This is a genomic window from Streptomyces flaveolus (assembly GCF_000716535.1).
Taxonomy (GTDB): domain Bacteria; phylum Actinomycetota; class Actinomycetes; order Streptomycetales; family Streptomycetaceae; genus Streptomyces; species Streptomyces flaveolus_A.
Window position 1 is genome coordinate 1 of sequence record NZ_JNWV01000015.1, and the last position, 112,638, is coordinate 112,638.

Annotated in this window: 111 protein-coding genes and 10 pseudogenes (1 of these 121 only partly in view); 39 read left to right on the forward strand and 82 right to left on the reverse strand. The window is 69.0% G+C overall.

Features of this window, described 5'->3' with window-relative positions:
- Both OO52_RS16860 and OO52_RS50775 read left to right on the forward strand, forming a co-directional pair.
- On the forward strand, nt 1–1,786 hold a 1,786-nt coding region (locus OO52_RS16860; protein WP_037670775.1), incomplete at its 5' end, for a Helicase associated domain protein.
- A 35-nt stretch (nt 1,787–1,821) separates the two neighbouring features.
- Entirely contained in the window at nt 1,822–2,259 is a 438-nt protein-coding gene (locus tag OO52_RS50775; RefSeq protein WP_158712496.1) for a GNAT family N-acetyltransferase, read from the forward strand.
- A 619-nt stretch (nt 2,260–2,878) separates the two neighbouring features.
- On the opposite strand, the gene OO52_RS16865 is transcribed toward OO52_RS50775, so the two are convergent.
- The 4 genes from OO52_RS16865 to OO52_RS50780 form a co-directional block, all read right to left on the reverse strand.
- The gene (locus OO52_RS16865) at nt 2,879–3,151 is read right to left on the reverse strand and encodes a DUF559 domain-containing protein (RefSeq protein ID WP_030643703.1); all 273 of its coding nucleotides are present in this window, start codon (nt 3,149–3,151) and stop codon (nt 2,879–2,881) included.
- A 96-nt stretch (nt 3,152–3,247) separates the two neighbouring features.
- Nucleotides 3,248–3,733: a hypothetical protein gene (locus tag OO52_RS16870; RefSeq protein WP_030643705.1), complete on the reverse strand. Its 486-nt coding sequence runs from the start codon at nt 3,731–3,733 to the stop codon at nt 3,248–3,250.
- A gap of 525 nt (nt 3,734–4,258) precedes the next feature.
- Nucleotides 4,259–5,332 (reverse strand): hypothetical protein, encoded by a 1,074-nt coding sequence (locus tag OO52_RS16875; protein ID WP_199819995.1) that lies wholly within the window; start codon nt 5,330–5,332, stop codon nt 4,259–4,261.
- Nucleotides 5,329–5,499 carry a hypothetical protein gene (locus OO52_RS50780; protein ID WP_158712497.1) on the reverse strand — a complete coding sequence of 57 codons (171 nt, stop codon included), beginning with the start codon at nt 5,497–5,499 and terminating at the stop codon, nt 5,329–5,331. Before OO52_RS50780 ends, OO52_RS16875 begins: the two co-directional genes overlap by 4 nt.
- Nucleotides 5,500–5,885: 386 nt before the next feature.
- Between OO52_RS50780 and OO52_RS16880 the strand changes: the two genes are divergently transcribed.
- From OO52_RS16880 to OO52_RS52035, 3 genes are all read left to right on the forward strand, one after another.
- Nucleotides 5,886–7,511 carry a hypothetical protein gene (locus OO52_RS16880; RefSeq protein ID WP_030643708.1) on the forward strand — a complete coding sequence of 542 codons (1,626 nt, stop codon included), beginning with the start codon at nt 5,886–5,888 and terminating at the stop codon, nt 7,509–7,511.
- A 123-nt stretch (nt 7,512–7,634) separates the two neighbouring features.
- Nucleotides 7,635–8,600 carry a DNA-processing protein DprA gene (locus OO52_RS16885; protein WP_030643710.1) on the forward strand — a complete coding sequence of 322 codons (966 nt, stop codon included), beginning with the start codon at nt 7,635–7,637 and terminating at the stop codon, nt 8,598–8,600.
- Entirely contained in the window at nt 8,597–9,340 is a 744-nt protein-coding gene (locus tag OO52_RS52035; RefSeq protein ID WP_234339830.1) for a ComF family protein, read from the forward strand. Before OO52_RS16885 ends, OO52_RS52035 begins: the two co-directional genes overlap by 4 nt.
- 673 nt (nt 9,341–10,013) lie before the next feature.
- Here the strand turns inward: OO52_RS52035 and OO52_RS52675 are convergent.
- Nucleotides 10,014–10,172, reverse strand: a complete 159-nt coding sequence (locus OO52_RS52675; protein WP_234339831.1) for a hypothetical protein — start codon at nt 10,170–10,172, stop codon at nt 10,014–10,016.
- Nucleotides 10,173–10,181: 9 nt separating this feature from the next.
- Here OO52_RS52675 and OO52_RS16895 point away from each other — a divergent pair, with 9 nt between their 5' ends.
- From OO52_RS16895 to OO52_RS52680, 3 genes are read left to right on the forward strand one after another with little or no spacing between them, the layout of a single operon-like run.
- Nucleotides 10,182–11,168, forward strand: a complete 987-nt coding sequence (locus tag OO52_RS16895) for an ABC-three component system protein (protein ID WP_234339832.1) — start codon at nt 10,182–10,184, stop codon at nt 11,166–11,168.
- Nucleotides 11,161–11,640 (forward strand): three component ABC system middle component, encoded by a 480-nt coding sequence (locus OO52_RS16900; RefSeq protein WP_030643717.1) that lies wholly within the window; start codon nt 11,161–11,163, stop codon nt 11,638–11,640. Before OO52_RS16895 ends, OO52_RS16900 begins: the two co-directional genes overlap by 8 nt.
- A 4-nt stretch (nt 11,641–11,644) precedes the next feature.
- Nucleotides 11,645–13,609 carry a DUF3732 domain-containing protein gene (locus OO52_RS52680; RefSeq protein ID WP_030643718.1) on the forward strand — a complete coding sequence of 655 codons (1,965 nt, stop codon included), beginning with the start codon at nt 11,645–11,647 and terminating at the stop codon, nt 13,607–13,609.
- 134 nt (nt 13,610–13,743) lie between these two features.
- Here OO52_RS52680 and OO52_RS16910 read toward each other — a convergent pair whose 3' ends face one another.
- Nucleotides 13,744–15,546: a DUF6119 family protein gene (locus OO52_RS16910; protein WP_078877164.1), complete on the reverse strand. Its 1,803-nt coding sequence runs from the start codon at nt 15,544–15,546 to the stop codon at nt 13,744–13,746.
- Between the two features lie 53 nt (nt 15,547–15,599).
- Here OO52_RS16910 and OO52_RS50785 point away from each other — a divergent pair, with 53 nt between their 5' ends.
- Together OO52_RS50785 and OO52_RS16915 are read left to right on the forward strand one after the other, a co-directional pair.
- Nucleotides 15,600–15,743 (forward strand): hypothetical protein, encoded by a 144-nt coding sequence (locus tag OO52_RS50785; RefSeq protein WP_158712498.1) that lies wholly within the window; start codon nt 15,600–15,602, stop codon nt 15,741–15,743.
- A 1,121-nt stretch (nt 15,744–16,864) separates the two neighbouring features.
- Nucleotides 16,865–18,751: an SIR2 family protein gene (locus tag OO52_RS16915; protein WP_078877166.1), complete on the forward strand. Its 1,887-nt coding sequence runs from the start codon at nt 16,865–16,867 to the stop codon at nt 18,749–18,751.
- Nucleotides 18,752–19,910: 1,159 nt separating this feature from the next.
- Here OO52_RS16915 and OO52_RS16920 read toward each other — a convergent pair.
- Together OO52_RS16920 and OO52_RS16925 are read right to left on the reverse strand one after the other, a co-directional pair.
- Nucleotides 19,911–20,192 carry a hypothetical protein gene (locus OO52_RS16920; RefSeq protein WP_030643724.1) on the reverse strand — a complete coding sequence of 94 codons (282 nt, stop codon included), beginning with the start codon at nt 20,190–20,192 and terminating at the stop codon, nt 19,911–19,913.
- Nucleotides 20,189–20,911: an HNH endonuclease family protein gene (locus OO52_RS16925; RefSeq protein ID WP_051818379.1), complete on the reverse strand. Its 723-nt coding sequence runs from the start codon at nt 20,909–20,911 to the stop codon at nt 20,189–20,191. Before OO52_RS16925 ends, OO52_RS16920 begins: the two co-directional genes overlap by 4 nt.
- A gap of 339 nt (nt 20,912–21,250) precedes the next feature.
- On the opposite strand from OO52_RS16925, the gene OO52_RS16930 reads away from it, so the two are divergent.
- Together OO52_RS16930 and OO52_RS49640 are read left to right on the forward strand one after the other, a co-directional pair.
- Entirely contained in the window at nt 21,251–22,435 is a 1,185-nt protein-coding gene (locus OO52_RS16930; RefSeq protein ID WP_037628968.1) for an IS701 family transposase, read from the forward strand.
- Nucleotides 22,436–23,093: 658 nt separating this feature from the next.
- Nucleotides 23,094–23,237, forward strand: coding sequence for a hypothetical protein (locus OO52_RS49640; protein WP_199819997.1), 144 nt, complete (start codon nt 23,094–23,096; stop codon nt 23,235–23,237).
- A gap of 358 nt (nt 23,238–23,595) precedes the next feature.
- On the opposite strand, the gene OO52_RS46025 is transcribed toward OO52_RS49640, so the two are convergent.
- The 5 genes from OO52_RS46025 to OO52_RS16960 all read right to left on the reverse strand — a co-directional run bounded on the left by OO52_RS46025 (nt 23,596) and on the right by OO52_RS16960 (nt 32,548).
- Nucleotides 23,596–27,339, reverse strand: a complete 3,744-nt coding sequence (locus OO52_RS46025) for an endonuclease/exonuclease/phosphatase family protein (protein WP_158712499.1) — start codon at nt 27,337–27,339, stop codon at nt 23,596–23,598.
- A 274-nt stretch (nt 27,340–27,613) separates the two neighbouring features.
- On the reverse strand, nt 27,614–28,699 hold the full coding sequence (locus OO52_RS16945; protein ID WP_158712500.1) for a hypothetical protein: 1,086 nt from the start codon (nt 28,697–28,699) through the stop codon (nt 27,614–27,616).
- Nucleotides 28,700–29,141: 442 nt separating this feature from the next.
- Entirely contained in the window at nt 29,142–30,164 is a 1,023-nt protein-coding gene (locus OO52_RS16950) for an LLM class flavin-dependent oxidoreductase (RefSeq protein WP_030643737.1), read from the reverse strand.
- A 265-nt stretch (nt 30,165–30,429) separates the two neighbouring features.
- Nucleotides 30,430–31,473, reverse strand: a complete 1,044-nt coding sequence (locus OO52_RS16955; RefSeq protein WP_030643739.1) for a zinc-binding dehydrogenase — start codon at nt 31,471–31,473, stop codon at nt 30,430–30,432.
- Nucleotides 31,474–31,759: 286 nt separating this feature from the next.
- Complete coding sequence (locus tag OO52_RS16960) at nt 31,760–32,548, reverse strand: SDR family oxidoreductase (protein WP_030643741.1); 789 nt, start codon at nt 32,546–32,548, stop codon at nt 31,760–31,762.
- A 198-nt stretch (nt 32,549–32,746) separates the two neighbouring features.
- On the opposite strand from OO52_RS16960, the gene OO52_RS16965 reads away from it, so the two are divergent.
- Complete coding sequence (locus tag OO52_RS16965) at nt 32,747–33,616, forward strand: helix-turn-helix transcriptional regulator (protein WP_030643743.1); 870 nt, start codon at nt 32,747–32,749, stop codon at nt 33,614–33,616.
- 679 nt (nt 33,617–34,295) lie between these two features.
- Here OO52_RS16965 and OO52_RS16970 read toward each other — a convergent pair.
- From OO52_RS16970 to OO52_RS16985, 4 genes and pseudogenes are all read right to left on the reverse strand, one after another.
- Entirely contained in the window at nt 34,296–34,772 is a 477-nt protein-coding gene (locus tag OO52_RS16970) for a cupin domain-containing protein (protein WP_030643745.1), read from the reverse strand.
- A gap of 265 nt (nt 34,773–35,037) precedes the next feature.
- Complete coding sequence (locus OO52_RS16975; protein WP_158712501.1) at nt 35,038–35,721, reverse strand: haloacid dehalogenase type II; 684 nt, start codon at nt 35,719–35,721, stop codon at nt 35,038–35,040.
- A 38-nt stretch (nt 35,722–35,759) separates the two neighbouring features.
- A pseudogene (locus tag OO52_RS16980) lies at nt 35,760–36,680 on the reverse strand (NAD(P)-dependent oxidoreductase).
- Between the two features lie 579 nt (nt 36,681–37,259).
- On the reverse strand, nt 37,260–38,306 hold the full coding sequence (locus OO52_RS16985; protein ID WP_030643749.1) for an aldo/keto reductase: 1,047 nt from the start codon (nt 38,304–38,306) through the stop codon (nt 37,260–37,262).
- A gap of 409 nt (nt 38,307–38,715) precedes the next feature.
- On the opposite strand from OO52_RS16985, the gene OO52_RS16990 reads away from it, so the two are divergent.
- From OO52_RS16990 to OO52_RS17000, 3 genes are all read left to right on the forward strand, one after another.
- The gene (locus OO52_RS16990; RefSeq protein WP_030643751.1) at nt 38,716–39,006 is read left to right on the forward strand and encodes a putative quinol monooxygenase; all 291 of its coding nucleotides are present in this window, start codon (nt 38,716–38,718) and stop codon (nt 39,004–39,006) included.
- Between the two features lie 306 nt (nt 39,007–39,312).
- Nucleotides 39,313–40,188 carry an alpha/beta fold hydrolase gene (locus OO52_RS16995; protein WP_030643752.1) on the forward strand — a complete coding sequence of 292 codons (876 nt, stop codon included), beginning with the start codon at nt 39,313–39,315 and terminating at the stop codon, nt 40,186–40,188.
- Nucleotides 40,189–40,458: 270 nt separating this feature from the next.
- Nucleotides 40,459–41,340 carry an alpha/beta fold hydrolase gene (locus OO52_RS17000; protein ID WP_037628970.1) on the forward strand — a complete coding sequence of 294 codons (882 nt, stop codon included), beginning with the start codon at nt 40,459–40,461 and terminating at the stop codon, nt 41,338–41,340.
- An 80-nt stretch (nt 41,341–41,420) separates the two neighbouring features.
- Here the strand turns inward: OO52_RS17000 and OO52_RS17005 are convergent, their stop codons facing one another.
- Nucleotides 41,421–41,897, reverse strand: coding sequence for a hypothetical protein (locus tag OO52_RS17005; RefSeq protein ID WP_030643757.1), 477 nt, complete (start codon nt 41,895–41,897; stop codon nt 41,421–41,423).
- 138 nt (nt 41,898–42,035) lie between these two features.
- Between OO52_RS17005 and OO52_RS47255 the strand changes: the two are divergent.
- Both OO52_RS47255 and OO52_RS17010 read left to right on the forward strand, forming a co-directional pair.
- Nucleotides 42,036–42,233, forward strand: a pseudogene (locus tag OO52_RS47255) (transposase); the annotation flags it as partial.
- 103 nt (nt 42,234–42,336) lie between these two features.
- Nucleotides 42,337–42,864 carry a GNAT family N-acetyltransferase gene (locus OO52_RS17010; protein WP_030643759.1) on the forward strand — a complete coding sequence of 176 codons (528 nt, stop codon included), beginning with the start codon at nt 42,337–42,339 and terminating at the stop codon, nt 42,862–42,864.
- 8 nt (nt 42,865–42,872) lie between these two features.
- Here OO52_RS17010 and OO52_RS47260 read toward each other — a convergent pair.
- Nucleotides 42,873–43,679, reverse strand: a pseudogene (locus tag OO52_RS47260) (IS5 family transposase).
- 290 nt (nt 43,680–43,969) lie between these two features.
- Nucleotides 43,970–44,116 (reverse strand): hypothetical protein, encoded by a 147-nt coding sequence (locus tag OO52_RS50790; protein WP_158712502.1) that lies wholly within the window; start codon nt 44,114–44,116, stop codon nt 43,970–43,972.
- 353 nt (nt 44,117–44,469) lie between these two features.
- Here OO52_RS50790 and OO52_RS17020 point away from each other — a divergent pair, with 353 nt between their 5' ends.
- From OO52_RS17020 to OO52_RS49650, 3 genes and pseudogenes are all read left to right on the forward strand, one after another.
- Nucleotides 44,470–45,204 (forward strand): SDR family oxidoreductase, encoded by a 735-nt coding sequence (locus tag OO52_RS17020; RefSeq protein WP_030643766.1) that lies wholly within the window; start codon nt 44,470–44,472, stop codon nt 45,202–45,204.
- Nucleotides 45,205–45,286: 82 nt separating this feature from the next.
- Nucleotides 45,287–46,258: an RNA polymerase sigma factor SigJ gene (sigJ, locus tag OO52_RS47265; protein WP_078877170.1), complete on the forward strand. Its 972-nt coding sequence runs from the start codon at nt 45,287–45,289 to the stop codon at nt 46,256–46,258.
- A 429-nt stretch (nt 46,259–46,687) separates the two neighbouring features.
- A pseudogene (locus tag OO52_RS49650) lies at nt 46,688–46,765 on the forward strand (phosphotyrosine protein phosphatase); the annotation flags it as partial.
- A gap of 40 nt (nt 46,766–46,805) precedes the next feature.
- Here OO52_RS49650 and OO52_RS17025 read toward each other — a convergent pair.
- From OO52_RS17025 to OO52_RS52685, 3 genes are all read right to left on the reverse strand, one after another.
- Nucleotides 46,806–47,162, reverse strand: a complete 357-nt coding sequence (locus OO52_RS17025) for an STAS domain-containing protein (protein ID WP_078877174.1) — start codon at nt 47,160–47,162, stop codon at nt 46,806–46,808.
- Nucleotides 47,163–47,310: 148 nt separating this feature from the next.
- Nucleotides 47,311–47,535, reverse strand: coding sequence for a hypothetical protein (locus OO52_RS47275; RefSeq protein WP_078877177.1), 225 nt, complete (start codon nt 47,533–47,535; stop codon nt 47,311–47,313).
- A 194-nt stretch (nt 47,536–47,729) separates the two neighbouring features.
- On the reverse strand, nt 47,730–48,323 hold the full coding sequence (locus OO52_RS52685; protein ID WP_234339834.1) for a hypothetical protein: 594 nt from the start codon (nt 48,321–48,323) through the stop codon (nt 47,730–47,732).
- Between the two features lie 236 nt (nt 48,324–48,559).
- Between OO52_RS52685 and OO52_RS52045 the strand changes: the two are divergent.
- Nucleotides 48,560–48,760 (forward strand): annotated as a pseudogene (locus OO52_RS52045) (transposase); the annotation flags it as partial.
- A gap of 212 nt (nt 48,761–48,972) precedes the next feature.
- Here OO52_RS52045 and OO52_RS17040 read toward each other — a convergent pair.
- Nucleotides 48,973–49,572 carry a TetR/AcrR family transcriptional regulator gene (locus OO52_RS17040; protein ID WP_158712503.1) on the reverse strand — a complete coding sequence of 200 codons (600 nt, stop codon included), beginning with the start codon at nt 49,570–49,572 and terminating at the stop codon, nt 48,973–48,975.
- An 83-nt stretch (nt 49,573–49,655) separates the two neighbouring features.
- On the opposite strand from OO52_RS17040, the gene OO52_RS17045 reads away from it, so the two are divergent.
- The 3 genes from OO52_RS17045 to OO52_RS47290 all read left to right on the forward strand — a co-directional run bounded on the left by OO52_RS17045 (nt 49,656) and on the right by OO52_RS47290 (nt 51,447).
- Nucleotides 49,656–50,519 carry an MBL fold metallo-hydrolase gene (locus tag OO52_RS17045; RefSeq protein ID WP_030643776.1) on the forward strand — a complete coding sequence of 288 codons (864 nt, stop codon included), beginning with the start codon at nt 49,656–49,658 and terminating at the stop codon, nt 50,517–50,519.
- Nucleotides 50,520–50,776: 257 nt separating this feature from the next.
- Complete coding sequence (locus tag OO52_RS52050; protein ID WP_199819998.1) at nt 50,777–50,941, forward strand: hypothetical protein; 165 nt, start codon at nt 50,777–50,779, stop codon at nt 50,939–50,941.
- 191 nt (nt 50,942–51,132) lie between these two features.
- Nucleotides 51,133–51,447, forward strand: a complete 315-nt coding sequence (locus tag OO52_RS47290; protein WP_234339835.1) for a peptidase inhibitor family I36 protein — start codon at nt 51,133–51,135, stop codon at nt 51,445–51,447.
- A 686-nt stretch (nt 51,448–52,133) separates the two neighbouring features.
- On the opposite strand, the gene OO52_RS17055 is transcribed toward OO52_RS47290, so the two are convergent.
- Nucleotides 52,134–53,153: a DNA polymerase Y family protein gene (locus OO52_RS17055; RefSeq protein ID WP_030643780.1), complete on the reverse strand. Its 1,020-nt coding sequence runs from the start codon at nt 53,151–53,153 to the stop codon at nt 52,134–52,136.
- Between the two features lie 112 nt (nt 53,154–53,265).
- On the reverse strand, nt 53,266–53,448 hold the full coding sequence (locus OO52_RS50795; RefSeq protein ID WP_158712504.1) for a hypothetical protein: 183 nt from the start codon (nt 53,446–53,448) through the stop codon (nt 53,266–53,268).
- Here OO52_RS50795 and OO52_RS52695 point away from each other — a divergent pair.
- Nucleotides 53,437–53,508, forward strand: a pseudogene (locus OO52_RS52695) (DUF6233 domain-containing protein); the annotation flags it as partial. The gene OO52_RS50795 and the pseudogene OO52_RS52695 sit on opposite strands and share 12 nt — an antisense overlap.
- Before the next feature lie 101 nt (nt 53,509–53,609).
- On the opposite strand, the gene OO52_RS17060 reads toward OO52_RS52695, so the two are convergent.
- The 6 genes and pseudogenes from OO52_RS17060 to mobF form a co-directional block, all read right to left on the reverse strand.
- Nucleotides 53,610–53,837, reverse strand: coding sequence for a DUF6417 family protein (locus OO52_RS17060; protein WP_030643782.1), 228 nt, complete (start codon nt 53,835–53,837; stop codon nt 53,610–53,612).
- A 293-nt stretch (nt 53,838–54,130) separates the two neighbouring features.
- A complete protein-coding gene (locus OO52_RS17065) occupies nt 54,131–55,051 on the reverse strand; it encodes a Ku protein (protein ID WP_030643784.1) in 921 nt (306 codons plus the stop codon).
- Between the two features lie 379 nt (nt 55,052–55,430).
- A complete protein-coding gene (locus tag OO52_RS17070; RefSeq protein WP_030643786.1) occupies nt 55,431–55,973 on the reverse strand; it encodes a lamin tail domain-containing protein in 543 nt (180 codons plus the stop codon).
- Between the two features lie 569 nt (nt 55,974–56,542).
- Entirely contained in the window at nt 56,543–56,812 is a 270-nt protein-coding gene (locus tag OO52_RS17075; protein ID WP_030643788.1) for a hypothetical protein, read from the reverse strand.
- A gap of 158 nt (nt 56,813–56,970) precedes the next feature.
- Nucleotides 56,971–57,318: a hypothetical protein gene (locus OO52_RS17080; protein ID WP_030643790.1), complete on the reverse strand. Its 348-nt coding sequence runs from the start codon at nt 57,316–57,318 to the stop codon at nt 56,971–56,973.
- Nucleotides 57,287–59,074 (reverse strand): annotated as a pseudogene (mobF, locus tag OO52_RS17085) (MobF family relaxase). Before mobF ends, OO52_RS17080 begins: the two are co-directional and overlap by 32 nt.
- Nucleotides 59,075–59,962: 888 nt before the next feature.
- On the opposite strand from mobF, the gene OO52_RS17090 reads away from it, so the two are divergent.
- The 3 genes from OO52_RS17090 to OO52_RS17100 all read left to right on the forward strand — a co-directional run bounded on the left by OO52_RS17090 (nt 59,963) and on the right by OO52_RS17100 (nt 63,568).
- Nucleotides 59,963–60,811 (forward strand): hypothetical protein, encoded by an 849-nt coding sequence (locus tag OO52_RS17090; RefSeq protein ID WP_051818335.1) that lies wholly within the window; start codon nt 59,963–59,965, stop codon nt 60,809–60,811.
- 304 nt (nt 60,812–61,115) lie between these two features.
- Complete coding sequence (locus tag OO52_RS17095; protein WP_030643797.1) at nt 61,116–62,270, forward strand: ParA family protein; 1,155 nt, start codon at nt 61,116–61,118, stop codon at nt 62,268–62,270.
- Nucleotides 62,267–63,568, forward strand: a complete 1,302-nt coding sequence (locus OO52_RS17100) for a ParB/RepB/Spo0J family partition protein (RefSeq protein WP_030643799.1) — start codon at nt 62,267–62,269, stop codon at nt 63,566–63,568. The genes OO52_RS17095 and OO52_RS17100 overlap by 4 nt, the downstream gene beginning before the upstream one ends.
- A 288-nt stretch (nt 63,569–63,856) precedes the next feature.
- On the opposite strand, the gene OO52_RS17105 is transcribed toward OO52_RS17100, so the two are convergent.
- Nucleotides 63,857–64,240, reverse strand: coding sequence for a hypothetical protein (locus OO52_RS17105; RefSeq protein ID WP_030643801.1), 384 nt, complete (start codon nt 64,238–64,240; stop codon nt 63,857–63,859).
- Between the two features lie 291 nt (nt 64,241–64,531).
- Nucleotides 64,532–65,008, reverse strand: coding sequence for a MarR family winged helix-turn-helix transcriptional regulator (locus tag OO52_RS17110; RefSeq protein WP_030643804.1), 477 nt, complete (start codon nt 65,006–65,008; stop codon nt 64,532–64,534).
- 184 nt (nt 65,009–65,192) lie between these two features.
- On the opposite strand from OO52_RS17110, the gene OO52_RS17115 reads away from it, so the two are divergent.
- Nucleotides 65,193–66,005 carry an alpha/beta hydrolase gene (locus tag OO52_RS17115; protein ID WP_280923200.1) on the forward strand — a complete coding sequence of 271 codons (813 nt, stop codon included), beginning with the start codon at nt 65,193–65,195 and terminating at the stop codon, nt 66,003–66,005.
- Nucleotides 66,006–66,092: 87 nt separating this feature from the next.
- Here the strand turns inward: OO52_RS17115 and OO52_RS17120 are convergent, their stop codons facing one another.
- The 9 genes and pseudogenes from OO52_RS17120 to OO52_RS47300 all read right to left on the reverse strand — a co-directional run.
- Nucleotides 66,093–66,494: a hypothetical protein gene (locus OO52_RS17120; protein ID WP_063738792.1), complete on the reverse strand. Its 402-nt coding sequence runs from the start codon at nt 66,492–66,494 to the stop codon at nt 66,093–66,095.
- Entirely contained in the window at nt 66,491–66,910 is a 420-nt protein-coding gene (locus OO52_RS46030) for a RapZ C-terminal domain-containing protein (RefSeq protein WP_078877184.1), read from the reverse strand. Before OO52_RS46030 ends, OO52_RS17120 begins: the two co-directional genes overlap by 4 nt.
- Before the next feature lie 89 nt (nt 66,911–66,999).
- Nucleotides 67,000–67,179 (reverse strand): hypothetical protein, encoded by a 180-nt coding sequence (locus OO52_RS17130; RefSeq protein ID WP_030643809.1) that lies wholly within the window; start codon nt 67,177–67,179, stop codon nt 67,000–67,002.
- Between the two features lie 29 nt (nt 67,180–67,208).
- The gene (locus OO52_RS17135; protein WP_030643811.1) at nt 67,209–67,958 is read right to left on the reverse strand and encodes a hypothetical protein; all 750 of its coding nucleotides are present in this window, start codon (nt 67,956–67,958) and stop codon (nt 67,209–67,211) included.
- The gene (locus OO52_RS17140) at nt 67,958–68,842 is read right to left on the reverse strand and encodes an Lsr2 family DNA-binding protein (RefSeq protein WP_030643813.1); all 885 of its coding nucleotides are present in this window, start codon (nt 68,840–68,842) and stop codon (nt 67,958–67,960) included. Before OO52_RS17140 ends, OO52_RS17135 begins: the two co-directional genes overlap by 1 nt.
- A gap of 11 nt (nt 68,843–68,853) precedes the next feature.
- On the reverse strand, nt 68,854–69,030 hold the full coding sequence (locus OO52_RS51500; RefSeq protein WP_167347908.1) for a hypothetical protein: 177 nt from the start codon (nt 69,028–69,030) through the stop codon (nt 68,854–68,856).
- Nucleotides 69,031–69,050: 20 nt separating this feature from the next.
- A complete protein-coding gene (locus tag OO52_RS17145) occupies nt 69,051–69,341 on the reverse strand; it encodes a hypothetical protein (RefSeq protein ID WP_030643815.1) in 291 nt (96 codons plus the stop codon).
- The gene (locus tag OO52_RS17150; RefSeq protein ID WP_030643817.1) at nt 69,338–69,781 is read right to left on the reverse strand and encodes a hypothetical protein; all 444 of its coding nucleotides are present in this window, start codon (nt 69,779–69,781) and stop codon (nt 69,338–69,340) included. The genes OO52_RS17145 and OO52_RS17150 overlap by 4 nt, the downstream gene beginning before the upstream one ends.
- Nucleotides 69,778–70,227: pseudogene (locus OO52_RS47300) on the reverse strand (GGDEF domain-containing protein); the annotation flags it as partial. The pseudogene OO52_RS47300 and the gene OO52_RS17150, both read right to left, overlap by 4 nt.
- A 323-nt stretch (nt 70,228–70,550) precedes the next feature.
- On the opposite strand from OO52_RS47300, the gene OO52_RS17160 reads away from it, so the two are divergent.
- Nucleotides 70,551–71,069 (forward strand): hypothetical protein, encoded by a 519-nt coding sequence (locus OO52_RS17160; protein ID WP_037628974.1) that lies wholly within the window; start codon nt 70,551–70,553, stop codon nt 71,067–71,069.
- A 152-nt stretch (nt 71,070–71,221) separates the two neighbouring features.
- On the opposite strand, the gene OO52_RS17165 is transcribed toward OO52_RS17160, so the two are convergent.
- The 31 genes from OO52_RS17165 to OO52_RS17310 form a co-directional block, all read right to left on the reverse strand.
- Nucleotides 71,222–71,875 (reverse strand): hypothetical protein, encoded by a 654-nt coding sequence (locus tag OO52_RS17165; RefSeq protein WP_030643822.1) that lies wholly within the window; start codon nt 71,873–71,875, stop codon nt 71,222–71,224.
- Nucleotides 71,872–72,492: a hypothetical protein gene (locus OO52_RS17170; RefSeq protein WP_030643824.1), complete on the reverse strand. Its 621-nt coding sequence runs from the start codon at nt 72,490–72,492 to the stop codon at nt 71,872–71,874. Before OO52_RS17170 ends, OO52_RS17165 begins: the two co-directional genes overlap by 4 nt.
- 81 nt (nt 72,493–72,573) lie before the next feature.
- A complete protein-coding gene (locus OO52_RS17175; protein ID WP_324608311.1) occupies nt 72,574–74,784 on the reverse strand; it encodes a hypothetical protein in 2,211 nt (736 codons plus the stop codon).
- Nucleotides 74,785–74,910: 126 nt separating this feature from the next.
- Nucleotides 74,911–75,258, reverse strand: coding sequence for a helix-turn-helix domain-containing protein (locus OO52_RS17180; protein ID WP_030643828.1), 348 nt, complete (start codon nt 75,256–75,258; stop codon nt 74,911–74,913).
- On the reverse strand, nt 75,255–76,382 hold the full coding sequence (locus tag OO52_RS17185; RefSeq protein ID WP_030643830.1) for a tyrosine-type recombinase/integrase: 1,128 nt from the start codon (nt 76,380–76,382) through the stop codon (nt 75,255–75,257). Before OO52_RS17185 ends, OO52_RS17180 begins: the two co-directional genes overlap by 4 nt.
- Before the next feature lie 180 nt (nt 76,383–76,562).
- Entirely contained in the window at nt 76,563–76,826 is a 264-nt protein-coding gene (locus tag OO52_RS17190) for a hypothetical protein (protein WP_030643831.1), read from the reverse strand.
- A gap of 90 nt (nt 76,827–76,916) precedes the next feature.
- Nucleotides 76,917–77,219 carry a hypothetical protein gene (locus OO52_RS17195; RefSeq protein WP_030643832.1) on the reverse strand — a complete coding sequence of 101 codons (303 nt, stop codon included), beginning with the start codon at nt 77,217–77,219 and terminating at the stop codon, nt 76,917–76,919.
- Nucleotides 77,220–77,334: 115 nt separating this feature from the next.
- Nucleotides 77,335–77,535 carry a hypothetical protein gene (locus tag OO52_RS17200; RefSeq protein ID WP_030643833.1) on the reverse strand — a complete coding sequence of 67 codons (201 nt, stop codon included), beginning with the start codon at nt 77,533–77,535 and terminating at the stop codon, nt 77,335–77,337.
- Nucleotides 77,532–78,491: an ATP-binding protein gene (locus OO52_RS17205; RefSeq protein WP_030643834.1), complete on the reverse strand. Its 960-nt coding sequence runs from the start codon at nt 78,489–78,491 to the stop codon at nt 77,532–77,534. Before OO52_RS17205 ends, OO52_RS17200 begins: the two co-directional genes overlap by 4 nt.
- A complete protein-coding gene (locus OO52_RS52055) occupies nt 78,488–78,838 on the reverse strand; it encodes a hypothetical protein (RefSeq protein WP_030643835.1) in 351 nt (116 codons plus the stop codon). The genes OO52_RS17205 and OO52_RS52055 overlap by 4 nt, the downstream gene beginning before the upstream one ends.
- Nucleotides 78,835–79,344 carry a hypothetical protein gene (locus OO52_RS17215; RefSeq protein ID WP_030643837.1) on the reverse strand — a complete coding sequence of 170 codons (510 nt, stop codon included), beginning with the start codon at nt 79,342–79,344 and terminating at the stop codon, nt 78,835–78,837. Before OO52_RS17215 ends, OO52_RS52055 begins: the two co-directional genes overlap by 4 nt.
- Before the next feature lie 117 nt (nt 79,345–79,461).
- Nucleotides 79,462–79,926 carry an RRQRL motif-containing zinc-binding protein gene (locus OO52_RS17220; RefSeq protein WP_030643838.1) on the reverse strand — a complete coding sequence of 155 codons (465 nt, stop codon included), beginning with the start codon at nt 79,924–79,926 and terminating at the stop codon, nt 79,462–79,464.
- Nucleotides 79,927–80,179: 253 nt separating this feature from the next.
- Nucleotides 80,180–80,440, reverse strand: a complete 261-nt coding sequence (locus tag OO52_RS17225; protein WP_030643840.1) for a hypothetical protein — start codon at nt 80,438–80,440, stop codon at nt 80,180–80,182.
- A gap of 50 nt (nt 80,441–80,490) precedes the next feature.
- Nucleotides 80,491–81,306 (reverse strand): hypothetical protein, encoded by an 816-nt coding sequence (locus OO52_RS17230; protein ID WP_030643842.1) that lies wholly within the window; start codon nt 81,304–81,306, stop codon nt 80,491–80,493.
- A 115-nt stretch (nt 81,307–81,421) separates the two neighbouring features.
- The gene (locus OO52_RS17235; RefSeq protein ID WP_030643844.1) at nt 81,422–81,967 is read right to left on the reverse strand and encodes a DUF6197 family protein; all 546 of its coding nucleotides are present in this window, start codon (nt 81,965–81,967) and stop codon (nt 81,422–81,424) included.
- Nucleotides 81,968–82,038: 71 nt separating this feature from the next.
- Nucleotides 82,039–82,227, reverse strand: coding sequence for a hypothetical protein (locus OO52_RS50805; protein WP_030643846.1), 189 nt, complete (start codon nt 82,225–82,227; stop codon nt 82,039–82,041).
- A gap of 82 nt (nt 82,228–82,309) precedes the next feature.
- Complete coding sequence (locus tag OO52_RS17245) at nt 82,310–84,430, reverse strand: hypothetical protein (RefSeq protein WP_030643848.1); 2,121 nt, start codon at nt 84,428–84,430, stop codon at nt 82,310–82,312.
- An 82-nt stretch (nt 84,431–84,512) separates the two neighbouring features.
- Nucleotides 84,513–84,932, reverse strand: a complete 420-nt coding sequence (locus tag OO52_RS17250) for a hypothetical protein (protein ID WP_030643853.1) — start codon at nt 84,930–84,932, stop codon at nt 84,513–84,515.
- A gap of 14 nt (nt 84,933–84,946) precedes the next feature.
- Nucleotides 84,947–87,253 (reverse strand): MSCRAMM family adhesin SdrC, encoded by a 2,307-nt coding sequence (locus tag OO52_RS17255; protein WP_234339836.1) that lies wholly within the window; start codon nt 87,251–87,253, stop codon nt 84,947–84,949.
- A gap of 150 nt (nt 87,254–87,403) precedes the next feature.
- Nucleotides 87,404–87,640: a hypothetical protein gene (locus OO52_RS17260; RefSeq protein WP_030643857.1), complete on the reverse strand. Its 237-nt coding sequence runs from the start codon at nt 87,638–87,640 to the stop codon at nt 87,404–87,406.
- Nucleotides 87,637–88,128 carry a hypothetical protein gene (locus tag OO52_RS17265; protein WP_030643866.1) on the reverse strand — a complete coding sequence of 164 codons (492 nt, stop codon included), beginning with the start codon at nt 88,126–88,128 and terminating at the stop codon, nt 87,637–87,639. Before OO52_RS17265 ends, OO52_RS17260 begins: the two co-directional genes overlap by 4 nt.
- 123 nt (nt 88,129–88,251) lie before the next feature.
- Nucleotides 88,252–90,420: a hypothetical protein gene (locus OO52_RS17270; RefSeq protein WP_030643869.1), complete on the reverse strand. Its 2,169-nt coding sequence runs from the start codon at nt 90,418–90,420 to the stop codon at nt 88,252–88,254.
- 117 nt (nt 90,421–90,537) lie between these two features.
- Entirely contained in the window at nt 90,538–91,119 is a 582-nt protein-coding gene (locus tag OO52_RS17275; RefSeq protein WP_030643870.1) for a DUF6197 family protein, read from the reverse strand.
- A 120-nt stretch (nt 91,120–91,239) separates the two neighbouring features.
- Complete coding sequence (locus OO52_RS50810) at nt 91,240–91,416, reverse strand: hypothetical protein (protein ID WP_158712506.1); 177 nt, start codon at nt 91,414–91,416, stop codon at nt 91,240–91,242.
- 104 nt (nt 91,417–91,520) lie between these two features.
- Nucleotides 91,521–91,712 (reverse strand): DUF5999 family protein, encoded by a 192-nt coding sequence (locus tag OO52_RS17280; protein ID WP_030643880.1) that lies wholly within the window; start codon nt 91,710–91,712, stop codon nt 91,521–91,523.
- 207 nt (nt 91,713–91,919) lie between these two features.
- A complete protein-coding gene (locus OO52_RS17285) occupies nt 91,920–92,099 on the reverse strand; it encodes a hypothetical protein (protein ID WP_037628995.1) in 180 nt (59 codons plus the stop codon).
- A 290-nt stretch (nt 92,100–92,389) separates the two neighbouring features.
- Entirely contained in the window at nt 92,390–92,725 is a 336-nt protein-coding gene (locus OO52_RS17290) for a hypothetical protein (protein ID WP_030643882.1), read from the reverse strand.
- Nucleotides 92,726–92,882: 157 nt separating this feature from the next.
- On the reverse strand, nt 92,883–93,170 hold the full coding sequence (locus OO52_RS17295; RefSeq protein WP_234339838.1) for a hypothetical protein: 288 nt from the start codon (nt 93,168–93,170) through the stop codon (nt 92,883–92,885).
- Nucleotides 93,171–93,466: 296 nt separating this feature from the next.
- The gene (locus tag OO52_RS17300; protein ID WP_030643884.1) at nt 93,467–93,721 is read right to left on the reverse strand and encodes a WhiB family transcriptional regulator; all 255 of its coding nucleotides are present in this window, start codon (nt 93,719–93,721) and stop codon (nt 93,467–93,469) included.
- Between the two features lie 250 nt (nt 93,722–93,971).
- On the reverse strand, nt 93,972–94,727 hold the full coding sequence (locus OO52_RS52700) for a hypothetical protein (protein WP_037628978.1): 756 nt from the start codon (nt 94,725–94,727) through the stop codon (nt 93,972–93,974).
- A gap of 305 nt (nt 94,728–95,032) precedes the next feature.
- Entirely contained in the window at nt 95,033–95,422 is a 390-nt protein-coding gene (locus OO52_RS17310; RefSeq protein WP_234339839.1) for a hypothetical protein, read from the reverse strand.
- Nucleotides 95,423–95,651: 229 nt separating this feature from the next.
- Here OO52_RS17310 and OO52_RS17315 point away from each other — a divergent pair, with 229 nt between their 5' ends.
- The 4 genes from OO52_RS17315 (at nt 95,652) to OO52_RS17330 (ending at nt 98,836) form a co-directional block, all read left to right on the forward strand.
- Nucleotides 95,652–96,197 carry a UTRA domain-containing protein gene (locus tag OO52_RS17315; protein ID WP_234339840.1) on the forward strand — a complete coding sequence of 182 codons (546 nt, stop codon included), beginning with the start codon at nt 95,652–95,654 and terminating at the stop codon, nt 96,195–96,197.
- 3 nt (nt 96,198–96,200) lie between these two features.
- Entirely contained in the window at nt 96,201–96,965 is a 765-nt protein-coding gene (locus OO52_RS17320) for a GntR family transcriptional regulator (protein ID WP_030643887.1), read from the forward strand.
- A 270-nt stretch (nt 96,966–97,235) separates the two neighbouring features.
- Nucleotides 97,236–98,273, forward strand: a complete 1,038-nt coding sequence (locus OO52_RS17325; RefSeq protein WP_030643888.1) for an AAA family ATPase — start codon at nt 97,236–97,238, stop codon at nt 98,271–98,273.
- Nucleotides 98,270–98,836, forward strand: a complete 567-nt coding sequence (locus tag OO52_RS17330) for a phosphotransferase-like protein (RefSeq protein WP_030643889.1) — start codon at nt 98,270–98,272, stop codon at nt 98,834–98,836. Before OO52_RS17325 ends, OO52_RS17330 begins: the two co-directional genes overlap by 4 nt.
- A gap of 7 nt (nt 98,837–98,843) precedes the next feature.
- On the opposite strand, the gene OO52_RS17335 is transcribed toward OO52_RS17330, so the two are convergent.
- Nucleotides 98,844–99,683 (reverse strand): NAD(P)-dependent oxidoreductase, encoded by an 840-nt coding sequence (locus OO52_RS17335; RefSeq protein ID WP_030643890.1) that lies wholly within the window; start codon nt 99,681–99,683, stop codon nt 98,844–98,846.
- A 1,370-nt stretch (nt 99,684–101,053) separates the two neighbouring features.
- Here OO52_RS17335 and OO52_RS50815 point away from each other — a divergent pair.
- The gene (locus OO52_RS50815; RefSeq protein ID WP_158712507.1) at nt 101,054–103,408 is read left to right on the forward strand and encodes a hypothetical protein; all 2,355 of its coding nucleotides are present in this window, start codon (nt 101,054–101,056) and stop codon (nt 103,406–103,408) included.
- A 371-nt stretch (nt 103,409–103,779) separates the two neighbouring features.
- Here OO52_RS50815 and OO52_RS54560 read toward each other — a convergent pair.
- From OO52_RS54560 to OO52_RS52715, 5 genes and pseudogenes are all read right to left on the reverse strand, one after another.
- A pseudogene (locus tag OO52_RS54560) lies at nt 103,780–104,265 on the reverse strand (hypothetical protein); the annotation flags it as partial.
- A 189-nt stretch (nt 104,266–104,454) separates the two neighbouring features.
- Nucleotides 104,455–104,666: pseudogene (locus OO52_RS52710) on the reverse strand (IS5/IS1182 family transposase); the annotation flags it as partial.
- A gap of 199 nt (nt 104,667–104,865) precedes the next feature.
- Nucleotides 104,866–105,255: a hypothetical protein gene (locus tag OO52_RS17350; protein WP_030643893.1), complete on the reverse strand. Its 390-nt coding sequence runs from the start codon at nt 105,253–105,255 to the stop codon at nt 104,866–104,868.
- A 60-nt stretch (nt 105,256–105,315) separates the two neighbouring features.
- On the reverse strand, nt 105,316–109,296 hold the full coding sequence (locus tag OO52_RS17355) for a tetratricopeptide repeat protein (protein ID WP_030643894.1): 3,981 nt from the start codon (nt 109,294–109,296) through the stop codon (nt 105,316–105,318).
- A 110-nt stretch (nt 109,297–109,406) separates the two neighbouring features.
- Nucleotides 109,407–109,904: a hypothetical protein gene (locus tag OO52_RS52715; RefSeq protein WP_234339841.1), complete on the reverse strand. Its 498-nt coding sequence runs from the start codon at nt 109,902–109,904 to the stop codon at nt 109,407–109,409.
- Here OO52_RS52715 and OO52_RS54565 point away from each other — a divergent pair.
- Nucleotides 109,854–109,982 carry a hypothetical protein gene (locus tag OO52_RS54565; protein WP_420711446.1) on the forward strand — a complete coding sequence of 43 codons (129 nt, stop codon included), beginning with the start codon at nt 109,854–109,856 and terminating at the stop codon, nt 109,980–109,982. The two genes, OO52_RS52715 and OO52_RS54565, sit on opposite strands and share 51 nt — an antisense overlap.
- Complete coding sequence (locus tag OO52_RS17365) at nt 109,982–110,281, forward strand: transposase (RefSeq protein WP_420711444.1); 300 nt, start codon at nt 109,982–109,984, stop codon at nt 110,279–110,281. Before OO52_RS54565 ends, OO52_RS17365 begins: the two co-directional genes overlap by 1 nt.
- Nucleotides 110,282–110,778: 497 nt before the next feature.
- Here the strand turns inward: OO52_RS17365 and OO52_RS17370 are convergent, their stop codons facing one another.
- Together OO52_RS17370 and OO52_RS17375 are read right to left on the reverse strand one after the other, a co-directional pair.
- Nucleotides 110,779–111,024, reverse strand: coding sequence for a type II toxin-antitoxin system RelE family toxin (locus OO52_RS17370; RefSeq protein ID WP_030643896.1), 246 nt, complete (start codon nt 111,022–111,024; stop codon nt 110,779–110,781).
- Nucleotides 111,021–111,281: a type II toxin-antitoxin system Phd/YefM family antitoxin gene (locus tag OO52_RS17375; RefSeq protein ID WP_030939192.1), complete on the reverse strand. Its 261-nt coding sequence runs from the start codon at nt 111,279–111,281 to the stop codon at nt 111,021–111,023. Before OO52_RS17375 ends, OO52_RS17370 begins: the two co-directional genes overlap by 4 nt.
- Nucleotides 111,282–111,613: 332 nt before the next feature.
- Here OO52_RS17375 and OO52_RS52720 point away from each other — a divergent pair, with 332 nt between their 5' ends.
- Nucleotides 111,614–112,638: the 5' portion of a hypothetical protein gene (locus OO52_RS52720; RefSeq protein WP_234339842.1), read on the forward strand. 319 nt of this gene lie beyond the right edge of the window; 1,025 of the gene's 1,344 nt are visible here — the first part of the coding sequence; its start codon is at nt 111,614–111,616; its stop codon lies off the right edge, out of view.

The window sequence follows — 112,638 nt, forward strand, 5'->3', positions numbered from 1 at the left end:
CCTTCAGGCCGGGCTGTTGACGGCTGCCGCGCGGGAGCGGCTGCGCAGGGTCCTGACGTTTCACAGCCGGGTGTCGGAGGCGGAGGCGATGGCCCGGGGCGTTCCGTTGGTGGCGGCCCGGCTCGCCGAGGACGCCCCGGAGACCTTCCCGCCGGCTGAGCGGGTCTGGGCAGACTGGCTGCACGGGGACCACGCCCCGGGGTATCGGCGTGAAGTGCTGGATGAGTTCGCTTCCGATTTCATCGGTGGTGCCCGGTCGGATATTCGTGCGGCGGTGCGTGTTCTCAGCTCTGTGAAAGTGTTGGGGGAAGGCGTGGATACGGCGCGGTGTGATGCGGTCGCTTTCTGCGATGCCCGGGGGTCCATGGTCGACATCGTGCAGATGGTCGGGCGTGCCCTGCGCTTGAGTCCGGGAGAGGGGAAATTGGCTTCACTTGTGGTGCCGGTATTCCTCGGTCCGGATGAGGATGTCGATGACCTTTTGACGTCGGATGCCTACGGGACCCTCGCGAAGGTGCTCGGGGCGCTGCGGGCGCACGACGCGGACACGATCGAGGCTCTGGCCGATCCACGGCAGCGCAGCGGACGCCGGACCAGCGACGAGGACACCCAAGTGCCCCTGTCTGAGGCGGTGTTGGGCGGCGGCGGCGCCGTGGACGAGGACCAGGCGGACGAGGACGAGGACCAGGGCGCCGAGGACGACCGCGAGGCGGACGAGGGCGCCGGGGATGACCTGTGGGTGAGCCAGGCAGCGGCGGGCCTGCTCCGCTTCAGCAGTCCGCGCGATCCCGCGTTGGTGGCGCAGTTCGTGCGCCTGCGGGTGATCGATCCGGAGAAGGCGTATTGGCGGCGTGGGATCGCGGCGGCTACCCGGTGGCGGCGTGAGAACGGCGGCGGGCAGCTGCGGGTGCCGTACGACTACATGATGGGCGAGGACGAGTCGGCCGGCGCAGCCGCCGGATTCCCGCTGGGGCGGTGGCTGGCTGATCAGCGGCGCTACTACAACGCGGGGACTCTGGAAGCCTCCCGCGTCAAGCAGCTCGACGCGCTGGGCATGGTGTGGTCCCACTACGACGTCGCCTGGGAGGAAGGGCTCACGGTCGCGCGGTCGTGGGCCGCCGCACACGGGCACTTCCTGCCCCCCGTCAACGCGGTCGGGGACGGCGGCTACCCCATCGGGGTATGGGCCAAGAACAGGCGTGCGGAGGCCCGTAGGGCGCTGGAGAACGCCGAGCGGCGCGCCGCGGGGGAAACCGTGCCCGTCGGTGCTGGGGAGCTGCCGGAGAGCCGTCTGGCGGCGCTGGAGGCCATCGACCCGGGATGGTGCCCGCTCGGGTGGGACGTGGCGTGGCAGCGCTGCTTCACCCTCGCCCGCATCCACGTCCGGGCCGGAGGCGCGCTGCCGGAGACGGCCGGTGAACTCGTCGTGCAGGGCGAGGATCTCGGGGCATGGGCCGTCGCGCAGCGGCAGGGGTGGGACAAGCTGTCCCCCGCCCAGCAGTGGCTCCTGGGCAGCGCGCTCGGACTGAAGCCCGCCGGCCCCGCAGCCCGGCCGGCCAAGCTCACCGCAGACGGCAAGTGGGCACTCAACCTCCGCGCGGCCCGGCAGTTCCACGACCGCGAGGGACACCTGCGGCCGGGCCGGAAGCACATCGAGCGCCTGGACGTCGACGGCGTGGAGGTCGATATCAAGCTCGGCATGTGGCTGGACAACACCCGGCGCCGGGCCGACAAGCTCACCCCCGAACGACGCGCCGAGCTGGACCAGCTGGGCATGCGCTGGTGACTGCACCAGACATGGAATCGAGAAGGGGGTAACAGGTGGTTGACCGGGTCCGTCTGGTCCGGGTCAGCGCTGACGCTCCGCGTCTGGTCTGGGAGTTGCACACGCAGACCGAGCGGGTCGCTTACCTCGACGCCCTGGACGGCGACCTGCTGTGGGTGAGCCACATCGGAGTCGATCCGCGCTACCGGCGCCTTGGCCACGCCACACGGCTGCTGCACGCCGTGCTGGCGCACGCTCCAGCCACACCCGTTGGTCTGACGGCAGCACCCTTTCCCTCCTGGCGCCAGCCAGGACCGCTGCACGACGACCTGCGCACTTGGTACACACGACACGGTTTTCACCCCGAGCCCAGCTCGCTGGATCCCTACCGGATGATCCGACCTGCCATGTCGCCTGAGGCGGCGCGCGACGGTTGCGGCTGCGGCGAGAAAGAACGCATCGAACTTCGGGCCGGGGAGCGAGGGCGGGTATAAGCCGCCGGGCATCGCGGTGCGCGCCCACCGACGCACGGCACGGACAGCACGGCGGTCCGGCCGGCAGCCGGGGCGCGGCCCCGCGGGCCGCGGGCACGGACAGCCAACGGCACACGGACGGACAGCGGCAGACGGTGGCACCCGGGGGGCGGGGGCGGACGGTGGAGGGGCCGGGCCGTGCGCGGCACGGCCTCCCGGCACAACACCGCACGCCCCGCCAGGCCCAGCGCGGGCGGGACCCGCCCGGGCGGGACAGCGGCACACGGCCCGGCCGGCGGGCACAGCGGCCGCACGGCCGGGGGGCGGGCAACCGGCAGGCGGCCAGGGCGGGACGGCGCCGGGATGCACGACGAGCGGCCGGAGGCCGGGTGCGGGCTGCCAGGGGCGCAGGCGGGGCTGCGGCGGACGGAAGGCGGCAGGCGGCCTTCGTGCACGGCGCCGCACGGCGGGGGTGCGGCGGGGCGGAGGATACGGCGGCGGGCCCGGGCGAAGCCTCGCCAGGCGGCCACGAAGCCGCGCGGAGGGTACGGCGGCGGGCGCGGACGGCGGGGCGCGACCGCCCGCCAGGCCGTGGCCGCGCTGATGTCTCAGGATCCGGCCTCGCGGCGGAAGCGGGGTCTTACGTAGTGGGCGGGTGGTCGAGGAGTGTGTCGAAGAAGCGGGCGAGCAGAGGCTGGGCGGTTTCATGGTCGCGGAGTTCGTCGTGGCCGAAGCGGAACACCTCGTAGCCGCGGAATTTCAGGTCTCGATCCGCTGCCATGGTCGCTGCGTATTTCGCGCTGTCGGGTTCGGTTCCACCGTTGCGTGTGTAGTGCTGCATGCCGTCGACTTCCAGGACCACGCGCCGGCTTCCTGGGAGCAGCATGAGGAAGTCCATGCGCAGGTTCTGCATGGCGTGCGCGCCGCGTTCGCGAAGGGTCTTCGGGTCCCAGTGCAGTCGCGATGCTCAGGGACGGCACCTTCTACGAACCGAAGCCGTCGGCCACCATCACCTGAGCTGCGGGTCTGCGAGGAGAACGACTCGATCGGCCTCGACGTCGAAGCCCAGCACCGGATGGCCGTACTCTCCCTCCGGGTCCATCAGCACCTGCTTGCCCAGCCGACGCCCGATCTCCCGAAGGAAGCCGCAGAGCACATCAAGTCGGTCCTGGCCCTGCAACTCCCGCAGGTCGACGTCGAAGTCGATTTCGTCGTCGGCATGGAAGCTGAATATCGCCAACACATTATCCGTCAGCCAGACCCGCAGGTCCGGGCACTCGGCATCCGCCGGTCGGGACAGCACGGCCTCCGCCCGGGGCACCGGAAGCACTGTCTCTCCCTCGGAGTACTGGCACTTCCAGCCCTTCTCCGCGACAAGGTCGAGGACCGCCTGCCAGTCCTCCACCGAGGCATTCGGGACACGCACGTCCGGCAACGACCCCATCAAGTCCAGGTCGAAGAAGCATTTCACGTCATCCCACAGCAGGTCGCTCACCCCGCCATGCTGCCCGGATCGCCGACCCCACGCACGCACGTTTCCCTTGACCAAGGACATAGAGGCACCCCCCCGGGCGGCGCAGCGGCCCAACGTGGAGGGCCCAGGAGCACGGCACAACCTCGCGGCACAGATGGCACGAGCAGCGCTGCCGGGCGCGACGGACGGCCGGCGGTCAGGTGCCGCTCGGCCGGGAGGGCCGGGCACGGCCCGGGCGGTGAACATGCGGTCGTCCGTTCTGAGCCGGCGTGGCACGGCCAAGGCGCTCAACCCGTCGGGACCGGTGAGGACACGGTGCCGGTTCGCAGGCCGGACCGACGCTCATCAGTCGTCCCCTGCTCATTCCCGACCCTGAGCCCGTGGCGCCCGGGCCCGGCCGGTCAGCCGGTCACCGTCACCTGGGCGAGGTCCACCTCGCCGGCTTCGACCAGGGCCCGACGCAGTTGTTCCGTCCCGGCGGGACGCCCGGCATCCTCATCCGTGCGGGAGACGGCTGGGTGGTCGGCAGCAGCGTCGTGCCCTCGCCTATCCGCGTGCTGTCTGGCCTCTACTCCCGGCGTCAGCCGGGCCTTCGCCGGACTCAGCCCCGCCGGCCAGTAGGCGCTCCATGCGGTGCCGGTAGCGGTGGAGGTCTTCGGCCCAGCCGGGGACGAGGAGGTACTGCACGGTGCTCAGGGTGATCGCCGCCTCCCCCAGCCGACCGACCGGGGCGACCCCTCCGGCGCGCACCCACTGGTCCCACATCACGTCGTCCATCAGCTCGGCCACCACCTCAGGGTCGGCGCGTTCCTGGAGCAGCTTCATGAGGGTGGAGGAGGCCTTGGTGCAGGCGCGGACCGCCTCGCATAGCAGGATGCCGTCCGCGCGTTCCAGGGCATGAACCAGTCCCGGCAGTCCGTTCGCCAGTGGGGAGAGAGCCCGCAGGTCGGTTTCGGCTTCGTCGGCGGCGACGTGAGCGGCGGTCATCCGTTCGAGCTGCTCAGGTGGGCCGGTCCACACGCTGCGCCAGGCGTCGGTGAGTTCCTCGGGGCTGACGTCGGCCATGCCGCCGGTCAGCAGCCGGGCGCCGATACGGATCAGCGTGGAGTCGAAGGGATTGGACACCGTGCGGGGATTGGGCAAGGTGATGCCCTCGGTGGCGGCGTGGGCCCGCAGGAGTCCGTCCAAGTCCCGTCCGATGGAGCGCCGCCCCTGCAGCAACCGCTCGGCGAGGTCCTGTCGGGCGTCGAAGGCGGCGTCGCTGTCGCCCTGCGGGATTTCGGCCAGGGCGATGCCTGCCTGACGCAGGGGCAGTTGGATGGTCCAGATCAGGGCCTGGCGCAGCAGTGCGGTGCTCTGTTCGGTGGCGTCGATCGCCCAGAACGTCCAGCCGATCCAGCTGATGCCGCGGCCTGGACTGGAGAGGGCGGCGAGCCATGCGGCTCGGTGGACGATGTCGGGGCGCAGCGCGCTGGTTTCGGGGTCGGTCCACTGGTCGGTGGGGGCCAGCCAGTGCTTGGCGCGCCAGCGTTCGAGCTGGTGGGGGGTGGCGGTCAGTCCGCAGCGGCGGACCGCGGCGGCCAGGGCGAGCTCCGCGGCGGTGGGCGGGGTGCGGGTCACATGCGCCTCCCGTGGTCCGGGCCGGTGACGGTGTAGACGGCGGTCGCCGTGGTGAGGGCGCTGGTCCACTGCTGGCTCCGGGCGGCCAGCACGGCGGCTGCGGTCACCAGCAGCCACAGCAGGGCCCGGTGAGCGGCATCCGGTCCGGGCTGTTGTGTTCTCTTCACGGTCGGCTCCTTTCGTGCCGGCCCTCCGAGGCGGAGGTGGCGCGTCTATCTGGTCACACCGGCCGGGCGGGGATGGGAAAAACCTCGCGGGGCAGCCCGCCGGCTGTCGTCGGAGGTACGCCGTAGTTCGCCGTATGGTGCCGTACCTGACGTGAACGGCCGCGTAATGACTTCGAGTTGAACCGTGGACATGGCCCGTGCTTGTCGCATCAGGACGCTGTCGAAGACTGGTCGGCGCCGCCGCCCGCGGCAGCGACGGGCGTGGCTCCGGACTAGGCGGCGGCCGCGGGAGCCCGAACCGTGGGATTCGCCGGTGCTCGGTCAGACCGGCTGAGATCATGGCAAGAGGGTCAGCTCATGATCAGGGCACAGCAGTGGGGGCGGCGATGGACGAGAAGAAGACGGTGCGCGCGGTTGCGATCGACTACAAGGCAGTCCTGCACGGGCCCGGGCGCGCGCACGAGGGGATCGCTGAACTGCTGCGGTGGCTCGGTCAGCGCGATGTAGCTTGGGTGCTGCTGACCAACGACCCGATGGACGCCAAGTCGGCCCTTGCCGCGGCCGGCCTTCCCGAACCGGCCCTGCATCTGTGCCGCGACGACATCCCGGACAAGGCGAAACGCGGAAACAAGGCCTGGCTGGAGGCAGTCGCGGACAGACTCGGCCTGCGCATGAACCAGCTCATCCTGATCGGGACCTCGCAGTTCGATTGGTACACGGGTATCCATGCCGGCGCCGTCCACATCCACGCCCGCTGGGCCAGCCGCCTGGGAGCGAAGATCACCTCGCTGATGTCCGACGAGCCGGCCGACGTCATCGAACTCCTGGAGCACTTCCTGCTGCACGAGCCCCGTTGGGCGTTCCGTCTCGATGACGAGGACCGCGCCTTCGCGATTCGCTCGATGCTGCCGTTCAACGCGCGGTTCCCCCGTGGCGGCGGCCGGACCTTCACGATCAAGGACATCTTCACCTACGAGAACACCGTCAAGGTCGGTGACGAGGACGCGCGCGATGTCCTGATGCTGCACCTTCTGTGTGCGGCCTACCTCGATGGTGCGCTGCCCGGTCAGAGCTTCTTCTGCGTGTACCCCAGCAGCACACCGGCCAAGGGCAACCCGCAGCTCGCCGGGTTCCTGGACCGCGCCAAGGTCATGACGGGCTCCTCCTACAAGGAGGACCTTCTCGAGCGTGTCGCCCAGGCCCCGGACACCAGCCTGGAGCGGTACAAGAGGAGCGTCGGCCAGTCGACGGGCCGGGACATCTCCATCGCCGCCCAGGCCCGCACCGTACGAGTCAACCCGGCCTACAAGAAGAAGATCGTCGGCAAGACGGTGATCGTCTTCGACGACTTCACCACCGAGGGCAAGTCCCTGGAGTGGGCCCGCACCCTCCTCAGCGAGGCCGGAGCAGCACGAGTCATCGCACTGACCATCGGAAAGTACCCCTCGCGTCACACCGTCTACCGGCTGCGCCCCGGCGTCACGATCGATCCCTTCACCACCAACGGCGTCACCCTGGCGCATTTCCAGACGACCACAGGCCCTGGAGGAGCGGAGGAGGGGCCGTCGGTGTTCCTGACGGCTGCTATGGAGCACTTCGCCGCCGCTGAGGAGCGCGCCGTCGAACCCCAGACCCCTGAGGCGGCCCCTGCCCGGATGGCTCATCCGGCGCCCCGCCCGGTTCCTGCTGGCACCCGCTCTCCCATGACCGCCTACAAGATCGCCCGACAGCGGCACCTCGCGGACATGCTCACCCACGTCCAGCAGCATGCGTACCCCCTCGTCTGGCGCGGCGAGTACCTGATGCCTACCGGGGAGACGACGACCTCCGCCTTGTGGTGGATCGCCCTGCCAGGGCAGGTCGAGCAGTGGTACGACACCAGCGAGGCTGAGCGCCTGGTCAGCGGCATTTGTCTGGCGGTAGGGATTATCTGGGAACCGGTCGCGGCGCCCGGCGGCGAGACCCAGCTCGCCGAAGCCCTCGCCCGTATGGAACAGCGGCGGCAGGGCTGAGGAACCGGCCCGACGCTCCCCTTTCTGTCCACAAGAGGGCTCCGTAGGCCATGATGGGAACTGGCCCGAGTACCTCGCTTCATCCTTCGAACATCACGGGGCCACGAGTAGAAGGACACACCGATGGACCTCGATATCACCGCTGACCAGCACGATCTGCTGACCCTGTGCGCGTTGCGCGCCGGCGATGCCACCCTCGACTGGAGCCTGCTCGCCCGCGGCGCCCAGAGCCCCGAGGGCCTGGCCGCGCTCATGGACGGACAGCTGGACGAGGACTCGCGTGCCGCGGCCAAGAACCGGCCCCTGCTGCAGCAGGCCCTGGCCGCCGGCCTGGATGATGCCCGTACCCGCGTCGACGACGAGCTCGCCGCGGCCAGCAAGGCCGGCGCGCGCCTCGTCACTGTCCTGGACAAGGACTACCCGGCGAACCTGCGCGTGATCGGCAATCTGCCGCCGTTCCTCTTCTACCGCGGCGAGCTCGATCAACGGGACGCCCGCTCCATCGCCGTCGTCGGCACCCGCCAAGCCTCCGAGGCCGGGCTGCGCCGGGCGGCGCGGATGGCCCGCGAACTCGTCGAGCACGACGTCGTGATCGCCAGCGGTCTCGCCAAGGGCATCGACGCAGCCGCCCATCAGGCAACGCTCACCGCGGGCGGCCGGACCTTCGCCGTCATGGGCACCGGCATCGCCGCCCCGATCTACCCGGCCGAGAACCGTCCGCTCGCGAAGGCGATCCTCAGCGCTGGGGGAGCGTTGCTCAGCCAGTTCTGGCCGACGAGCCCCCCGGCGAAGTACACATTCCCCCGCCGCAACGTCGTCACCTCCGGCAGCACCCTAGGCAGCGTCGTCATCGAGGCCTCCAGCACGTCGGGCGCCAAAATGCAGGCCCGCTTGGCCGCCGAGCACGGCAAGCTCGTCTTCCTGATCCGTTCCCTCGCCGACACCCAGCCCTGGGCCAAGAAGATGCTGGACGAGGGCCGGGCGATCTTGGTCACCGCCTCCAGCGACATCACCGACCGCCTCGGCCAGGCAGCTGACATCCAGGCCGCTGGCCAGCAGCGCCAGCAACTCGCCCTGGCCGGCCTGTGACGGCAGGCCTCCCCAATCCGGCAGGCTTCCCCAACTGCCCGGTGTGCGCGTACCGCATCACCGGCACCGCCCGCCTGTGCTCTGACTGCGCCGGCCGCACCCTCCAGCCGGTCGCCGAACCCCACTGCCCCGTCTGCTCCCAGGCCGTCGCGCCCGGCAGGCAGTGCAGTAATCGGGTGTGCGCGCTCCCGGAAGCCGAGCGGGGGTTCTCCCGCGTCGACGCAGTGGCCATGTACTCCGGAGCCCTTCGCGACAAAATTCACAAGCTGAAGTACGAGGGCCGGGCTGGCTGGGCGATGATCTTCGGCCGGCTCCTCGTCGGCTGGATGCAAAGCCACCCCGAGGCGATGAACGGCGTCGACTACGTCGTCGGCAACCCCACCCACATCGGCCGCCAGCCCATCCAGCACATCGAGGCGATCATGGACGCTGCCTACACAGAGGACGTGACCCGGGCCTTCCCGCTCAGTCCGCCGGGCGGCCACCGTCTGGAGAAGCACATGGAGACGGCCCGGTCCGCAAACCGCACCCTGGATGAGAAGCGCGCGGCCGCGACCGCGCATGCCGCCGCCCTGACCTGGACCGGAGACATCAGCGACATCAGGGGGGCCACCGTCCTGCTCGTCGATGACGTCTTCACCAGCGGATCGCAGCTCCAGCACGTCGCGCTCCGGCTCCGGGCGGCCGGAGCCGCCGACGTCAGGGGGCTGGTTCTCGCCCGAGTCCCCTGGAGCGGATGACGCTGCCCCGGAGACCGGGACTGGGCCTGTCGGCTGGCTCCGGCCGGCCGGTCAGTGCCGGACACTTCGAGTCGAACTTACGCGGTCTGACCAGGACGGTGGTCATGTGACGGCTGAGGCGCTGCAAGGGAATCCGGGGGGATCAGCCCGGCGCCACCGTTACCCACCCGGGCCGGTGCGGCCGGCTGCTGGCAGCTCGCCGCTCCCGAGGCGCAGGGCGGGCAGCGGCTCGGCGCAGGCGAGGACCGAGAGCGGCGGGGCGGCGGCGACAGGCGGCACGCGCGCGGCGGCCGCGGGTACCGGCGGACAGTGGTTACAGGAACCGGCGGGCGACCGGCCCGGTAGCCGACGGCTCACGGCCAACAGCCGACGGCGGGCGTGGTGACCGGGCGGAGGTAAGGGCGGCAGCCGGGACGGCCCCTTGAGGGCCCAGAACCGAGGAACGGGGCAGAAGCGGACGGGGGGACGGCCGAACAAGGCCGGCGACGGAGGCGACTGGCCACGCCTGCATCCCATCAGCAACACCTCCTCACCACCATCGACATCCACCCCCGATAAAGCCGACAGCATCGCCGCCGTCATACTTGCGTTCGATTAGTGTGGTGTTCTGGACGGGCAACATCAGAATCGGGAGACTGTGGGCATGGCGTCCTCCGCGCATGAGGCATCTGCGTCAGCCCTGGGCTATGTCTTCCAGGCGCAGCTCGCCCTCCTTGAGCTGCTGCGGGGACAAGAGGATCGCCCGGACGGGGCGATCAGCCTGGAGCTCCACGACGACGTTGCGTGGGAAGAAGATGGTCGGCCCGTTGAACTCCTGCAGGTCAAGCACCACATTCGCAGTGTGCGGTCGCTCGGCGACAAGGACGACGACGTGTGGCGGACTATCCAGTCCTGGATGGACACCCACGCCCCTGGCGACGAGTACGGCCCGATGCTGACCCTGGTCACTACACAAGAGGCCCGGCCAGGCACGGCGATGGCCGCGCTCAAGGTGCCCAATCCGGTACCCGCACAGGCTCTTGACCTACTCATCGCCGCCGCGCAGGAGTCGAAGGCCAAGGAAACGAAGGACGCACGAGCAGCTTTCCTGGCCCTTCCGCCGGCTCAGCGGGCCGTCTTCGTGCAGCGGATGAGGGTCATCGACGGTTCGCCGTCCATCGACGACCTCGACGCGCAGGTACGGGTTAAGCTCAGGGCCGCGCTTCCCGACGGGCACGCCGACTCCTTCATGCGGCAGCTGTGGGCGTGGTGGTACGAGCAGACCGTGGACATGCTGCAGAAGCGGCACACCAGCGTCTCCGTGACCCGGCTGATGCAGCGCATCAGCCGCATCCGCGACGACTTCACCTCCGACAGACTGCCCACACTGGTGGACCGTGAGGACTTCCCGCAAGAAGCCGAGACCGAGCTGGCTGATGCCTGCTTCGTCCACCAGCTGCGCTGGGTGGGCGCCGGCCGCCAGTTGAACAAGGCGATGGTGGACTACTACCGCGCCTACACCCAGACCGTGGCCTGGCTCGAAGACGACCTGGTGGACCTCGACGAGCTGGCACGGTTCGAGGACAACCTCGCCGACGAGTGGCAGCGGGAGTTCGACTGGATGCTCGACGACCTAGGCGAAGATGCCACCGACCGGGAGCAGGAGCAGGCCGGCAAGGCGCTGCTGCGCAAAGCCCTGGACCAGACCCGGTACCGACTCCGTGAGGCGTACGACGAGGCGTTCTTCTCCCGGGGCAAGCACCACGAGCTGGCCGACCGAGGACGGGTCGGATGGCACCCCGACTTCGAGGCACGGGTGAAGAACCTGATCAGGGCCGCCCGTGCCTAGCTGGAGCCAGCGGCCGCAAGCCAGCGCCGCCTTCCTCAACCCTGCTCTCGTCGCCGCCGTCGCCGCCACTGCGGCACGCGATTACGAGCGGGAGGCCGCCGGCAGGCTGATGCCGTGGCCGATGGCCTTCGTCGTGGCCCCGCTGGTCCTGCACCGGCCCACGCGGCAAGCGCTGCCCACCTCGACGCGCACCCATCTGACGAACTGGGTGGCGGACCACCCGGCACTCGTCGCGGGCCTTGCCGCGCGCAGCACCTCACTGGCACCCGCCGTACGGGAAGGCCTGCGCTTCGGGCTCCGCCACGAGATGCTCACCATCGAGCAGGGAGCCCTCAAGAGCAGGATTGCGTCGAAGTCCCGTATCGAGGGCGAACTTGCCGACCTGATCAAGGCCGCATCGTTGATAGGCCGCTGGACTGCCAAGTCCGACAACCCTTCCACGGTGTTTGCGTTGCTGGGCGTGAGACCCTGATCCGGTGCAGATCCGGTCGATCATCCTCTACAGCAAGCGCGGCGAAAAGCGCGTCCTGGACTTCCGGCTCGGCGAGCTCAACATCGTCACCGGCACCTCCCAGACAGGCAAGAGCGCGCTGCTCGACATCGTCGACTTCTGCCTCGGCAGGGACGAGGCCACGCTTCCGATCAGCCCAATCTTCAACACTGTCGCGTGGTACGCAGTCATCCTGCAGCTGCCCGACACCCGCATCCTGGCCGCACGGCCGGCGCCTCGTCCCGGGGCCAAGTCCGTCACCACCGCCATGCTCGAAGTCGGCAACGACCTCGGCATTCCGGAACTGCCCGACCTTCGCGTCAACACCGACTCCACACAGCTGCGCCAGCAGCTCGGCCGCCGGATCGGCATCGGAGATACCCGCAGCGAACCGGCGCCGGGAAGCCTCCTTTCCCCGCTCAGCGCCAACCTCGGCCATGCCGTCCTGCTCTGCCTGCAGAACCAGGACGAAGTCGCCTCCAAGCGGGCCCTGTTCCACCGGCAGAACGAGCGTGGCATCCCCGAGAGCCTCAAGGCCACGATCCCCTATTTCCTCGGGGCGGTCCCCGAGGACCAGGCCGCGCTCCAGCAGCAGCTCACTCAAGCTAAACGAGCCCTCCGCCGCGCCGAGAACGACCTAAGAGCCGCCCAGGAAGCAAACCAAGGCATCGAGGCCCGCCTTGAGTCCCTCCTCGGCGAAGCCCGCGTCCACGGACTGCTCACCGACGACAGCGTCGACACCTCCGACAGAACAGCCGTCATCACCGCATTGCAGCAGGCTGCTTCCTTCCGGCCCACCCCGGACAACGCGGACGAGGAACAACGGCGGCAAGAACTCCTCCTCACCGAGCAGTCGTCGGCCCTGCGGCGGCAGCTCCGCTCCCTCGCAGAAGAACGCCAGCTCCTGAACGATCTGGAGACACAGGCCGCCGGCTACACCGGCGCCGTCGCCCGCGGCATGTCACGTCTGTCGGCGCTGAACCTCGTACCCGACGGCTTCCCCGGCGAACACAGCTGCCCCCTGTGCGGAAACGAGCTCGCCGAGCCCGACCCCACCGTCGCCGACATGCACACCACCCTCGCAGACCTCCGAGGGCAGCTCGACAGCGTCCAAACCGTCCAGCCCCGCCGCGAGCAGGCCCTGCGCGAAATCGAGCAGACGGCGACGCGGCTGCGCGAACAGCTCCGCGGCATCGAAGGTGCCTTGAGCATCATCGCCGAACAGCGCAACCAGCAGGCCGGCCTCCTAGGACAGGCCGAAGCGCAGGCCTACACCCGCGGCAGGATCAGCGCCTACCTGGGCCAGATCAACATCACAACCGACAGCGGACACCTCCAGCGCCTGGAATCGGCCGTCGCCGTCGCCCAGAGGCTCGTCCAAGGCCTCGAAGAGCAACTCGACACCGACACCATCGACGACAAACTCACCCACGGCCTCAGCTACCTCAGCGGCAAGATGACCAGCCACGCCCGAACCCTGAAACTCGAACACGGCGACCGCCTGGTCCGTCTGGACCTCAAAAAGCTCACCATCGTCGCCGACACCGACGAGGGCATCACCGAACTGCTCCGCATCGGCAGCGGTAAGAACCACGTCGGCTACCACGTGGCAGTCCATCTCGCCCTCCACCAGTACTTCGTCGCCAACAGCCGGCCCGTACCCCGCTTCCTTATGCTCGACCAGCCCACCCAGCCCTACTACCCCTCCGACATGGCCAAACAGCGCGGACGACTGGAAGACCTCGCCCTGGACGAAGACCGCGTGACCGTCACCCGCCTCTTCGAACTCATGCACCAGACCGTCAGTGAACTTGCCCCCAACTTCCAGATGATCGTCAGCGACCACGCGGACCTGCCCCACGACTGGTACCAGGACTCCATCCGCTACAACTGGCGCAACGGCGAAAAACTCATCCCCACCACCTGGCTCGACGACAATCCGGCCCCGTAGCCAGGCACCCTCCCCACTCCCCACCACCGGCACCCACCCCAGACAGAACCGACAACAGCGTTCATCGACCGCGCCATCGTGCCACCGGCTGACTGATACTCGGCAGCATGCAGGCGAGGGCGCGGCCCCCTGCGTCAGCGGCGGATTGCGACGACTTCGACCTCCGCGTTCATCGCGCGCAGCCGCCTGACTGCCTGAAGCAGCGAGACCTGGGCAAATGCGAAGAGCGAGTCGACACGGATGTCCTGGCCGTCCTTCAGAAGGATCCCGAAGACCACCCGGAGCGTGCCGAAGTCGTCGAGCAGGCGGTGGTCCGGCGTGTGTGCGGCGACCTGGTCAAGGAATTTGGTCCGTACTTCAAGGTCGCTGCGCAGCGACTCGACGGCGGCCACGCCCTGGGCGAAGAGGTGGTTGAGGGGGGCCGTGCTCGCGGGTGCCTTCTTGATGCAGATCAATTGGTTCTCGGGGCCGAGAACGTCGCAGATCTCCAGGCCTCCTCCCCTGAACTTCCCCGTGACAATGTCTTTCTTGTCGAAGAGCAGGTACCCGTCCGGCTTCGCCGCTTGGTGGTTGAACCAGTCCTCGTCGTGAGCGTCGCGGCCTTTGGAGTCGAGTGGGCCCTTGGTCCAGCGCGGGAGGGTGACCGTCTGCGGCTGGGTGAACAGGGCGGTGAGTTCTTCTTCCAGGGTCTCAAGGAAGCCGGCCCCTACCTCGAACCATTTGCCGTTGCCGTAGAACAGGCGGTCTGTGCCCATCGTGATGTCGGCGATGAGCCACTCTTTCCCGTTGGTGGTGACGCTGGCCGGGGTCAGGAAGTCGTCGTCGCTGAACATGGTGACCCGTACGTCGCCGAGGGCTTTGAGCCGTTCTCCCTCAGACTTGTCCTGTACGAGCTGCAGCAGGTGGTGCAGCTCAAGGTCGTTCGTCTCGATCGTGCGGGTGCCTCGTCTGGCACGGAACGCCTGGGCAGAGCTGTAGCTTTCCTGGCACGAGTCAGGAATCCCAATGGTCAGGCGGGGACTGTCCGGATCCGCAAGGTGTTTTTCCAGGATGGCCTGGGCCTGCACCGCCTTCTGGCTGCGACTGTCGAGGGTGTGGACCCTGTTGACAAAACGCAGTTGCGGGAGCGGATCAGGTCTTGCACACACGTCCTCGATCGCCTGCAGGTCGCTCAGGAACTGTTCCACAGTGGTGGCAAGGGGAAGCTTGATGGTGGCCTGTGAGCACTCGACGCGGACCTGTCGTGTCCTGCCGGCCTCCAGGGAAGTCAGTGACAGTCCACTGACAGTGCCACAGATGCGGCGGACGACAGCACCGAAACGGTCCAGACCGAAGTCGTCTATCCGCTCGCCCCGTGACACCGAGTACTCGTCGACCCGACCTCTGCCGTCCATGATCTGGTTGCGGATTTTGATGACCCCGTCGTCGTCGAGGCAGCGGGTAGCGAACTCCAACCCAAACTCGTCGTCACGGAAGTAGGGGTCCAGCATGTGCTGCCCCACCCCGTAGCTCAGCGCGTAGATGCCGCGGTCGGTGCGCATGAGAAGGAGTCCCGCCGCGGCGCGGCTGCGTTCATTGACTTCCAGTCCGGTGATGGATTCCACCGCGCTGCACCAGTCGGCGCGCTCTCGGGGAACACCTCCGGTGATCAGCAAGCCCTCCATCCCCTGGCGGGTGAAGTCTCTAGCCTGGTAGTCCGCACTGTCGAGGTATCTCTCGCGGACGAACGTGCGCAGTTCCGGGGTGGTGCCCTCGGAGGGCCTGAGCCGGTGGAGGGTGGACTTACGGGTGGCGGATCGGGACGTGCGGCTACTACCCAAGACGGCCTCCACGCGCGAAGCAGTTGAAGACACTACGAAAGCAGACAGGGTGCCGTCTTCACTACCGAACGGATCTATCCGGCTCCAAGGGGAATGCCGGACGGACGGAAGCTGCATAGAGCATCCACCGACAAGCTCCTCGAACTAGCCACCGACGGCACCCCAGGCTCATGGCTCCCTACACCGAACTCTCCGCCGTCCGCGTCTACTTCATCCACGTCCGCGTCCTGCCACCCACCACCGTCAGCAAGACCGGCAAAGCCACCCGCGTCACCCTCACCCACGCCCACCTCACCAACCCCGACACCACCTGACCGGCCTCACCAAGTAGCAGCTCACTGGAACTGCACAACACCAGGCCATCCCGCGCAGACGACATACGCGCAAGTCAGACAACCACCACCCCACTCAAAGCCACACTCCGAGCACTCCAGGCGCCTCCAAGATCACCCAGAGGATCTGAAAACCCCCAAGCTCGCAGGCGCAGCCGCAGAGCAGAAAAACTGGGCGACGACACCCGGCGAGCAGCCGGGCCGGGACCGCGCACGGGGCGCACGACGAGCAGCAACTCGGCGCGGGCAGCCGGACGCAGGCCCAGCCCGGCAGGACGGGGCGCGCGGTCCGGCACAGCGCCGCGGTGACACTGCGGCCCGGGCGCGGCCAGGTGCAGAGCGCGGGCACGGGCGGACGGGCGCAGGGCGCGGGCGGACCACGGCGCGCGGCGAGACGGCCCAGCGCGCGGCCGGGAGGCCGGTGCGGGCCCGACGCTGCCCGGCAGTCTGGTCCCATGCGGGGAGGACCGGACAGTGGGCGGCGGTGGCCGCCGGACCTGCCGAGGGCGGCCGCAAGGAAACGGCACGGTGGCGCAGCGGCACGGCGCGGGCGCGGCGACGGCTCGATGGGCCGGACGCGCGGCGGGTGGGACGGCGGACGCAGGCCCAAGGCCGGCGGGACAGGACGCAGCAGGCCGGCACCAGCACGGCGGGACGGCGGCCCGGGCCCGCCGGGCGGTCGGGAAGCGGCGCGGGCCCACGGTCGGGCGCGGGGTGCGGGCACGACGGCCAGGTGCGGGGCACGGACGGGCCTGGCGCGAGCGCGACTCGCCGCGCGGCGACAGGACGGCAGGCCCAGGGAAGTACGGGAAGTACGGCTGCGGGCGCGGACGGCGGGGCGGCCGGGCCGGGCATCGGGCGGCCTCCGGGCACAGCACCGCACGGCCGCCGGGCGCAGCGAGGGCGGGGGCGGGGCCCCCACGGGCCCGACCGGCGGCAGGCGGTACAGCGCGCGGCCGGGAGGCCGGCGCGCGCACCCTTGGGGCATGAGCCAGCTCACCCGAAGTTCGCCGCCGCCGTGGTCGTAGTGAGTGAAGGCGGGTGGCCCGTCGATGCGGTGACCCCGCGACCCCTTTTCTCGTCAGTTTGACGATTAATGCGGTATGCTGCTTGTCACGGCGAGACTTCGCCTGTCGGGCGAGCCGTCCTCGGGAGGGGCACACATGGAAAACGAGAGTGCGGCCAGCACGGTCGCCGTCGCGGCCAGGGGGCTGATCGAGCCTGAGATGGCGATGGCGCTGAACGTGCACTCGAGCCCGGGCGTGTACGCGCTGCTGCTGGGCGCCGGCATATCGATCGCCTCAGGAGTGAAGACCGGCTGGGGGGTGGTGGAGGACATCGTCGGGAAGGTCGCCGCCGTCCGCGACCCCGACAACCCCGGTGCCCGCGCCGAAGCCGCAGCCGACCCCGAGAAGTGGTGGGAGACCAACACCAGCGAGCCGCTGGGCTACTCAGCGCTGCTAGCCGCCGCAGCACCGATGCCGGCTTCCCGCCAGGCAATGCTCGCGGAGTACTTCGAGCCCGAGGAAGGCCAGGACGACACCAAGGGCCCTACCGCCGCGCACCAGGCCATCGCGCAGCTCGTGAAGCGCGGCAGTATCAGGGTCATCCTCACCACCAACTTCGACCGGCTGACCGAGCGAGCGTTGCAGGAGGTCGGGATCTCGCCGCAGGTGGTGAGCCGTCCGGAGCAGATCAAGGGCATGAAGCCGCTCACGCACAGCCAGGTCACCGTAATCAAGCTCCACGGGGACTACGCCGACCTGGAGCAGCGCAACACGATCGACGAGCTGGAAGCCTACCCCGACGAACTCCGGGAGCTCCTGCAGCGGGTTCTGGACGAGTACGGGCTCATCGTGTGCGGGTGGTCTGCGGACTGGGACAAGGCGCTCGTCCGCGCCGTCGAGGGGACCCGGTCGCGCCGGTACCCGCTGTTCTGGTCGCACTATGGCCGGTTCAGCGACGCCGCCCGAGCCCTCACCGCGCAGCACGACGCGGTGGTGATCGACGGCAAGAACGCCGACGAGCTGTTCACCGGCCTTGTGAGCCGCGTCGAAGCCCTGGACCGGCTGACCACCGCGCCCATCACCCGGGACGTCGCCGTCGTACAGCTCAAGCGGGCGTTGCCCGACCCCCTGCGTCGCATCGAGCTATTCGACCTCGTCGACCAGGCCGTCACCCAGATCACCGATCGCAGCACACCCGAGCACAGGCCTGTGCTCGCCACGTCCGCCGCCTGGGCCGACACCTTCGGGTCCAACGTCCGCGGCTACCGGGCCGACAGCGACACTCTGCTGCACTTGCTGGCCAACGGGGTCTTCCATGACGACGGCAGGCACGAACCCATCTGGCTGCGCGCCGTCGAGCGCCTTGTCCGCCTGCGCGACACCACACCGGGCACCTACAACGAGTACTTGGAGAAGCTGCGCCACCTGCCGGCGCTGCTGGCGGTCTGGACGATCGGCGTCGCCGCCATCCTCAACCGCCGCGAGGAACTGCTGGCCACTGTCCTCTACCACCCGGAGTGGGCCTTGCCGAACTCCGGTCACGCCCGCCTGGGGCCAGCTTGGTACCTCAACCCCAACCGAGTCCTCGACACCGACGGGATGCATGACATGCGCCCGTCCGGAAACGGCGGCAAGTTCCTCTACCCCCAGAGCAACTGGATGAAGGACACGCTGCGCGAGCCCTTCCGGCTCATCGAGCCCAGCGACACCGCCTACCGCGAAGCCTGCACCCGTTTCGAATTCCTGGCCTCCATGGTCGCCATGGACACCGACAGCGACTTCCTCGCCTACCCCTGGGCCGGAGAATTCTTCCTCAATTCCGTATGGGGCTGGGACAACAACGGCCTCGCCGACGTCATCGCGGAAGAACTCACTGACACCTGGCCGCTCCTGCACGCCGGCGCCTTCGGAGGGCAGCTCTCCCACGCTGAGAGGGCCCTTGCCGCGCTCGCTGACTGGAGGCGCCAGCACGGCAGAGGATAGTAATCCCGGTCTCTGAGGCGTGTGGGAACCCCGCACCCGTTCCACCAGCGGGGCCGGGCAGGTTAGGCGGCGTTCGCGATCTTCTCACGGCCTGTCACCACGGCCGGGGGGGCTGCCATCCACCGCGGACGCTCGCCGCCGGCCCCCGGGACGGCACACGGGCGCAGCGGGAGCAGAAGGACGGCGGACACGCACAGCGCGGCGGGCGCCGGTGGCCCAGATGGCGACCAGCGGCCGACGTGAGGGCGGGCCCGGGGTCGGAAGACGCAGCGGGGCACGCCGGGGCAGGCGGCCACCGAACCACCGGCGGCCGGGCCTGCCCGGCCGGGACCCGCGCAGGCCCGGCCGGCGGCATCCGGCCCGACACGGCACGGCGGACACGGCCACCACTGGGACAGCCGGGCGGCGGCCGGCCAGCGGGCGGGGACAGGCCCCAGAGGGAAGAGGCGACACAGCCCGGTGCAGGCTCAGGGAACGGCCAGGTAGAGACGGTGACGGGATCGGCACAGCCAGCTCGGCCCACGCAGACGGGACACGGGCGGGACGCGAGCAGGGGCAGAGGGGACGGGCCAGGACGAAAGCACGGCACCAGCGCGGCCGGGCGACGGCGACCGGGAGACCGGCACGCGACCGCAGCGCCGCGCCCGGCCTGACGACAGCTCGCCGCCCCCAGGACGCCCGGCAGGCAGCGGGACGGCGCAGCCGAGGACCGACAGCGGGGCGGCGGCGACAGGCGGCACGCGCGCGCGGCGGCAGGCAGCCGGCAGCGGGAACGGGCGGACGGTGCCGACCGGAACCGGCAGGCACCCGAGCCGGCAGCCGACGGCTCGAGAGCTGACGTAGCGGCAGGGCAGCGGCGGCGCTTCGGTGTTGTCCGGCCGCGCCGGCTGTGGCGCGTTGCGACACTCTGCCCGGCTCCGCGAAGTTCGTCCCATGCCAATGAGCCGAAGCACGGTAGTTGTCACATAGGCAGTCTTGTTGTCACCTGCGGGGTGCGGCGCCGGAAGGTCTCACCTCTTGACGGCCTCTGCGATCTGCTGGGCGGCCTGGGCGGGGACAGCAAGGCCCTCCGCGCCACCGTTCCTGCTCGTGTTCCTGGTCGACGCGATGCGGCAAGAGCTCCGGCCTGCTGTCAGGCCGGAGCCGGTGAAGCGTCGGGTCAGGTTGCGGTGGCGCCCTGGCCGCGGCGGATGCGGCCGAGGAGGTCGCGGTGGTAGGCCGGGAGGCCTCCGTCGGGGATGGGGGCGGGGCTGCCGGTGAGTGTGTACCACTCGTCGGCGCCGGTGTACTGGACGGCGGCGCAGGCGCGGTGCCCGTCGTCGGTGAGGGTGGTGCGGACGGTGAGGTCACCGGTGATGACGCCGACCTCGTCGGTCATCGCACCGCCCGGGCCGGCGGTGACGCTGCTGGTGTAGGAGTCGGTGTCCGGGCCGGTGTTCATGCGGGGCAGGTGTCCAGCATCTCGTCCAGCTTGTCCTTCTCCGGCTCGGTGATGTTGAGGTCGTAGACGTACTTCACATGCGTCCAGGCGCGCGCGTAGGTGCACCAGTAGGAGCGCAGCGGCGGCGCCCACTGGTCCGGAGACTGGTCGCCCTTCTGCCGGTTGGAGCTCGCCGACACCGCGATCAGCTGTGGGTTGACGAGATCGTTGGCGAACTGGCGGCGCTTGGCGGTGGTCCACTCATCGGCGCCGGAGCGCCAGCCGTTGGCGAGGGGGACGACGTGGTCGATGTCGACCTCGGTGGACGGCTTGGTGGCGATCTTCCCGTCGTAGGCGCTGTACCAGATGCCGGAGACGGCCCGGCACTGCTCGTCCCTGACGACGTCCTGGCCGTCGCGGGCGAGGACGACCTCGCGGGTGTCGCAGGTGCCGTACTGGGTGACCCAGTGCGGGAACTTCGAACGCGAGTACCCGGTCATCGGATGCGGGTCCGCGACGGTGAGGTCGTCCAGTTCCTTGCGGACGACCTCGGCCGGCGGCGGCTCGGGCAGGTCCCGCCGCACCGCTGACGCGGTAGCCGGATGATGGGCGGCCGCCGGCGGTGCGGCGGTGGCGGGCCACGCCGCGAGCGGCGTGGCCAGGGACAGGGACAGCACGGCGGTGGCGGTCAGACGCCACCATGAGCGAGAAGCGATCACAAGGCGAACGCCTACCGGCATCACCTGCCGGCCGCGGGGATCACCGCCCTGATGTGGCGTGTCCCAGCGCATCGGTTGACGGACACCTGTGGCCCATCGGCCAGCTGGCCGCGCCAGCAGGGCCGCATGCCCGGCACCTGGCTCGAACACCCCCGCGTCGGCGGGGAGGACGGGATCGGATCCGGCGGCCTCAGCCGGCCGGTCGGAACACCCCCGCGTCGGCGGGGAGGACCAGGCCTTGCGCCCCAGGATCGTGCTGCACGTCGGAGCACCCCCGCGTCGGCGGGGAGGACGGAACAAGGGCTAGTACTGCAACGGTGCTTGCCGTAACTGATGGCCAGGTCGGTCGTTGGTGTTGTTATGGGTGGGGACCTTGCTGATGTCAGGTTGTGGGCGGGTGAACTGGAATCCCTGCATGGGCGGTTCGTGCACCGTTTCAGCAGGTCGGAGCCCAGGGAGTCGGCCCTGGCCTATATGCGGGGCCTGATCGCTCCGCTGCAGCGGAAGAACGGCTGGACACTGGCGGAGGAAGCCGGCCACGCAGGCCCGGATCGCATCCACCGGATGCTGAACCGGATCGAGTGGGACGCCGACGAGGTCCTCGACGATGTGCGCCAGTATGTGGTCGACAACCTCGGCGACCCCGACGCCGTCCTTGTCGTGGACGACACCGGCTTCTTGAAGAAGGGGACACGGTCGGCCGGGGTGCAACGGCAGTACTCCGGCACCGCCGGGCGGACGGAGAACTGCCAGGTCGGTGTCTTCCTCGCCTATGCCACCGACCGCGGGCGGACACTGATCGACCGGCGTCTGTATCTGCCCACCTCCTGGACTGATGACCGCGACAGGTGCCGCCGGGCCGGCATCACTGATGAGGTCGTCTTCGAGACCAAGGTGGCCATGGCCAAGGCGATGGTCCGCCGCGCCATCGCGGACAAGATCCCGTTCCGGTGGGTGACCGCGGATGCCGCCTACGGCTTCTCCAAGGGCTGGCGGTCCGAGCTGGAACGAGCGGACGTCTTCCACGTCATGGCCACCACCCGGCACGACACCGTGGTCACCCGCTGGGCGATCGACCACCCCGTCCACGACCTGTTCAACGGCCTCGCCCGGCAGAAATGGAAGCGCCGTTCCTGCGGCAATGGGGCCCACGGCCTGCGGATCTATGACTGGGCCCGCGTCGAGGTGCGGCCCTGGCACCGCTCCGACCGCCGCCACTGGGTGATCGCCCGCCGCAGCGTCGCCCGCCCGCAAGAGATCTCCTACTACATCGCCTACTGCCCCGCCGAGACCACACTCGACCAGCTGATCCGCATCGCGGGCAGCCGATGGGCCATCGAGGAATGCTTCCAGAGCGCGAAACAGGAATGCGGCCTGGACGACTACCAGGTCCGCCGCTACCCCGGATGGCACCGCCACATGACCCTCGCCATGGCCGCCCACGCCGGCCTGACCGTCCTGCGAGCCCGGCAGCTGGATGCGGACAAAGCAGAAACGGATCCTCCCAGCTCATCCACCTCAGCCTCGCCGAGATACGATGGCTGATCACCCGTCTCACCGACCGCCGACCCAGGCCTGTCGAGCACATCCTGCACTGGTCGACCTGGCGCCGCCGACGACAACACCAGGCTCGCACCAGCCACTACAAACGACGCGGACACAGCCCCTGACCTGGCCACCAGTCACGGCAAGCACCGTTGCAGTACTAGGCGCAGACCCTCCCGTTGCCCGTACGGGACGGGGACTGGGTCCTGGTCGCCGAGGAGTTGCTGAAGGACGCCGTCGACCTGGGGCACGCCGGTTTCCGGGTCTACTGGGATGAGCGCCGGCGCGCGCACGCCGAGCAGCGGCCGCTGCCTGAGCTGACCGAGGTCCTCCAGCGGGAGTGGGCGGCCGGCCTGCCCGAGCACGACATCTCGAGCCTGCTGCGCGAGCTGGTGGTGACCGTCCACGCCGACGCCGGCGTGACCACTAAGGCTCTCTGCGTCTCACCTGCGTCAACGAGCGCATCGTCAAGATCTTCAGCTCTGTGGCCTGCGCCGGGTCTACGTGTTCCACGACTCTGTGGAACAGGCCACACGACACGCTCCCCGGCACGGCGCATTGGCGCGTTGGCCGCGCCCCCTCCATGCCTGAAGGCTCAGTCAGTGCCGTGGGCACAGCAGCCCTGAACGACGGTGCACCGCGGTGAGGCAGCCGAGGCGTGATCGGTGTCCTGGTCTACGACCTCTTCGTGGGTGACGTCCTGCACGCGCGGGACCAGGCCACCAAGCCGCCGGAGGTGGGCTGCACGCGTCCGGTAACCAGCGCAAAGGAGTCGGTGGCCGCCGTCTCACGGCTCGAGTAGGTGCTGCCCGACGATATCCGGGCGGCGCGGCCACCAGGCCACCGATGTCCATGCGGCACGCGGACAGCTCCTTGCCGTCATCGTCGGTGGAGTTCCTCTGCCCAGGGGAAGGCGTCGCGGACGCGGGCGGCGGTGTCCGGCTGGAGCAGTGCGTAGGCCTAGGTGTGCTGTCCCGGGCGGCACTTTCCCCTGCTGATCCTCCCGACCACAGGAGACGGCACACGGGCCGCCTCCAGGCCGGGCAGGAATCGGCGCGCGGCGGTCCCGGGGGGGGCGAGAGTGACTCCGTGCCCGGCCCTCGTCCGGGCGGGCACGGAGTCCGCTGGGCCGCGTCAGGTACTCGGTGACGCGGTGGGGATCACTCGGTGACCGGACTGAAGTCCCACACGTCAGCCGCGTAGTCCGCGCGGTTCCTGACGGTCACCCGGCCGTGCAACGCGCCCCCCGTGAGGTAGATGGGCTCGTCCCGTTCCGCCGGACCCGTGTGGTTGGCCAGCAGCACTCCGTACTGGGCGGGCCGCAGGCACCACAGGAAGCCGTCGGCGTGGGGCACGAACTCGCTCATCGTGACCTGGTTGCCGTCGACGGGTACTCCCGTGTCGTTGGTCGACGCCGCGTACCGTCCGTCGTTGGCCAGGTAGAAGCACTCGTCCGAACCGGTCCGTCCCGCGGGGATCGTGGTGAACCTCTCCTCGGGCGCGTCGTCGTCCTCGTCCAGAACCACGGGGAACTCGTTGATCGCGTCGTTCCAGGCGTTGAGGATCCAGGGCAGGCCGTCCTTGGACTTGAGATGGACCTCCCTGCGGCCGCTCAAATCCTCGACGTCCTGCAGGAACCAGCGCTGGCTCGGCGCCTGGTCGTCCGCATCGTGGGCGAAGAGCGCGCCACCCTTGAGATCGGCCGAGAGGTACTGCTTGGTCGCGTAGTTCTCCAGGCTCCAGGTTCCGTCTCCCTGGTAGTGGGGCTTCCACAGCTGATCCAGTGCGGGGCTCTTCCAAAGCACTATCTTGCCGTCCCGCTGGCCGCCTTCTTGCCCCAGGTAGTAGTTGTAGAACTTCGGGTCCTTGGAGAGCAGGTTGAGATAGCCAGGGTGTTCGGACGACTTCTTCAGGTCGAACAGCAAGTTCGATCCCGGGTTCTTGTAGTCGAACTTCACGTCACCGATGACGTTGCTGCCGGCACTGGCGAATCCCGCAACGTTGACGGTGTGGGCGCTCATCACGACGACGTTGTTCTGGGGAAGTGGTGGCGCACTCGACGGCGCCGGGGAATCGTCCGGCAGATTGGTGAGGTAGTGCCATACGGGGTAGTGGTCAGAGTCGATGTAGTCGTCAAGCAGTGATGATCCGAAGACGTCGACACCGTTGTTCGCGGGAGTGACCGCGTAATCGAGGACATGGGGTGTGCCCGTCCTGCCCGCTGTGGGATGTGTCGCGGCCGCGGTGGAAGCGGTGTTGTAGACGCCCGCGGGAAGGGCGGTGGCGAGATCGCCCGGATCCCGGTTGTAGTCGCCGGCGGCGATCCAGGGCTGCGACTCGTCGCCGCCGGCCCCTAGGTGCTCCATGTGGTGTCCGATGTTATCCAGCAGTTCGGGAGCGTCCTGGCCCTGGTTGTCCGCTCGCGCGTGGATGGTGAAGTAGCCGACGCCGCCCACGCTGATCCCGAGTGCGGGCCGGGAGTAGCCTTGCCCCAGTACCGGGTCGTAGTCCGCCGGCTCGACGACGTGTATGTCCTGAGGAGCGACCGGTGTTCTGCTGGCTATGGCGAGGTTGACCCGGCCGTCATTGGTCGTTCCGCTGTTCGTGTGCAGCCAGTATATGTATCCCACCGTGCGGCTGCGGGTTCCGAGGAGCCGGTACTCCCGGACCGGGGGGTACGTGCCGTCTGGGTGTCGCCAGACGTTCTGCGCGTGGTCTTCGAGGAATTCGAGGCGTGATCCTGTCGGCGGGGTTCCGGCCTCCTGGATGAGGACGATGTGAGCCCCTCGAGGTGCCGCATCCTCCATCATGTAGCGCAGATCATCGTACTTATTGTGTCGCCCTCCGTCCGAGAGTGCGCCTTGCATGTTCCAGTTGACTATGGCGCGGTCGGTACCCGTACGGGGGTCGAGGTCGCCACCGGTCTTGGTCAGGAACAGGGACGGTCGCTTGCCCACGGCGAGGGGCACGACGCCGTGCCCCACGTAGTCCAGGGTCTCCCGGCCGGTCCAGTCCGGGATCGCCTGCCCGTCCGTCTCCAGCGGCTCGAACTGGGTGGGTGCGTTGCTCTTCGAGCCGAACTGGAAGGCGGTGCCGGTCTGCGTGCCGTACGGCGCGTACGGTTCGAACGGTCCGCCGGGACTGGTCTGCTTGATCAGGGTGTTGTTGTAGAAGACGTTCTGCGGTCCGGACGAGCCGGACCACTTGACCGCCTTGGGGCCGGCCGCCCACCAGATGGGGTACCAGGTGCCCTGGTCGATTTCGCCGCCCTCACCGCCGCAGTTCGTCTGGCAGTTGGCCGAGCGATGCTCGTACGGGACCCTGACGGTGTTCTGTTCGAACAGGTTGTTATGTTCCCACCCGCCGTGCAGGTTCAGGTCGGAGTCGAGGTCGTTGCGGAAGGCGACGTTGCCGCTGGCGGACCACTGGAAGGTGAAGTGGCGCAGGTTGCGGCTGAGGTTGTAGGCCCACAGCGAGTTCCACACGCGGCTGCCGCGCAGGTATCCGTTGCCGCCCTTGCCCTTGTTCCAGGCACCGTCGAAGCTGTTGCGCTCGATCTGCAGGTTGAGGGCGTCCTCCGTGACGATCGGGTGCGAACCCGTCATGGTCGCCTTCAGCCCGCGTGCCCAGCTGTTGGCGGCCCACTTGTACACGATGCCGTGCATGGCGTACTCGGGTGCCATGTTGCCGTAGTTGTGTACGGCCTGGTCCGGGGTCAGCTGATACGTTCCGCCACCCAGCTTGGGCAGGCCGTCCATGTCCTGGGTGAAGGCGAAGTTCTCGAACCCGACGCCCTGGACGATCTGCAGCGGGGTGACCTTGGTTGCGTAGGGCTTGTCACCCAGCGCCGCGGAGCCGTCCGAGGTGGAGTCAACCGGCAGGTCCCACTCCAGCGGACGGTCCAGCGTGACCGTCTTCGCGTCGGCGTCGACCCCGGTGACCTTGAACATCTGCTGGCGCATGTGGAGGTCGTCCATCACGCCCTGGTCGGTGACGCCCTGCTGTTCGTAGAACTTGATGCTGTTGGCCGCGCCCACCCAGACGTAACCGCCTGGTGTGAACTTCGACATGGAAGCGGTCGCCACCAGCTGCACGGTCCTGCTGCCCCGCCGGGCGGCGTACCCCGGGTCCTCGGCCGTGGCGGCAACCTTGACGCCGGAGGCCCAGTGCTGGTTGACGGAGCCTTCGAAGATGTCCTTGCGGTTGGCCGGCGCCGCCGCCCAGTCATCCTTGTACCGGTCGGCGACGTCCCGGGTCTGCACCCGGAACATGCCGCGCCCCGGCCACATCCAGCCGCCGGTTCCTTCGTCGCTGCCGGTACCGGCCTTCATGCTGTCCTGGTCCCAGCGCCCGTTGACCACCGTGTCGTAACGGGTGTTGAGATCCGGCCGGAACACCAGCTTCGTCCCGCCGTCGCCGGAGCCGTGCCCGCGCACGATCAGGAAGCTAGCGTCGACGTAGACCTGGCGGGTCAGATCGATGCGTCCGGACGGCAAGGTGATGAGCGAGAGCTGGTCGTAGCTTGCCGACGGCGAGCACTGGCTCTTGATGTCGTCGATCGCCTTCTGCAGCCCGGTGGTGTCGTCGGCCCCGTCGTCCGCTCTCACTCCGTACTGGGACGACAGTACTTCCGGAGAGATGCGGCAGGACGCGTCGTCGGTCACCTCCCCGTTGCCGGGCAGCGGCGCGCCGCTCCGGTAGCCCACGCGCGACCAGTCCGGCAGGCCGGGGGCCGAGGTGGTTCGGTTGGCGCTGGAGAGATCCGGTCCGTCAGCGTCAGGGCCAGCTGTCACCGTTGCGGCCGTCGCCGAGGCGGTCGTCGACGGGCCGGAGGCGAACGCCGGCAAGGAGATGGACAGCAGCAGGCCGGACAACAGCGCTGCCGTGGGTCTGAAATGTCTCACACGAGCTCATTTCTGCGTCAATGTGTGATGTTGATGGCGATGTCGAGTCACTTCGGTGCGCGACGTGTCCCGTCACTCGCACCGCTGCCCGAAATGCGGTTCTGCGCGATCGGGTTGCTGTCGGCGGTTCGTGCCGTACGCCGAAGCGCGACCGGTCCTGACACCGACGCCCGGCGTCGGTGTCAGGACCGGGATGTTCACGCGGCAGTCGAGGTCATGGTGCTTCCCGCCACCGGCGGCAACCGGTGTGGGGCCACCACGACCGGCAGGACCACTAGGGTGCCGGGGGCGTGGGCAGACCGCGGAAGTCGGCGGCCTGCTTCCACACCACTCCGGTGGTGCCGCCGCCGGAGCCGGTGATGATGTCGTAGACGAGGGGTCCGCTGCTCTGGGCGAGCGGGGCGACGTTGGTCCAGCCGTAGCCGGAGTCCTTGAAGTTGCCCAGGACGTCGCCGTGCCGATTGATCTCGTAGTTGCCGATCGTCCCGTCGTAGTCCCGGAAGGTGATGACCCCGTAGCCGTTGTCGGTGAGGGCGACAGAGGGGGTGCTGGTCGTGTACGGCCCGACCTTCTTCGGGTTGGTCCAGGTGGAGGAGCCGTACTGCTGCCGCGCCATGTACACGTTGAAGTCGGTGCCCTCGAAGGCGAGGACGACCTGGTTCCACGGAGCCGGGTCGTTGCCGTCGTTCACCTGGGCGGCGAGTGACGGCGCGTCCTGGCTGCGGGCATTGGGAACCGCCTGCGGAGCGTTGAACGTCGTGGTCGCGGCGTCGTAGTACATCGTCCAGACGTCGTCGGTGGTCTGGCTGTTCCAGGCGAGCATGTAGGAGTTGCCGGGGAGCGCCGCCGCCGCCACGGGCTGATTGGTGTTGGTGCGGGCGTCGTTGGGGACCTGCGTGGCGTTGGGCAGTGTCCCGGGCAGCTGGTAGCTGGTGGTCAGCTGGATGCGGTGCTGATAGATGTGGCCGTCCTTGCCGGTGTGGAAGATCCGGAAGTTACCTCGGCCCCCGTCGTTGGTCCAGATCACCGTCGGGGCGGCATATGTCTGCGCGTGATCGGTGGACCCGGCCGTCGCCGGCAACGGGTAGGCAGGCCCGTTGTTCAGCGAGATCCAGATGTTGTCGTTGTCCGAGCCGCGCCAGGCGTGCAGGACGTTGCTGAGGTTGTCCCGCGCCTCCCCCTCGGTGCTGCTGCTCCTTATCTGCCCGCCCGAGTACGTCACCGGCTGCCATCCGGTACCGGCACCGGGAAGGTCGGCGAGGGCAGGGCTCGCCACTCCGAGAACAGCAGCGGCAGCAGCGAGGACCGGCGCCGCACGCCGGATCGTCTTCGCCTTGTTGAACACTTCTTCTCCACTCATCGTTCATACGCGAGACACGTCGCGATCGCCGCGGAATCCCACGCAATGTCGGGGCGCTGGCGCACATCAGCCAGGCAGGACAACGTCCACCCCCTGTGGCACACATGTGTGTTGCACAGATAGTGGAGGTGGGTGTTTGCCAGCAGAAACTTTAAGCATGATTGATGCGTCAAGCAAATCCATCACGCCTGCTTGGCCCACATCGCGCGGAACGTACGTCCCATCGCAACCGCAAGCGCGGGGCAGGCACACAAGTGTCACCCATGTCCCGGACATGGGTGACACTTGTGGCTACGCCTGCTTCCCCGACAACACATCCAGGCCGACGTGCGACGTCAGGCGGAGAACCGCAGGAAACCGGTCACCGCGTGCCCAGGCAGGTTTCTCCCCCGACGGGAAGCCGGCCCACCGGTGCGGGATAGCGTGCTCGCCGGCGACGCGGTCAGCGCCAGCCGAGCTCCGGTGCCACGTGGGTGAGAATGCTCTCCAGCAGGTGGGTGTTGTAGTCGACACCGAGCTGGTTCGGGATGGTCAGGAGCAGGGTGTCCGCGGCCTCGATCGCCTCGTCGTTCCGCAGCAGCTTCACCAGCTCCTCCGGCTCGGCGGTGTAGGAGCGCCCGAAGACGGACCGGGTCGTGTCGCCCAGCATGCCGACATAGTCCCGGGAGTTGCGGTCGCGGCCGAAGTAGGCGCGATCCAGTTCGTTGGTCAGGGCGAAGATGCTGCGGCTGACCGACACTCGCGGCTCGCGGGTGTGGCCCGCCTTCCGGTACGCCTCGCGGTACGCCTCGATCTGCTTGCGCTGCTGCACGTGCAGCGGTTCCCCCGTCTCGTCCTCCTTCAGCGTCGAACTCTGCAGGTTCAGCCCCAGCTCGGCGGCCCATACGGCGGTCGCGTTCGACGCGGAGCCCCACCAGATCCGGTCGCGCAGTCCCTCGGAGTGCGGTTCTATGCGCAGCAGCCCGGGCGGATTGGGGAACATCGGCCGCGGGTTGGGCCGGGCGAAACCCTCGCCGTCGAGCACCTTCAAGAAGGCCTCGGTGTGGTGGCGAGCCATGTCGGCGTCCGTCTCGCCCGGCGCGGGGTTGTAGCCGAAATAGCGCCACCCGTCGATCACCTGCTCCGGTGAGCCTCGGCTGATGCCCAGCTGCAACCGGCCACCTGAGATGAGGTCCGCTGCGCCCGCGTCCTCGGCCATGTACAGCGGGTTCTCGTAGCGCATGTCGATCACGCCGGTGCCGATCTCGATCCTCGAGGTCCGCGAACCGATCGCTGCGAGCAACGGGAACGGGCTGGCTGCCTGCCGGGCGAAGTGGTGCACTCGGAAGTACGCGCCGTCCAGGCCGATCTCCTCGGCGGCGACCGCGAGGTCGATGGACTGGAGCAGCACGTCCGAGGCCGACCGGGTGAGGGAATGCCCGTTGGGCGACCAGTGGCCGAAGGAGAGAAATCCGATCTTCTTCACGTTGTTTCCAGCGGTTCGGGTTGTGTTCGTGTCGGCGGTGGGTCAGGTGGTGATCCACGCACGGGCTCCGGGGGCGAGAAGCGCGCGCGGGAGGGTGGGCTGTGTCAGCGATGTGAGCGGCGCCGTGGGAGCCATGTGAGGGGCGGCCGGTCGCCCCGGCGTTGGCTCCGCCGTCGCGGGGCGTTCCTGCGCGGAAGGGTTTGCGCGGGAGCGTTAGCGTGGGGGGTGCGGCTTGCGGCGGCACCCCTCACGCCTGTGCCTGGGGTCAGGGCTTGATGAGCACCTTCAGGCTCTTGCGGTCGGCCATGTCCTGGTAGCCGGCCGGGACACCGTCGAGGTCGGTGGTGGCGTCGAGGACCTTTCCGGGCTCGATCGTGCCGTTGAGGATGTCCGGCATCAGTTCCTCCATGTAGGCCCGGGCCGGTGCGGGGCCGCCGGCCAGGCGGATGTTGTGGCGGAAGAGGCTGCCGAAGCCGATGGGTGCTTCCTCGTACTGGGGAGCGCCGACCCGGCTGATGACCCCGCCCGGTCGGACGATGCCGAGGGCCTGGTCGTAGGCGGGCCTGGTGCCGACGGCTTCCAGGACCACGTGCGTGCCGTGGCCGCCGGTGAGTTCACGGACCGCTTCGACGCCCTCTTCGCCGCGGGCGGAGACGACGTCGGTCGCGCCGAACTCGCGGCCGAGGTCGGTGCGAGCCTGGTGGCGGCCCATGAGGATGATCTGTTCGGCGCCCAGCCGCTTGGCGGACAGGACCGCCAGCAGGCCGACAGCCCCGTCGCCGATCACGGTGACGCGGGTGCGCTCGTTGACTCCGCCCGCGACGGCGGCGTGGTAGCCGGTGCCGAGGACGTCGGCGAGTGTCAGCAGGGACGGGATGAGGGCCGAGTCCTGGGCGACGGGGAGCTTGAGGAGGGTGCCGTCGGCCAGAGGGACGCGGATGGCCTCGGCCTGGCCGCCCTCATCCGGCACGAGGTCCCAGAAGTTCGCCTCCGGGTGGACACAGGAGGTGTGCAGGCCCTCACGGCAGAACTCACAGGTGTTGTCGGAGACGGCCCACGCGGAGACGACCAGGTCGCCGCGTTTGACGGTGGTCACCTCCGAGCCGGTGTCTTCGACGATGCCGAGGAATTCGTGGCCCATGCGGGCCGGACCGTCCTCGGGCTTCATCGAGGCGTAGGGCCACAGGTCCGTGCCGCAGACGCACGATGCGGTGATCCGGACCAGGGCGTCGGTCGGGTGCTTGATGACGGGGTCGGGGACGTTCTCGACGCGGACGTCACCGGCGCCGTACATGAGGGTGGCTCGCATCACTGATGCTCCATTTCAGATGGTGCACTGGCGGGTGGGGTGGATCAACCGACCCGTCGAGGGCGCGGCCTTGCCATGGCCTGGTGGTCCTACGGCAGGCCGTGTGAATCGGGACGACCTTGATGGCGGTGCCGTGGCCTCCCCGGGGGAAGGGACGGGGATGCGCTGTGAGGGTGGGGGTGAGGACAGTCGCGGCCCCAGTCTCACTTCTTGTGGAACCATCTACGGGCTGCACGAAGATTTGCGCTTTCGTGTCCTGTACGGCGTCGCCCTGGCCGGACCGGTGTCAGCTGGGCTGGGCGGTGGGCATGATGAAGACCTGGGGGAGGTTGACGCGCAGGGGCAGGGAGGCGATGAAGCCGACGGTCTGCGCGATGTCGATCGACTGGAGCCAGTCGATGGTGTCCTTGGACCCTTCCAGCCATTCGCGGGCGCCGGTGTCGGTGACGTGGTCCTGCAGTTCGGTGCCCACGATGCCGGGCTCGATGGCGGAGACCCGTACCTTCTTCGGGCCCAGCTCGATGCGCAGGTGCTTGGAGAGGTGGGAGACGAAGGCCTTGGTGCCGGCGTAGACGGCGAAGGTCGGGTAGAGGTTCTGCGCGGCGCTGGAGGAGGTGTTGATCAGGTCGGCGACACCGCGTTCCTGCGCGGCGCGCACCAGCTGCGGGGTGAACGCGCCGATGACGTTCATCAGCCCGGAGACGTTCAGGTCGATCTGCCGCTGCCACTGGTCGGCGCGCAGTTCCTCGACGGGACCGGGCAGCATGACGCCGGCGTTGTTGAACAGCAGGTCCGCGCCGCCCAGCTCGGCCTCGACACGGTCGGCCGCGGCCCGCACCGCGGCGGGGTCGGTCACGTCGACGGCGATCGCGACCGCGGTGCCGCCGTTCTTGCCGATGCGCGCGACCAGGTCGTCCAGCCGCTCCGCGCGCCGTGCCAGCACGGCGACCTTGGCGCCCAGCGACGCCAGGTGCTCGGCCGACGCCTCGCCGATGCCGCTGGACGCGCCGGTGACGACGGCCACCCGGCCGTCCAGGGGCCTGGCGGAGGCCGTGGCAGAGGTCTCGGTGGTCATGAGGTAACACCTTCCAGAAGAAACAGTGAGCAGAGGCAGGGGGGCTGCGGACGGCAGCCGTCGCGGTCGGTTCCCGCCTTCCAAGCACACCACCGCGCGACCGTCCCGCACGGCCCGCAGGTGGCCCTGGCAAGGCAGGTACTGACAGGACCACCCAGCGCGGCGCGGGCAGCGCGCGGGCAGGCGAGACTGGAAGGCATGGACCGCAGCAGCGAGATCGCCGCCTTCCTGCGCACCCGCCGCGCCCGGGTGAGCCCTGAGTCTGCGGGACTGCCCGCCGACGGGCGCACCCGACGCGTCCCCGGCCTGCGCCGCGAGGAAGCAGCCCGCCTGGCGGGCGTGAGCACCGAGTACTACACCCGCCTGGAACAGGGCCGGGCCGCGCACCCCTCGCCCGAGGTGGTGGACGCCCTGGCCCGCGCCCTGCGCCTGGACGCCGCCGAGCGCGAGCACCTCACCAACCTCCTCGCCCGCCCGGGCGCGCGGCGGGCCCCGGTCAACCCGCAGCGGGTCCGTCAGGGGCTGCACCTGATGCTCCAGACCCTGGACGAGGTACCCGCCTTCGTCATCGGCCGGCGCACCGACGTCCTCGCCTCCAACCCTCTGGCCCGCGCCGTCCTCACCGACTTCGAGGCACTGCCCGTCCAGCGGCGCAACCTGGCCCGCTACTACCTGCTGGACCCCGAGGCCCGCGAACGCACCGCCGACTGGGAACAGATCGCCGCCGAGACCGTGGCCATGCTCCGCCTGGAGGCGGGCCGCTGCCCCCAGGACCGCCGGCTGGCCGACCTGATCGGCGAACTGACGCTCAAATCACCCGAGTTCAGCACCTGGTGGAACGACCACCGCGTCCTGCGACGCAGCCACGGCACCATGCGCTACCGCCACCCCCTCGTCGGCGACCTCCACTTCTCCTACGAGTCACTGCAACCGCCCGGCGACGACAACCAGACACTGTGCGTCTACCTCCCGCAACCCGACACCACCACGGCCGAATCCCTGCGCATCCTCAGCAGCTGGGCCACCAGCCCCACCCCGGCCGAACGGCGGTCCGGACCCGGCACCTGACCCCCTGGATCGCAGCAGGGCCACGGGCAGTGCACCCGGGCGATCGAGATCTCCTTATCCGGTCTCTGGATACGAACGCGGAAGCCCCGACATAAGCGGTTGATCGCCTAACCTCGATCTTTCGTGATGGGGCGCCGACGGAGTCTGGGGCCCGTTTCGTTGTCGGTGGCCGGGGGCGGGTAGGCCAGGGGCCCGGGTGTCGTCTCGGGTGGACACCGGGTTCCATTGCTCCGGCCTGGGCTGGCACCCTCGCAGGAGCGGGAAGGATGCTGGTCAGCCGGGGTGCGGCAGGAGTGCAAGACGTTCGAGGGCGCGTGTGACCTCACCGCTCCAGGGTCAGTCGGCCGCGATGCGCGGATACGGCGCCGGCCGGTGGTGACGAGCTGGGCGGCTGTGGAGACCGCCATCACCAACGCCGTCGACACGACGAGGCGATCCAGGCCGCGGACACCTTGCTGCTGACCGTCCCGAACCAGCTCAGGGCCTCACCCGCGTGGCTCCGGAACTCGGCTGGCGCTGACATCGCTCCGGACGGACCAGGCACAATCACGGCCAGGCGGTGGTGGAAGGCGACTACCAGGCTCGGAACACGAGGCCGCCCCACCTTCATGACGATGAGGTGGTCGGCTCAGCAGGCCGCCTGTAACAGATTGTCCCGGGCTCACATGTCGGATCGCTGTCATTCTGCGAACAAGGACTGCAGGTTCACCACGACCGGCTCCTGGGTGCTGCGCGCAATCACCACGACGGCTTCATCGTCCGGATCGGGGTTCTCCTCCCGATGCGCAACGTATGGGGGCACGTAGACGTAGTCCCCCGGGCCTGCCTTCACCCTCTTCTCGCACGGCTGGCCTTCGGACTTCTCGGCGTAGACGAATTCGGGATGTCCGCTGACAACGTAGATCGCCGTCTCCGACTCACCATGATGGTGATCGCTGGAGGAAGTCCCTGGGGCAACACGGGTCTCCCCCATCCAGATCCGGCGAGACCCTGCGAGTTCGCCGCTGATCGCCGCGAATCTCCTCATGCCTCCGCCGCTCTGCGCGGTACTACCGTCGAGCTCACCGGCCCTGACGTGGCGAATGCCCGGCCGCGCCGGCAACCCAGATCCGGATAGGTCAGGATGAAATGCATCAAAACGACTAGAATCGTCCATATATGGACGTTATGTCATGTATTGGCGATGCCGCAACCACGCGTAGCAGGTGAGGCGACCCGAACGGTCTGCGGCGCTACCGCCATGGTCTCCCGGGCGCCGCGTGCACTTCCACACTGATCAGCATCCGGGCGGGACTTCGCGTCGCTGCCTACGAGCGCAAGCACGTCGCAGGGTACGCACGCGTGGCCGGACATCTCGTTCTGTGCCGCGAAGCCGGTACTGCCCCGGCACGCAGATCGAGTGTCCGCGGTCATGGCGGGCGTTACCCCGCGAGCTGGCCAGCTAGATCTGACAAGTCTCGAGCCTGCACGTCGAAGGCGCCCGGTGAGCTCGCCTGCGCTTCACCCGGGCGCGACAGGAAGGCCGTCGCGACGCCGTGTTCGGCTGCTGCGCGAAGGTCCCACTCGTGCGCGGCAACCATCATCGTCGTACCCGGCTCTAGTCCGAGGATGTCGAGCGCGAAGCGGTAGACCGCGGGATCGGGTTTGTACGTCCTCACGGCCTCCGACGACAGGACGCAGTGCCATCTGAGGCCACCCGCTGCAGACAGACGAGTCAGACCGGCGAAGCTCGCATTGGACAGTGCCACTACCGTGAAGGAGTCAGCCAGTATGCCCAGCCAGCGCGGTGAATCGGGCCAGGGCCGCAGCCGATGGGTGGCGAAGGCGAGGTCCCGCAGGGCCTGCCGCGGCAGGCTTCCCATGCCCAGCCCTGTTACGGCGTTGTGCAATGCGTCCCGCGTCAGCTCGTCGTGGGACTTCCACACGGCCCGTTTTGAACGAACGTCCGTCATCGCGTCGTTGAGAATCGTGAGCCACGTTTCCACCAACGGCTGTGCCTGCTCCGGGTCCGTCCCGTTCGCAGACAGTACTGAGCGCGTCGCAGAGTTCAGCGATCCATGAAGGTCGACGACAGTACCGAAAACGTCGAACAACAAGGTGGACACGGACACCGTCTGCGCGCCACCGCTTACGGGGCCTTTCATCATGAGTTCATCACCCCTGTCGTTTCTGTGCCGACCTCGCGCGCGTCGATTCCGGAGAGCTGCTCAACCAGCAGTAGCAGAGCACTATGATCCAGATGTCCGCAGCCCTGCGCTTTCAGCGCTCCCACAAGATACGAGACGTTAGCAGCCAAAGGGGCAACTACGCCTGCCTCGCGGGCCGCATCGTTGAAGATGCCGAGATCCTTGTGGTGCAGACTCACCCGGAAACCCGGTGTGAAGTCCCTGGCACGCATGGAAGGGCCCTTGCTGCGCAGCACCGCACTGCCTGCCAAGCCTCCGCCGATTACTTCAAGAGCCTTCCCCACCTCCACTCCGTGGGCGCGAAGGAAGGTAAGAGCTTCCGCCACCAGTTGGATGGTGCCGGCGACAATGAGCTGATTGGCCGCCTTGACAGTCTGACCCGAGCCGACGCGGCCGACGTGCACAATAGTCGCCCCGACCTCGGAGAGCACTGGCAGCGCGGCAGCGAAGTCGGCTTCCGAGGAGCCCACCATGATGGCTAGGCGGCCGTCTTTGGCGCCTTGCTCTCCTCCGCTGACCGGAGCATCGAGGAACCGGAGGCCACGCCCGGCGGCCGTGTCCGCGACCGCACGCGCAACGTCAGGACGGATGGTGCTCATGTCGATGAGAAGGGAGCCGGGTCTGATGTTGGCGATCACGCCGTCGGGGCCGGTGTAGACCGAGGTCACATCGGGTTAGTCGGGAAGCATCGTGATCACGACGTCCGAATCGGTCACGGCCTCCGCAACCGATAGGGCACCACGCCCCCCGGCGGCTACGAATTCCGCGACCCGAGCAGGGCTCCGGTTGTACCCCACCACGTCGAACCCGGAACGCAGAAGGTTGAGGGCCATAGGGGCACCCATGGTCCCGAGACCGATGAAAGAAATGGTGGTCATGTGTCTGCTCCCATTGTCCTCATGGTTTCCATGACGGCGCACGGCCGCACGATGGTGGAACGAAAGAAGGATGTCAACGAAGAGAACGCTGGTTCGGGGATGATATCGACGATGCAGTGTCATGCGTGTCAAGGTCGGCAGGGCGCGCCGCTAGCAGGCCGGCGGAGGGTGGATCGATGAAAATGGCTGGCACCGGGAAGTTCTGGAGACTGTTTGCATGCTGTCCCTGTCCCCAGGGATATCGAATTCCTCCACGGCCCGCAGGAGATCGGACAGCTACGCGAATGAAACCTGCGCCTGTAGCTCGATCTCATGGAGTGAATTGGCCCGGTATTCCGCTGGTAGGTGAGGCCCCCGGCTACCAAGGACACGCCGTTACCCGAATCCCGTGCACGAGCGTGCGCGAACTTGCTGCCGCCCGGGGGCTCATCACGGGGAACGCCTAGGGTGATGGACCGGCCAGCTCGGCGCGCTCAAAGAAGCCCTGCTCCAAGCCGGCGTTATCGGGATTCCTCCACCGCCTCCGTCGTCACTGATGTCACGGCGGCCCTCAAGAAGCGCTACGGCACTCCTCGCCGGTCACCTGGCTGGACGGTGCAAGGCGAGGTCCGGCTCGCTGAAGCGGCCGGAGACCGCATTGGCCTGGTGCCAGTGCGGATAGATCAGGTCCGGTGCGCTGACCTTGTCGAGCCGGTCGATGTCCTCGCCGCTCAAGTGCACGTTGACGGCGCCGAGATTGTCGGCCAGTTGCTCGTCCTTGCGGGCGCCGACGATCACCGAGGTCACGCCCGGCTTGGCGAGCAGATAGGCCAGGGAGACCTGGGCGGGCGAGGCACCGTGGGCGGAGGCGATGTCGACGACGGTCTCGATGGTGTCGTAAAGCCTGTCCTCGTCACGCACGGGGGGTTCTGACCACTCGGTGAGGTGGCGGCCGTCGCCTGCCTGCCGCCCGCGCCGGTACTTGCCCGAGAGCAGACCGCCGGCGAGCGGGCTCCACACCATGATGCCCAGGCCCTGGTCCAGGGAGAGCGGCACCAGCTCGTACTCGGCGTCACGTGATTCCAGCGAGTAGTAGATCTGGTTGCTGACGAAACGCTCATAGCCGTGCGCGTCGGCCACGCAGAGCGCCTTCATCAGCTGCCAGCCCGAGTAGTTGGAGACACCCAGGTAGCGGACCTTGCCGGACCGCACCAGGGAGTCGAGGGTTTCCATGGTCTCCTCGAGGGGTGTCAGCCCGTCCCACTCGTGGACGTGGTAGATGTCCAGGTGATCGGTGTTCAGACGGCGCAGGCTGGCCTCAATCTGGCCGAGGATGTGGTGACGCGACAGTCCCTCGTCGTTGGGGCCGGAACCCATCGCCATACGCACCTTCGACGAGATCAGCAGCTGGTCGCGCCGCCCCGCGATCGCCTGGCCGAGGATCTTCTCCGCCACACCTGCCGAGTACATGTTCGCGGTGTCGACGAGGTTGACACCGGCGTCGAGGCACATGTCGATCTGGCGCCGGGCACCTGCCAGATCGGTCTGCCCGACGTTTCCGAAGACATCGCCGCCGCCGAAGGTCATGGTGCCCATGGCCAGCGCGGACACCCGCAGGCCGGACCGGCCCAGTCGCCTGAATTCCATGATGTTCATCCTCCGTCCCCATTGCATGACTACCACGACTGGGGTGTGCTCGCCTCCCAGGCCTGGCAGCTGCGCCAGCGACGAAGCGCGCCTTTCCGCCGGATTCGGTGCGCTCCTAGGTGAGACACGCGCGCAGGCCGAGGGACTCGCCGCGACCGGTCTTATCGGCACGTTCGCCCAGATGGAGGCCCTAAGCGGTTCACCTTCGCAGACGAGTCGTCGCGTTGAGCGTTGGACCAACTACGTAATGCCGTTTCATCAGTCCCGCTGCGGCTCGACACCAGCGTTAAGAATGCCTGGCGCGGCGCCGTCCCCCGGGTCTCTACGCGTAGGCAGACGAGCCCCCCAGATGCGTAACGAGGTAGTACGTCGGAAGATGGCGTGTGACGCCTTGCGACAGGAGGGCGAAATGATCATCCTTAATGTCTTCTTCGACGTAGCTCAGCAGCATGAGGCGGAATTCCTGAAACTGCTGAACAACATGGTGGTGGAGTCCAACAAGGAGGACGGATGCCACCTGTACCAGCTGTGGCGCAACGACCATGATCCGTACAGTTACGCCCTGATCGAGCACTGGGAGTCTCAGGAGCATCTGACCGCGCACGGCAAGACGCCGCACTGGATCCACTTCAACGACACCGTCAACGGCTACCTGAAGTCGGACTACGACGAGCACCACTACGAAGAGATCCCTCGCTGAGCCGAGTGCCCGCGCGGCCTAAGCGATGCCGCGGGACATTTGAGAACGGCGTGCAGAGGCGACGCCCCCCGTACGACGCCTACAGGCCCCACGACGTCGCTCAGAGGGCCGGCTTCATCGCCCGCTCCCTCCGCTACGCGTCGGCGTCCCGCAGGTCGTCATCATGCCGACGGCCCGGCTGACCCATACCATGTTTCACCTGCACTTTCGATTCACAGCAGGACGAAGCGCTGGAAACGCCGAGACTTCATCACACCCGATCGAAGCTCCCAAGCATCCTTACGCTCACACCTGGAGGCGATCCGCATGCCTTTCTCCAAGCCCATACAGGGTTTCCGGAACTACTACGAACGCTCCGGCAGCGGCACGCCCGTCGTCCTCGTCCACGGGAATCCGGGCGACCACATGGAGTTCTCGCGCGTGGTTCCGCTTCTGGGCGACGACGTCGACGTACTTACCCCCGACCTGCACGGGTACGGCAAGTCCGACAAGCACCTGGAGAATGTCGGCAATGCCTACTCGCTCACCGGCCAGGTCGACGCCGTCATCGCGCTCATCGACGACTTGGGCATCAGCAATGCCGTGCTGTGCGGTTACGACGTGGGAAGCTTCACCGTTCAGACCATCGCGATGAAGCGCCCGGACCTTGCGCACTCCCTGGTCATCGCTCCGCCGACTCTAGGGGTCGGACGGCGCATCCTGGAGGAGAGGGCCGTCAACGCGTTCCTGCATGCCATCTTGTACAAGACCCGGCTGGTCGAGGACCTGATCGACGGAAAGCCGGAAGCCGTACGTGCAGCCTTGCGAGAGAACCTGGAGAGCTGGTCACCCCCCGGCTCACCCGCGGTCGACGTACTCCTCGACCACCTCACTGAGAATCACTCGAAGCCGGGCGAATTCGTCGCCAGCGCGATGTGGTTCCGCTACCCCGAAGGCAACCCCATCACCTTCTACGCCAATGAGACGAAACCAGCGCCGGAGGACCGGTTCTCGAAGAACCTCACCATCCTGTGGCCGGACAGCGACGCGCTCTTCCCCACGGAATGGAGCGACACGCTCGACGACTACTACAGCGACTACGATCTCCACTTCATGGAGAACACGGGGCACTTCAGCCCTGTCGACTCCCCGGAGACCTGGGCGGAGCACATCCGCAAGCACGTACAGGCCGCGGCGAAGTAGCCGAGCGCCCACGCAAGCGCACGGCCGTTGTCGTCGTGTGTTTCGGTGTGCCGGTTGGAGAGGCAGGTGGCGTGTCTGATCGGCTCCGGTGAGTGGTGTGTGAACGGCACCGTCGCGCCAACCGAAGGTTCCCTTCTGGCTCTCGGGGGGCGTCGGCTGAAGCCGGACAGCTACGTGCTGGACGCGTACATCACCGCTCCGCGACCGACGGAACCTCACAGGTTGCCGGACTCCACCGGGAGAAGTACCGTGCCTAATTTTCAACACAACATGTTCGAGCACGAGGGTGTCCGACTCCATTACGTGACCGCTGGCACATCCCCGGTCCAGGGCGGGGGCGACCGGACCATCGTATTGCTCCACGGCTGGCCACAGACATGGTGGCAGTGGCGCCACATCATAGGGCCGCTTCGTTCTGACGGCTGGTTCGTCGTGGCACCGGACGTCCGAGGAGCCGGCGGCTCGTCGAAGCCCGCGGGCGGCTACGACAAACAGACCATGGCGCGCGACATCAGGGCGCTGCTGCGGCACCTCGGCGTGCAGAAACCGATCACGATCGTCAGCCACGACCTCGGGATGCTGGTCGGCTACGCGTACGCCTCCCTATGGCCTGACGAAGTCGCTCGCCTCATGGTCTCCGAGGCACCGATCCCAGGCACCGTCGGATACGAAAAAGCTGTCGCGACGAGCAAGTACAGCGAGAACAGGATCTGGCACTTCCACCTGCACGGCGCAGCGGACAACGCTGCCGAGATGCTCATCGAGGGCCACGAGTTCCCGTACCTTCGATCGTTCTACGTCAGGCTGAGTGCGAACCCCGATGCCATCTCGATCGCGGACGCGGAGCGCTACGTCGCCGACTACACGCAACCAGGAGCCATGCGGGCAGGCATCGAGCTCTTCAGGGCGTTCGAGAAGGACGCAGAAGACAATCAGCGCATCTTGGCGGAGAAGGGGAAAATAAGAATGCCTGTGCTGGGGCTGGGAGGTACTGCCAGCTTCTTCCTTCCCATAGCCGAGCAGATGCTCTCAGAGGTCGCCGAGAACGTCACGGTACGAGCAGTGGAAGACTCCGGTCACTGGATGGCCGAAGAGCAACCGGAGAAACTCCTAGAACGCTTGCTCGAATGGTTCCAGGAAACCGGTGCGTAACCGCGGAAAGCGCCCGTGGTCGCGCCCGGCCTCGCCCGGGCCACGGTGGTGAGCAGGCGGGCTTGGGGTGGCCGGTCCGTTCAGCCCTGGGTCGGATCCGGCTGCGAAGGGCGGCCGATGTGGGCCCCTCCGTGGATGACACCGGCTGCGATCGAGCCCTTCTCAGCGCGGATGTCCACGTTGCCGCCCACGGCCAGTCCGCCCTCGCCTGCCGACGCCCCGAGTTGGCGGGTGTGGTGGGCCAGCAGGGCGCGCAGTTCCTCAACGGCCTGGGCTCGCTCGGTATCCTCCAAACTCTCCAGAAGGGCCTCGATACGGGCCTGCCACGCCGCCTCCTGACGGATGCGTTCCCGCTCGATCACGCCAGCGTCCGCCGTCTCGAGCTCGCCCGCGGTCCGGTCCAGGCGCTCGAGTTCCACCCGCTCGCGCTGCCTGTCGCCCCGGCCGAACCAGCGTGCCACCGCCTGCCGCAGCCCGGTCCACGCATCCGTCCCCGCGGACTGCACCACCGCGGCCCCGCCTGCTGCGGCCAGCGCCGTCAACGCCTGCTCCAGCATCCCCGTTCCTCCCCCTCCCTCAGGCCAGATGACCTCCCCGACACGGCAGCGCCGCGTCCGGCGCACGCATCCGTCAAGAGGGGACACGCACCACGTCCGCGTGTTGCCGCCATCGGCGCTTGGGTCTCATCCCTCCCCATGTTCTCCCACCCTCAGTCCTCCCGGTCCCCGCCATCGCGGGCATGCGGGTCGCCCCTGCTGCCCGGTGCTGACGGTCGTGGGCGGCCGTGGCGGGATCACCGGCAGGTGGTCAACGAGGTGCTGTGGCGGCTGCGGACCGGTGCTCCCTGGCATGATCTGCCGGAACGAAAACGCTATGGACTGTGGCAGACGGCCTAACTGATCGTTTCAGAATGAAGCGCTTGGCCAGAAGCGTCGGATCTCGCGGCTTACATAGGCTGTCCGGTCTCATCCGACGCACCACCATGAGGATCAGCCCATGCACAACAGCACCAGGATCCGCCTGATAGAGCCCAGCGACGCCGCCGCGATCGCCGCGCATAGGGTGCGAGACTTCGAGGCTTTCCGGCCATGGGAACCCGCCCAGCCGGCCGACTTCTTCACCCCGGAAGGCCAGGCGGAGCGGATCGGCAGGCTGCTGGCCGGATACCGGGCCGGCACGGTCTGGCCGGGCGTGGTGCTCGCCGACGACCAGGTGATCGGGCAGGCCACCGTCGGAGGCATCCTGCCGCAGCCACACCTTCGCCGCGGTTCCGTCGGTTACTGGATCGCCAGCGTCGCCCAGCATCAAGGGCACGCCGGGCGCGCCGTCGGGCTTGTACTCCGGGTGATGACGGATGAACTCGGGTTGCACCGCGCTGAGGCGTCCACCCATCTGGAGAATCTGCCGTCGCAACGGGTACTGCGCCGCAACGGGTTCAGCCCGTATGGCGTCGCGCACTCCTCGATCTTTCTCGACGGGAGCTGGCGAGACGGGCTGCTGTGGGAGCGGGTCCTGGGCGACTGACTGATCGTTCACAACGAGATCCGCAGGCGGCGGAGGCATATGAGGCTGCAGGCCAGTTCGAGCAGGCCGTGATGGAGGTCAGCATGTCTTTCGTAGCGGATGCGGAGTCGTTTGAACTGGTGGAGCCAGGCGAAGGTGCGCTCGACTACCCAGCGGACCTTGCCCAGTCCGGAGCCGTGGGCGGCACCGCGTCGGGCAATCACGGGCTTGATGCTGCATTTCCACAGCAGGCGACGGTACTTGTCGAAGTCATAGCCCCGGTCGGCGTACAACCGCCGAGGCTTGCGCCGAGGGCGTCCCCGCAGGCCCCGGATCGGGGGAACCGCGTTCAGCAGGGGCAGAAGCTGGGTGACGTCGTGCCGATTTCCCCCGGTGAGCGTGACGGCGAGCGGGGTTCCGTGCCGGTCGACGATCAGGTGATGCTTGGAGCCGGGACGGGCTCGGTCGACCGGTGAGGGACCGACGTGGTCCCCCCTTTGAGGGCCCGGATGTGCGAGCCGTCCACGGCACAGTCGTCGAGGTCCAGCAGGTCGGCGCGGCGCAGCTCGCCCAGCAGGGTGGCGTGCAGACGGGGCCAGACACCGGCCTCGGTCCAGTCCCGCAGCCGGCGCCAGGCCGTCACACCGGAGCAGCCCACGCTCTCTGCGGGAACGTCACGCCAGGCAACCGGTCCGCAGCACATACATGACGCCAGCAAGCGCCGTTCGGTCGGGAACACGCCACCGCCCCGGATGGCGACGGCGCCGCTGAGGAGCAGGGGGCAACAGTCGAGCCACCCGCTCCCACAGGTCGTCAGGAACAAGATCAACACGCACCCCAGACACCTTGTCGACCAAGATCGCCGAGCGCGAGACCCGCAGCTCTACTCATTCTGAAACGATCAGTAAGAACGCTACGGAAGCGGGCCTCCTCGGCCGATCTTGGGCGCAGCATCGCCCCTCTCTCACCGCGCACGCGAATACCTTCACCCCGTTTCAACCCGTGCCTGCCGCGGTGGCGATCCGGGGCGTCACCGCAGCCCGGGCGTGCCGGGAGCGGTGAACGGATGCTCCCTGACTCGCGGCATCCGGGACGGTGAGGTTGATGGTGGCTGTCTCGCCTTGCGTCAGGACGCGAGGAGCGGCCGCAGATCACTAATCGCTGTGTCCAGTTCCTCGCCGGCGCGGCTGACGCTGTCGGCGGCCCGCATCTGTCCGTACACCCGCGCCCGGCCCGCGTGGCGTGCGCAGAAGCCCGTGATCAGGCCACCCATTCGGCTCCGTGTGCGTGGGACGGCGAGGGGCACCCCGCTGTGTGCGTTGTGAATGCCCTCCGGGCGGTGGTGTCGCGGCCAGTCCCCGAGTCCGGTCGCGACACCTACCGGGCCCGGCCCCGGAACGCCGGCGCGCGCTGGGACGGCTACTGCACTCGCCTGGCCCTGCGGTCCCTGTACCCACCTGGCCACTCTCTGGCTCACCGCCGCCCTGTGCTGCTGTAAGCGACTCCTCCGCCTCACCACAGAGGGCACGGTGTAGTAGCAAGCCCGCTTCATCGCCTCACATTTCTCCGGCCTGCGTCGTCATGTTGGTGAGGGCAGCGACTGGTGCCCCGGAACGGAGTGAGGAGATGAAGGTTTTCATCGCTGGTGGGCGCGGCCGTGTGGGGTCCCGCCTTGCTGACAACCTGGCGGCCAAGGGTATCGAGGTGATCTCGGGAGGACTTGAGGACGGGATCGACGTGATCTCGGGCAAGGGGCTCGCCGAGGCTCTCGTCGGAGTCGACACCATCGCCAACGTCCTTAACACCCCCCGCTTTGACGCGGAGGGGGCAATCTCGTTCTTCGAGGGAGCGATCAACAACCTGACTGTGGAGGGCGAGCGGGCAGGTGTGCGTCATCACATCGTGCTCTCCATTGTCGGCGTCGGGGAAGGGGACGCATCCGATATTGGGTACTACCTCGGCAAGGTGGCGCAGGAGAAGGCCGTGCGATCCGCTTCGATCCCCGCCACCATCATTCGGGCCACCCAGTTCCAGAGCTACATTCCTGTCCTCATTGACCAGCACACTGTGGACGGTAAGGTTCTCGCTCCGAGGTCATTCATCCAGCCGGTCGAATTGGACGAAGTCATCGAGCTGCTAGCCGAGGCTGTCACGACGCTGGAGCCGGGAAGTGTGGTCGAGATCGCTGGACCCGACCGTTTTTACCACGACGACCTCTTCCGTGCCACTCTGGCCGATCGCGGAGACGATCGTGAGGTTGTGACCGTGGACGGACAGGGGCTCATCGATGCCATGGTTCCGCGCGGCGTGTACCGGACAGGCGTCGTGCGGTACCCGATTGCGGGGATTCCCACTGCCTGAATGCGATAGTGAAGGGAGGCGGGAACGTTGACCGCCAGGCAATAGGTTAGGCGTGCTGCGCTGCAATGGGAAAGGGTGCTCCATGTCGGAAGATCGTCCTGTCGAATCCTCGGAGTTCGGAGGAGCCGAGCGTGATGAATCACGGGCTCTTGATTCGGTCATGGCGGAGCGACGTCGTCTGCTGTCGCTAGCCTTTCGCATGATGGGCACCCTGGCCGATGCCGAGGATGTCGTGCAAGAGACATATGTGAGGTGGTACCGCCTTGAGCCCGAGGAGCGCGACGAGATTGCCGCGCCTGCAGCATGGCTGATGCGAGTTGCGAGCCGCATATCACTCGACCTGCTGGGTTCCGCGCGGGCACGACGGGAGACATACGTCGGGCAATGGCTACCGGAGCCAGTTCCAGCTGACCTCTTCGCCGACACAGCCAAGGCGCCCCTGAACTCCAGTCGCCTCGCTGCTGATCCGCTCGAACGTGTCACTCTCGATGATGCCGTCAGCATGGCATTGCTGACGGTCCTCGAGGCCATGACCCCAGCAGAGCGAGTGGCGTTCGTGCTGCATGATGTGTTCGGTGTCCCGTTTGACGAGATTGCTGGTGTCGTAGGTCGTTCAGCAGCAGCAACAAGGCAATTGGCAACGTCGGCACGCCGCCGCGTCCGACGAGGAAGACGCGCACAGGTTTCCTCTCACCAGCATGATGAGGTTGTTCGGGCATTCCGTGGTGCAACTGTCGGAGGGGACATCGAGGACCTGCTCCGCGTGTTGGCTCCAGGTGTCGAACTACGAGTAGACGGCGGCGGTTTCGTCAATGCCGCACCTCAGGTTATCCGTGGGTCGGATCATGTGGCCCGGTGGTTCATGGGAGTGATGCGCAAGCAGCCCACCCTCCGTCTTGAGCAACGCGACACAGCTGACGGTCTCGGATATATTATTCGAAATGAGGGGCGTCGATACGGCATGATTACCTTTGACGTCAGCGATAAAGGCATCACGAACGTGTGGCTGATGCTGAATCCAATGAAGCTAAAGAATTGGTCACTCGACTACTGACCTTTTCGTTAGTTCCGCGGGTGTGGCGGGCTTGTTGGTGGGAGTTTGTTGTCGTGTCCTTCAAGCCTTCGCGTGTTGCCTCCCGGACTCGACGACATCGCGGGAGTGGACTGCCGGCGGCTCAACCGGCACGCCGGAGGGAGGCTCTCCCCAGGCGCGCCGCGCGGGGACGTCGGCGAAGACCCGGTGATGGGCCAGGCAGCCTTCTTGGACGAAGACACCGCCGGGACGTACATGAAGGCGGTGAACAGTTCCTCGGTAGGTGGCGCCCCACCTCCGTGCTTCCCTTCCTCGCCGCCCAACTGTTCGGCGCCGCCGGCCTCGGCCTGGCCGCCGTCTGCTTCGGCCGCCCGGCCTCCGCTGGCGAGGACGAGGTCACCGTCCCCCAGCGGCGCCCGCCCGTTCCATCGACGAAAGCGCCCTGGTCTGATGAGCTCCTCCACCACTGCGTCCGTGCTGTTCGTCTGCGTGCACAACGCCGGCCGCTCCCAGATGGCCGCTGCCTTCGGCGGCAAGTGCCCGTCCTAGACCAGGTGCTCGAACCCGCCTAACCCCCGACCAGCAGCTCGGCCTCGGCCCGGGCGACGGTGTCATACACCCGCAGCACGGTGTCCGCCCCGGTCATGGTCAGCATCCGCTGCAGGATCGGCGGCACACAGGCCAGCACCAGCACGGCACCGTACTCCTCCGCCCGCCGCCAGGCCCACAGCAGCACATTCAGCCCTGCGGAATCACAGAACGCCACCGCGGAAAGGTCCAGCACCACACACCGCTGGTCCGGGGTGATCTCTTCGAGGAGACGCTCGCGGAAGGACGGGGACGTCTCCCAGCCCATGGCCCCGCTGAGCTGCACAGTCAGGCATGTTCCCGACGTATTCGCTTGAACCGAGGGTTCTTGGGTCATCGCGTTCTCCCCACCGTCGCATCGGGAGACGCAACAGATTGTGACGATGAGCCTATCGACTCCCCTCACATCACGCCCTCAAACCGTCCCCATACGCCGTGAGGTTGAGAAACAACTTCTCACCCCCAACGGCGCTGCGAAGCTGCCGTCACGTGACGCTCCACTGATGGGGCCGGCCCCCGCGCCACTCCACCCAACGTGGATCATCCAGCGCTCGATCCGGGTCGGCTACTCCAGCCGCTTCCAGAAAGACGACCAGGTCGTGGTCGGAGTGCGCCAGGCCCAGGATCTCCTCCCGGCCGTGCCGGTGCAGGGTGACCCGACGGCCGCCGGACTGCGACGGCCGGTGCACGACGACCGGCGCACTGCCCATGCCCCCAGGCTCGCCCACGCCGCGGCGCCCCGGCCAGCCCGCGACGTCGACCGCCTTCCCCCGGCTATCGCCTGGGGAACAGGTGTCGTCCTATCCGCGCTGGCAAAGGAGTCCGCCCCGGCACCGGGCCGCTTCTCGTCGGCGCCGTCTCTCCCCCCGTGTCCGATGGGAGGGGCGGCGTCCGACGTGTGAGGTCAGCCGCGGCGGCGGAACAGCCCGCGGAGCTTGCCCGGCTCCTGGCCGTGCTCCCGCTCCGCTGGCGTAGCGGCCTGGAGGCGGGCGGCTTCGGCGACTGCTTCCTTGCGGGCGACGTCGTGGGCGTGGCAGGTGCCGCACACGGACACGTCCCCGGCCTTCCAGACAGTCCGGTGCGCGGTGGTCTCCTCCCAGCGCTGGTCGGTCAACTTCTGCCCGCACCGCTTGCACACAGGGCGCTGTGCCTCCCGCTCAGCGGCACGGCGCCGCTTGTCCTCCGCGTCGGCGCGGGCGTACTGGCGGCGATAGAGGGCGTCGCCGTCGGGGTTGTCGAGCGCGCCGGTCAGGGTCTGTTCGTCCTTTCGCCCCAAGCGCCGCCACACCGCCGCGTCCGCGCCGTGCTCCTTCAGTTGCTCCAGGGTGGTGACGACGACCGGCACGGCCTGGCTGTAGTCCTTCGTCGTGATCGCCTCGCGGTAGAGGGTCTGGTACCGACGCGGAGCCCAGCAGCGGCGGCCGGCCTCCTCGAGCACGGCGACCGTGTTGGCGACCTTCCCCTCGGTGGTGTCGGCGAACACGAACGCGAGTGGCACCAGGCCCTCCCGGCCGGTCGGCGGCTAGACCCGCCGCCACAGCAACCTCGATGAGCGCGGCCTTCTCGCCGGCGTCGATGCCCAGGCCCCAACGGGTCTTGTCGGCCACCCAGTCGGTGACGTACTGGCAGCGGTAGCCGACGGCCGGCGGAAGCCACGTGGACGGGTCCAGGCCGGCCTTGCACCGGTTCGAGGCCGCCGACACCGCGATCAGAGCACGGTCGTCACCGAGGTCGTTGGCGTACACCTCACGTTCCTTCGCGAGTGGTCCCGGGGGCGGGTCACGCCTGCTGCCTGGCGCTGACGATCGTGGGCGGCCGTGGCGGGATCACCGGCAGGTGATCAACGGGGTGCTGTGACGGTTGCGGACCGGTGCTCCGTGGCATGACCTGCCGGAACGAAAGCGCTATGGACTGTGGCAGACGGCCTATGAACGCTGCGGAAACGGGCCTCCTCGGCCGGTGTTGGACGCAGCATCGCCCCTCTCTCACCGCGCACGCGAATACCTCCACCCCGTTTCAACCCGTGCCTGCCGCGGTGGCGAGACGGGGCGTCACCGCGACCGGGCGTGCCGGGAGCGGTGAACGGATGCTCCCTGACTCGCCGGCATCCGGGACGGTGCGTTCGATGGCGGCTGTCTCGCCTTGCGTCAGGACGCGAGGAACGACCGCAGATCACTAATCGCGGCGTCCAGTTCCTCGCCGGCGCGGCTGAAGTCGTCGCGCTCGTAACAGCTCACCAGCGCTTTCTCCCAGGCGAGCATCATGGCGGCGCACTGCATCCGGATGGCCGGCGAGTCGCCCGGTAGCCCGAGTCGTTCCCCCATGGCCTCGGCCAGCGCGCTGGTCCAGAGGTCCTGCTTTTGCAGGTGACGCCCGCGCAGCGCGGGCTCGGACCGGTTGAGCCGCATCACTGTCGTGATCGTTGCGGGATCGGCGGCGACCGAGGCGACTGCCACGTCGAAGGCCGACCTCAGTGCCTGCAGGGGTGATTCCGCGGCGGGCCGCGCTCGCAACTCCGTAGCGATCGACGGCCCGAGGGCCTCGATCGGCTGGAGGACGGCGTCTTCCTTCGTGGGGAAGTAGCGGAAGAAGGTCCGTTGGGTCACGCCGACAGTTTCAGTAATCGCGCTGACGGTGGTCGCGGCCAACCCGATCTCGTCGATCGAGCGTATCGCTGCGGCCGTCAGCTCCGTACGGATGGCTTCGCGCATGCGGGCCCGGACGCCTTGGGGCTTCACCTCTTCCATGTCGAGCATCGTAGCGCTAGTGTCAGACACCGACTAACTGTCACTGACTGACAATAAGACAGTCACTGAATAGAAGGATGGCCATGACTGAGAAGATCACCATCGGCGACTACGTCGTCACGGTCCTGTCGGACGGCTACTCGAACCTTCCGCCGTCCGCCTACCCCGGCGCCGACTTCTCCCGGTTCCCCCACCTGCTGGGAGAGAACGGCACCTACCGGATCCGCATCGGCGCCCACCTGGTCCAGGGACCTGCCGGCACCTTCCTCATCGACGCCGGAGCAGGCGAGCTCGACATGCCCTTCCCGGCGGAGCTGGCCGCGGCGAACAGGCTGAGCAATCCGCCACAGAACATGGCGTCGGCCGGCAACCTGCCTGCCGCCCTCACGGCCGCAGGCGTCACGCCCGAGGACGTCACCGGCATCTTCATCACACACCTGCACCTCGACCACATCGGCTGGCTGATCAAGGACGGAGCCCCCTACTTCCCGAACGCCACCGCCTACTACGGGGCCGAGGATTGGGCGCTGCTGGTCGACGCCGTGGCCGAAGACGACCCCGCGCGCGTACTGATGCACCAGGCGGACAAGGCAGGCATCCTGCGTACCTACGAGCCGGGCGACTACGAACTGTTCCCGGGCCTGAGCGTGCTGCACGTCCCCGGGCACACCCCCGGCCACGTCATGCTCGCCCTTGAGTCCGGTGGCCAGAAGCTGTGGTTCACCGGCGACCTCATCGAACTGCCTGGCCAGCTCACCGACAGGCACATCCATTTCATGACCGACGTCGACCGCGACCTCGCCACCAACGCCCGCGACCGCCTCTTCGCGCAGGCGAAGAAGGAGCAGATCATCATCGCCGCGGCCCACCTGACCAACCCGTCGTTCCGGAAGATCACCGCCAACGACACCTGGACCGACGCCACCACCAACGCTGTGACCGCGTAGACACCTCACAACGTCGACGCATCAACGTGCACCAGCGAGTTCGACGGGGACGCGGTGTCCTCGTCGAACAGCTTGCCAGCCGGAGATCCCGAAATGCGGTCCATGGCCTGCTCGGCGACCAGCGGGACCCCCGTCCGGCGTCGAGGCTGACCTGCTCGGCGACCTGGCCGACGTCGATGAGGTCCTCGCCCTTCAGCACGATGCTGGTCAGGCGGGCACGTTGCAGACCAGCGGCATCCATCAACTGGTAGGCGAGCATGCACAGATCGTCCTCGTGGGCGGACGGTTCGGGCAGGCAGGGGGTCTTCTCCCACGTGCTGCCCGCCCGCGAAGCGCAGGGTCAGCGTGAGCGCGCGGACGGCCAGGCCGCGGTGGCGCAGCTGGAGGCCGGGCTGGACGACGGCGCCGACTCGCTCGTCTGAATGAACATCGACGCAAAGCGGAATGGCGAACCGTTCCGCCAGGACAGGCCGATGTCATGAAACCTGTACCTGCACGACGAGCCCGCATCCCCAGGACTGCGCTGCTCGCCGCCGCCGTCCCGGCCGTCCTGGCCGCATAACTGACCGGCCTCGCACCCGCCCACGCCACCACCACCCCTGGCTCCGCTGCCGTGGCCCGGGACCAGATCGCGTGCCCGCGCGGGTTCGTCTGCATCTACCCCGACATCAACTTCAACGGCCAGCCCTACGTCAAACGCGCCGTCGACGGCTCGGTGCGACACCTGCCCGACTACATCCGCGGCAAGGGCAGCTCGATCATCAACAACAGCAGTCGCACCGCACGCGTCTACCAGAAGGACAACTACTTCGGCCGGCACGTCTGCGTCGGACGCGAGGGCGGCACCATCGGCGACCTGCGCTCCTACCAGCTCAACGACACCACCCACAGCCTGCGCAACAACGACACCCCCTGCGGCGCCTCGTAACCGACCCCGGCACGGGTTCATCCGCCTCCCGGCCGGTGGCCAGCCGGCCCTCCGGCTCCCGCTTCCGCTGGTTCAGCCACTGGGCCCCCGGGTCGGCAAGCACGGCGCCTTCCTCCGGGCCGACCCAGGAGGCCGACTCGCCGGGCGTCGTGGCCCGCAGTACCGGGGGATGAGGCAGTGGCGGCCGCGTCCGGTGGGACGGCTCAGCTCGGCGTACGGCATCTCAGAGCGGCCTGCGTCGCCGCGACCGTCCAGACCGACACCGAGCAGGGTGTGCCAGCGAGAGACCCGGTGGGAGGACGGGCACCGCCGCCCAACTCGCCAGGACAGCATCGAAGTCCTTGAGGAGACACCTCCAGGTATGACCGGCAAGCTGCCGGAACCACTGCTGAGCGCTGCCATTGCCAGCCCGCCTGATGCGCAGGGTGAGGACCGGGCCCGCCGACGCCGCCGCGCTGCGGGCCCGGGAGCGCGCAGCCTGGGTATCCCTCGTGACGGCAGGAGCTCGAACGGGCGCTTCGTCCCGAACCCTTACCAGCCGTTTCTCCGGCACCTGCCGCGCTGGATGCATCACCGTCGCGCGACATCGCTGCCACCGTGGCCGGGCGCAACGAGGTCGCGGTGGGGGCGTACCGCCTCCGGGCCACAGCGGTTTCCGGGTCCTGCGACCCGGTTCTGGAAAACGATCATGAGGCCCGGCGCAGGGGCGCGACGGTGGCCGGCCCGATGGAGCCGGGGCCGAACTTGTCACGGATGCGGTCCATGGCCTGCTCGGCGACCAGGCGGGACTCACGGGCGCCGTCGAGGCTGATCTGCTCGGCGACCTGGTCGGCGTCGATGAGGTCCTCGCCCTTCAGCACGATCCCCGTCAGGCGGGCGCGTTGCAGACCGGCGGCGTCCATCAGCTGGTAGGCGAGCGTGCGCAGGTCATCCTCGTGCGCGGAGGGCTCGGGCAGGCGGCGGGTCTTCTCCCACGCGCTACCGCCGGCGAAGCACAGGGTCAGGGTAAGCGCGCGGGCGGCCTGGCCGCGGTGGCGTAGTTGGAGGCCGAGCTGGACGACGAGGTCGAGGAGGGCCGTCCGGACGACGGCGCCGTCGAGGGTGTGGTGGGTGAAGCGGTGGCGTACGGCGGCGGAGGCCGGCAGGTCCTTCGGGACGAAGGGGCGGGGGTCGATGCCGCGGGCGCGGTCGGCGGCGAGCCGGCTGGCCTTCTTGCCCAGCAAGCGCTGCACGGTGGCCGGACAGACGGCGGCGAGCAGTCCGACCGAGTGGATGCCGTAGTCACGGAGCACGGCCGCCTGGCGAGGGCCGATCCCGTGCAGGGCCTCCACCGGCAGCGGAGCGAGCCAGCCGGCGACCTCGCCGGGCGCGACGGCGAGGACGCCGCCGGGATGGGTGATCTGGGCGGAGGCGGTGGCCGCGACCGTGATCGTGGGCCCGATACCGACCCGGACGTCGACCCCGAGACGCGAGATGGTCCGTATACGCAGAACCTCTCCCAGGTGGGTCGCGTCGGTGCCGTGGTAACGCAGGGTGCCCTTCAACTCGACCAGGGCAGCGGACGGCGGCAGAGCCTGCACCACCGGCGACAGACCGGCCAGCAACTCCAGCACCTGCCGGTAGGTCTCCTCCCCCAGCCGGTCCAGGCAGCGCACATGCATCACCGTCGCCCGCACAGTCTCGACCTGCTTCACGCCGTCGTTCACGATCCTCACCTCCACACCCTCACGCTATCGAACGAAAATTCGAACACGCGAGTGCGGAGAACGTGATCATGGACATAGAATCAAAAATATGTTCGATGACTTGCCGCCTGACCTAGAGCGGCTGCGCACCTTGCGGGTGTGGCACGCGATGTGGCTGGCACGCATCGACCGCAAGATCGCGCAGCTGGTGCAGCGGCAAGCCGAACAGGAACGCGGCCGGCGGGCGAAGCCGGCACCACCGGACTGGATCGTCGAACTCGGTATCGGCATCGGCCGGCCGCCCGTGCAGGTCCACCGGGGCACCTGCTACATGGCGGGCAAACGGCACCGGCCCGTCGGCCCGGACGAGGCCCGCCAGCTGCTGGCCGACGGCACCAGCGCGTGCAGCCACTGCCGCCCCGACACCGCTCTCGGCATCGTCGGCTTAGCCGGCCTGCGGCCGCGGGAAGGCGGGACTCAGTCCTGTGACGGGACACGGGCAGCGATCTCCTTGGCCCAGCGGCCGGCCTCCGGCGCGTGGGCCCCGCCCTCGGCCGTGACGAGCCGCAGCCAGTTGAGCAGGTCGTGCGCCTCACGAAGCGTGAGCAGCGCCAGTCGCTCGCCCGTTGCCTCCATCGGCGCGAACTCGATCTCGTCCAGGTCCAGGTCCTCGTATCCGTCCACGACCGTGGCAACGCTTCGCACCTCACCCTGGTCACGGGCCCTGGCCCTGGCCTCGGGCAGGAAACAGCCCCGGCCGGCGTGGCCGCCGGCCGGGGCTGAACCCGTGGAACGTGTGGTCGTGAAAGGGTGGTCGCCTACGCGGCGGAAGGCTCTGCGGGGCTTCAGCCGAACGATCGTCCCCGCAGGCAATAGGTGAGGCCCGGGGACACTGTCCCCTTCACCGCCACGGCCTGTACAACCACACCGGACCGCCGGGCATTCCCCGGCCGCCCGGGGGTCCGCGGCCGCACCGGGTCGGTGCACGGGTCCTGAACCTAGGCGCTGCGAGGCCGGCGGCCGGCCGTCTTCTTCGTGGCCGACTTCTTCGACGCGGTCTTCTTGGCCGGCTGCTTCTTCGCGGTGGCCTTCTTCGGCTGCGGCAGCTCGTGCACCTCGGCCGGGCCGGCGTGGTCTCCGCGGGATGCCTTCGCCTTCGACACCGATTCCCGCAGCGCGGCCATCAGATCCAGCACGGCGGCCGGCTCCTCCGGCTCAGGCGCCTCCGGCAGCGGCCTGGACTCCCGTTTCGCCTCGATGAGCTGCGCGATGGCCTCGGTGTAGCGGTCCTGGAACTCGGGGCCTTCCAGCTCGTCCACCGTCATGGTGTCCATGAGCGCGAGTGCGCCCTCGATCTCCGCCTCGGACACCTCGGTCGGTGGCGGAAGCAGCTCGGTGGGGTCGCGGATCTCGTCGGGCCAGCGCATGGCGTGCAGGACCAGGACGTCGTCGCGCACCCGCAGCAGGCCGAGTCTTTCCCGGCCGGACCAGGCGTACTTGGCGACGGCCACCTTCGACGACCGCGACAGAGCCTGCACCAGGAGTTTGTACGGCTTGGCCGCGACCTGGCCGGCGGGCTGGAGGTAGTAGCCGTCGGCGATGCGGATCGGGTCAACCGATTCCAGGGGGACGAACGCGTCGATCTCGATCGCCTTCGCGGTCGGCAGAGGCAGATTGCTGAGCTCTTCGTCGGTGATCGGTATGACCTGCGTCTTGGTCAGCTCATATCCCTTGCCGATCTCGTCCTGGGAGACCTCGCGGTCCTCCAGCTCGCACACCTTGCGGTAGCGGACCCGGCCCTGGTCGGTCAGGTGGTACTGGTGGAAGTGGATGCTGTGGTCCTCGGTGGCGCCGACCACGTTGATCGGCACGGTGACCAGGCCGAAGGAGATCGCGCCGGACCAGATCGTTCGGGGCATGGCCCACCTCTCGTACTCGCCCCGAGCTCCTCCAGCGTAGGAACGCCGTCGGCGGCCCGCATCCGTCCCCAGCACCGCGCCCGGCCCGCGTGGCGTACGCAGCCGGCCCGTGACCAGGCCACCCGTTCGGCTCCGTGTGCGCGGGCCGGCAAGAGGGCACTCCGCTGTGTGCGTTGTGAATGCCCACTGGGCGGTGGTGTCGCGGCCGGTCCCCGAGTCCGGTCGCGACATCCTCCCCGGGCGCCGGCCCCGCCACGCCTGCGCGCGCCCGCACAGGGAGGGACGGCTACCGCCCCCGGCTGAATCAGCCATGCGCATCACGGAAGGTGGGCCGCCCCCGCGCGAGGCGACCCACCCCGGCGTCTACCGCCGCGCGAGGTCAGTCGCGGTGTCCGTCTCGGTGGTCACCGCCGTGACGCCAGCCGTCGCCCCGGTGGCCGCCGCCGTGACGCCAGCCGTCACCGCGGTGGTCGCCGCCGTGGTGCCGGTCGTCGCCGCGGTGGTCGCGGTCGTAGCCCCAGGAGACCTCGTCGACGAACCGGTCGCGGTCGTTGCGCAGGGTCGCGGTGTCGGAGTGGTTGTCCCACACGTACGCCCGCCGGTCCTGGTACAGGTCCGTCCGGTTGTCGCGGCCGATGCCGGTGTGGACGCGGACGGTTGTGCGGCTGTTCAGCCGGTAGTGGTCGAAGGTGTAGGTGTGGCCGTCCTCGTCGGAGAGGGTCCAGCCGTCCAGGTTCACGGCCCGCCGCGAGTCGTTGGTGATCTCCACCCACTCGGCGTTCAGGCTGCGGTTGGAGCGGTCGTCGCGGCCCGGGGAGTCGTACTGCACGTCGCTGATGTACACCGCCGGGCGGTACTGACGGCCGTGGTGGTCGGCGGCCGACGCCGGCAGCGCCACCGCCCCCACCACCGCAGCAGCCACACCGGCGACGGCGGTCACACGACGGACGGAAGAAGAAACGGACACGAAGGTCCCCCTTCAAGGTGCGCACACCCAGCCCAACCCGCAGACATTGAAGCCGCGGTTCAGCCAGGTGCGTTGTGCTGGTGTGCGCAGCCGGTCGGCCGCGCACCCACACCTTCCGGCCCGCACCTCGAACCGCGAGGGATTGACGAAGCCTGTTACAGATTGAGCAGATTTCTGTGACGCTCGCCTGTAATGACCATTGATCGGCTGAATTGGGCAGAGCGGTGAGCTCTCGGATGCCGGGCCCTTGGAACTACCGGCTTCAAGCGACGCATCGCCGGGCTGCGCCACCCCACTATGACGAGCGCACTCACCCGAAAGTGAGTAACAACCCGGCCCACCAACCCGGACGGGCGGACCCGCCGCGGGATGCGCCGACGACTCGTCACAAGAGAAGAACGGACTAGAACCGATGCGGGCTGTACCGCTCACGCGCTCCACGCCGCGGCCTTCCCACCCGCACCCCAGCCTCTCCTCCGGCGGCATCGCTCCCTTCGGCAGGCCTGGACGAGCTGCCCACCGGGTCAGGGGCTGTCGCCGGACCAGTCGAAACGGCTTCGGTCGCCCGGGCGGAGGTCGTACAGCGCCCGGCCGCCCGGCCCGAACTGCCCGAGGTTCAGCAGGGAAACACTGGTACCGATCTCATCCTGCGTCCAGCCGGTAATGTCCAGCAGCAACCCGTCCAGCGGACCGCCGACCAGTTCGACGTAGCTCCGGCCCGCCAGCGGTCCCGGGTGGTCGGGGTCGGCGCCGTAGACCCGGCCGCGCAGCAGTTGCTCGTCGTCGCTATTCATACCGTCCAGCCTTCCAACCGCCACTGACAATGCTGCTGCTGGCAGCGACGGGCCCGAGGGGATCCACTGAGGGATCTGCCCAGCGCGGCGGAACAGAGCAGTCCGGGGGCGCGGAGGTTGCGGTGCGTCGTCCGCAGCAGGTCGAGTGCATCGCATCGTCACCACAGCCACGCGGTGGAGTGCCGCACCCGGGACAGAGCACGCGCGTCGCGGCGCGCGGCCGCGTTGCCGATCCGGTTCTGCTGGGACCGGGGCCGGCGCGACTGCCCGGCGGCAAGGTGGCGACGTCCGGCGTCCTGGAGTCGCTTCCGCTGCTTGCGCAGCTCCGCCTTCTTCGCCGCCTTCGACTTCGGTTTCCGGGGCCGTTTCCAGGTCGGCTGCCACCCCACGGGCTCGTCGACTTCGGGCTCTTGGTCCTCGTCGAGCGCGGCGGCCATCTTCTCTCGGGCGGCGTGGGCGCGGGCGAGGGCTTCGTCAAGGCTGGGTTGTTCTTCCGGGGTACTCACGCGACTCCTTCTGTGGTGTGTGCTGGGTGCCGGGCTGCTGGGCGTGCGGCGGCGGGACCGCCATCGGGGCAGGCTGCGGACGCAGGCCGTAGGCGGCTTCGCATGCCCGCCGGCTGTTCTGGAGCGTGGCGGCCACCTGCGCGGCGGCGACTTCAAGGGTTTGGCGGGTCTGCTCCACCGCGTCGACGTCGACTCCGGTCTCCGGCTCTAGGAGGCGGCCATCCTTCCGGCCGTCACGGAACGGCCACGGGTGCGACCTCGAGGCGGCGGGCACCGCGACGGCGTGCGGACGGGGACGGGAGCCCAAGCGCTCCGCTCGCCACGCGGCGCGGACCCGGGCGGCCAGGGCGCCGGCGGCCATGCGGGCCCGCTCGTACTGGGGTGCCGTGCGGCTGCGGGTCAGCGGGCGCAGCACGGCCTGGTCCTCGGTGTCGCTCGGGTACAGGGCGCGCAGGTCGGCGGTCATCCTCCGGCCACGTCCGACGGGGCGGGTGTAGTCGTCGACGGCCGCTTGCACGATCTGTTCGTCCAGGCCTGGCTGGTGAGGATGGCCGCGCAGGGCGTAGGCGAGGTGGCGGCGGGCTTCGGCGAGCAGGTGGTGGCGTGCGAACGCGCCGCGCATCACATAGACCACGGCGACGGTGTCCACGGCGGCCAGGGCGATGTCGACCACCGGCCGCACGCGCGCCCACACCGCCGCGGCCGCCGCTCGCGCCCGCGCCGCAAGCCGGTAGACGGTGCAGGCGCCGAACGCCCGGATCGCTGAGGTGCGCCATCGCGTCCGCAGCTCGGTCAGCGACAGCAGCTCGGTGCGCTTGGGCGGGCGGGTCTGGTCGGCGGCCTGACAGGCCAGCGCGTAGGCGGCCCGCTCCCCCGGCGCATGCCCGTGCTTCTCCTCATACTTGGCCGTCAGGACGGGCAGCGCGTCCTCGATCTGCTGACGGCGGGTCGACTGCCAGCCGATAAGCCGCTGGTCGATACCCGCGATCTCCATGACCGGCCGGCGGCGGGGCGTCACCTCGCGCGGCTCCCACGCCCACCCGAGCCGGGCCGTCACCTCCTCCATGAAGTACAGGGTGTAGAGGGTGTCGGCGGCGACTATGTGGGTCATCAGCGAGTTCGCCGACAGGTTGCCCCACCTCCCGTCGTGCGGCCGCCGGGCGCGGATCGACACGACCGCGTGAGTGTGAAGCAGCGGCCTCGATTCCGTGGCTCTGGACTCGTAGTGCCTAAAGACCGCGATGACCAGCCCGTCCTTGACCCGGGCGCGCTCCTTGCCGCCGGCCTTCCAGCGGATCTCCGCGACCGACTCCTCCGTCCACGCCAGGGTCTTGTCGCGGGCGATGACGTCGCACAGCTCCAGCACCCGGCGGTGCCGGTCGTCCATCAGTGCCCATGCGACGTGTGCCGTCGGCGGGGGCCGGAACGTCAGGTCGAAGGCCAGCCAGGGGGTGCGCTCCTTGGCCTTGTCGGTCTTCGGTGAGCGGTTGTGCTCGATGGGCCTGCCCAGCACGGTCGCCCGCCTCGCCTGCGCCGGAGTCTTGCCCTGCGCCAGGAGCTCGCGCTCGATCCGGTCGGCGTCCGGGTGCCGGCCCTCCCCCAGGAGCAGCTCGGCCTGCCGCTCGGTCACCACGTCCCCAGCCGCCAGGCCGAGCGCGGCCAGGCCCCGGCCCTTCCACACACCGGGCGGGACACCGGCTTCGTCCTAGGCGACGCGCAGCGGCGTGCCCGCCCGGCGGTGGCCGTCGCCGACCATCACACCACGGAAGAGATAGCGCCACCCGTTCCCCGGGCGGACTGGCGACATACTGATCATCGGCCCATGAAACCCCAGCGCTGACCTGCGCAAAAGCGCGATCCGGGGTCCTTCCCGCTGGGCGGGAGGGCATCACCAAGTCTTTACCGGAGCGCCCGCCAGGCGGGCTGCCGCGGCAGCCCGAGACGGTAAGCCTCCGGCGTGTGGGCCCGCCCGTGGAGATCACACGAGACGAGAATCGCCTGCACCTGTTGCTGCACGACCACCCGGGAGTTGGTACCTGGGCATCAGCGCCCAGCCGGCGCCTTTCCCTCGACGAGAGAACGTCAAGGTCCGTTGGCGGGCCTCTCTATCGCGAGCGGTGGAAGGAGACTCTGCCGCTACAGGTCGGCAGCGACGCCCGAAGATGTCGTGCGAATGCTGCGCTGAGGCATGCGCGGCGGGGCCGGCTGTCTCCTCGTAGGGAGGGATCGCATCGTCGGGCTGCCCTTCGACGGCATGCCGCCCCGCTGCCTTGTTCACCTTCTTCGCCGCCTCTTTCAGGGACGTGAGGGTGTTCTTCGGGCGCTTGATCTTCTTCGTCGCGAGAGATCGGCCTTGCAATCACTGGACTTCGCTACGTCGCTGGCGCCTTCCGGCGCCGCCAGGAGCTCCCGGACCCGACGGCTGACGTCGGCGACGCGTCGGTCCCAATGGCGGCGTGGAGCCTCGGTTGGTGGATAGGGTGTGGTTCCTGCCGGTTGCGACGACCCGGCTGCTGCATACCCGTGGTACCCGGTTGTCACGGTAGTGCGTTGAGGGTGTGGGGCGCCCACGTCGCTTTTGACCTTGCATGATCAGCAATCCGTGTCTCTGTCTGCCGGCCGGGCGGCTTCAAAGGACTCTGGCATGGCCCACTCTCCTCGCCGTTCCGCCGCCGCGATCCGTCGAGCCTTCTCCGGTGAACACAGGCAGGCAGCCGCACGGGCAGCCCCCCGCGGCTGCGGCCACCTGGGCTTCGACAGTCACGACCCGGGCCAGCTACGGCTCCGAGCGCTGCTCGCCCTCGGCATCTTCAACGCAGGCCCTTTGCAGCAGTGGCCAGGCACATGGGCCATGGCCTCACTGACCCACTACGACCTGACCCTCTCCCCCAGGCACGATGACCTGGTCCTGATCACGCCCACGCCGTCCAACGTGCTCAAGTACCTGGTACCTCGAGGCAAGCCGGTAGGCCTGCCCGGCCTGCGCCTGCACGAAGCAAGGGACGACGCCTTCGTCCTCCGGCATCTGATCACCGGCGCACGCATGACGGTCACCGATCGCCCCCCGGTCTCTCCCTTCAAAGGCGGCTTCGAGCAGGGCCGCCGGGTATGGACCGTGCACCACGGCCTGACCAGCCAGGAGCACGAGGCCTTGGCCGACGTGCCGCCCATGACGGATGACGCGCTGTCACTCCTGGCGGGTCTGATGTCGCGGATCGGGCTGTGCGATCCCGAACGGCGGTGGGCCCTGGGCAACTGGTTCGCGGACCCTCTGGATCGCACGCTTGCGTGGAGCCGCGTGGGGAGGCGCCTGTGGGGTCACGGGGACCGGTGGGAACTGACGTGGAACTGCTTCCCCTTCCACGGTGACGTCGCCATGGCGCTGACCGATCCGCAGGCCGGGATTGCCGGCGCCCAAGCCGTGCAGGATCGCCGGGGCTGGGATGTCCGACTCGGCAACGCCGTACTGGCACTTCGGGCTGAACGAGATTGACCACCAGCGCTACACCTCCAACCGCGATGCACTTCGCCTGCAGGAAGAAGCCCACACCAGGCACCGAGACGCTGATTCGCGGTGCTGACTCGCCGCTCGACGACGCACATCGTGCGCCACATCAGGCTGCTGACGGTTCAAGGCGTGGGGCTGGCCGACGGCCTGCTTGTTGTCCGCGGACAACGTCGTTGGGCCGACGGCTGTGGCGAGGTGAGGAGCTGACCCCTTGTTGTCCGCGGACAACAAGCGAAGGTGACACGCGGTTTGCGTGATTCACGAGCACAGGGGCGAGTAAGGTAGCGCCATGACCGCCCCATACGACCCGAGCAATCGGGAAAAGGTAGTAGCGAAGCTGCCTGGCAACCTGCGCAAAGAGCTGAAGGTTCGGGCAGCGGAGTTGGACAAGGACATTCAGGACGCCGTCACCGAGGGCATCGAGGCCTGGCGCAAAGCCAGGCCTCGTCCGGAAGTGGACACCAGTGGCGGCTCCTCGTTCTCGACCTATCTCCCTGCCGGGCTGTACGGCCAGCTCAAGCAGGTCTGCAAGAAGCGAGGCATCTCCTACAACCAGGGCGTGGCCCAGGCGATCCGCTTCTGGCTGGACAGCAACCCGTCGCCGCGGCCGAAGCCGGCCCGTGTCACGGGGGCCCGCAGGATCATCTTCGGCAACCAGAAGGGCGGCGTGGGCAAGACGTCGGTAGCTGCCGGCGTCGCCCAGGCCCTGGCCGAGACCGGGCACCGCACGCTGCTCATCGACTTCGACCCACAGGGCCACCTCACCGTGCAGCTGGGTCACAAGATGCTGGACATCGACAGCCCGAGCCTGGCCAAGCACATGCTCGGTGAGGCGAAGGGCGAACTGCGTGACCTGCTCGTCCCGATAAAGGGTGGCGACTTCGAGGACCATCTCTGGCTGCTGCCGTCCTGCAAGGACGCCTTCCTGCTGGACGCCAAGCTGGCGACAAGCCGCTACGTCCGTGTCAAGGAGACCGCGCTCGAAAAGGCCCTTGAGCAGCTGGAGAAGGAGTTCGACTTCATCCTCGTCGACTGCCCGCCCAGCCTGGGGTACGCGATGGACACGGCGCTGTACTACTGCCGCACCCGCGAGGGCGAGGAGGAGAACACCTCCGGCATCACGGTCGTGGTGCAGGCGGAGGACTCTTCCGCCGATGCCTTCGACATGCTCGACGACCAGATCCAGGACCTCACAGGCGACCTGGACGTCGACATCGCTCTGCTCGGATTCGTCGTCAACCTCTACGACGCCCGCAAGGGGTTCGTAGCCACGTCCTCGCTCGAGGAGTGGCACAAGATCGGTGACCCGCCTGTCATCGCTGTCGTGCCGGAGCTGAAGGACCAGCGAGAAGCCGTCCGCGTGAAGCAGCCGCTTCTGGTGCATGCCCCCTACGGCGAGCAGGCGGAGGTCATGCGGACGGTGGCCAGGAGGCTCAGCGCATGAGCAGCATCTCGCAGAAGCTCGGAACCGGATCGTCGTTCGGTCAGGTGCGACGAGAGCGCAGCGCTCGCGGCAAGGCGAAGGCCATTACCGAGGGCGAGATCCCGGCCTACGAGCTGGTCAAACTGCGCTTGGACGAGGTGTCGCCCACGCCGCTCAATCCGCGCCGTAACTTCGGCACAGACGAGGAGATGACGCGATTCGGGGAGGAGCTGCGCCAGGCGCAGCTGGCGGCCTGCGTGGCAGTCACCCGGGGCGCGTACCTGGCTCTGTGGCCCACCCATGAAGAGGCCATCGGGTCTTGTCTCCACGTCCTGATCAACGGCGAGCGCCGGTTTCGAAGCGCTGTACACGTTGGCCTCGACACGCTCGACTTCGTGATCCGGGACGACCTGGCGTCTTCCCGTGAGCAGTTTATAAAGCACCTGCTGGAGGAGAACCTCAACCGGGAAGACTTCGACGTCATCGAGCGGGCACGCGGTGTTGAGCAGTTGGTGACTGTCTGCGCGGAGGAGAACGAGCGCGGAGCTCGGGCCCGTGCCGCAGAACAGCTGGGCAAGGACCGGTCGTGGGTGACCAATCAGCTGATTCTGCTCACGCTGCCCGTTGAGATTCAAATGATGCTTAGTGCCGGCACGATGTCCGAGCGCGATGGCCGGGCCCTCGCCCGTCACCTCAAGGAGAACCCCGGACTCGACGCTGCTGCCCTGCTGGCGCACCTCCAGCAGATGAAGGATGCCGCTGCCGAGGCGAAGGCTCTGGAGAAGCAGGCAGTTGCAGCGGCTCGTCAGGGCTTGTTGTCCGCGGACAACGGACCGCAGGAGACTTCACTGGAGCCGACGGCGTCAGCCAGTTTGTTGTCCGCGGACAACAAGGTGAACGTTCCTGCGCAAGGGCAGCCGAGTCAGGAGAGCCCTGCTCCTGTCCGCTCTACTTCCTCTGGCGGAGCAGACGCCCACGAGACGGAGGCCGGCCGTGCGGCGGCTCCCCCGGAAGTGTTGTTGTCCGCGGACAACGACACACGACAAGACAGAGAGCCCGGTGGCCCCGGCTTTGCGGCAGGTGCTGAGCCAACGGTCGCAGGCGATGACGGCGCGGCGGACACGGCCAAGGACGGCCAGCCACGCCAGCTACCGTATGACGACGCCTTGTTCCTGGCCCACCACTTGCACCGGAAGATGAAGCCTGCGGACTTCACCCAGGTCGCCCGGGTCCTCATGAGCATCATGCGGGAGCAGCACCCCGACGAGTACACCGCCCTCCTTCAGGAGCTGACCGTTCAGGAGCAGCAACTCGCCTGACGCGCAGAAAACCGAGGCCCGTCTTCCCCGCGCTTCTGGCGGGGGAGTGCGGGCCTTCGCGTCGCTCAGCTGGGTGCTCAGGCAACTCGAGCGCTTCCCCTGGGCTGGGAAATAGTGCAGATCCCGTGCCGCGTGAGGCAACGTTCGCCGTGTTGTGAAGCGTGGCCCTGTGCTGATCGGGGCGGCGGTGTGCGTCATGCTGTTTGGCGGAACAGCCACGTCGTGGACAGGCGCCTCAAAGCCCTCGTGGTCAGGGGCAACTTTTTTGATTCGGCGCGGGATGCGGCGTCACCACAGGTGCAGGAAGCTCCGGACATCGTCGTAACCGTCGAGGGCCCGTCCGTCCACGTCTCTCGGGTCGGCCTCGGCCCGCGCCGCCAGCGACTTGGCGAGCGCGAGGGCCTCATCGCTGAGTCGCCCGAAGCGTCGAGCGGTGTGGCCCAGGCACAGGCCGGCCAGCCCGAGCAGTGGACTTCCCGACACAGCGCGCGTCCCGACCTGCACGCACCAGTACTCGACAAACTCCGCGTCGTCGTCGTTCAACGCTGTCCCGACCAGGACGCTCGCTGCCTCGCCCTCCGCCGAACGGTCACGCAGGGCCCGCTCCATCATCTCGACTACCGCCTCGTGCGGCAGAGCCGGAGGGTTCTCGAAGATCAGGTGGGAATGCACTCCACGACACTACGCGGACCGCATCCGACATCTGCCCGCTGCCATCCGTCTCCCGGCTCGATGCGCCGGCCGAGCTCACTGAACTGGAGGGTGCTCGCTCTTTCCTCTGCCGAAGCGGACGCCCACGAGACCGAAGCTGGCCTTGCGGCTTCCTCCCCGAAGGCGTTGTTGTCCGCGGACAACAACACCCCACTAGGGCGCGTATCGAGTCGTGATCAATCTGCGGGATTCGCCTCGCAACGAAGGCTGATCACATGGCCAGCGGGGGATCGGACTGGTTGCACATGCCGGTCAGCCTGTGGGTAGGCCGATTTGATGGCGTTCGAGCACGGAGCGGAGCTCCGAAAGGACCTGGACGGCGGCCAGTCCTGAGGGGCCACCGAGGGCGCCTGCGGTCAACTCGGCCAGCGTTTCAGTGAAGGTCGCCTCCGCCGCCTCGACGAGTTGCAGGCCGTCATCGGTCAGGTCCAGCAGTGATGAGCGACGATCCGATGGATTGGTTCGCCGCATGACCCATGCCTGCTTCTCCAGACGGTCGATGCCCTTGCTGGTCGCACCGATGCCGATGGCGAACTCCGCGGCAAGGTCCGCCACCCGGGACCCAGGGTGGTCGCGCAGGAAGCGCAGGAATTCGAACTGCGAGGTGACGATTCCGTGCCGCTCGCGAAGACGGTCGTTCAGCGCGTTGTAGAGGCGCGTCTCACAGCGAACGAGGTCGGCGAAGAAACCGGGGAGGTCGACCCGGCCACCGCTTGACTTAGATGCCATGGCATATATCTTAGCATCCATACAGATGCCTGGGAATATAGTTCCTTGGCATGCACTCGTGTTGGAGGCGGCAGTGAGCAGGCAACAGCGCGCGGAGATCGACGCGATGGTCCGGCGGCCCCGGCTTGAGGGTCCTCGGTCGGTGGAGGAGCTCCGCGCCGGGTTTAGGGCGATGATGGCCGAAATGATCGTCCCGGCCGGGATCCGCACCCGGACCGCGACGCTCGGCGACCGGCCCGCGGTGCTCGTCGAGCCGGCCGGCACTGCGAAGGCCGGGACGATCCTCTACTTCCATGGCGGCTCCTACGTGGTCGGTTCACCGGAGACGGCGATGTCGCTGACGGGGAACCTGGTGACCAGAACAGAATTCAGGGCGTTCTCGTTGGATTACCGGCTTGCCCCTGAGCACCCGTTCCCGGCCGCGATCGAGGACGGGCTGAGCGCCTACGGCGCACTTCTCGACAGCGGCGAGGACCCTTCGGCGATCGCGTTCGCCGGGGACTCCGCCGGTGGCGGCCTCGCTGTCGCCACCTGCCTCGCCGCTCGCGGCTCGGGCCTGCCCATGCCCGCCGCGATCGTGGCGTTCTCCCCTGGACTCGACATGACCCGGACAGGCGGGAGCATGGACAGCAAGGCGGGCATCGATCCGTTCTTCACGCGTGCGGGCCTGGAGCACACCGGGGCCATGTATCTTGCGGGACAGGACCCACACCAGCCCATGCTCAGTCCCGCCATCCGCGCCGACCTGACCGGTTTTCCTCCGATGCTTCTGCAGGCGGGCACCAACGAAATGCTCCTGGACGACTCCACACGCATGGCCACGCGCGCGAGGGAAGCCGGAGTGGACGTCATCCTGGACGTCACCGCTGACGTTCCACATGTCTTCCAGGCGTTCGCCGGCGTCCTGGACGAAGCCGACGAGGCACTGGAGCGCGCCGCTCTCTTTCTCCGTCAGCACATCCGCACCAAGGGCACGGCACACACGTCGGCAAGCTGAAGACGGCATACGCCCTCATGCACGCCCCGGGCCCTGGCTCGCCGTTCCCCCCTTGCAGCGTGGGCCCCGCCCCGCTCCGAGGGCCAGTCATGACCCCGAGGCCCGTCCGCCGTAAGCAGTCTCCCTCCCGGGGATGAGGTGCCGTAAGAAGACGCCGTGTGTGAGGACGGCGCGCGGGAGGCAGGGGATGAGCGTCGAGGGGTCGCCGCCGGGGTACAGGTGCAGGCCACGCCAGCCGTGGACCCGGGCCATGTACGCGGCGGCGGCCTCGATGATGTCGGTCCACCGTTGGTGGCCGAGGACGACGAAGCCGACCGGGTAGAGGTGGTCGTCGGTGGGGTTGTCGATACCGGTGACGAGCAGGGCGCGATGGACGAGGAAGCCGTTCTCCACTGCGTCCTCGCCGGGTGTCCAGAGTTGTTCGGCGGGGTGCATGGTGCCGTCGTCGCCCTCGCTGGTCACGAGGTGGTACAGGCCAGTGGTCGTCATGCGCTCGCTCCGGTGCTGATGTCGGCTGCCTTGAGGACGCGCGGGAGATGGACGTGGAGGTGTTCGACGTCGACCTGGTGGCCGCAGGCGCGCAGTTCGCGGGCCAGGAGTTCGGCGAGTGCGGATGCCCTGTGCTTGCCGCCTGCACAGCCGATGGCGATGCGGCGGGGGCCGGCGGGCAGGCCGGCGTAGTCGGCGAGGTTGGCGAGCAGCTCGCGGGCGCCGGGGGTGTTCAGGACGACGTCCTGGACGCGGGGGTTGAGGCCGTCGAGGTTGAGGATGTCGCGGGCGGCGGCCGGGTCACGCAGCCGGTCGCGGACGTCCTCGATCCGGTCGGCGGCGGGCGGAACGGGGGAGCCGTCGGGGCTGGTGGGCAAGTGCAGGTAGCCGAACGAGATCAGGCGGATCGGATGCACAGGTGCCTCCTGCTCGGTGGCGGGAATGTGAAGCGCCGCGCCTGGCCGGGAAGGGCGGGGCGGGGCGCGACGCTCCAAGGGGGGCGGTGCTACTGGGTGGTGTCGGTGATCACCAGGAACTGGTCGCTGTGCAGGTCCATCACGACCCGGGCGTCCGGCCGTCCTTGGGTGCGCTGTGCGGCGGCGTACTCTTCGGCCGGCCAGGAGCCGCGGGGGCCTCCGGCGGGGAACCGTTCCAGGACGGTGCGTTGGGGCTGGGTGGGCTTCAAGGTCGCCTCCTTTCGGGGGTGGCTGGCGGTCACGGGTCGGTGTCCTCGGGTGCGGGGATGTCGCCGAACATGTCGTCCATCGCCTGCGTGACGGCGGCCCGGTTTTCGGGGCGGGTCGCGTTGAGGACGGTGTTGGTGAGGTCGATCAGGTCGATGTCCTCGAACAGCTCGGTCAGGTCCGCGATGGTCTCCGGGTCCAGGACGACACCGTCGGGGCGTTCGCTGTCCAGGTAGCAGTTCATGGCGTCGACGTAGTCGGCGAGCCGGTGGGCCATGGCCGGGGTGACGTCGAAGCTGTGGCAGTGCTCCAGGCCGGAACCGAGGGCCCCGGTCGGGCTGATGTGGATGCGGATGCTCTGCCCGGGGCCGGGTGCGGCCTGTCCGAAGCCGGTGAGGGCTTCGGCGAGAGCCGCGATCGCACTGTTGCGGTCCGCGTCCGCGTCTATCGATGTCGCGGTGTCCGCGTCGTCTCCGGTCGCGTCCAGTAGCGGCGCTTCCCAGAGGACTTCGAGGGTGTCGGCGTGCAGCCGGATGACCCCGTCGGCGGTGTCCGGGAGCGTGAGGTGGCCGATGACGCGGAGCAGGTCGCCGGGCTGCCGTTCGGTGAGCATGGCGCGCGCGATGCCCGGGTCCATGGTGGTGCAGGGAATGACTGCTTCTTCCACCAGGTGGTCGGTGCCCATGGAGCAGTTCAGCCGCCAGTAGGCGGTGCCGGCGCGGTCGCCGGGTTCGGGTTCGGCGGCCAGGTAGCCGTCCAGTGCGAGCGGTATGGCGTCCATCAGCTCGCCTCCGCCAGGTTGGTGGTGCGGTGGGCGGCGTCGTAGGCGTCGATGACGACCTTGGCCGGGTTGCCCCGGTCGGCGACCTGGTAGCCGTTGGCGCGGGCCCACGTGCGGATCGCGGCCAGCTCTTCCTTGCTGCGCTTGCCGGTGGGAGCCGCCGGATCCGGAGCGGGAGCCAGGCGCGGGGCGGCCTGTACCGCCGTGGCGGTGTGGCCGCCGGCCTTCACCGCACGCAGCTGCGCCTGGGCGGCTTCCAGTTCGGCCTTGGCCTTCGCGACGCGCTCCTCTGCCTGGCGCTGCGCTTCGTCGTCGGCGCGGCGCTCGGTCAGCTCGGCGAGATCACTGCGGACGCGGGCGGCCCGGTTGCGGATGCTGGCAGCGGGGTGGTTCTCCGCCCACGCGAGCAGGGCCTCGATGCCGTCGGCGTCCATCGTGCTGTCGGGCGCCGCGGCCGTCTCCGGGATGCCCGTGCCGGCCCCGGTGTCCGCGCCGGAGGCGGGCAGTCCGGCGTGCCGGACTGCCTCGGCGTGTCGGAGGGCTTCGGTGAGTTCGTCCTGTGACAGGCCGAGGGTGCCGCGGACGTGCTCGGGGCTGTCGCCGTTGTTCAGCATGGAGACGGCGGTGGCGATGAAGGCGTTGACGGTTCCGGTGGGCATCGTCACTCCGGTCGGGGAGTCGTCGGGGGTAGTGAGGTGCGGGAGCAGGCGTACGAGGTCGTCCTCGCCGCAGGGCAGACCGAGCGCGCCCAGCAGGTCGATGAGGTCGGCCTTGTCGCGGGAGTGGTGAGCGACCGCCAGGGAGGCGGCCGCGTTCTGACCGTCGCCGAGCGGGGTGAGTTCGAGGTCCTCGGCTGCGAGTGCCTCTTTCATGTAGGTGAACATGACCGGCCCTCCTACGCGGCCCTGGTGCGGGACGACTTGCGCAGGGCGATGTCCAGCAGCTCGCGGTTGCGCTTCTGCTGTTCGGGGGTGAGCGGGCGGGCCTTCGCGCTGTGGCGGTGCCAGAGCGGCGAGGCCGGCGGCTCGGGGTAGGCGAGGGCGTGGTCGACGTCGCGGTCGGTGCTTCTCATGGAGGTCCCCCAGGTGGAGGTCAGGCGTGGTCGCCTTGGCCCTTGGACTTGGATTTCGGCGCGAGGTCGGAGGCGAACCGCCCGCGGCGGGCCTCCACGGGGTTGGCGGTGATCCAGCCCTCCGCGCATGCCTTGTGCACGGGCTCGCCGGAGTGGGAGCGCATGGGCGTGGGCTGGCCGCACAGCGTGCAGGGAAGGTCCTGCCAGCGGTCGAAGTGCTGGGCGTCGCGCCAGACGAGAAGCTCGCCGGGAGCCGGGATCAGGCCCGGCTCGAACGGCGGCTTCTCCTTCGTGCGTCCCTGGCGGGTCACGGCCGGAAGGCGGGCAACTGCTGGAACACGCGGTCCAGCAGGCCCTCGGCCGGCTTCCACGGCCCGAGCTGCCCAGCGGCGGGGACCGGCAGCGGCAGCTCCTGCACGTCCTCAAGGACCAGGTGCCAGGCGCCGGCCTGTGCCCACGGTGTGCAGGGCTCGGTGCCTTCGGGGTCCTGGTGGCAGTCGATCAGGCGCGCGATGCCGATCACGGCTCCGGTGGTCAACTCGCGGCCGCGGATGGTGCGGGCGATCAGCGGGACGCGCAGGGCGGGCCGGTCGATCCGCTGGCCCGCGTGCAGGAGCATCCAGCCGCGCCAGCTCCAGGGGCGGGGGCGGTTTTCGATGCCCTTGGCGCCGGTCAGGATGCAGGTGGCGTGCGGCTGCTGGACGCTGATGCCGCGGATCCAGTCGCTCTGCGGGAGGGGCGCGGTGCTCATGCTGCCCGCCCCCAAATGGCCGTTCCCGGGCGCCCGGCGCGGCGGCCGTTGATGGACGGCACCGTGGTGTGCGCGGGCGAGGCGACGGCGGCGCGGCCCGAGTGCTTGCCGTCGTAGAGGGCCGCGTCGGCGGCCCGCTGCAGCACGCTCAGGTCGCGGGTGCCGAGGACGTCGGTGGTCGCGGCGCCGACCGAGGCGGCGACGTCGACGGTGCGGCCGTCCTCGAGGACGACCGGGGTGTGCAGCATGCGGACCAGCTGCGCGAGGCGCTGCTCCGTGCGTGCGGCGGGCAGCGGCAGGACGACGGCGAACTCATCGCCTCCGAGGCGGCCGACGGATGCGCGGGGGCCCGCCCACGCGGTGAGCCGGGCGGCGGTCGCAGCGAGGACGGCGTCGCCGGCCTGGTGGCCCATCGTGTCGTTCACGTCCTTGAAGTGGTCCTGGTCGGAAGCGCGCGGGTTCCCGGAATCCTGAACGTTGGTAAGCCGGAACCTGCATGCCAGCTGATGGCTGCGGCGGTCCCACGCGCGTGTTCCGGCCTAGCTGACGGGACATGGTGAGCGAAGCCCGGTTCTGCCAGGAGGATTGGGAAGACCACGGCTGATCTGAACGACGCATCCTGCTTGGGACTTCGACGACGGCGACGAACTCACCCGGCGACCGCCCTGACAGGCTGCTCTGGACGATCACCGAACTGGGCGCTGGTCCGCCTGTCCTGTGCGGAGATCAGCAAGTGGTGCCTTGTCCGGATAGTTGAGGGAGTTGGCGGGTGTCCGCATTGGACTTCTACGCTCACGTCGCCGTTTGCGGTGAGGTCCTGGGAGTTGGCCTCGGTGCCGACCCCGAAGCCTGGGAAGCCGCCCTGGGGGCGGCATGCCTCGATGTTCCCGGTGGTGGCCTACTGCGGCGGGACTACGGGCTCGTGGAAGTCAACTTCTCGCCGGACCAGCCAGGGCGGCAAGGGCAGATGTCGTGCTTCGGCTTCGGCGTGAAGATCCAACGACTGCTGTACGACCAGTCCCCGAGCACCGTGCCGTCCCCGCTCTCGCGGGAATACGGGGAATTCGCACCCAGAGTCCCCTTCAAGGAACTGCAGACCGCCATCCTGGCCCTGGGCCACACGATCGAACTCGACAAGCACAACACGTCGAGTGACATGGACTGCTACCGCGTATCCGCGTCCGCCGCCCGCATCCACGTCGTCGCTGACCCTGACCCGTACGGGTCAGGCGACCCAGATCCAGACGGACATCAGAGGGGCGACGTCTGGTCCGTCGACGTGTGGTGACCAGCCGGGCGGCCTCCCGGCAGCACCCGTGACATCTCTTCGCTACGAGGAGCGCCGGGCAACGATCACCTGCGCGGCGGGCAACGATCTGAAGAGCGCGCGCCACCCAGCTGATCAGCCACACTCAAGCCCCCCGTGCCGCATCCAACCGGCTAGCCCGCAGGCCAATGTGGGTTCGGCATGCCGTCATCGCTCATGTGCGCCCGCTGCCAGATCCCTTTCCAGTTGAACGGCGTCTCCGGGACGAACCGGTGCCGCTGCCCGCACGGACATGGCGCCAGCACCCACGCGCACCCACGGCACAGCTCTACCCAGCCGTGCCCGGTCGAGTTCGACACCAGCGGTCTCTCGTCCCCGCAGGCGGGGCAGCCGGGGAGGTCGGCGCCGTCCAGAATCGCGTTCTGTCGCCGGACGTACTCAGGCAGCCGCAGCGACGGATGGTGAAACGGGTCTTCATACCAGGCGCGGTTCGGGCCCTCCCACCAGCTCCGCAGCCACCACGGTCGCGGGTTCACTACAGCCCGCCGTCCCGCCCGCTTTTCCGCCCGGCGTTGCGCGGCGTACTCCTCCGCTCGCGCGAGCCACAGCACCCGCGCCTCATGCAGTTCCTCCACCGCCCGCACCAGCGCGTCCGGGTCCGCCTCCAGCCGCCGGGGGATCGCGGCGCTGAGCGTGAGGTGGTGGTACGTCGCCCGGAAGCCGTACGGAGCAAAGAGGGTGATGCAGGTCCGCAGCGCGCTGTGCCGGCGGCGGAGGGGGAGACGGGCGTCGTGCACGTGCGCTCGGTGGGTCAGGAAGCTGGTCATTGTATGGGCGCCAGGTCCAGTACCCGTGCCAGGGCGGCAGTGACGGCGGCGGCGTGTGCTGGCAGGTGTTGTTCAGCCCAGATTCCGGCAAGACCGTGGAAGTCCTGCAAATCCTGCTGGGCACCCGCGACGAGCCTGCGTGCCTGGTCCACCGACAGATCGATCACCGGGCTGTCGTCCGTCCCGTAAGCGTCGAACGTCAGCCGGACAATGTCGCCAACGCGTTCGGCCACCGACGACGGATCGTGGCCGAAGTAGGAGCAGCCGGTGCCGTCGAGCACCTCCAGCCAGTCCCGCCAGGTCTCCAGACCGTTGCAGCAGCCCGGCTCGACGAAGACGGTGTCGGTGGCATTCTTGGTCACCCGGAACCCTCCGGCGGCGAACAGATCAGGCATGGTGAGCAGCCCGTGCAGGAATGTGCCGAGCGGGTCGGTCGGGCACGGCCCGTGCTCCTCCTCCGGCTCGAAGTCGTTGCAGGCGGCGATCTGCATAACCGCCGTGCCGACCTCCGCCGGAGTGAGCTCCCCGTTCAGCACGAGGTAGCCATATGACTCGTGCTCGCCAACCGGCCAGAGCGCGAAGTCGTCGGCGGCGGAGATCTCCAGAACGGGTTGCATCACAATCACATGGGGATGATGCCGGACCCACTGCTACACCGCCACGGGCTTTCAGCTGGCATCGGGCTCGGATCGGGCCTGCTACCTGGGCAGTTTCGCGGTGCGCTCCGGGCAGGCGGCGCCGACATAGCGCATGGCGGTCTGCGCGGTGATCCCGAAAAGCCGCATCAGCTTGAGGGGATCACCGGTGGCAAACGCCTCGTTGAGCATGCGGTCCTGCCGCAGGCCGACGAGCGTGACGTTCTTGGGGAGGGTTCTGCGAAGCAATGTTCTGCTGACCACCGGATGATCTGGGTCGAGGGCGGTCTTCTGGCTGACGAGAAGGTAGGGGTTCGCCGATGCCGGCCAGCGGTGGTGGCGATAGGCGAGCCACTCGCTGGCGAGTCGGTGGGTGAATTCCTCCAGGTAGAGGGTGTGCCGCAGCAAGCCGCGGCGGACTTCAAGAGTGCCGCGAGCAAGGTTGAGGTCGTTCGTCCGAATCGTGCGAAGCTCTTCACCAGGCAGCGCGTGAATGGCCACCAAGGCGATGACCAGGCGGCTGAGCGGAGACTTTGCCTGATCCATCAGTCCGGCCAGTAGATCGCTGCGCATGGACTTCGGGAGTCCCTTCAGGTGACCGACCGAAAGCTGGCGGGTCGGGTCCCGGAAAACCATCCGTTCCCGCTTGAGCGCCTTGAACAGGCTGCGCAGGCTCACCGCGACCTGCTGGCGCTCTTGTCCTGACAGGCCGGAGACTACCGCCTCAATATGGTCAGTCGTGATCTTTCGCAGAGTGGTCACGCCGGCGGCTGTCCACGTGGTGAGGACGGGTTCAATGTGGGCGAGGTAACGGCGAATGCTGCGGTAATCGCGGACCTCGCCCTCGCGGCGCCCCTGGCTGCGCAGAAGGGTCACCCATGCGTGGATCTCGCTGGCGAGCGGGTCCGGGAGGACACTGATCGCGACCTGGATCCACGCGAGATTCACGTCCTGGCGGCGGTCCGGATCATCAATGAGCAGACCATGAGAACGGAGGAACTGACAGACCGGCTTCGCCGCGAGAGTCGCAGAACAACTGGCCAAATCGTGGACATCGCGCTCCAGGATGGCGTTCTCAGCGCCCAGCCAGTGCACCAGGATGGTCAGCGTGCGGATGTTCTTGCGGTAGTCAGGCGTCCGACGATCGAGGATGAGCTGGTCGAACTCCTCGACCAGCCGCCGAGCTTCCTCCGACAGCGGCAACTCGCCAGGACCTCGGCGCCCCAGGCGGGCCAGCACAGGCGACCAGTCGCGTCGGAGATTGAAGAGCGTTTCCTGCCCGCGGGCGGCGTGAGGCGCCGCTGTCCCGTCGGCTCCACGGAGCGATTGGTCTCCGATCAATGGCTGAACCCCTGCCGTAGTACCGGCGGGCAGGTCGATCTGGAGTTGCGTGGCTCGCGCTGGGTGAGTCCCTGCCTCGTCGAGGAGGCGATAGGGGTAGCACCCGCGACAGTGACCGCGACGCGAGGGAAGGTCCTCGCGCCGGCAACGCAGGCACCGGCTTCGGGCGTACTTCTCGCGCCAGTGCTTGCAGGGGTTGCAGCGGAACCCTCGCCAGCCACCGGGGATCCACGCATGGCAGTCCCGGCACTGGCGCGGCGTGAGCGGCGGCTGGGATGCCGGAACGGTGATGTAGGGCGTGCTGGGCTGATCGGCCGGGTAGAACCGCAGAGGCTCCGACGCCTCGGCCAGCAGCCCAGCGCGCAGGAGGATCACACGGACCGCGTCCCCTCTGCTCGGCAGCTCCCGTAGGGACGCTTCGGGTACCAGGTCGGTGCCCTCGGCCTCACTGACTGCCAAGGCGAGACGCACCATCTCGGCGACCCTGTAGTACCACCCTCGGTTGAAACGATGCTCGCTCGCCAATGCGACGAGCGCCTCTCGGGCCCGATCCCAGCCGGATACCGGTCGGTCGGCGATCGCCCGGACTGTCGTCACAGTCAGCGTCCTGGGCAGGGTAAACAGCGGAAGCTGCCCCCGAGTCGCCGGCTTCAATACTTCGGCAGGAGGCTCGTCGAGGTTTGTGCGTGCTTGGTTGAGCTTCCGCTTCCAATCCGCCATCACATCGCGCCCGCCGCCCACACCCCGGCGCAGGGGCCGTGCCGAAATCGACCCGTCTCGGTAGCTCCCGATCGTCAATTGAAGGGCACGCGGTCGCGCCTCCTCGATGCCCAGGGCCCACTGTGCGTCGTCCTCGACCCGGATAGCCTGTAGGCAGGAACGGCACAGCCCGTCGGTGTTCAGGTAGCCGTCATGGAGGCAACGCGGGCACACGCCTCGTCCTCGATGCTTCTGCTGCCAGGCTTTGCACCCAGCGCACACCCAGCTGTGGTGCAACAGGACCCAGCCCAGACACGACTCGCAACTCCGGGCCACACCCCGGTCCGGTCCCATCGGCTGTCAGCTCGGCGGCAGTGAGCGAGGCCCGCTGCCGTGCCGGGTACGCGGCACCGGCCGCAGCGGGCCGGCTGGCAGCTGTGACTCAGCGCCAACGGCCTGCTGGCCAGACTCCGGCGCTGCCTGCGTGTCTGCGAGCGGCTCCGCCTGAAGCAGATCAGCAACCGTGCAGTTCAGCGCCGTACAGATCTTGTCGAGGTCATCGAGGCGTACTGTGACCGGGGCACCGCCCCACAACGCGGCGACCTTGCTCAGCGAGGGGTTAAACCCCACCTGCTGGAAGGCCGCCAGCACCTCGGTAGGCCGCCACAGGTCACGCTGGGCCGCCACCATCCGCAGATTCCACTTCACCGCAGGTTCCCCCTGTCCATCACCAGTCGTTGCGCCGCCTGCGAGCTCGCGGCCAAGTTCGCCACCTCCGGATCGGCGTGCGCGGTCGCCATGTACCGAAGTGTCGTGGTGGCCCAGTCGTGCCCTAGGACCTTCTGCACCTCCCACAACGTCATCCCGCGCTCGTAGTTATGGGTCGCGCAGGCGTGCCGCAGCAGGTGCGGGAACAGGTCGGCGACCGGGCCCGCGAGGTAGTTCGTAGCCGCAGCGTGTAGCGACCGCCGGAATGTAGAAGGGACGATCGCCGGGGCGATCGGTAGATTCAGAGCGGCTACCGCAGTCGGCTTGCGTTCCGACGGCCACAGAGGCGCCCGTGGGTGTTCGGTGTCGTCCCCGAACTCACCCCGGATCTCTTCGATGTACCACCACAACAGGGCGCGCCCCTCCTGGAACATGTACGCCTCGCGAGGCCGGGGCCCGGAAGCGCGGGCACCCTTACCTTGGACAACGAAGCGACCCCACTGGCCGTGCTCCCAGTGAATGTCACCCATGCACACCCCGCACAGCTCCGCGGCACGGACACCGGACAGGTAGGCGACCTTGGTCATCACATAGTCGCGGCAGGCGACGAAGTACTTCCGTGCGTTCGGCAGGTCCTCGCGCCAGCGCGAGAAGAAGTCGCGCATCGCCGTCTGTGATGGCGGGATCCGAAGCCCGAAGTCCCCACGGTGCCGGGGCCGGTTGAACAGGTCGATCGGTGACTCAACTGCAGCACCAAAGCGCCGCATGATCTCGCCGGCATACCGCTGTTCAAGGAAGGCAAAGTACGCGTCGATCTTGTTGATCTTCGCGCGCAAAGTCGAAGACGCTCGTTTCCCAGGTCCCGCGAAGTACCGGTCGACCTCCCTCGGCGACAGCTGCCAGGGAACCGTGCCGTAGTAGTTGCATACTTCGATGACTGGCTTGACCAGACCATCAAGGGTGGCCGGTGCCAGCCCTGCCGCGTCCCGGGCCCACTGGTACTCCGAGAGCGTGTCGAGGAAGAAACTCTCCTCATCATGCGCCGAAACCCGGGCCTGCCGACGGCGCTGTAGCGTCACGACATCCGCCAGCCCGGACTCCACCGCCACGGCTGCCGGGTCCACCGGAGTGGCGGAATCCCCCGCAGGGCTGAGGAGTCTCAGCAAACGACTTTCGGAATCTGACACGATCACGGAAATTACAGGCATCACTCGTGGAATCTGCGAGTTACTGCGGAGATCCCACACCTTCGAGTGAAGGCCCGCCACAGAGCGATCTAGCTGCTGCGATGCGGATCCACCGTGTCACACAGCCTTGAAGGAACCCGCACGTACTCCACTAATGATGATCACGGCCGTGTCGTCGCCGTGGCGGGCCAGGAGCCGGCGGGCGCGGGTGGTGTAGGTGTCGCGGCGCAGCAGTCCGGTCAGCGGGTCGCGGCGGGTGGCGGCGAGCCGCTTATGCAGCGTGACCGCGTGGACTGCCCAGCCGGTCAGTGGCACGGCGGCGGTCGTCAGTAAGAGGGTGCGCTGGCCGATCCGGCCCTGAACGCGCAGAAGGGACGACATACTGGGGTTCTCCGTCTCGTCTCGTACGGGATGGATGGGCCCCGGGGCAGGCGGTTTGGTTGTCCGCCGTTCGCCTGTCCCGGGGCGGATCTACAGCGCGAAGTCGCTGCGGCAGCTCCAGCTGACGGGGTTGTGCCAGAGGCCGGCCTTCGCGGCGGGCCACTCCATCTGCCAGCCGGGCCGAAGCCCGCGCGCTGTCCAGCTGTCCGGCTGTTTGCCGGGGATCTCGAGTCCGGCCGTGTGTGCGGCGAGGGCGGCGTCGTACACCTCGTGGGCGCGGCGCAGGGCCGCGGCGGGGGAGTCGGCGACGCCGGTGAAGACGTGCACGCCGTGCCGGTCGGGGTGGTTGGTGTCGTGTATCGGGACGTCGACCTCGTAGATCCGCAGGTGCATGACGTCCAGCTCCTCTCTGTGCTGGGTGGTGAGGGACCACCGCGACCGCCCCGGCCTCCGTCGAGCAGGGAGGGCCGGGGCGGCACGGAACGTCCGTCACGCCGGTGAGGGCGGGTCAGAACTCCAGGTGGATCGTGATCGGGCGCCGGGGATCACCGGTGCTGGTGTGGACGGTGCGGCGGTGCGCGGCGAGGCCGGCGGCACCGCCCTGGATCGGCAGGTGGCACTCGGGGCAGCCGTGCCACCACTCATCTCCGGCCGGGAGTTCGGCCGGGGTGAGCGGGTGCAGGTGCGGGCCGTCGGCGGCGCGGCTCACGCGACAGCGTCGGCGTACTGCGCTTCCAGGTCCGCGCGGCCCTCGGGGTCGTCGTCCTGGTCGTCGTCGACGCCGTCGCTGTGGACGGTGCAGACGATGTCCGGGTCGTTGTCCATGGCGCCGGTCAGCGCCTGATGCAAATCGGTGATCGAGTAGACCGGCGCCCACGCCTGCCCGGCGCACTCCGCATCGAAGGGGCAGGGCAGCAGGACGTCGAAGCCGAAGTCTCCTTCGCCGTCGACGTCGTCGCGGTACGCCAGGGTGAGGTACTGCTGCCCGAGGCGGATCTCCGCGACGCGGTCCCGGCCGGTCACCAGGTCCGAGCCGGGCCGCCACCGCCACAGCGGCAGGATCTCCGGGCCGAAGAAGCGGCGGACCAGCAGCAGGTCGCCCAAGCCGGTGCTGCCGTCGCGCCCGAGTTCGGCCTCCCGGGTCTGCGAGAGCCGCTTCAGGAACGGCTCCAGGCGATACAGGGCGTCGGCGAACACGACGGTGTTGAAGCCTTCGGCGGCCAGCCGCTGATGCGAGTGGACCATGGCCTGGTGCTGGGCGCGGACGGTGTCTTCGGGCACGCGCCGGTTGTCCGGCCGCGGGCCCTGCCGCTCCAGGCAGACCGGCAGCGGCGTGGCGACGACGACCGCGACGGTTGGCATGCCGTGCCGCTTGGCGGCCATCACCAGCTCCACCCGCACGGACTGCTCGCAATTAGTCGCGTCGATCACCGTGTTGAGCTTCCGGGCCATCCGGTGCTCCAGGATCAGCTTGAGGACGTCGGCGGCATCAGCAGTGGCGTCCTGCCGACCGGGGTCATCACTGACCACGCCACGCAGATCATCGAGGGAGAGGACCTGGGAGGCCAGCCAGGTGCGGGCCAGCGTCGACTTGCCCGCGCCGGAGGCGCCGATCAGCACGATCAGCCCGTTCTCGGGCAGGTCCGGGTACAGCACCGAGGTCATTTGGGATCTCCTTGCGGGTCGAGGGAGCGGGCAGCCCAGGTCAGGCGCTGCCCGGCGTTGTCGGTGATCAGCGCGGCGGCCTCGTGCAGCGGGCAGGAGGCGTCGCCGTCGCGGTCCGGCTCGATCTGCTCCGCCCGGCGCGCTGCGGTGCTGACCACCTGCGCGAGCATCGGGAAGAGACCGCCGGGGACGTCGATGTCCTCCTGGAGCTCGCGCAGGATCGCGGCGAGCTCGGGGGCGTCGACGTCGTCGGCGTTCAGGTCGTCCTGAACCTGCTGGAGGGCGAGCTGTGCGATGCCGAGCGAGGCGCGCACCCGGTCCAGGCGGGTGCGGGAACGGCCGGTCATCGGGTGGTCGCCTTGGTGGTGGCGACTACGGCCGCGACCGTTTCCCAGCCGTGGTGCCAGGCGGAGTCGAGGTGGAAGGCGCCGTTCATGCCGAAGTCGGCGAGCTTGTAGAAGCCGCCCTTGCCGGTCTTGGTGGCGATCTTCTCCAGCAGGCCCTTGCCCGGGACGCGTCGGTCCGCGGCGTAGTGGGTGCCGAAGGAGATGGCGAGCGCGGCCGCGGCGGCGGCCGGGTGGACCCGGATGCCGAGCGCGCGGGCCCCGGCCCCGGCGACGATCGCCTGCGTCGCCGTGTAGGTCAGGCAGTGCTGGAGGCATGCCTTGCGGCCGTCGGCCGTGCCGTGGGTCGTCTTCTCCTCGGTGACCGGGTCCTGGTAGGTGACCGTGTGGTCGTCGGAGGCGCCCTTCACGCGGGCACAGAAATCCGACTGGATCCAGAAGTCTCCGATCGCGCTCCCGGCGCGGGTCAGTCCGAGCAGGGCGGCGAAGACGGCGGGACGATGCTGCATGCTGGATCTCTCCTGATCTCGAAGGGGTGAGGGAGCGGGCGGCCGGCCCTTTGCCGATGCGCGGCCGCCCTGTTGTGCGGGCCCCGTCCCGGCCTGGACGGTCGGGACGGGGCTGGCTCACGCGGCCAGCCGGTGAACGGCCGGGGCCGGGAGGGTCATCAGGCTGCTGGGGTCGACGGGCGTGCCGTCGAAGCACTCCAGGCAGCAGCCGAGCTTCTTCGAGAGGCAGATGTAGAACCGCCTCCCGCACTGGCCACAGGTCTGCCTCGCTGCCATCGCCCGGTCGAGCGCCCACTCCTGAGCGAGCGTCGGCGTCCGCTTGGGCTTGGCCAGGTCGACGCGGAGCAGGTAGCCGCGGGTGGGATGACGGCAGGACCACTGCGGGCGGGTCGCGCACAGCCTGCAACGCAGGATCGCGACCGGGCCCTCGTTCTCGCCGGGGCTCAGCCCCATCTCCCGTAATTGCCGCCGGGTGACCAAGCCTTCGGGCACCGTGCTGCGGTCGTACTCGGGCAGCGTCGCGTCACTGCGCGGCATCCGTTTCACCTCGGGGCGGCGGCGCTTCTTCTTCGGGCGCGGCATCACCTGCTCCAGGCGCCGGGCAGCCGGTCGGGGCGGTGCGGGTAGCGGGGGCCGGGACGCTGCGGGCGGGGCCGGCCGATCCGGCGGCGCGGACGGGGAATGAGCACGAGCGGTTCCTCCAGTGGTCGGTGGACAGCGCTGCGCCCCGCCGACGTCGTGCTGGTGTCGGCGGGGCGCCACGTGCGGCCGGGCGGCCTGTCCGGTCCTCGCCGACCCCGAAGCGGGGCGGGCGAGGGCCAGGCAGGGCGTCAGGTCAGCGGGTGGTGCGGGCGCTGAATAGGCGGGCGGCCCACGACCGCAGCCGGTCGAAGCGGGTCGGGTGGGTGTGCCTCCAGGCGGTGGGCCACACGCCGTGCTCGGTGGGGAAGGAGCGGGACGCGCCGCAGGTGCATGTCCAGGCGTACGGCTCGTCGCGGGTGTCGTCGCGGGTCGCGGTGACCTTGGCGGGGAGGCCGTCGTGGCTCCCGTGGAAGGTGCCGACCCAGAACTCGGTCTCCTCCAGATGCGGCTTCATCGGATTCCCTTCGGTGCTCGGTGGTGGTGCGGGACGGGGTGGGCGCGAAGTCAGCGCTGGAGCGGGTGGACGTTGTCGGGTTCGTCGTCCAGGTCGTCGTGGTCGGGCGTGGGTTGCGGCGGGAAGTGGAACGCGGGATAGACGTTGACCTGCGGCGCAGCGGGGGCCGGGTTGTTGATGACCGGGCGCAGGCTCAGGCCGCGCAGGGCGACGATGCTGGCCAGCGCCCACAGGAGGGCGGCGATACCGGCGGCGACGGTGCGGCCGCCGTCGGGCGTGGCGGACCACACCATGGCGACGCCGGACAGGCCCCACCCGGTCCAGAGGATGCGCGCCCCGGTGCTGCCGGCGAATCCCCCGACGAGGCCGATCAGCCCGGCGAGCTGCCAGAAGGCGTAGACGGCGGTCCCGGGGACGTGGAGGCCCCTGCTGTGCTGCCCGATGTAGGAGCGGATCGGGCCCTCGATCACGCCCCACAGGCCGCTGGTGGTGTCGACGCCGGGCGGCTCGGTCACGGTGCGGGTGGCGGACAGGCGGTGCAGCACGGCGCTGACGATGTCGCCGGCGGCGTCCAGCAGGACGATGACCGCGCAGACGCCGGCGAGGCTGAGCACGGCCTTGATCCAGGTGGCCATCTCGTGCCAGCCGGCCTTCCGGGCCTGGAACAGTTCCTCCCACCGCTCGTACAGGAAGCCGCCCTCCTTCCAGGAGGCGTCCCATGCCGCGCGCAGCCGTGCGAGGCGCGTCATGCCGGGCGCGTGCTGAAGGTCGGGCACCGGCGGCGGGACCGTTTGGTCGAGCAGGTCGAAGAAGCTCGGGCTGTTCGGGTTGCGCTGGCTGTTGATGGGCTTGTCGTCGGGGTGCATGGCGGGGTGTCTCCCTCGCTCGGGTTGGTGTGATGGGTGGGGGTGGGCAGGGCCTGGCCCGCACCCGACCGCGAGGGGTTCGGGTGGGAGGCAGGTGGCCCGGAGGGCGGTTGGGTTACAGGCCGCGGGCGTCGGCGAGGCCGGCGGCCTCACCGACCATGCGGATCGGGACACGGCCTGTGCCGTGCGCGTCGTTGAAAGACGGCACGGAATCGACGTCGTCACCGAACTTGCGGCGGATCGCATCCAGGAGCACGGCGACCACGCTGGCTTCCAGGCCGCTGTCGCCGCGGGCCTCGATCCGGATGGCTCCGAGCATGCAGCGGGCGCCGTCCTCGTCGACCAGCGTGTCCTTGCACCAGCCGCCGGTGAGCAGCCGATGGTGGGCGCGCTGCAGAAGAGCCGCGACCGGCGTCGGGTACAGGTCCGGCAGCGGGGCAGGCCCGGTGTCGACGGGGCCGGTGACGACGCCGGCCAGGTCCATGGGCTCGAGGTCGATGTGCGCGGTGTTGACCTCGTAGGCGACGGCCGCTTCGTCCAGGCGCGCGGTCATCGCCGCGTCCACGAGGGTGAGGCGTTCCTCGAGGGTCAGTTCCGCCGGCGGGGCGGGCGCTGCGGTGGTCGGGGCGGTCTGGTCTATGGCGGGGTGGGTCTGGGGCATCGGGGGCTCCCTGGGGCGTCGAAGGCGCGGGGCGGGGATGGCGGCTTTCGACGCCGGCGGCCGGGGCGGTGTCAGATGCTGGAGATCCAGCCGGTGACGGTGCTGATCGCCGCGTTGATGGCGGGGGCGGCACCGGTGGAGGCGAGGAAGAAGCCGAATCCGGCGCAGGCCAGGGCCGGTCCGAGGCGTACGTAGCCGCCCCGGATGAGGACGAAGACGACGATGCCGAGCAGGACGACGGCGGAGATCGATGCGGCCACGAGCGGTGTATCCCTTTCAGGTGTGAGCAGGACCCGGCCTGTTGCGGCCGGGCCCTGCGGGGGTGGTGGGTGCGGGGGTGGGTCAGACGCCGGAGAGGTTCTTGATGGCCTCCAGCGCCTGGCGGGGCGAGGTGACCGCGTCGCGGCGCGCGGCGGACTTCCCGCCGCCACGGCGCTTGCCGCCGCCCTTCTTGGGATCGCCGTCGTCGCCGTCCTCGTCGTCGCTCGGCTCGGGGCCGAACTCGCCGGGCCGGGGCGGCTCGGTCCAGTCGAACCACAGGTCGCGTGCTTCCAGCTCGCGGATCTCGTAGTCGGTCAGGGCGGCGACGGTGTCGGGGAAGTAGCCGTCGATGCCCGCCTTGAAGTCCATGAACAGCGTGCGCAGGACTTCAGGCTGCTTACCTTCGACGATCCAGCCGGCGCCACCGGTGTTGGAGTCGGCGGGCGGCTCCGGCTCGCCACGCATGATCCGCTCGATCCGGCCCTTCTCTTCCGGGGAGAAGGAACGGGGGAGCGGGTCGGGGACGTGCTCGGGCGCGATACCGAGGGCCTTGAACATGTCGCCGACCTTCTTCGGCGCCACCTTCAGCACGACGGGGATGCAGTTGTCGCGCAGGTTCTCGCACAGAAGCTGCGTGAAACCGTCCTGGACGTAGATGGACTGGCCGGCCACCTTCAGGCCGACTCCGTACTTGCGGCCCTTGACCGACACCAGCTCCGCGAGGTCCATGATCTCCGCGCCGTAGTCGCCGTGGCGGGCGGCGGAGAGGAACTCATCCAGGTACGCGGACAGCATCCGATACGGGCAGCCCGGCCGGGTCGGGTCCCACTCGTGGACCTGGCCGTCCTCCCACGGCATCTCACCGCGGATCTCCATGAGCGCGACCATGGCCCGCAGGAGCCGGAGCATGTACAGCGCGCCGACACCGTAGCGGGCGGTGTGCTTACCCAGGGCGGCCGTCTTCTCGTCCGGCGCCTCCGTGGCCAGCATGACCACGGCCCCCCACAACGCATCGGCCGCGACGTGCAGGCCCATCAGCTGCGTCTTGCCGCCCCCGGAGGGCGCGACGAAGATCCCGTGCGCGGCACCCCGGTCGGTGTAGACGCGGTTGCGGGCGGGCTGACCGTTGCCGAGGTAGCCGGTCACCCACCGTCCGTCCTTGTCCGGGGTCAGCAGCTCGCGGGTGGCGGGGAAGACCTGCGCCAGCGGGCTGGAGTCCCACAGGGAGACCAGGACCTGGCTGCCGTCGACGGTGACGAACAGGCGGCCCTCGTCGTACTTGGTCTTCAGCGCGGCCGCCAGCGCGTGCAGGTTGACGCGCGCCTCGCCCACCTCGTCGGGGACCTGAGCGATGTAGTGGGTGACCTTGCGCTTGTTGTCGCGGACCTCCTTGACGAACTGAGAGCCGGGGATGGGGCCGCTTGCGGCTCCGATCCGGTCGGCCCACCACTCGTGGGCGGTGGGGGCCTTACGGCGCCGCTCGCTCGCGTCGGGGGTGACGTGGACTTCCTTCCAGCCGGGCCCGCCGCCGCGGCCGTGCTGCCGGGCCACGTCCTCGATCCGCACATCGGTGACATCGACCTCGAACGCGGCGGCGATGGCCTCCTCGGTGAGGCCGGAGATCGGCCGTCCGGCCTCGGAGGCGCGCAGCAGCAGCGACAGGTCGTTGGGCATGCCGGGGTGCGGGGTGGCCTTGACGACGATGGTGCGGCCGGGCATTCCGCGGTTCTCCCACAGCCAGCGGACCTGGCGGGTGAAGTGGTCGGCGCCGTCGTCCGGCTGCGCCGGCGACGTCTCCGGCTCGAGGACGGCGACGAGCTGCGGGGTGGGGCCGGGGGCGGCGAGGGCGGGCCGGTGGTGGCGGCGGGTGTGCCGGGAGAACGGCATCACGAGCAGGCCGGCCGCGGCCCATCCGGCGGCGAGCAGCCCGTCCAGCCAGTACGGGCCCCAGCCGGGCGTGTGCCTGGCGGCGACGTCAACAGCAGCGGCGAGCACGAGCGGGGACCAGCGAAGGATCTTGCGTCCCGTGCCGGGCTCATCGCTCTTAGCGGCCAGGACCCAGCCGCCGACGCCGGCCGCGCCCGCCAGCTGCACAACCGTGTTGACGGGGCTGTCCGGGTAGAGGTTCGGGGCCGCGGCGAGGACCGGGGCGGCCAGGGTGTACAGGGTGCGCTCCACGGCGACGCTGCGCGGCACGGACACGGGGAGTTCTCCTTCGGAAGATGACGATGGGCGGCCCGCGATCGGTGGCGGGCCGCCCATCAAGGAACTGGTGTGGGTGGGTTCAGCGGGCGAAGAAGCCTGGCTTGGGGGTGCGCTCCTTGCGGCCGGAGCGGACGGCGTCCAGGGCCTCGTACAGTCGCGCGTGTGTACGCCGGGCGTCGTGGGCGAGGCCGGAGACGTCCTGCGCCGTCTGGTGGAGCTTTGTGACCTCCACGGCGGCGCCGCCGAGGGCGGTGGCCACCTGCAGAGTCATCTCGATGAACGTGCGGTCCAGTTCGGCGTTGGCGATGTCGACGGCCAGGTCTCCCGCGCGCCGGGCGTTCATGCGCATGCCGCGCAGCAGCTGCTCGAGTTCGCTGCTGGCCATGTCCAAGGCCTGGCCCAGCGTCTTGAGCTTGTGCTGGACGGCCTTGTAGCGGTTGTCGCCGTCGGTCGTAGCGGCAGCCCCGCCGCCGGCGGTGGTGGGCGCGAGGTCGCTCACGGCGAACCTCCTTCCTAGTCGTGGTGAGCGGCGGCAGAGGCGTGGGCCAGACCCGCGTCGTCCATCGCCTGGACGTCTTCGCCGTAGGTCCGGCCGACCGCGACCGCGGCGAGCCGGGCGGCTTCGTAGGCGATCTCGCACTCGGTGGCGCACCGTTCGGCGATCTGCTTCATGAGCATCGCGGCGTCGGCCAGGTTGGTGATCTGGTCGACGACCTCGGTGGCGATGTTGTGGTCACCGACCAAGTCGGCCGCCATGTCCCGCAGGGCATCGGCGACCTTGCCGAGCGCGACGGACAGGTCCTGGGCGCGCGTCCTGTCGTACTCGGCGGACAGCGCGATGTTCGTGATGTCCATCAGGTACTGGTCGAAGGTGATGTCGGTGCGGTGCTTGGCCGCCATGCCGGTCTGGCCCGACGTGGGCTTGCTGACCTCCGATGCCACGGGGTCCTCCTGTGCGGTGGGTCGGGTGGTGCCGGGACGCTGGGTGTGGGGCTCCGGGGCAGGCGGCAGACCGGCCCGGTGATGGATGTAGGCGCCGAAGGGGTCGGAGGCGTCGTCGACGACGACCGCGTCCACGACGTCCTGCTCGGCCGCTTTCGAATGGCGTGACGGCTCGTCCGGCCGGTCGGGGCGGTACAGCCTGTAACCGAGGTCCTCGGGCCGCGCGCTGCGAGGCGGTTCCTTCGGGCCGGGGTCGGAGCCCGGGGCTGTGCCGGGCTTGCCGAAACGGTCCTTGAGCCGTTCTTTGAACGACCTCTTGGTGTGGTCACCGTTCGCTTCGTCGCCCGTCGCGTCGCTCTTACCGGGGGCGTCGGACGGCTTCTCAGCGCCCTTCTTGCCGTCCGTCCCGGTGCCGTCCTTCGCGTCCGTGTCACTGGAGCCGTCAGAGGGCTTCTCGCCGCTCTTCTTGCCGTTGTCCGGCTCCTTGGTCGCGGTGCCGTCCTTCGGGCCGTCATCCCCCGTTTCAGGGCCGTCCTTGGGCGTCTTTTTGGTGGTGGCCTCGGAGTCCTTGTCGCTGGTGGTGGCCTTGGCCTTGTCGTCCTTCGCGGCCTTGTCCTTCTCGGCTGCGCGGCGTTTGTCCCAGCGGCGCTGCGCTTCCTCGGCCACGGCCGCACCGAGGGTGGTGCGGTCGTCTTCGGCCGCCTTGGCGGCCGCCCGCTTCGCCTTCCTCGCGGCCTTCCGCTCGGCTTTCGCCGCGCGGTGCTGCTCCCGTTCCGCCTGCCGGTTGGCGCGGTCCTGGTCGCGGTCCTTGCTGCGGTCGGCGAGGTTGGCGGCCTGGTTGGCGCTGCGCCGCTGCTGCCGGGCGGCCTGGCGGGCGGCGGCGCGTTCCTGGCGGCCGCGGGCGCGTTCGGCCCGGGGGCTCGAGGCCGGCGTGTTGTGCGTCCTGCCGCCGTCGCCCTTCAAGCCGCCCTTGCCGGAGCTCGAGTTGCCCGAGCTGTTCTTGCCCGAGCTGCCCGAACTGCCCTTGCCTGGGCCGGACTTGCCCGCGCCGGAGCCTCCAGAGCTGTTCTGGCGGCCTTTCGGGCCCCCGGACGACTCATTGCCCTTCGAGGCGCCCCCACGGCCGCCAGCGGAGCGATCAGAGCCCTTCCCGCCCTTCCCCGTGCCCTTGGGGGAGTTGTTGCCCCCGGAACCGCGACCGGTGCCGCCGGACCCGTTCGTTCCCGAGCCCCGGCCGCCGCCGCTGCCGCCCCGGCCTGATCCGCCGGCGTTGCCGCCGCCTCCGCGTGAGCCGCCCCCGCCGCCGGCCTTCGAGCGGCCGCCTTTGTCGGCGCCCATGCCGGAGCTGGAGGACCGCGCCGCGTCGGCCTTGCCGCGCGTCGCCGCCTTGTCGGCCTTCGCCTTCATCTGCGCGGTATGGAGCTTGGCGTTCTGCTCCATCATCGCGGTTTCCTGGGCGGTGCGGGCTTCCAAAAGCGCGGCCTTGCGCGCTATTTCCGCCTCACGGAACGGCGCTTCGGAGGCATGCCGATCCCGCGCCATCTCGATCCGCAGTTCCAGCCAGTCACCGAGCCGATCGGCAAGAGAACGGGGCTGAACATATTCGCCTTCCTCATATTCTCCGTCGCCGGAATCCGGCGCACCGGGCATTCCCGTTTCCTGTAAAGCCACCTCCGGGGAAATAGGCTCGCGAATGGCCGGGAGTTCCATCGTGGTCTCAGCCGGGGACTCCAGAGGAGCGGCGGGGGGCTGGGGATAGATGCGATCGAGGTCGGGAATTTCCACCGGCCGGTCGGTGACATCACTTCCGACCGGGAAATTGATGAGCTGTCCGCCTCCGGCACTGCTGCCGCCGGGGTCGTCCACATCACGGGACACTGCTGCCGCTCCCTTGCTTGACAGTGGTAGGTCGCCTCGCGTATACGCGCGCGTGTCCGGGCGTGCGGGCGTCCGGGCGTGCGGGCGTTGGGACACCGGAAAGGGCCCGGCCGCGATGAAGGCCGGGCCCTTCGCCCGCGGTGTCGGGTGCTACTGCTGCTGGGTGTACTTGAGGTAGATGCCGTGCAGGTCGTGCGCCATCAGCCGCAGCGCCTGCACATCGCCCCGTTTATGCGCCTTCCTTCCGTGCGTATGCAGCAGCATCAGGAGGAAATAGAAGGCGCCGAGGTCTTCACCGTGTCTGCGAATGTATTCGTCCCGCTGCTTCATCAGATACTGGCGGGAGTTCTGGGATCGCAGCTCGCTTTTCGTCAGCGGCCGGTTCATGCGGACTCACGCCCCCGAAGGTCGTAAATCGACGCGGGACCACCATAGCCGATATCCGAGCCCTGTGCACCCTGCCGTCCCGTGTTTTCCGGAGCCGCCTGGATCTGCGGATTGTTCTTACGCTCCTTGAGCTGCGCCTTTTCCTTCCGCTGCTTTTTGATTTCCTCGATTTTTTCGTCGTGGGCGTGGCGCTTATGGGCGCTCTTTTCGAGTCCCGAGGTGACGCCCTTGAGGTGCTTGATGACGTCGTTCAGGGACTTTTCTACCGGGAAGGAACGCAGCCGGGCCTGGCCCCACTTGTCGCCCTCCACCCGGGTCTTGCGGCAATGCACGCGGGTCTCGCGCTGGAGGACGTCCAGCTTGGCAGCCATGTCCAGCACGACCCGGTGGAAGTCCGCGAGGTAGTGCGCGTAGGCGGCGGGGTTCTTCGCGATCTCGCGCAGCGCCTCGTCCGGGTCGTCGAAGAGAGGCTTGTCTTCGGTGCTCACGGGGGTCCTCCGTTGGTCGGATCTGATGTACTCGGGGTGCTGTGGACTGCTTCCGGCAGTCGCAGCGAGGGCCAGCCCGATTCGAGCGGGCTGGCCCTCACTGGTGTGTGCCGGACGGCGGGGTCAGGTCAGGTATTTGTCCGCGTCCTTGGGCCGCAGCAGGCCGGCCTCCTTCAGCAGCCGGATCGCGCGGAGCTGGTTGACGCCCAGCTGAGTGCGGACGCGGCTGATGTTGACGAAGCCGTCCGTCTCGCGCGGCAGTTCCTGTACGAGCGGCAGCAGTTCGGCGTCCGTACGAGCGGGCGTGGCCGTACCGGTACGTCCGGCGGTGGCCGTTCCGCTTGTACGAGGGCGGGCGTCGGTCGTACTGGTACGCCCGGACGGAATGCCGTCGGCCGGGGTCGTACGGGCGGTGACCGTCCCTGTACGCGCCCCGCCCTCGTACGCGGCCGGGCTGGTACGGCCGGAGTGCTCCGTACTAGTACGCGCGGCCCCGTTCGGGGCGGCTTGTACGCCGCTTGTACGGTCGCTGTACGCGCTAGTCAGGCCCGCATTGACTCCCGCCGGGGCGGGATGGTGTGGGGTGGGGTGTACAGGCTCCGTACGAGCGGTGCCGTGGGCCGTACCAGCGGGAGCTGTTCCGGCTGCCGTGCTGTACGAGTGGGTACCGGACGGGCTTGTACGGGCGTGCTGCGTACCAGCGGGGGCGTCCGTACGCGCGGCCGTACCGGTACGTCCGTCCGTTCCGGTTGCCGTGTCCGTACCACCGTGTCCGTCCGTACCGGCGTCGTGCATGAGGGAGTGGACGCGCCAGATGACGGCCACGAAGATCAGCACGACGAACGTCGTCAGCCACCACGGTGCCGACGCGCCTTCGGGGACGAGGTGGGCCTGCTCCGAGAGGTGGAAGACGACGTTGGCCGACGCCATCAGCGCCAGCGCCGCCCCGATGTCCTTCTTGGTGCGGAACGCGGTGACGCAGTAGACGTCGATGCTGACGGGCAGCAGCGGGGCGACGTAGGGGTGGATGCCGACCATGCGGGCCAGCTCGTACTCGCCGGATGCCGCGAGCCCTACGCCGGCGGCGAGCGCGATCCACGGCGCCGTCTTCCACGCCTTGCGGCTGAGCTTGTGGTGCAGGCCGCGCCAGCGGGAGTTCGCGCGCTTGGCCTCGCGGGCCTCGTTCAGCAGCCGGCGGGCGCGGGCCTCGTCGGCCTGCGCCCGCTCCGTGATGCCCTTGGCCTTGCGCTCCGCCTCAGCGGTGATACGCCCGGCCTCCTTCTCGGCGGCCTGACGCAGCTGCGCGGCGACGGTCTTGGCTTCCTCCCGCAGCCGCTCGCGCTGCTTGTCGCACGCGGTCTTGAGCGTGCTGAGTTCGTCGGCGAGGGCCTTGCGCTTGGCGGCGGCCTGCGCGTCGAACTGGTCGGTGAGCGTGCGCAGCTGCTCACGCAGCTCGGCGCGGGCCTGCTCCGCCTCGGCGTGCGCGGCGGCGACATGGCCGTCGGCCTCGCGGCGCCGGTCGTCGGCGGCTTTGACCGCGTCCGCGTACAGCGCTTCCGCCTCAGCGCGGCGGGCGTCGTACTGGCCGGCGGCCGTCTTGGCGAGCTTGGCGAACCGCTCGCGGGCCTGCTCCACCTCGCGCTGCGCCGCGGCCACCAGTTCGTCGGCCTGCTCCTGCGCGCGGGCGAGGATCGCGCCGGCCTCAGTACGACGCTGCTCGACCAGAGCGGAGATCTCGGTGAGGTCGGCTTCGGCCAGGCGCCGCAGCTCGGCAACCGCCGTCGCGGTCGCCACGCGATCACTCGCGACCAGCTCGGTCAGGTCGGCGACCTGCGCGCGGGCTTCCTTCACCAGGGCCTCGGCCCGGTCGCGGGCCTCCGCCAAGAGCCGGTCCGCCTCACCGCGTGCCGTCTCCATCTCCGTCTTGGCTGCCCTGCGCTGGGCGGTGGCCTCCTGGTCCGCGTCGGCGGTGATGCCCGCCGCTCGGGTCTGTGCCTCGGTCAGCAGCGCCGTGACCTGCTCGTGAGTGGCGGCGACGGTACGCGCCGCCGCCATCTCGGCTTCCGCCTGGAGGGCGGCGGCCTGCTCGCGCGCGGTGTCGATGATGTCGGCGGCCCGGTCCCGGGCGTCCGTGACTCCGGCCGGCGCCTCCAGGTTCAGGCTCGCGTCCGTTGTGTCGGCCGGGGCCGGGAGGGCGTCGGTGGTGGAGGCGGTGGGCTGCGCAGCCGGACGGGACGGGGCCGGCTTCTTCCGGGCGGTCGGCCTCTTGTTGCGGGTTCGGGTGGCGGCCACGCCGCCTCCTTCCAGATCGGGTGCCGCCCCGGGTGGGCGGCGCTGTCTCACAGAGGTGGAGCTGACGGGACGGCCTCCACGGTGTGGTCGGCCGTCCCAATGCGTGCTGGAGGCGGGTTAGGCCGCCTGCTCCTCGAAGCCGACGGTGCCGGGGCCGTAGGTGCGGGCGAACCGGGCGCCGGCGGTCAGCAGCGCGGTGACGTCCGCGTGGGTGCGGTGCTGGCGCTCCGACCAGGGCGTGGCGCGGGCGGATTCGGACCCGGTGTGCGCCTGGATCACCCGGTCCAGGACGCAGCCCGCTACGAACGCGGTGTCCATGTCGCCGTGTCCGCCGTCCTCGCCGACGTGACGCAGGGCGGTGGCCAGGGTCCGCTGTGGACCGGTGCCGCTCTCGCTCTCGTCGTGGACGAAGCGCAACAGCGCGCGGAGCATGTCCTTGACCGTCATGGAGTCGTCGGCGGCGACGTCCACGCCGCCGGTCGACCAGTCCCGGCTGTAGTCGTAGACACGGATCCAGCCGTCCTTGTCGAGCAGGGTGATGGTGGCCTCCAGGTGGCGGGCCACGGCCTCGCCGGAGGACTCCTCACCGGACGGGCCGATCCACAGCGGCAGGTAGGAGTCGGCGGCGAGTTCGGCCGCCTTGCTCAGCGTCACGTCGGAGAACACCGCAGCAGCGGGGGCGGTCGTCGTCTCGGGCATGTGAGCCTCATCTCGGGGTTCGTTGGGTCCGGTCTGTCCGGCTCCCCGTCACCGCCCGACCCGGCCCGCCGGAAGACTCGGCGGGTCGGGTCGGGCGGATCAGGCAACCGCCAGCCGGGCTCACTGCGAGGCGCTGACCCATTCCTCGCTGCCCAGGAAGGTGCGGCGGCCGTCGTCCATGCGGACGGTGAGGTCGCCGTCGACGTGGACCTCTTCGACGGTGCCCTGGTCCCCGGTGTGGTGCCGGGTGCCGAGCGCCTCGACGTCGGTGGTGAGCGTGATACGCGTTCCTCGCATGACCAGTCCTTTCGGTCGTGGTCCGGACTGTCCGGCTCCCCGTCACCGCCCGACCCGACCCGCCGGAAAGGCCGGCGGGCTGGTGCGGGCGGATCAGGCAGCCGTCAGGCCGCGGCCGCGAGAGGACGGTGCGGGGCGATGACCCGGCCGTCGGGGAGCAGCTCGCCGGTGTCCTCGAAGAGCAGGACTCCGTTGCACAGCAGGCTCCAGCCCTGCTCCGGGTGGGTGGCCACCGTGTGCGCGGCCTCCCGGTCCGGGCTCTCGGCGGTCGGGCAGGCCGGCGTGTGCGTGCACAGGGCTTCCGGTAGCCGGGCGGTGCCGGAGGCGGTCGTGGCGGTGTCGAGCTGGCTGCTGTGGCGCATGTGCTCTCCTGGTGAAGAACGGCAGGCCCGAGGCGTCCCCGGGCTGAGGTGTGGGGGAGGCCGACCGCCCGTACGGCGGCTGGTCGGCCTGCTCGATCAGCGCGGTACGGGGGGAGGTTCGCTCTCCGTCCCGTGGCGCGGTCAGCCTCGCCTCTGCTTCTGCTTGGCGAGGTAGGCGTCCTGGAGCCGGGCGAACGACTCGAACAGCCGCCTTCCGGCCGGACAGTTGGGGGTGTCACGGGTGCAGCCGTCGCAGGATGCGACGTGTACCTGATAGGCACGGTGAGCTGCCTGGTAGCGCTGGTACAGGTCGTCAGGCACCGGCCTGTCTCTCGTGGTGATGCCGGCGGGCAGGGTGAAGGTCGGTGACACGGTGCCCGGCCTCCCACGCCGTGGCAGCCGCCAAAGCGGCGGCCGCCAGCAGCAGACGTGCCAAGGGATGCCCGGAACCGACAGTGGATGCGGCTCGTGCGGCGCGTTGCTGCGCCGCACGAGCCGCGTCTACGGGATTCAGCAGTGCTGACACTCCTGCGTGTCGGACCACAGGCCGCACACGGCGCACTGCCACAAGTGCCGCAAGGACCTGGTGCACATGGTCAGGCGGCTGCGCATCAGGCGACTGCCGTTCCGGCTGTCTGGACGCGTCCCTGGGAGCAACGGCACTGCCAGTAACCGCACAGCCCGCACGCGTCCTGCTCGTCCTCGGTCAGCGCGGTGAGCCGGGCCCGCATCTCGGCGACCGTGCGCGGCGCGCGCCGGCCGGCCGGAATCGTGGCGTCCTGCGCGCGGACGACCACCAGGAGGTGGGCACCAAGCCCGGAACCGGGCTCGACGGCGCACGTCCTGCGGTCCGAGCGAGGGGCGCGGTGGGCGTTGACCGCGTCCAGGACCCGGGCGAACCTGTCGTCACCCACCTGTGGTGCCCGGGTGACCGGGCGTGTGATCATCGTCGTGTTCAAGAGAGAGTCTCGCTTTCTTGATCACAGACGGCCCCGGAAGGTCAGAGCTCCGGGGCCGTCACCTTTTGACTGGCCGGACGGCCGGCCACGACCCGTCTCCCGCCCTTGGTGCTCTGGTGGGCGGGAGGCGGACCGTGGCTGGCCGTCAGGCGACGGCCGCGAGGGCGGGCTTGGCGGGGCGGATCAGGTAGTCGCTGTCCGTCCATACCGTGCCGACAGCGAAAGGCTGGGCTTCGGGGCGGAGGGTGTCGCGGACGATGAGCGCCCACCGGGCAGCGGTCCGGCGCAGCAGCTGCGCGGCGTCTGCCGGGTTGATGACGAGCGCCAGGACCTCGAACCGGCCGTCCACGTTCTGGTAGATGGCCCCCGGCCGGCGGGGGCCGATCTCGTCCTCGACGCTCGGGCGGATCTGGCGGGATGCGATGCTGGGCACGTGGTCTGTCCTCTCTGGTGGGGTGACCGCGAAAAGAACCCCCAGGGGCGCATCCCTGGCGGTTCGTCGCGTGCGGGCCCCATGGCGGGGCAGTTGCGCTCTGATCCTGCGCACTCCATCGAGCCCGGGGGCTCGGTCGATGCGGGCAGCGCAGGCTGCGAGGGACGCGGCACAGGTAGCGATGCCGGGTGCAAGGTGGCCGCATCTGGCCCTGCGTAGGGGTGCATCAGCGCGCGGGTGCTGGGGCGCAGAGATGTCAACGGGAGCCGAAAGCCTGGTCGGCGTTCGTCATCGCCTCACTCTGTGGTCCGGGCACGATTGCGGGCGGCACGGCGCTTGAGCGAGCGCCGCTCCGCCTCACTCAGACCGCCCCAGACACCGAAGTCCTGGCCGGATTCAAGCGCCCACTGCAGGCACCGCTCGATGACCGAGCAGCGGGCGCAGACGGCTTTGGCTTCCCGAATTTGGAGCAGGGCCGGGCCGGTGTCCCCGATCGGGAAGAACAGGTCCGGGTCCTCGTCGCGGCAGACCGCGTTGTGGCGCCAGTCCATGCCACTCACTTCCCCTGCCGAACGCGGCGCAGGGCCTCGTCCATGTCCGGGTCGGAGTCGGCGGGGTGCTGTGCGATGCTGGTGTGCATCGGGTCCTCCAAGCGGGTCCTGGACAGCCCCGGCGGGTCTCAAGTCACCGGGGCTGTCGTCGTGTTGGCTCTCGTCGTGTTGGCTCTCGTACGAGCAGCCACGGCCCCGGCCGCCCCTTGTGCAGGGTGGCCGGGGCCGTGGTCGTTCGTCCAGGAGCGGGTCAGCGCGCGGGGAGCTTGGGGTGGAGCGTCTTGAGCGGCACCGGCGGCGCGCCCAGCGGCGTGTCACCGTCAGGCAGCTGCGCACGCCGGGTGTCGGCCTCGCGGACCGCTGACTCGGTCGATGCCCACTGCATTTCCCGTAGCAGCCACAGGGTCCGGCCGTCGCCCGGTTCCCCCTCTTCCTTCCGGGCCGCAGCGGCAACGGACGCGTTGCGCAGCTTGTAGAGGTAGAGACGGGCGAGCGGGCTGCCCTCAGCACAGTGGGTGTGGCCGGACTTCTGGCACACCGTGCACTGCTCGGCGTGAGCCCGGTACAGCCTGAGCGCGCCCTTGGCGTCCAGGTCCTGGACCACCATGTGAGTAACGGCCGGCGTGGCTGCGACCTTGGGTTTGCGCCGCACGGTGGTCCGGCGACGGGCGGCGGTCTCGGCACCGCCGTCCTCCAGGCGCTTCTGCCACGCCTCGAACGCGACGTCCACACTGACCAGGCGGTTGCTGCCCTGGCAACGGACCGCTGCATCCTTGCCCGCGCGGCCCGTGTCATGCGGGACTAACTTCTGCTGCCTGGCCTGGATGCCGGTGATCGGTACCCACGTCTTGCAGTCGGGGCAGATCAGCGAAGCGCAAGAGGGGCGCAGGTCGTACTGGTGGGGCTTGAGGCTGGAGATGACGAGCGCCGGGCGGGGGCTGACGTTCCGGGAGCGGGTCCGGCTCCTGCGGGCACGTGCGGTGCGCTCAAGGCGCGAAGCAGACATGCGAACTCCTCACGGACGGAGTGACAGGGGCGCGTCGCGGTGCTCTCTCCGCCCTCCGGGCCGCACGGGAAGCCGGGCGTCCCGCAGGACAGACAGCGCACAGCGCTGCGACGTGCATGCAGGGCGTCGTGCTGTCAGGCCCGGGGGAGTTTGGTGGAGCTCTCGACCCTGGCCACCCAAGGGGTGGACGACTTCCTGCGATGGTGCTGATAAGGGGACCGTTCGATCCGGCTCCCTCATCCGGCGCCGCCCGCAGGACGGTTCCGGGTGGGGGAGCCGGGTCCGAAGACCCGGCGGCGGTGGCTTCAGGCCGTGCTCGGGAGGGGCGCGGCGGTCGGCAGCGCGGTCCGCAGCTGCGCTGCGTAGGGGAGAAGCGCGTCGACCAGGTACTCACGGACTCGGGCGCTGATCGTGGGGTCGTCGGCGACGATGTCGCGGGCCGCGTCGACACGAGCCTGGATTTCGGCGCTGTGGCTGAGCGACAGCTCGTGGCTCTGGCTCGGGGCGGCGGCCACGACGGCGGCGACGTAGGCGCGCATCTTGCGCCGGGTGCTGGCGGGTTCATCCAGCGGCGTACCGAACGCCGCGTCCAGGTCCAGGTCGGTGAACTCGGGGAGCTGCACCTCAACCGCCTCCTGGAGTGCGAGCGTTTCCGCGTCGAAGTCCTCGGTGGCGGAATGGTGGGTGACGTTCATGCGGGTGGAGCTCCTTGTCGTAGAGGTCCGCCGTGGGGCGGGACACCGTCGTTCAGATGCACTAAGGCAGGCGGAACGATTGCCTCCCGGCGGCCTGCCCCTCCGGGTCGGCCTGCATTGAACATAAGGCCATAAGCCTTAAGTTGGCAAGGCTTATGGTGCACCGTGCTAGGTCAAGTCGCCGAGCATTAGGGTTCTGGCACAGGCCGGCTGGCTGAAAGGAATGAGCGTGAGCAGCGATAACGCGTGGATCGGGGACGCCCAGCCGTACCTCACGCCACGCCGGAAGGGGGAACGTGACGCCTGGAGTTCGGAGGCTGCCGCACGTGGACACCGCGGCACCCAGCGGTTGCTCGCAGTGGAGGAGGTTGATCCTCCGAGCGCGGTGCGCAACTTCTTCGAGATGGGCCCGCAGGAGAAAGCGGTGGTCCGCCGCCGGCTGATCCTGCTTGACGGCGAGCCGGTCGAACTCGCCGACTCCTACTACCCGGCACGCGTTGCGCGCGGTACGCAGCTCGCTGAGCCCGGAAAGATCCGGGGCGGTGCCGTCACACTTCTGGCGACCATGGGGCTCATCCCGGAAGACAGCCCGCTCGAAGATGTCGCTGCCGAAATCGCTTCCCCCAGCCACTGCGACGCGCTGGGCTTGCGACCGGGTTCGCCTGTCCTGATCTTGACGCGCTTCACCAGGTCCACCGCTGGAGAGCCCATGGAGGTGAGCGTCATGACGATGACGCGGCACCTCCGCTACCGACAGAGGAAGGAGGCGAGCTGAGAGATGGCGAGGCCGTTCACAGACCTGAGGTCGGCTCACCAGAAGATCGCGGCAAGACTTCGGCGGCAGATCACGCGGGGGGACCTTCGCCCTGGAGATCAGCTGCCTTCGACGCCGGCCCTGATGGAGGAGTACGGCGTCGCCGGCACCACGGTGCAGAAGGCGCTCCAGATGCTCAAAGAGGAGCAGCTCCTGGTCGGCCAGCCCGGCAAGGGCGTCTTCGTACAGGGCAGTACCCAGCGATGCATTGCGGCCGAGGTCTACATGGCTCCGGCGGGCGAGGGGCAGCCGTACCGCTGGATCACCGAGGCAGAGAACCGCTCCGAGCGGGGCTCCGTGACGTTGCTGGAAGTCGAGACCGTCACGCCACCCTACGAGGTGCGCCAAGCCCTCGGCCTCGACAACGACGGCCAGGCCCTGCTCCGCAAGCAGATCCTGTTCTTGGACGACGAGCCCACGGAGCTGACACGGTCGTACTACCCGCTTGAGCTGGCGGAAGGGACGGCCATGATGGAACGTCGGAAGATCAAGGGCGGGACCCCAACCCTGCTCGCCGGTCTCGGCTACCCACCTGTCGCCTTTGTCGACGAGGTCTCCTCGGAGATCCCCACCGAGGAAGAGGTGGTCGCTCTTGAGCTGCCGAAGGACATGCCGGTGATGATGACGTTCCGCGTTGTCTACTCGAACAACGAGCGCCCGATCGAAGTCTCCCTGCTGACCAAGGCCGCTCACCGGTACCGAATGCGATACACCGTCAAGATTCCCTGACGGCACTCCCACCCGGTCTTGCCCATCAGATCGACAATCTTCGACCGAAACCTTAAGTGCGTGCGACTTAAGGTAGTAGCCTAACGTGGCGCTCGATTGTTCCACCGTGCTGTGCCCTCTCAACGCGTCGGTACGTGGGGGCCATCACACTCGACCCGGCGGGGACGGAACATCACAGCGACTTGTCGAAGCCCGTGCGCAAACGCGTCAACGGGCTTTCAACATCCGCGTACACATGGGTTTTCTAAGCTGCGCTTTAGGCTCGCGGCCATGACGACGACGGAGGGGAACAGGGTGGGAAAGCACCGGGCAGGGTGGCGGCCGGACCGGCTACGCGAGCAGCGTGAGGCCCACGGGCTGACTTTGGAGAAGGCCGGCGAGCGCCTACGTGAGGTCGCGGAGCAGGCCAAGCTCAAGGGCATCCCCGCCGCGAATCCCCAGACTTTGTGGCAGCACGAGCAGGGGGAGGTCTACCCGGGCCCGCACTACCGTCGCGCCTACTGTCTCCTCTACAGGGCAACGGAGCCTGACCTCGGGTTCCGCACTGCTCTGCCGGGGGAGGAGACCTCCTTCAAGCTCACGCCGATGGACGATCGTCTCAACGGCGCGCAAGTGCTGGCGGTTGAGCGTGCAGTCCACCGCATCGCGCCGGGCAGTGACGACGCCGATCACTTCGGGCTGCAGCAGCGGATCATTGACGCGTGGAAACGCCGACACACCGGCGGTGACCCGCACCGGCCGGTCCTCATCCTGGTCGGCGGATACGCGGGCAGCGGGAAGACTGAGCTGGCGAGGTTCTTCGTTCAGCTCACTGGCTGGCCGCTGCTCGACAAGGACCCGCTGACCCGTCCGCTGGTGGAGAAGCTGCTGGTCGCGCTCGGTGGTGACTCGAACGACAGGCATACCGATCTGTATCGGACTCAGGTCCGGCCTGTGGAGTACGACTGCCTGATGCAGTCCGCCATGGCCAACATCAGGTGCGGGATCAGCACGGTGCTCACGGCGCCGTTCATCGCGGAGATGACGGACCAGGCGTGGATGCAGCGCCTGACCAACCGCGCGGCCTCCATGGGCGTCGATGTCTATCCGGTCTGGGTCCGCTGTGACGAAGAGTCGATGCGCGAGTACATCGGCTTCCGGGGTGCGGCTCGGGACGCCTGGAAGCTGCAGCGGTGGGACGAGTACATGGCGACGATCGACCTGAACCTGCGGCCTGCGGTGCCGCACTTGGTAGTAGACAACCGTCTTGGAGCTGCGGTCTCACTCGCGGACCAGGCCCGCCAGGCAATGGGGGCGATGTACGCGTGAGCCAGCAGAAGGGAGTCGTCCTGTACGGCCCGCCGGCGGCGGGTAAGGACACCGTGACCGCGGCGCTCGCCCAGTTCGACGAGAGGTACGGACACTTCGCGCGGCTCAAGGTCGGCTCGGGTAGGTCCGTCGGCTACCGGATGGGCACGGCTGAGCAATTGGCCGACTTGGAGACCGCGGGCGACATCGTCTACGCGAACAGCCGATACGGCAACACCTACGTCATCGACCGGCCGGGCCTGGACGCGGCGTTCGCGGCCGGAGTGCCCGTGGTGCACCTGGGGCAGATCGACGGCATCCGCGCCGTGGTCGACGGCTACCCGGCTGACTGGGCTGTGGTGCTGCTGTGGTGCCCGCGCGAGGTGACCGCACGGCGGTCCGAGGGCCGGGGCGACGCCGACACGACGGCGCGCCTGGCGGTGTGGGACGCAACCCGCGACGACCTGGATGCGCACACGGACATGCGCTGGGATCTGACTGTGGACACTGCGGACACTCCGCCGGAGGAGTCGGCGCGCCTCATCGACCAGTTGGTCCTGCGGGCTGGAGCGGCGACGGCATGACCACGGGCTACGGCTGGGCGAGCCGCTCCAGGGCGTCAGCGACACTGAGTGCGCTGTCATCCTTTGCGTCGTGCCACCGTGTCAGCGTTCGCGCCGCCGCGCGCAGCATCTCCGGCGGGAGGCCGACCCAAGCGAGCGTGTCGGCGGCTTCCTCCAGCTCCGGGCCCCAGCGCCATGCGCGCGCCGCCACCTTGGGGATGTACTCCGGGTCGGCCAGGTACGACATGCTGCGCCGTGAGGCGACCTCGAGGAGCTCCCGGTCGACGTCGTACTGGCGGGCCATCCCGGTCGCGAGCGCTGCTAGCACGCGTGACGCCTTCTGGTACGCGGTGTATGAGACCTTGAGCGCGGACGCCTGCCCCACTTCCGTTCCAAGCGCTTTCGTACGGACCGCGGTACCAGCGAAGACTGCTTCCACCATGGTGGTCACCCTGGTCGGCCCGGACAGGTATAGCGTGGGCGTCTTGCCACCCAGGGGCGGGGAGCCGACCATGGCACCATCCACGACCGTCGCGGCCGGCCCGAGCATACTGGCGATCCGCTCCGCTCTCTCCGGGCTGATGGCGTTCGCCTCCACGTACGCTCCCGTGAAGGCGTGCCCGGCGACCTCGCGGGCCAGGTCCTCGGCGGCGGCCGGCGGGCAGAGGCTGATTACGACGCCGCTGCGATCCAGTAGCTCGCGGAGCGTGGAGACCGGGGTCAACCCGGCCTGCTCGGCGCGCGCCGCTGATGCGGGGCTGCGGCCCTGCGAACACCACAGGACCCCAGCTGCGTTCCTCGCAGCGCAGGCCGCGACGGCGGCGCCCATGCTGCCGGGATGGAGGATGCCGACGGTCGGCTGGTCCACGGTGCTACTCCGTCTCGTCGGGGTGAAGTGCTCGGTGCCGGGACGTCAGACGCCAGTCCGACACGTCGTCATCTATGGTCTTCCGCTGGTCTGCTGGGAGAGTAGGGTGTCCCTGGACCTGATCCACAACTGCAAAGAAAAAAGCCCCCGGGACCTTAGGCAAGTCCTGAGGGCTCTCGGCCGGGGTAACCCGGCCCGGCGTACCCCCTTTGGCAAGAAAGGAGGTCGCGTGATGCAGGGTACCCGTACCCGCTCGCGGACACACACCACCCCGCCGTTGAAGCGACGTAAGAACGTCGCTCCGGTGGGGTCTCCGGCGTTCAGGCGACTGCTTTGTGACCAGTCCGCGTCGGGGCCGTCCGCCCCTTTCGAAACCATCGCCTTCCGTGCCGGCAGCCAGCACGGTCAGTTCTCCACCCTGGAGGCTCAATCGTCGTAGTCGCTTGATGCATGGCGGCGCCCACTCAGGGGTCCGTAGCCGCCGGGACGCTCAGTTCACGAAGTGTTAGCAGCACCTCGGCTGAGCGCCCCCATCACCGACCGGGTTAGCAGCCCTGGTCGAAGGGGTCATTCGGCCCGGTTAGCAGCCGGATCGAACGCTCGTTACAGGTTCTCCCCAGAACCACGAAGCACCACTAGGGGGCTTCGTCATGCCGTTTTGGCGATGCCTCCACGACAGGAGTCATTGTGCAGCACTGTCATGCCGTTTTCCAGCCCAGCTACGTCCGTTTGATCCGATTTCACATCTCTTGGGCACTGTCATCTACGGCACTATGTGCCGGCGTTTCCCCCCTAGGCTCGACTCGGAGTTATCTGTGCGCGGCTGCGGCCGCCCCGCTCATCTACCCGCCCTCAGACGCTGGCGGCGACGGTGTTAGTGAGGGCGTCGCCCCGTGCGGCGGGACGGGTTTCAAGATTGTTGCCCACCGTACGGGAGCGCCGGGGGCAATCGGCGCTGAGCAGGCTCTATCCACAGACTGTCCGGTGCAGGGTCGGCAGGTGGATGAGGAAGCGCAGGTCCTACCTGCTCCGAACGGTGGTGTGCGCTTCGGCGTGTACACCGGCCCGGTAGCAGCACAAGCAGCGCTGGCGGTGCCCACCGCTCCTGTCGGGGCGGTGGGCCGATGAGTGCCATGGCGGCGCCAGCGGAGTTCGCGAGCCCTCGCGCGGAGTCCGTCGACGGTTCACTCGGTAAGGCCCCGGGCGGGCGCTCGCGGCATCGGCTGCGGTCGGTGCCGCTGCCCGCCGGTCCTGGTTCGGAGTGGTCCGCGGGCCACGCACTGGCGCTCGGCCGGGACACGCGTGCCCGGCTGGGTGGCGCGGTTCGTGCACTGTTGGACGTCGCCGCCCTGGATGGTGCGTCGGACGCGGTGCGTCTGGCGGTGCTGGTGCTGGCGGCGCGGACGCCGTCGGAGAGCGGTGTGGTGGAGATCCGCACGGGTGAGCTGGGCCGGTGGCTGGGGCTGTCGGCGTCGTATGTGGCCTCCGCCGTGGTGCCGGTGCTGCGCCGCTCGGGTGTGGTGTCCATCGACACGGCGGAGGGCGAGTACGGCCAGGACGACGGGCTGAAGTGCAAGGTGCTGCCGCTGTGGGCGGCACAGGGCATGGTCGGTCACCCCTTGAACTTGACGAAGAAGGAGTACGCGACGCTGCTGCGGCTGCTGGAGGCCGTGATGGCACCGGGTTGGACGCACCGGGACGGCCGAGTCACTCCTGCCGGGCTGGTCGGTACGCGTACCGGTCGGGGCGCGGCGACGGACCGTCTGGCACTGCTGCTGCTGGTGCTGGAGGCGCGGGAGACTGGGCAGGTGCGCCTGTGCGGCGGGACGGTGGACACCAAGCGCGGCCGGGCGGCGGCGACGGTGGCCCGGCTGCTCGGGTGCACGGCGTCGGCGGGGGAGCGGGTGTTGGAGCGTCTGGAGGACCGGGGGTTGGTGCTCCGGGTGCGTCTGCGGACGGGTTCGGGGCTGGCGAGCCGGTCGCGGCTGATGGTGCCGGCGGTTGCCACTGCGCACGGCCGTACGGTCGCCGATGCCGTCCGGGAGGACCGTGCGGAGGGCCTGAAGCCCGAGTTTTCAGACCCCGACGTTACGGCAGGGCCTGGTGAGGCGCCGAGACTGAGGACGAAACCTCAGGTGAGCAGCGTGGCGGTGACCGATGAGGCGGATGTTGCAGAGCCCGCCGTTGCGGCAGACCTTCACACTGATCACCCTCACCTGGTTACTGCCGTCTTTCCCCCCTCTGTCTCTGGTGGCTTTTCCGGCGAAGGCCGTGGGGGTGAAGGCCGTCCACCGGAGCGCGCGTGCGTGCGCGAGGACCAGGCCGCCGACGGCGGGACGGCCGTTGCCGAGTCGGCGCCGCCGGTGGCCGAGGACGGCCCGCTGCGCGGGGAAAAGCAGGAAGAGTCCCCCGTCGAAGGACGTGATGGGCAGCGTGCTACCAGGGCTGTGGCCGGTGGCCGGCCGAAGGCCGTGTGGTGGGAAAAGGCGCAGCAGCAGCGGAGGATGGGCCTCCCGGCGGATCTTGGTCTGCGGGTAGCACTGAGTCCGGTCGAGGGGCTGTGGGCGCGGCTGTCGGGCTGGCAGCAGGGCCAGGTGGAGGCGGCGACGCAGGCGGAGCTGACCCGGCTGGCGGGCATGCTGGAGCGGCCGGAGACGGCGCCGCAGCTGCTGGCGGATCGGTTCACCCACCGGCTGGAGGAGACCGGCGGCGAGGCCCTGGTCGACCGCCCGTTCCCGTGGCTGATGCGCCGTGGCCTGGTGCAACGTCAGGCATGCTCGGACCGCCGGTGCGATGACGGGATCCGGCTGGACACGGGGGCTGAGTGCGAGAACTGCGGCAACGTCGTGCACATCCGGCAGGCTAGGCGGGCGAAGATCGCGGCGGAGGTCGACCGGGAGCTGCCCGGCCTGACCGAGGGCGAGCGCCGCCGGGTCCTCGAGGAGCGGCTGCGGGAGCAGGCGGCCATCGAGGCGGAGGACTTCGTGTGGCGGCGTGAGCAGGCCCGCCGTGATGCGGCCCGTGCGGCTGCCCAGGAGCGGGCGGCGCGCGAGCGCCAGGCCGCGGCCGCCGCCGACGCGGTGCGCCAAGCCCTGCCGTGCGAGGACTGCGGGCTTCAGCGGTCGGCCGGCCTATGCGAGGCGTGCGGTTTCCGGCGCCGGACCGAGGCGGCGATCGTGGAGGCCGGGCTCATCGCCGCGACCTGGTCGGCCGACCTGAACGACCCGAGCGACGTCGCCGCCGTCGCCGCCCACGTCCGGGCATCGCTCGAGGCCGACATCGAGCGGGCCCGCGCAGAGTTCCTCAAGCTCATGGAGCCGGGCGCGCTGGACGCGGACGCGGTCCTGGCGGCGTCCGCGCTCGCCTTCACCGCGCTCCAGGCCGTGGAGCAGGCCCTGCCCAAGTACCGCAGCAGCGCCCTCGGACGGCTCGGACGGACCCAGGAAGCCGAGGCGGAGGCCCGGCGCGCATACAAGACCGAGCAGGGGCGCCGCTGGTACAAGCACAACCCGTACGGCGCAGACGCCGTCGCGGCCGCGACCAAGGCCGCCGACGCGGCCCGGGAGCGCACCGCCCAGTACCTGCTGGCGACGCGGCTGGAGCAGCTGCGCGAGCGGACGGCAGCCCGGACCGAGACGGCCGCGCCCGCACCGTGGACGGACCGGCTGCCCGAGCTCGCCGCCCGCCCGCTGGACGGCGACACGACCGGGGCGGTGATCGCGTGAGCACCGAGCCGAGTGGCGTCGACCTCGCGCGCCAGGCCCTGGTCGCCGCCCGGGAAGTAGCGAGGAGGAACGGGGCCGCCCGGAAAGAGAAGCCGAAGCGGCGCACCGGGACGGTCATACGCCGCGACGGCCGCGAGCCGCTCGGGCTCGGCGACGCGATCAGCATGATGATGACCGAGCGCGGCATGGTCGCCCCGGCCGTCGGCGGCAGCGTCCTCGCCCAGTTCGATGACATCCTCGCCGCTGCGTGCCGGAACTCGCCGGGCGCCCGCCGTCTCGGCGGAGGCGCCCTGACCGCTGTAGTGGTCCAGCTTCCACGTCACGGGAGCCCAGCACTTCAGGCCAGCTTCGCTGTGAGTGGCCAGGATCAGGTGGTAGCGGGCACTTTGGCTGCTCACCTTGATGCCGAAGCCGCCGGTGAACAGACCCTGGTCCTTCAGGCCCTGCTGATAGGCCGCAGCGAAGGCCTCTCTGCGGCCGCGCCGCTCGCGCACGCCGGCCTGCCAGTGGGTGCCGCCAAAGTACGGAGTCATCGTCTTGTCGTAGCCCTCGCGCTGGCAGAAGCGGTGCAGCTCGTTCGTGAAGAGGGTGAACAGCACCTCGTCACGGGGGCCGGTGAGGCACTGCCTGATCAGCGAGAAGGGTGCGCTCTTTAGGTCGAACGGGTCGATTAGCCACAGCACCGGGGTCTCGGCGCGGCCGCGGTGGGCGAGCGCGGACAGCTGGGGCTGCTGCTCGGCGAAAACGCCGGGCGGCTGCACGTTGATGTTCAGCTGCGGCGACGGAGGCAGCTTGGCGAATTGGCGCCGCAGTTCCTCAACTCGGTCGGACTTCTCCTCAAGGCAGATCAGGTTCAGTTTGTTGAAGCGCCGGTATGGCTCCTTCTGTGCACCGCCGGACGCGCTTCCCGTAGGTCAAATGGCATTTCTCCTGTGGGGCAATCATCTGCTCGACAGGCGGGGCTCAACCCCTCGCATTCGACTCGCGTTCCGCTTCATCGCAGAGAGTGCCTTCGTGGTGTGACCCGCCATCCGCCAGTGACATCCCTTGATACCACGTTTGCACAGGTAGGGCCGGTTGCCGTGTGACGAATAGGCGTTTGTCCGCGGCGACCGCGTCGGGCCGGGTGCGAGGACAGCGGCCCATGAACCCGCACCCTCTTGAGTACGAGGATGAACTGCGGACTGTCGGCAGCCTGCCCCTCGGCGAGAACGAGCACCAGCGGGCGGCACTTGCGCTCGCCGCAAATGTGGATCTTTATGATCCACCTCGTATCCTCGCTGTTCAGATCGACCTCGCAATGCCGCAGGGCAATGCCGCCACGCTTGGTTTGCTGTATCTGGGCGAGCGGGTGGGACCTACCCGCGTGTGGGGCCGACATGGTGCGCTGGCAAGCCTGCTGCCTCAAGACCGGGGCTGCGGCTTGTCGATCAGACCGCAGTCCCGGGTGGCTGGGGTCAACCGGTAGCAGTCGGCCCGTTCAGTTCGGGGGATACCGCGTCGAGAGTCTCGTTTACGGCGATGCTGACGATCCGCGCGTGCTCTTCAGCGGTGAGTGAGGCCGGAAAGGCGTCCGTCTGCTCCAGCTGGACCAGGACGGTCCGGACGACAACTTCACGGCTCGGTTCGGCGGTCCGCTTCCGGAGGTCCTGGTAGACGCTCCACCCGAAGGCGGCAGCGCTGACGATGAGCGAGCCAGCGGCGATCGGGTCGAGGTACCGGTCGGGGAGACGGGTGGACCCGCGGGACTGCAGCACGGCCTCGACGTCGGCGGTGAGGGAGGGTGTGCGAGGGGTGGTGAGGCGTCGGGCCGCGGCCCGTGCGCCAGCTTCGATCGGGTCGGTCATGGTGCGCGAACTCCTCTGGTGGCGCGCGGCGGCCGGTTTGGCCCCTCGCATGGTAGGTGGTCAGGACTTGGCGTACTTCCGGACCGCTCTGGGCAGCCGGCGGCCGGTGACGGACCGCCAGGCCCGCTCCAAGGCCGGGACACCGAGGCTGCGGGTCTGCAAGCGGAGGATGAAGGCGGCGTGGGCGGTGGCGGGGTGCGGGAACTCCTCGAAGGTGGTGATGCTGGCCACCACGTGGGTGAGGGCCTCTTCGTCGCGGCGCTGCATCTCGGCAAGCAGGCCGAGCTGAAGCAGCGATCGGGATTTCGCGAGCGGGTTCCCGACCTCATGGGCGAGTTCGAGGGCTTTGCGGCACCACCACTCGGCCGCGTCCGAGCGGCCTCCCCGGAAGGCGGCAATGCACCGTAAGTGGTAGATGGACCACAGGCCCGGCCGATCGCCGATGGCCATCAGGGTGTCCACGGCCTGGGCGTACCATTTCTCGGCCCTGTCCTGGTCTCCACGCTGACTGGCCACGGCGCCAAGTTGCTGGTAGACGGCGGAGGCGCAGTGGTCGTCATTGGTGGTCTGGCAGATCTCCAGGGATTTGTTGAGCCATGCATCGGCTTCGGGAAGCCGTCCGCGCATGCGTGCCAGCGTACCCAGATGCTGGTAGCTGTGGGCTGTCTGCGGGCGGCTGCCCAGCTCCTCAAAGATGGCCAGCGCCTTCATCGACCACGTCTCGGCCGCCGCGAATTTGCGGGTCTCGAGGGCCACGATCGCGAGTTGTTGGTACAACGTGCCGATGGCGCTGCGATCGTTCATCTCCATGGCGATGGCCATCCCGCGCAGGTAATGCTCATACGCCTGCGCGAAGTGCCCGTGCTCGCGGGCGAGGACGCCAAGTTGCTGCTCGGTGGTAGCGATCCGCTGCGAGTCACCGAGTTGCTCGAACGCGCTCCGAGTCTGCCCGAGCAGCAGTTCCGCCTCCTCCCGTCGGCCGAGCGGGTTGGCGACGATGCTGAGGTCCGCTCGGACGAGGGTGATCCGCTTCTCCAGCTTCAGCCACTCCAGCAGTTCGAGCGCCCGGAGGTACCAGGTCCTGGCCTCCGTCCACTGCCCCCGCTCCATGGCGACCCTGCCGAACTGGTGGTACGAGGTGGCGCGGTGGTCGGCCCGGTCGCGGCCCGGCGGCAGCGCTTCGACAGCTCGGTGGATGTCCTGGAAAGTCCGCTCGGCCTGATCGCACAGACCTTGGCGGAGTTCCCGGTGCCCCTCCGCGCTGACCAGCACCACCCACAGCTTCCCGGCGTCGGTGAGGAGCCCGGGGGCGGTGCCGTCGGGCTCCTCGAGAAGCAGCCGGACCCGGTCGACCCAGCCCCGTGCTTCGGCGTAGAGGCCGCAGAGGCTCCAGTAGTCGTCGAGCGGGCAGACGATGTCGTACGCCTGCTCCCAGAGGCCGTGGTCCAGCGCGTGTCCGAGCAGGTGGCCCATTGTCGGCCGCAGCTTTTCGAGCGAGGAGACGGCTTCCCCGGAGTCGCCCTCGTAAAGTTCGGCTTTGAGGGTCTCGCAGTAGTAGGCCACGACGTCGACCGCGGCACGCAGGGCGGCCGCCCGCTGGTCGGTGAAGTCCGACTCCTCAGCACGCCATTGGGCGAGCAGGTAGGCCGGAAGCGAGGGGTGGTAGCGGAAGGACCCGGCGGTCTCGGTGAGCAGACCGACGCCGGCGGCCCGTTCCAGCAACTTCCGCCAGTCCATCCCGGTGCGGTCCTCGAAGCGGGCGGGGACGTCCTTGTGCACGGACAGGAGCGCCAGCAGCACGGTGTCGATCGTGCCGTGGAGCAGCGTGATGACGGCCAGCGCGCGTCGGTCCGGCTCGGGCAGCTGGGAGAGCGAGTAGGCGATGCTCGCCGCGAGCGAGTCGCCGCGTGCTCCTGCCCCGTCGCCCAGGAAGCCGCCTCCGGCCGGGAGCTGCGCCGCTCCCTCGGTGAGCGCGTGGAGCATCTCCCTCGGCTCCCGGGTGTCGAGCATGGGGAGGATGAGGCGCATGCTCAGCGGATGCCCGTCCAGCCACGTCATCAGGTCACCGAAGACGCGCTGCTCGCGCTTGCGTGCGGTGCCGGGATAGGCGGCGAGGAGCTGGTCGGCGTACTCCACCGCCTCTTCCGGCTCCAGGCACGGGACCTCGATCCGCAGCGGGACGGGGCCGAGCCAGTCTTCGGAGGTGCGGCTGGTGAGGACGATCGCGCTGCGTCCGCGGGCGGCGACACCTTCGAGGAAGCTGCGGAGTTCGGCGCGCTCGGCCTCGGAGAGCCTCGGAACGGCTCCCTCGGGGTCGGGCATCGTGTAGGCGGACTCCACGTTGTCCCACAGGAGCAGCAGGTCGCGCTGCGCGAGCGCATCCTCGACGGCAGCTCTGCGCTCGGCTGGGCCCAGCACGCCGAACCGGTCGGCGTCGAACAGGCGCCGCCCGATCCGGTCGATCACGCCCGGAAGGCCGAAGGAGGCGAGACCGGGTTCGAAGGAGTGCATGATCACCTCCTCCGGTCCGGCCACTGCCCCGGTGTCCCGGCACCATCGGCCGAATGCCTTCGCCAATTCCGTTTTGCCCACGCCCGCGGTGCCGTGAAGGACGACCACGTGGCGCAGTCGGGCAGCCACGTCCAGACGGAGCAGCAGACCGTCGCGCCCGATGAACTCTCCTACCAGCGCTGTCCCGTCGGCATCCTCGTGGGCCGGGGGATGTGTCTTGGCGTCGGAGACGGTTGCCCTGGCGGCAGCCCGGGTGACGCGGTCCACGGCGCGGTCCAGGATCCGGGCGTAGGGGTCCGGGTTCGCTCCAGCGGCCGGGCGGCCGGCTTGCATGTCCGGCAGGACGACCTCGCTGCTGCTGTACAGGACGGGCACCATCCAGTCGGCAAGCGGAAGTTGGCCCACAGGGGACGGACGCCCGTCCCGCACCGCGAGTTGTCGGCGACCGACCGCCACGGCCTCGGACACCCGGTCCCCGGTGAAAAGGCGTTCGTAGAACGCTGCCATGAATTCCGCGGCGGCCACCGTGTACACGGTGTACGCCATGGCCAGCACCGCGCCGGCGCCCTCTTGCAGCAGGCGGGTCGCCACCGTGGCCTCCACCTGTGCCGCTAAGGTGGCCGACTGGCAGGCGTTGAGGACCACCAGCGGCACCTGGGCGGCAGCCAGCACTCTGGCGACCCGTTCTGCCGACACCAGTTCCGCGCCGCCACCGGGCCGCTCAAAGGTGAGCAGGCCACGCGGCCCCGGGCCGTGGAACGTCAGCGGGCTCCGACGGCCACTCCTCGGGCCAGCGGAGATGGTCCGCGCACCACCCGCGTCAGCCTCTCCGAGAGAGCCGTGGCCGTCGAAGTGCACGATGTGATACGGGCGGCCCTCGTCGTGCGCCTGGCGCAGCACCTGCCCTAGCCGATCGAGTGTCGGAGGCCGCAGAACCACCAGTTCCACCCGGTCGCGTACCGGCGCGAGCCGCTCCAGCAGGGGACGAGCGATGGTCCGGTAGCCGACGTCGGCCGGGCCGTCCGGCCGCGCGATGACCATCAGCACACGCAAGCGTGAACCGCCGATCTCGACGACCCGGCCCAGCCGTTCCGTCAGCAGGCTGCGGGTCACGGCCACCCCGTCTAGCACCAGCGGCGACGGCCGCCCTGGATCTGTCATCAGTTCCCAGGGCAAGGCGAGCAGCTGCGCGGAGTCAGAGCGGACCACGATCTCCAGAGCGCCTCCCGAGGAGAGGGCGCGGAGGTAGAAGTCCCTGGCGGGCCCGGAACCGAGCAGTGCGGCGAACACCTCGATGCCCCACCCGCGTAGCCGCTCGGCGATGTCCGGTCCGCGTTCGCCGTAGACCCCGAAGGGAGCCCGCAAGTAGTCCTCCAAGTACCAGCGCAGCTCCTCCAGTTCCTCGGCAACCAGCGGCCAGCGCAATGGGTCCGTCTGGACGGCGGGTGCTGGGTGCGGTTCACCGGCGGGCCATCGCGCCACGGACATGCGGCCATTGGCGCACAGGTCCAGCACCAGACGTTCGACCATGGTCACCCCCTCCATGGGAAACGGCCTGCTGGCCGCTCTTGTTCCGCAGCGGAGGATAGGCGAGCACTGCTCGGCCGCGCGCCGGATTGACTGGGCACTCGACCCGCAGATCATCGACGTAAGGTTTCTCCTTCCGTCTCCTTCAGGGTGCCCATCACCAGATGGAGCTGGGTGATGGGCAGCCCGGTCAGCGTGAGCGTCGCCTCCGCCATGCCGTCCCGGTACTCCACCTTCGCATGGGCTTTGCCTCGATCGGATAGCCGCAGGTGGACCGTCAGCCCCTCGCGGGGCTGATCCTGGAAGTGCCCGTCCGGGTGCGGGAACTGCCGCAGCAGTGCGAGTTGGCAGAGAAGATCCTGATGACGACCAAGGGCGCGGAGCGCCTGCGCGAGCAGCTGAAGTCCCTCAAGAGCCACGGGGATGGCGAAGACGAGGAGGCGCGGGATGTCATCGACGCCGAGATCTCCCGGCTTGAAGGAACCCTCGCCCTCGCGGAGGTCGTCGATCCGGCGCAGCTGACCGGGAGCAGGGTGCAGTTCGGCTCCACGGTCGTCCTGGTGGACCACGAAGGCGGCCGCACGCAGCGCCTGCAGATCGTCGGCGAACACGAGGCCGACGCCAAGAACGGCCTCGTCTCGCTGAGTGCCCGCCTAGGGTCTGTTGCGAAAGTGGATCTTGTTCGTTGATGATCACGTGCTGTGAGACGTGGGGATCTGACGAACGGCCAGTGGCCCGGCTTGAGCCGTTGCTGCTGCGGGGCATCAAGCCGGGTCGGCCGCAGGTGTGGACGCGGCGGCAGCTGATAGACGGCATACGGTGGCGGACCCGGACCGGTGCTCCTTGGCGGGACGTGCCCGAACGTTATGGACCGTGGGACCGGGTCTATGACCTGTTCCGGCGCTGGCAGCGGGATGGCACCTGGGCGAGGATCCTCGCCCAGCTCCAGGCCGAGGCGGACGCGGAGGGTCTGATCATTCGGATTTGAGTCTGTTCGAAGACCTCATGGCGGAAGCCGGAACTGCAGTGATCCTGCACCGCCCCGACCGTAACGGGACGGTCCCGCAACGGCGTGGAGAAGTGGATCTCATCGCCGTCCGCAACTGGCAGGACCCCGGCAGCGCCGACCGTGCGCTTCGAGCCCGAGTACTGGGGACCATCCCCGCACGCGCGGGGAGCACACTCACTGACCTGCATTCTTACCGTGCCAGCGACTCCTCTTCCATAACTTTCACCGAATCCGGCATACCACCCAAAGCGTGCTTCAGAGACGGACTGCCGTCCCCCGTCAATGCGGCAAGGACCCCGCGGCAGCCTCCACGGGCGCAGCCGGCACAGGCGTCGAGACCTGGCGGTCGGGACCATCCCCGCGGGCGCGGTGCAGACGGGACCAGAGCCCGAGCCAGCGGCGGTGCAGCCAGGAAGTCACCGGGCCATTTGCCGACGCCCATCGTGAGAGGCGCGCACTTCCCCGTACGGAACCGGTCAGCGTACGCGTCCGAGGTGGATGACGCTGACGCGGATCTGCTGATCGCTGATCTCGAACATCACGCGGTAGCGGGCCACATGGATGCGCAGCAGGTCGGCGCTGCCGAAGGCGCCATCGGGGCGGGGATTGTCAGCGAGGCGGTCGACTGCGGTGAACACCTGCCGTAACCCGTCGGGGTCGTCCTTGGCGAACCGCTCCGCCTGAGCGAGGGACTCAGGCTCCCAGATGACCTCGTACCTCACGCCTCAGTACCGCCGAACACACGCCGGTAAGCCTCAGCGTGGGAGACGCCGGCGTCCTCGCCACGGGCCTGGCGGGCACGGTAGGCAGCCAGCGCCCGCAGCTCCTGCAGCTCCAGGGCATCGGCGGGGCTGACCAGTATCGCCACGGTCTGGCCATGGTCGGTGATAGCGACCGGCTCACGGGTGGCGCTGACCTCGCGGGCGATCGTGCCCAAGCGGGCGCGGGCCTCCACGATCGAGTACGTCGTCTCCGTCATGCACACCAGATTACAGAAGTGTGCACTTTTACAGCCACTGGTTGCGCTGTCCAAGTCGTGCGGTGCTCCCGTGTTGGTCCCTCCGCAGGTCATTCCGGTTCGGCTTCCTGTCCGGCCGGCGACCTCCGGGCTGAGGCCCGTTGCCCAGGCCGCACGCCCACGCCAGCTCCTCATCAAGTCAAGCCTCACTACGGTGCCGAGCGGGGCCACTACAGCGCGCCTAGTACGCCTGGCCGATTCCCGGCTGTGTGGACGACGCGCACCCTGCCGGTTGTCAGCGCCTCCTCCTACTGTCCCTTTGCTGGGGCTTCACGGCAGAAGGGTGGTTGTGAGTGGCCAATATCGTCTGGCACACGAAGTTGCGGATCTACTTGGACCTCACACGGGAGGATCTGGGGCATCCGGAGTTTCCTGACCTGTGGGAGACCGTCTACCGCACCGACCGGCTGTTGGCCGCGCGTGGTGTGCCGGTGGCCGAACGGGACCTGCAGTGCGGTGGTGTATGCCAGGAGGCGGGAGTGGAAGCCTGGATGCACCTACGGCTACGGGCCGGGCGTCGGGAGGCCGTCCACGAGAAGGCCGAAGACGAAGAACGCCACACCCTGCCCATGAGCGACGAGCACAAGGCATACCAGGAGCGCATTGTGCGGGTCGCGGAGGAGGACGGCTTCCGGGCCGATAGCGAAGTACGCACCCGTGTGGGACGCAGTTGGATCCAGACCGACACGCTTGTCGAAGGAGCCGACGGACGCCGTATCGGCTGGGAGGTGCAGCTGTCGTCAGCAGGTGTGCACGGGCCCCGGAGCGTGCGAGCCCGCGCGGCGAAGGCCGAGAAGAACGGGATCACTCCCGCCTGGCACACCGATCGGGCCGACTACGCGCGCCGCAACGACACCCAGTGGACCCGCAGCGACAACCTGCCCGCCTATGTGATCGCCAAGACCGGAGACCTCCGCGTCGTCTCCGGCTTCCGCGCCATGGACTTCTGGCGCTGCGACATCCACGCCGTGTACCCCTGTCCGAACGGCGTGCGCCGATGCGGCCGCTTCCACGCCACGCCCAAGCCGCGCGACGTCCTGTTCGACGACCTGGTGCGCCAGACAGCGGCCGGCACCATCGTGCCGGTGCAGTTCCGTGTCGGCGGTACGACGCACCGCTTCTGGGTCACGGATGCCGACGGTGATCGCCTCAAAGATCTCCGCAGCGACGACACACGGCTGCCGCCCGTCCCGGAACCCGGCCAGTCTGCTCCGGCCAGCCGAAACCGGCCGACCTGCAAGCCGTCCGTTCCCGCCCCCCAGGTTCCGGTTTCGGGCCTGGGGCTCCCCGCGGCCTGGGGCCCGGCCCAGCCTGCTCC

Excerpts from the sequence above, each read along its gene's own strand:
- OO52_RS16865 (WP_030643703.1), bottom strand. The coding sequence starts at position 3,151 with ATGCAGAACCTGCGCATGGACTTCCTCATGCTGCTCCCAGGAAGCCGG.
- OO52_RS16880 (WP_030643708.1), top strand. The coding sequence starts at position 5,886 with ATGGACGAGAAGAAGACGGTGCGCGCGGTTGCGATCGACTACAAGGCA.
- OO52_RS16885 (WP_030643710.1), top strand. The coding sequence starts at position 7,635 with ATGGACCTCGATATCACCGCTGACCAGCACGATCTGCTGACCCTGTGC.
- OO52_RS16910 (WP_078877164.1), bottom strand. The coding sequence starts at position 15,546 with ATGCAGCTTCCGTCCGTCCGGCATTCCCCTTGGAGCCGGATAGATCCG.
- OO52_RS50785 (WP_158712498.1), top strand. The coding sequence starts at position 15,600 with ATGGCTCCCTACACCGAACTCTCCGCCGTCCGCGTCTACTTCATCCAC.
- OO52_RS16915 (WP_078877166.1), top strand. The coding sequence starts at position 16,865 with ATGCTGCTTGTCACGGCGAGACTTCGCCTGTCGGGCGAGCCGTCCTCG.
- OO52_RS16920 (WP_030643724.1), bottom strand. The coding sequence starts at position 20,192 with ATGAACACCGGCCCGGACACCGACTCCTACACCAGCAGCGTCACCGCC.
- OO52_RS16925 (WP_051818379.1), bottom strand. The coding sequence starts at position 20,911 with ATGCCGGTAGGCGTTCGCCTTGTGATCGCTTCTCGCTCATGGTGGCGT.
- OO52_RS16930 (WP_037628968.1), top strand. The coding sequence starts at position 21,251 with ATGGGTGGGGACCTTGCTGATGTCAGGTTGTGGGCGGGTGAACTGGAA.
- OO52_RS16945 (WP_158712500.1), bottom strand. The coding sequence starts at position 28,699 with ATGAGTGGAGAAGAAGTGTTCAACAAGGCGAAGACGATCCGGCGTGCG.
- OO52_RS16955 (WP_030643739.1), bottom strand. The coding sequence starts at position 31,473 with ATGCGAGCCACCCTCATGTACGGCGCCGGTGACGTCCGCGTCGAGAAC.
- OO52_RS16960 (WP_030643741.1), bottom strand. The coding sequence starts at position 32,548 with ATGACCACCGAGACCTCTGCCACGGCCTCCGCCAGGCCCCTGGACGGC.
- OO52_RS16965 (WP_030643743.1), top strand. The coding sequence starts at position 32,747 with ATGGACCGCAGCAGCGAGATCGCCGCCTTCCTGCGCACCCGCCGCGCC.
- OO52_RS16970 (WP_030643745.1), bottom strand. The coding sequence starts at position 34,772 with ATGGACGATTCTAGTCGTTTTGATGCATTTCATCCTGACCTATCCGGA.
- OO52_RS16985 (WP_030643749.1), bottom strand. The coding sequence starts at position 38,306 with ATGGAATTCAGGCGACTGGGCCGGTCCGGCCTGCGGGTGTCCGCGCTG.
- OO52_RS16990 (WP_030643751.1), top strand. The coding sequence starts at position 38,716 with ATGATCATCCTTAATGTCTTCTTCGACGTAGCTCAGCAGCATGAGGCG.
- OO52_RS16995 (WP_030643752.1), top strand. The coding sequence starts at position 39,313 with ATGCCTTTCTCCAAGCCCATACAGGGTTTCCGGAACTACTACGAACGC.
- OO52_RS17000 (WP_037628970.1), top strand. The coding sequence starts at position 40,459 with ATGTTCGAGCACGAGGGTGTCCGACTCCATTACGTGACCGCTGGCACA.
- OO52_RS17005 (WP_030643757.1), bottom strand. The coding sequence starts at position 41,897 with ATGCTGGAGCAGGCGTTGACGGCGCTGGCCGCAGCAGGCGGGGCCGCG.
- OO52_RS17010 (WP_030643759.1), top strand. The coding sequence starts at position 42,337 with ATGCACAACAGCACCAGGATCCGCCTGATAGAGCCCAGCGACGCCGCC.
- OO52_RS50790 (WP_158712502.1), bottom strand. The coding sequence starts at position 44,116 with ATGGGTGGCCTGATCACGGGCTTCTGCGCACGCCACGCGGGCCGGGCG.
- OO52_RS17020 (WP_030643766.1), top strand. The coding sequence starts at position 44,470 with ATGAAGGTTTTCATCGCTGGTGGGCGCGGCCGTGTGGGGTCCCGCCTT.
- sigJ (WP_078877170.1), top strand. The coding sequence starts at position 45,287 with ATGTCGGAAGATCGTCCTGTCGAATCCTCGGAGTTCGGAGGAGCCGAG.
- OO52_RS17025 (WP_078877174.1), bottom strand. The coding sequence starts at position 47,162 with ATGACCCAAGAACCCTCGGTTCAAGCGAATACGTCGGGAACATGCCTG.
- OO52_RS47275 (WP_078877177.1), bottom strand. The coding sequence starts at position 47,535 with ATGGGCAGTGCGCCGGTCGTCGTGCACCGGCCGTCGCAGTCCGGCGGC.
- OO52_RS17040 (WP_158712503.1), bottom strand. The coding sequence starts at position 49,572 with ATGGAAGAGGTGAAGCCCCAAGGCGTCCGGGCCCGCATGCGCGAAGCC.
- OO52_RS17045 (WP_030643776.1), top strand. The coding sequence starts at position 49,656 with ATGACTGAGAAGATCACCATCGGCGACTACGTCGTCACGGTCCTGTCG.
- OO52_RS52050 (WP_199819998.1), top strand. The coding sequence starts at position 50,777 with ATGCACAGATCGTCCTCGTGGGCGGACGGTTCGGGCAGGCAGGGGGTC.
- OO52_RS17065 (WP_030643784.1), bottom strand. The coding sequence starts at position 55,051 with ATGCCCCGAACGATCTGGTCCGGCGCGATCTCCTTCGGCCTGGTCACC.
- OO52_RS17075 (WP_030643788.1), bottom strand. The coding sequence starts at position 56,812 with ATGAATAGCGACGACGAGCAACTGCTGCGCGGCCGGGTCTACGGCGCC.
- OO52_RS17090 (WP_051818335.1), top strand. The coding sequence starts at position 59,963 with ATGGCCCACTCTCCTCGCCGTTCCGCCGCCGCGATCCGTCGAGCCTTC.
- OO52_RS17095 (WP_030643797.1), top strand. The coding sequence starts at position 61,116 with ATGACCGCCCCATACGACCCGAGCAATCGGGAAAAGGTAGTAGCGAAG.
- OO52_RS17100 (WP_030643799.1), top strand. The coding sequence starts at position 62,267 with ATGAGCAGCATCTCGCAGAAGCTCGGAACCGGATCGTCGTTCGGTCAG.
- OO52_RS17110 (WP_030643804.1), bottom strand. The coding sequence starts at position 65,008 with ATGGCATCTAAGTCAAGCGGTGGCCGGGTCGACCTCCCCGGTTTCTTC.
- OO52_RS17115 (WP_280923200.1), top strand. The coding sequence starts at position 65,193 with ATGATCGTCCCGGCCGGGATCCGCACCCGGACCGCGACGCTCGGCGAC.
- OO52_RS17120 (WP_063738792.1), bottom strand. The coding sequence starts at position 66,494 with ATGACGACCACTGGCCTGTACCACCTCGTGACCAGCGAGGGCGACGAC.
- OO52_RS17135 (WP_030643811.1), bottom strand. The coding sequence starts at position 67,958 with ATGGACGCCATACCGCTCGCACTGGACGGCTACCTGGCCGCCGAACCC.
- OO52_RS17140 (WP_030643813.1), bottom strand. The coding sequence starts at position 68,842 with ATGTTCACCTACATGAAAGAGGCACTCGCAGCCGAGGACCTCGAACTC.
- OO52_RS51500 (WP_167347908.1), bottom strand. The coding sequence starts at position 69,030 with ATGAGAAGCACCGACCGCGACGTCGACCACGCCCTCGCCTACCCCGAG.
- OO52_RS17150 (WP_030643817.1), bottom strand. The coding sequence starts at position 69,781 with ATGAGCACCGCGCCCCTCCCGCAGAGCGACTGGATCCGCGGCATCAGC.
- OO52_RS17165 (WP_030643822.1), bottom strand. The coding sequence starts at position 71,875 with ATGACCAGCTTCCTGACCCACCGAGCGCACGTGCACGACGCCCGTCTC.
- OO52_RS17170 (WP_030643824.1), bottom strand. The coding sequence starts at position 72,492 with ATGCAACCCGTTCTGGAGATCTCCGCCGCCGACGACTTCGCGCTCTGG.
- OO52_RS17190 (WP_030643831.1), bottom strand. The coding sequence starts at position 76,826 with ATGTCGTCCCTTCTGCGCGTTCAGGGCCGGATCGGCCAGCGCACCCTC.
- OO52_RS17195 (WP_030643832.1), bottom strand. The coding sequence starts at position 77,219 with ATGCACCTGCGGATCTACGAGGTCGACGTCCCGATACACGACACCAAC.
- OO52_RS17205 (WP_030643834.1), bottom strand. The coding sequence starts at position 78,491 with ATGACCTCGGTGCTGTACCCGGACCTGCCCGAGAACGGGCTGATCGTG.
- OO52_RS52055 (WP_030643835.1), bottom strand. The coding sequence starts at position 78,838 with ATGACCGGCCGTTCCCGCACCCGCCTGGACCGGGTGCGCGCCTCGCTC.
- OO52_RS17215 (WP_030643837.1), bottom strand. The coding sequence starts at position 79,344 with ATGCAGCATCGTCCCGCCGTCTTCGCCGCCCTGCTCGGACTGACCCGC.
- OO52_RS17220 (WP_030643838.1), bottom strand. The coding sequence starts at position 79,926 with ATGCCGCGCCCGAAGAAGAAGCGCCGCCGCCCCGAGGTGAAACGGATG.
- OO52_RS17225 (WP_030643840.1), bottom strand. The coding sequence starts at position 80,440 with ATGAAGCCGCATCTGGAGGAGACCGAGTTCTGGGTCGGCACCTTCCAC.
- OO52_RS17230 (WP_030643842.1), bottom strand. The coding sequence starts at position 81,306 with ATGCACCCCGACGACAAGCCCATCAACAGCCAGCGCAACCCGAACAGC.
- OO52_RS17235 (WP_030643844.1), bottom strand. The coding sequence starts at position 81,967 with ATGCCCCAGACCCACCCCGCCATAGACCAGACCGCCCCGACCACCGCA.
- OO52_RS17260 (WP_030643857.1), bottom strand. The coding sequence starts at position 87,640 with ATGAACCGGCCGCTGACGAAAAGCGAGCTGCGATCCCAGAACTCCCGC.
- OO52_RS17275 (WP_030643870.1), bottom strand. The coding sequence starts at position 91,119 with ATGCCCGAGACGACGACCGCCCCCGCTGCTGCGGTGTTCTCCGACGTG.
- OO52_RS50810 (WP_158712506.1), bottom strand. The coding sequence starts at position 91,416 with ATGCGAGGAACGCGTATCACGCTCACCACCGACGTCGAGGCGCTCGGC.
- OO52_RS17290 (WP_030643882.1), bottom strand. The coding sequence starts at position 92,725 with ATGATCACACGCCCGGTCACCCGGGCACCACAGGTGGGTGACGACAGG.
- OO52_RS17300 (WP_030643884.1), bottom strand. The coding sequence starts at position 93,721 with ATGGACTGGCGCCACAACGCGGTCTGCCGCGACGAGGACCCGGACCTG.
- OO52_RS52700 (WP_037628978.1), bottom strand. The coding sequence starts at position 94,727 with ATGTCTGCTTCGCGCCTTGAGCGCACCGCACGTGCCCGCAGGAGCCGG.
- OO52_RS17310 (WP_234339839.1), bottom strand. The coding sequence starts at position 95,422 with ATGAACGTCACCCACCATTCCGCCACCGAGGACTTCGACGCGGAAACG.
- OO52_RS17320 (WP_030643887.1), top strand. The coding sequence starts at position 96,201 with ATGGCGAGGCCGTTCACAGACCTGAGGTCGGCTCACCAGAAGATCGCG.
- OO52_RS17325 (WP_030643888.1), top strand. The coding sequence starts at position 97,236 with ATGACGACGACGGAGGGGAACAGGGTGGGAAAGCACCGGGCAGGGTGG.
- OO52_RS17350 (WP_030643893.1), bottom strand. The coding sequence starts at position 105,255 with ATGACCGACCCGATCGAAGCTGGCGCACGGGCCGCGGCCCGACGCCTC.
- OO52_RS17355 (WP_030643894.1), bottom strand. The coding sequence starts at position 109,296 with ATGGTCGAACGTCTGGTGCTGGACCTGTGCGCCAATGGCCGCATGTCC.
- OO52_RS17365 (WP_420711444.1), top strand. The coding sequence starts at position 109,982 with ATGATCACGTGCTGTGAGACGTGGGGATCTGACGAACGGCCAGTGGCC.
- OO52_RS17375 (WP_030939192.1), bottom strand. The coding sequence starts at position 111,281 with ATGACGGAGACGACGTACTCGATCGTGGAGGCCCGCGCCCGCTTGGGC.